95 protein-coding genes, 1 tRNA gene and 1 pseudogene (2 of these 97 running past the window's edge) are annotated in these 115343 nt (G+C 71.8%); 52 read left to right on the top strand and 45 right to left on the bottom strand.

Translation table 11 applies throughout. The features are described 5' to 3' along the window. The 7 genes and pseudogenes from J2S44_RS15190 to J2S44_RS15160 all read left to right on the top strand — a co-directional run. Positions 1-1470 carry the 3' portion of a PAS domain S-box protein gene (locus tag J2S44_RS15190; protein ID WP_310413777.1) on the top strand. Its footprint begins 18 nt before the window's first position, so only the last 1470 of its 1488 coding nucleotides appear in the window; its start codon lies beyond the left edge, outside the window; it ends in the stop codon at positions 1468-1470. Positions 1471-1480: 10 nt separating this feature from the next. Next, positions 1481-3133: an FAD-dependent oxidoreductase gene (locus J2S44_RS15185; RefSeq protein ID WP_310413774.1), complete on the top strand. Its 1653-nt coding sequence runs from the start codon at positions 1481-1483 to the stop codon at positions 3131-3133. A 64-nt stretch (positions 3134-3197) separates the two neighbouring features. Then, complete coding sequence (locus J2S44_RS15180; protein ID WP_310413770.1) at positions 3198-4886, top strand: S8 family serine peptidase; 1689 nt, start codon at positions 3198-3200, stop codon at positions 4884-4886. A gap of 62 nt (positions 4887-4948) precedes the next feature. Beyond that, a complete protein-coding gene (gene guaA / locus J2S44_RS15175) occupies positions 4949-6502 on the top strand; it encodes a glutamine-hydrolyzing GMP synthase (protein ID WP_310413767.1) in 1554 nt (517 codons plus the stop codon). A gap of 128 nt (positions 6503-6630) precedes the next feature. Further along, on the top strand, positions 6631-7578 hold the full coding sequence (locus tag J2S44_RS15170) for an NUDIX domain-containing protein (protein WP_310413765.1): 948 nt from the start codon (positions 6631-6633) through the stop codon (positions 7576-7578). A gap of 19 nt (positions 7579-7597) precedes the next feature. Then, entirely contained in the window at positions 7598-8560 is a 963-nt protein-coding gene (locus J2S44_RS15165; RefSeq protein ID WP_310413762.1) for an NUDIX hydrolase, read from the top strand. Positions 8561-9232: 672 nt separating this feature from the next. Next, positions 9233-9931: pseudogene (locus J2S44_RS15160) on the top strand (CDP-alcohol phosphatidyltransferase family protein); the annotation flags it as partial. A gap of 285 nt (positions 9932-10216) precedes the next feature. Here the strand turns inward: J2S44_RS15160 and J2S44_RS15155 are convergent. From J2S44_RS15155 to J2S44_RS15145, 3 genes are all read right to left on the bottom strand, one after another. Further along, a complete protein-coding gene (locus tag J2S44_RS15155) occupies positions 10217-11446 on the bottom strand; it encodes a phosphatidylserine decarboxylase (protein ID WP_310413759.1) in 1230 nt (409 codons plus the stop codon). Positions 11447-11546: 100 nt separating this feature from the next. After that, complete coding sequence (locus J2S44_RS15150; RefSeq protein ID WP_310413756.1) at positions 11547-12323, bottom strand: hypothetical protein; 777 nt, start codon at positions 12321-12323, stop codon at positions 11547-11549. Continuing rightward, positions 12320-13684: a PspC domain-containing protein gene (locus J2S44_RS15145; RefSeq protein ID WP_310413753.1), complete on the bottom strand. Its 1365-nt coding sequence runs from the start codon at positions 13682-13684 to the stop codon at positions 12320-12322. Before J2S44_RS15145 ends, J2S44_RS15150 begins: the two co-directional genes overlap by 4 nt. 162 nt (positions 13685-13846) lie before the next feature. Here J2S44_RS15145 and J2S44_RS15140 point away from each other — a divergent pair, with 162 nt between their 5' ends. From J2S44_RS15140 to J2S44_RS15110, 7 genes are all read left to right on the top strand, one after another. After that, entirely contained in the window at positions 13847-15100 is a 1254-nt protein-coding gene (locus J2S44_RS15140; RefSeq protein ID WP_310413742.1) for an ATP-binding protein, read from the top strand. A 5-nt stretch (positions 15101-15105) separates the two neighbouring features. Then, on the top strand, positions 15106-15744 hold the full coding sequence (locus J2S44_RS15135) for a response regulator (protein ID WP_307240882.1): 639 nt from the start codon (positions 15106-15108) through the stop codon (positions 15742-15744). Positions 15745-16055: 311 nt separating this feature from the next. After that, positions 16056-17687 (top strand): peptide ABC transporter substrate-binding protein, encoded by a 1632-nt coding sequence (locus J2S44_RS15130; protein ID WP_310413739.1) that lies wholly within the window; start codon positions 16056-16058, stop codon positions 17685-17687. A gap of 128 nt (positions 17688-17815) precedes the next feature. Beyond that, complete coding sequence (locus J2S44_RS15125; protein ID WP_310413736.1) at positions 17816-18742, top strand: ABC transporter permease; 927 nt, start codon at positions 17816-17818, stop codon at positions 18740-18742. 48 nt (positions 18743-18790) lie between these two features. Beyond that, positions 18791-19726 carry an ABC transporter permease gene (locus tag J2S44_RS15120; RefSeq protein ID WP_310413733.1) on the top strand — a complete coding sequence of 312 codons (936 nt, stop codon included), beginning with the start codon at positions 18791-18793 and terminating at the stop codon, positions 19724-19726. Positions 19727-19734: 8 nt separating this feature from the next. Continuing rightward, positions 19735-20766, top strand: coding sequence for an ABC transporter ATP-binding protein (locus J2S44_RS15115; RefSeq protein WP_310413730.1), 1032 nt, complete (start codon positions 19735-19737; stop codon positions 20764-20766). Then, on the top strand, positions 20759-21772 hold the full coding sequence (locus tag J2S44_RS15110) for an ABC transporter ATP-binding protein (RefSeq protein ID WP_310413727.1): 1014 nt from the start codon (positions 20759-20761) through the stop codon (positions 21770-21772). Before J2S44_RS15115 ends, J2S44_RS15110 begins: the two co-directional genes overlap by 8 nt. Positions 21773-22612: 840 nt before the next feature. Here the strand turns inward: J2S44_RS15110 and J2S44_RS15105 are convergent. Next, complete coding sequence (locus J2S44_RS15105) at positions 22613-22927, bottom strand: chorismate mutase (protein ID WP_310413724.1); 315 nt, start codon at positions 22925-22927, stop codon at positions 22613-22615. A 239-nt stretch (positions 22928-23166) separates the two neighbouring features. Then, the gene (locus tag J2S44_RS15100) at positions 23167-25005 is read right to left on the bottom strand and encodes a bifunctional metallophosphatase/5'-nucleotidase (RefSeq protein WP_310413721.1); all 1839 of its coding nucleotides are present in this window, start codon (positions 25003-25005) and stop codon (positions 23167-23169) included. Positions 25006-25108: 103 nt separating this feature from the next. Here J2S44_RS15100 and pcrA point away from each other — a divergent pair, with 103 nt between their 5' ends. Continuing rightward, positions 25109-27490, top strand: coding sequence for a DNA helicase PcrA (pcrA, locus tag J2S44_RS15095; protein ID WP_310413718.1), 2382 nt, complete (start codon positions 25109-25111; stop codon positions 27488-27490). A gap of 1 nt (position 27491) precedes the next feature. On the opposite strand, the gene J2S44_RS15090 is transcribed toward pcrA, so the two are convergent. Both J2S44_RS15090 and J2S44_RS15085 read right to left on the bottom strand, forming a co-directional pair. After that, complete coding sequence (locus J2S44_RS15090; protein ID WP_310413716.1) at positions 27492-29066, bottom strand: M23 family metallopeptidase; 1575 nt, start codon at positions 29064-29066, stop codon at positions 27492-27494. Positions 29067-29337: 271 nt separating this feature from the next. Then, a complete protein-coding gene (locus J2S44_RS15085; RefSeq protein ID WP_310413713.1) occupies positions 29338-30078 on the bottom strand; it encodes a M23 family metallopeptidase in 741 nt (246 codons plus the stop codon). Positions 30079-30478: 400 nt separating this feature from the next. Here J2S44_RS15085 and icmB point away from each other — a divergent pair, with 400 nt between their 5' ends. From icmB to purH, 6 genes are all read left to right on the top strand, one after another. Continuing rightward, the gene (icmB, locus tag J2S44_RS15080; protein ID WP_310413710.1) at positions 30479-30892 is read left to right on the top strand and encodes a coenzyme B12-dependent isobutyryl CoA mutase small subunit; all 414 of its coding nucleotides are present in this window, start codon (positions 30479-30481) and stop codon (positions 30890-30892) included. A gap of 451 nt (positions 30893-31343) precedes the next feature. Then, positions 31344-32522, top strand: coding sequence for an ADP-forming succinate--CoA ligase subunit beta (gene sucC, locus J2S44_RS15075; protein ID WP_310413707.1), 1179 nt, complete (start codon positions 31344-31346; stop codon positions 32520-32522). Between the two features lie 5 nt (positions 32523-32527). Beyond that, complete coding sequence (gene sucD, locus J2S44_RS15070; protein ID WP_310413704.1) at positions 32528-33409, top strand: succinate--CoA ligase subunit alpha; 882 nt, start codon at positions 32528-32530, stop codon at positions 33407-33409. A 127-nt stretch (positions 33410-33536) separates the two neighbouring features. Continuing rightward, positions 33537-34931, top strand: a complete 1395-nt coding sequence (locus tag J2S44_RS15065) for a cell division protein PerM (protein WP_310413702.1) — start codon at positions 33537-33539, stop codon at positions 34929-34931. Between the two features lie 80 nt (positions 34932-35011). Beyond that, complete coding sequence (purN, locus tag J2S44_RS15060) at positions 35012-35623, top strand: phosphoribosylglycinamide formyltransferase (protein WP_310413699.1); 612 nt, start codon at positions 35012-35014, stop codon at positions 35621-35623. Then, positions 35620-37302: a bifunctional phosphoribosylaminoimidazolecarboxamide formyltransferase/IMP cyclohydrolase gene (purH, locus tag J2S44_RS15055; RefSeq protein WP_374727845.1), complete on the top strand. Its 1683-nt coding sequence runs from the start codon at positions 35620-35622 to the stop codon at positions 37300-37302. The genes purN and purH overlap by 4 nt, the downstream gene beginning before the upstream one ends. Here purH and J2S44_RS15050 read toward each other — a convergent pair. From J2S44_RS15050 to J2S44_RS15020, 7 genes are all read right to left on the bottom strand, one after another. Next, the gene (locus J2S44_RS15050; protein ID WP_310413696.1) at positions 37299-38279 is read right to left on the bottom strand and encodes a type IV toxin-antitoxin system AbiEi family antitoxin; all 981 of its coding nucleotides are present in this window, start codon (positions 38277-38279) and stop codon (positions 37299-37301) included. The genes purH and J2S44_RS15050 overlap by 4 nt on opposite strands. 429 nt (positions 38280-38708) lie before the next feature. Beyond that, the gene (locus J2S44_RS15045) at positions 38709-39617 is read right to left on the bottom strand and encodes a GNAT family N-acetyltransferase (RefSeq protein WP_310413693.1); all 909 of its coding nucleotides are present in this window, start codon (positions 39615-39617) and stop codon (positions 38709-38711) included. Positions 39618-39658: 41 nt separating this feature from the next. After that, positions 39659-40651, bottom strand: a complete 993-nt coding sequence (locus J2S44_RS15040; RefSeq protein ID WP_310429673.1) for an ABC transporter ATP-binding protein — start codon at positions 40649-40651, stop codon at positions 39659-39661. A gap of 58 nt (positions 40652-40709) precedes the next feature. Then, the gene (locus tag J2S44_RS15035; protein ID WP_310413690.1) at positions 40710-41705 is read right to left on the bottom strand and encodes an ABC transporter ATP-binding protein; all 996 of its coding nucleotides are present in this window, start codon (positions 41703-41705) and stop codon (positions 40710-40712) included. 5 nt (positions 41706-41710) lie between these two features. Next, positions 41711-42622 carry an ABC transporter permease gene (locus tag J2S44_RS15030; protein ID WP_310413687.1) on the bottom strand — a complete coding sequence of 304 codons (912 nt, stop codon included), beginning with the start codon at positions 42620-42622 and terminating at the stop codon, positions 41711-41713. Next, positions 42615-43541 carry an ABC transporter permease gene (locus J2S44_RS15025; RefSeq protein WP_310413684.1) on the bottom strand — a complete coding sequence of 309 codons (927 nt, stop codon included), beginning with the start codon at positions 43539-43541 and terminating at the stop codon, positions 42615-42617. Before J2S44_RS15025 ends, J2S44_RS15030 begins: the two co-directional genes overlap by 8 nt. A gap of 128 nt (positions 43542-43669) precedes the next feature. After that, on the bottom strand, positions 43670-45304 hold the full coding sequence (locus J2S44_RS15020; RefSeq protein ID WP_310413681.1) for a peptide ABC transporter substrate-binding protein: 1635 nt from the start codon (positions 45302-45304) through the stop codon (positions 43670-43672). 480 nt (positions 45305-45784) lie between these two features. On the opposite strand from J2S44_RS15020, the gene mdh reads away from it, so the two are divergent. Continuing rightward, the gene (gene mdh, locus J2S44_RS15015; RefSeq protein ID WP_310413678.1) at positions 45785-46735 is read left to right on the top strand and encodes a malate dehydrogenase; all 951 of its coding nucleotides are present in this window, start codon (positions 45785-45787) and stop codon (positions 46733-46735) included. A 191-nt stretch (positions 46736-46926) separates the two neighbouring features. Here the strand turns inward: mdh and J2S44_RS15010 are convergent, their stop codons facing one another. Next, positions 46927-48552 carry an alkaline phosphatase D family protein gene (locus J2S44_RS15010; protein ID WP_310413674.1) on the bottom strand — a complete coding sequence of 542 codons (1626 nt, stop codon included), beginning with the start codon at positions 48550-48552 and terminating at the stop codon, positions 46927-46929. 208 nt (positions 48553-48760) lie between these two features. Here J2S44_RS15010 and J2S44_RS15005 point away from each other — a divergent pair, with 208 nt between their 5' ends. After that, positions 48761-49978 carry an NADP-dependent isocitrate dehydrogenase gene (locus tag J2S44_RS15005; RefSeq protein ID WP_310413671.1) on the top strand — a complete coding sequence of 406 codons (1218 nt, stop codon included), beginning with the start codon at positions 48761-48763 and terminating at the stop codon, positions 49976-49978. Between the two features lie 192 nt (positions 49979-50170). On the opposite strand, the gene galT is transcribed toward J2S44_RS15005, so the two are convergent. The 5 genes from galT to J2S44_RS14980 all read right to left on the bottom strand — a co-directional run bounded on the left by galT (position 50171) and on the right by J2S44_RS14980 (position 55944). Next, complete coding sequence (galT, locus tag J2S44_RS15000; RefSeq protein WP_310413668.1) at positions 50171-51250, bottom strand: galactose-1-phosphate uridylyltransferase; 1080 nt, start codon at positions 51248-51250, stop codon at positions 50171-50173. Continuing rightward, the gene (locus tag J2S44_RS14995) at positions 51247-52023 is read right to left on the bottom strand and encodes a DeoR/GlpR family DNA-binding transcription regulator (RefSeq protein ID WP_310413664.1); all 777 of its coding nucleotides are present in this window, start codon (positions 52021-52023) and stop codon (positions 51247-51249) included. Before J2S44_RS14995 ends, galT begins: the two co-directional genes overlap by 4 nt. Further along, on the bottom strand, positions 52023-53987 hold the full coding sequence (locus J2S44_RS14990) for a beta-galactosidase (RefSeq protein WP_310413661.1): 1965 nt from the start codon (positions 53985-53987) through the stop codon (positions 52023-52025). The genes J2S44_RS14995 and J2S44_RS14990 overlap by 1 nt, the downstream gene beginning before the upstream one ends. Before the next feature lie 92 nt (positions 53988-54079). Then, positions 54080-55000 (bottom strand): glycosyltransferase family A protein, encoded by a 921-nt coding sequence (locus J2S44_RS14985; RefSeq protein WP_307240826.1) that lies wholly within the window; start codon positions 54998-55000, stop codon positions 54080-54082. Continuing rightward, complete coding sequence (locus tag J2S44_RS14980; RefSeq protein ID WP_310413657.1) at positions 54997-55944, bottom strand: sulfotransferase family protein; 948 nt, start codon at positions 55942-55944, stop codon at positions 54997-54999. The genes J2S44_RS14985 and J2S44_RS14980 overlap by 4 nt, the downstream gene beginning before the upstream one ends. Positions 55945-56005: 61 nt before the next feature. Here J2S44_RS14980 and J2S44_RS14975 point away from each other — a divergent pair, with 61 nt between their 5' ends. After that, complete coding sequence (locus J2S44_RS14975) at positions 56006-56770, top strand: WecB/TagA/CpsF family glycosyltransferase (RefSeq protein WP_310413655.1); 765 nt, start codon at positions 56006-56008, stop codon at positions 56768-56770. Positions 56771-57218: 448 nt separating this feature from the next. Here J2S44_RS14975 and J2S44_RS14970 read toward each other — a convergent pair whose 3' ends face one another. The 8 genes from J2S44_RS14970 to cysC all read right to left on the bottom strand — a co-directional run bounded on the left by J2S44_RS14970 (position 57219) and on the right by cysC (position 67635). After that, complete coding sequence (locus J2S44_RS14970; protein WP_310413651.1) at positions 57219-58250, bottom strand: glycoside hydrolase family 26 protein; 1032 nt, start codon at positions 58248-58250, stop codon at positions 57219-57221. Continuing rightward, complete coding sequence (locus tag J2S44_RS14965) at positions 58247-58987, bottom strand: class I SAM-dependent methyltransferase (RefSeq protein WP_310413648.1); 741 nt, start codon at positions 58985-58987, stop codon at positions 58247-58249. The genes J2S44_RS14970 and J2S44_RS14965 overlap by 4 nt, the downstream gene beginning before the upstream one ends. Positions 58988-59022: 35 nt before the next feature. Then, positions 59023-60651, bottom strand: coding sequence for a lipopolysaccharide biosynthesis protein (locus J2S44_RS14960; RefSeq protein ID WP_310413645.1), 1629 nt, complete (start codon positions 60649-60651; stop codon positions 59023-59025). Further along, a complete protein-coding gene (locus J2S44_RS14955) occupies positions 60651-61526 on the bottom strand; it encodes a sulfotransferase domain-containing protein (protein WP_310413642.1) in 876 nt (291 codons plus the stop codon). The genes J2S44_RS14960 and J2S44_RS14955 overlap by 1 nt, the downstream gene beginning before the upstream one ends. Beyond that, positions 61523-62749, bottom strand: a complete 1227-nt coding sequence (locus J2S44_RS14950; RefSeq protein WP_310413639.1) for a hypothetical protein — start codon at positions 62747-62749, stop codon at positions 61523-61525. The genes J2S44_RS14955 and J2S44_RS14950 overlap by 4 nt, the downstream gene beginning before the upstream one ends. Continuing rightward, positions 62746-64119, bottom strand: coding sequence for a hypothetical protein (locus J2S44_RS14945; RefSeq protein WP_310413636.1), 1374 nt, complete (start codon positions 64117-64119; stop codon positions 62746-62748). The genes J2S44_RS14950 and J2S44_RS14945 overlap by 4 nt, the downstream gene beginning before the upstream one ends. After that, entirely contained in the window at positions 64116-65849 is a 1734-nt protein-coding gene (locus J2S44_RS14940) for a polysaccharide biosynthesis tyrosine autokinase (protein WP_310413633.1), read from the bottom strand. The genes J2S44_RS14945 and J2S44_RS14940 overlap by 4 nt, the downstream gene beginning before the upstream one ends. A 262-nt stretch (positions 65850-66111) precedes the next feature. Continuing rightward, positions 66112-67635, bottom strand: a complete 1524-nt coding sequence (cysC, locus tag J2S44_RS14935) for an adenylyl-sulfate kinase (RefSeq protein WP_310413629.1) — start codon at positions 67633-67635, stop codon at positions 66112-66114. 140 nt (positions 67636-67775) lie between these two features. Here cysC and J2S44_RS14930 point away from each other — a divergent pair, with 140 nt between their 5' ends. Then, positions 67776-68966, top strand: a complete 1191-nt coding sequence (locus J2S44_RS14930) for a glycosyl hydrolase (RefSeq protein ID WP_310413626.1) — start codon at positions 67776-67778, stop codon at positions 68964-68966. A gap of 35 nt (positions 68967-69001) precedes the next feature. On the opposite strand, the gene J2S44_RS14925 is transcribed toward J2S44_RS14930, so the two are convergent. The 6 genes from J2S44_RS14925 to J2S44_RS14900 all read right to left on the bottom strand — a co-directional run bounded on the left by J2S44_RS14925 (position 69002) and on the right by J2S44_RS14900 (position 75853). Beyond that, positions 69002-69721: an ABC transporter permease gene (locus J2S44_RS14925; RefSeq protein ID WP_310413623.1), complete on the bottom strand. Its 720-nt coding sequence runs from the start codon at positions 69719-69721 to the stop codon at positions 69002-69004. 2 nt (positions 69722-69723) lie between these two features. Further along, positions 69724-70620, bottom strand: a complete 897-nt coding sequence (locus J2S44_RS14920; RefSeq protein ID WP_310429671.1) for an ABC transporter ATP-binding protein — start codon at positions 70618-70620, stop codon at positions 69724-69726. Between the two features lie 11 nt (positions 70621-70631). Next, positions 70632-71489, bottom strand: coding sequence for an ABC transporter permease (locus J2S44_RS14915; RefSeq protein ID WP_310413620.1), 858 nt, complete (start codon positions 71487-71489; stop codon positions 70632-70634). Next, on the bottom strand, positions 71489-72403 hold the full coding sequence (locus J2S44_RS14910) for an ABC transporter ATP-binding protein (protein WP_310413617.1): 915 nt from the start codon (positions 72401-72403) through the stop codon (positions 71489-71491). Before J2S44_RS14910 ends, J2S44_RS14915 begins: the two co-directional genes overlap by 1 nt. A gap of 117 nt (positions 72404-72520) precedes the next feature. Beyond that, complete coding sequence (ppc, locus tag J2S44_RS14905) at positions 72521-75322, bottom strand: phosphoenolpyruvate carboxylase (protein ID WP_374727844.1); 2802 nt, start codon at positions 75320-75322, stop codon at positions 72521-72523. Between the two features lie 126 nt (positions 75323-75448). Further along, complete coding sequence (locus J2S44_RS14900) at positions 75449-75853, bottom strand: winged helix-turn-helix transcriptional regulator (RefSeq protein WP_310413611.1); 405 nt, start codon at positions 75851-75853, stop codon at positions 75449-75451. Between the two features lie 64 nt (positions 75854-75917). Here J2S44_RS14900 and J2S44_RS14895 point away from each other — a divergent pair, with 64 nt between their 5' ends. After that, entirely contained in the window at positions 75918-76670 is a 753-nt protein-coding gene (locus tag J2S44_RS14895; protein ID WP_310413608.1) for an SDR family NAD(P)-dependent oxidoreductase, read from the top strand. Between the two features lie 314 nt (positions 76671-76984). Here the strand turns inward: J2S44_RS14895 and J2S44_RS14890 are convergent, their stop codons facing one another. From J2S44_RS14890 to mfd, 3 genes are all read right to left on the bottom strand, one after another. Continuing rightward, positions 76985-77935, bottom strand: a complete 951-nt coding sequence (locus tag J2S44_RS14890) for a nucleoside triphosphate pyrophosphohydrolase (protein ID WP_310413604.1) — start codon at positions 77933-77935, stop codon at positions 76985-76987. Positions 77936-77958: 23 nt separating this feature from the next. Continuing rightward, on the bottom strand, positions 77959-78699 hold the full coding sequence (locus J2S44_RS14885; protein WP_310413601.1) for a hypothetical protein: 741 nt from the start codon (positions 78697-78699) through the stop codon (positions 77959-77961). 140 nt (positions 78700-78839) lie between these two features. Then, the gene (mfd, locus tag J2S44_RS14880; RefSeq protein WP_310413598.1) at positions 78840-82469 is read right to left on the bottom strand and encodes a transcription-repair coupling factor; all 3630 of its coding nucleotides are present in this window, start codon (positions 82467-82469) and stop codon (positions 78840-78842) included. Positions 82470-82788: 319 nt separating this feature from the next. On the opposite strand from mfd, the gene J2S44_RS14875 reads away from it, so the two are divergent. From J2S44_RS14875 to J2S44_RS14855, 5 genes are all read left to right on the top strand, one after another. Beyond that, positions 82789-84735 carry an enoyl-CoA hydratase-related protein gene (locus tag J2S44_RS14875; RefSeq protein ID WP_310413595.1) on the top strand — a complete coding sequence of 649 codons (1947 nt, stop codon included), beginning with the start codon at positions 82789-82791 and terminating at the stop codon, positions 84733-84735. Between the two features lie 137 nt (positions 84736-84872). Continuing rightward, positions 84873-86516, top strand: a complete 1644-nt coding sequence (locus tag J2S44_RS14870; RefSeq protein ID WP_310413593.1) for a DUF885 domain-containing protein — start codon at positions 84873-84875, stop codon at positions 86514-86516. Between the two features lie 80 nt (positions 86517-86596). Then, positions 86597-87478: an IS5 family transposase gene (locus J2S44_RS14865; RefSeq protein ID WP_310429634.1), complete on the top strand. Its 882-nt coding sequence runs from the start codon at positions 86597-86599 to the stop codon at positions 87476-87478. Between the two features lie 123 nt (positions 87479-87601). Next, a complete protein-coding gene (locus tag J2S44_RS14860; RefSeq protein ID WP_310407910.1) occupies positions 87602-88882 on the top strand; it encodes an IS256 family transposase in 1281 nt (426 codons plus the stop codon). Between the two features lie 204 nt (positions 88883-89086). Then, positions 89087-89665, top strand: a complete 579-nt coding sequence (locus J2S44_RS14855; protein WP_310413590.1) for a hypothetical protein — start codon at positions 89087-89089, stop codon at positions 89663-89665. Between the two features lie 4 nt (positions 89666-89669). On the opposite strand, the gene J2S44_RS14850 is transcribed toward J2S44_RS14855, so the two are convergent. After that, a complete protein-coding gene (locus J2S44_RS14850) occupies positions 89670-90299 on the bottom strand; it encodes a PilZ domain-containing protein (protein WP_310413586.1) in 630 nt (209 codons plus the stop codon). Between the two features lie 207 nt (positions 90300-90506). Here J2S44_RS14850 and eno point away from each other — a divergent pair, with 207 nt between their 5' ends. From eno to J2S44_RS14835, 3 genes are all read left to right on the top strand, one after another. Then, positions 90507-91793 carry a phosphopyruvate hydratase gene (gene eno, locus J2S44_RS14845; RefSeq protein WP_310413582.1) on the top strand — a complete coding sequence of 429 codons (1287 nt, stop codon included), beginning with the start codon at positions 90507-90509 and terminating at the stop codon, positions 91791-91793. A 165-nt stretch (positions 91794-91958) separates the two neighbouring features. Next, on the top strand, positions 91959-92570 hold the full coding sequence (locus J2S44_RS42915; protein ID WP_374727843.1) for an FtsB family cell division protein: 612 nt from the start codon (positions 91959-91961) through the stop codon (positions 92568-92570). Further along, the gene (locus J2S44_RS14835) at positions 92571-93104 is read left to right on the top strand and encodes a DUF501 domain-containing protein (RefSeq protein WP_310413576.1); all 534 of its coding nucleotides are present in this window, start codon (positions 92571-92573) and stop codon (positions 93102-93104) included. Here the strand turns inward: J2S44_RS14835 and J2S44_RS14830 are convergent. Beyond that, a complete protein-coding gene (locus tag J2S44_RS14830; RefSeq protein ID WP_310413573.1) occupies positions 93087-93644 on the bottom strand; it encodes a hypothetical protein in 558 nt (185 codons plus the stop codon). The two genes, J2S44_RS14835 and J2S44_RS14830, sit on opposite strands and share 18 nt — an antisense overlap. A 67-nt stretch (positions 93645-93711) precedes the next feature. Between J2S44_RS14830 and J2S44_RS14825 the strand changes: the two genes are divergently transcribed. Together J2S44_RS14825 and J2S44_RS14820 are read left to right on the top strand one after the other, a co-directional pair. After that, the gene (locus tag J2S44_RS14825) at positions 93712-94227 is read left to right on the top strand and encodes an amino-acid N-acetyltransferase (RefSeq protein WP_310413570.1); all 516 of its coding nucleotides are present in this window, start codon (positions 93712-93714) and stop codon (positions 94225-94227) included. Between the two features lie 4 nt (positions 94228-94231). Next, positions 94232-95164 (top strand): Ppx/GppA phosphatase family protein, encoded by a 933-nt coding sequence (locus tag J2S44_RS14820; protein ID WP_310413568.1) that lies wholly within the window; start codon positions 94232-94234, stop codon positions 95162-95164. A 3-nt stretch (positions 95165-95167) separates the two neighbouring features. Here J2S44_RS14820 and J2S44_RS14815 read toward each other — a convergent pair whose 3' ends face one another. After that, positions 95168-95992, bottom strand: coding sequence for an SDR family NAD(P)-dependent oxidoreductase (locus J2S44_RS14815; protein WP_310413565.1), 825 nt, complete (start codon positions 95990-95992; stop codon positions 95168-95170). A 56-nt stretch (positions 95993-96048) separates the two neighbouring features. Then, positions 96049-96918, bottom strand: a complete 870-nt coding sequence (locus J2S44_RS14810) for a LysR family transcriptional regulator (protein WP_310413562.1) — start codon at positions 96916-96918, stop codon at positions 96049-96051. 88 nt (positions 96919-97006) lie between these two features. Between J2S44_RS14810 and J2S44_RS14805 the strand changes: the two genes are divergently transcribed. The 11 genes from J2S44_RS14805 to J2S44_RS14755 all read left to right on the top strand — a co-directional run bounded on the left by J2S44_RS14805 (position 97007) and on the right by J2S44_RS14755 (position 106402). Further along, the gene (locus J2S44_RS14805; RefSeq protein WP_310413559.1) at positions 97007-97339 is read left to right on the top strand and encodes a PadR family transcriptional regulator; all 333 of its coding nucleotides are present in this window, start codon (positions 97007-97009) and stop codon (positions 97337-97339) included. Then, positions 97336-98373: an HAAS signaling domain-containing protein gene (locus J2S44_RS14800; protein ID WP_310413556.1), complete on the top strand. Its 1038-nt coding sequence runs from the start codon at positions 97336-97338 to the stop codon at positions 98371-98373. Before J2S44_RS14805 ends, J2S44_RS14800 begins: the two co-directional genes overlap by 4 nt. Before the next feature lie 173 nt (positions 98374-98546). Then, positions 98547-99188 carry an LppU/SCO3897 family protein gene (locus J2S44_RS14795; RefSeq protein ID WP_310413553.1) on the top strand — a complete coding sequence of 214 codons (642 nt, stop codon included), beginning with the start codon at positions 98547-98549 and terminating at the stop codon, positions 99186-99188. Positions 99189-99349: 161 nt separating this feature from the next. Next, on the top strand, positions 99350-100030 hold the full coding sequence (locus J2S44_RS14790; protein WP_310413550.1) for a dienelactone hydrolase family protein: 681 nt from the start codon (positions 99350-99352) through the stop codon (positions 100028-100030). 33 nt (positions 100031-100063) lie between these two features. Further along, a complete protein-coding gene (locus tag J2S44_RS14785) occupies positions 100064-100756 on the top strand; it encodes a uracil-DNA glycosylase (protein ID WP_310413547.1) in 693 nt (230 codons plus the stop codon). Beyond that, the gene (locus J2S44_RS14780) at positions 100753-101463 is read left to right on the top strand and encodes a DUF4129 domain-containing protein (RefSeq protein ID WP_310413543.1); all 711 of its coding nucleotides are present in this window, start codon (positions 100753-100755) and stop codon (positions 101461-101463) included. Before J2S44_RS14785 ends, J2S44_RS14780 begins: the two co-directional genes overlap by 4 nt. Continuing rightward, a complete protein-coding gene (locus J2S44_RS14775; RefSeq protein ID WP_310413540.1) occupies positions 101460-102020 on the top strand; it encodes a hypothetical protein in 561 nt (186 codons plus the stop codon). The genes J2S44_RS14780 and J2S44_RS14775 overlap by 4 nt, the downstream gene beginning before the upstream one ends. Further along, a complete protein-coding gene (locus tag J2S44_RS14770; protein WP_310413537.1) occupies positions 102017-103009 on the top strand; it encodes an AAA family ATPase in 993 nt (330 codons plus the stop codon). Before J2S44_RS14775 ends, J2S44_RS14770 begins: the two co-directional genes overlap by 4 nt. Before the next feature lie 17 nt (positions 103010-103026). Next, positions 103027-104373, top strand: a complete 1347-nt coding sequence (locus tag J2S44_RS14765) for a DUF58 domain-containing protein (protein WP_374727982.1) — start codon at positions 103027-103029, stop codon at positions 104371-104373. Further along, entirely contained in the window at positions 104370-104915 is a 546-nt protein-coding gene (locus J2S44_RS14760; RefSeq protein ID WP_310413531.1) for a hypothetical protein, read from the top strand. Before J2S44_RS14765 ends, J2S44_RS14760 begins: the two co-directional genes overlap by 4 nt. Positions 104916-105037: 122 nt before the next feature. After that, positions 105038-106402, top strand: a complete 1365-nt coding sequence (locus J2S44_RS14755) for an NAD(P)/FAD-dependent oxidoreductase (protein WP_310413528.1) — start codon at positions 105038-105040, stop codon at positions 106400-106402. Positions 106403-106453: 51 nt separating this feature from the next. Here the strand turns inward: J2S44_RS14755 and J2S44_RS14750 are convergent, their stop codons facing one another. Then, positions 106454-108208, bottom strand: coding sequence for a DUF6311 domain-containing protein (locus tag J2S44_RS14750; RefSeq protein WP_310413525.1), 1755 nt, complete (start codon positions 108206-108208; stop codon positions 106454-106456). An 84-nt stretch (positions 108209-108292) separates the two neighbouring features. On the opposite strand from J2S44_RS14750, the gene J2S44_RS14745 reads away from it, so the two are divergent. From J2S44_RS14745 to J2S44_RS14735, 3 genes are all read left to right on the top strand, one after another. Continuing rightward, positions 108293-108373, top strand: a tRNA-Leu gene (locus J2S44_RS14745). Positions 108374-108512: 139 nt separating this feature from the next. Continuing rightward, on the top strand, positions 108513-109337 hold the full coding sequence (locus tag J2S44_RS14740; RefSeq protein WP_310413522.1) for a Bax inhibitor-1/YccA family protein: 825 nt from the start codon (positions 108513-108515) through the stop codon (positions 109335-109337). Between the two features lie 1092 nt (positions 109338-110429). Continuing rightward, positions 110430-110750: a hypothetical protein gene (locus J2S44_RS14735; RefSeq protein ID WP_310413519.1), complete on the top strand. Its 321-nt coding sequence runs from the start codon at positions 110430-110432 to the stop codon at positions 110748-110750. A gap of 546 nt (positions 110751-111296) precedes the next feature. Here J2S44_RS14735 and J2S44_RS14730 read toward each other — a convergent pair. The 3 genes from J2S44_RS14730 to J2S44_RS14720 form a co-directional block, all read right to left on the bottom strand. Then, complete coding sequence (locus J2S44_RS14730; protein ID WP_310413516.1) at positions 111297-112544, bottom strand: acetyl-CoA C-acetyltransferase; 1248 nt, start codon at positions 112542-112544, stop codon at positions 111297-111299. Between the two features lie 113 nt (positions 112545-112657). Beyond that, positions 112658-113458: an SGNH/GDSL hydrolase family protein gene (locus J2S44_RS14725; RefSeq protein ID WP_310413513.1), complete on the bottom strand. Its 801-nt coding sequence runs from the start codon at positions 113456-113458 to the stop codon at positions 112658-112660. A gap of 34 nt (positions 113459-113492) precedes the next feature. Continuing rightward, positions 113493-114569, bottom strand: coding sequence for an SGNH/GDSL hydrolase family protein (locus J2S44_RS14720; protein WP_310413509.1), 1077 nt, complete (start codon positions 114567-114569; stop codon positions 113493-113495). A 212-nt stretch (positions 114570-114781) separates the two neighbouring features. On the opposite strand from J2S44_RS14720, the gene J2S44_RS14715 reads away from it, so the two are divergent. Beyond that, on the top strand, positions 114782-115135 hold the full coding sequence (locus tag J2S44_RS14715; protein WP_310413506.1) for a YkvA family protein: 354 nt from the start codon (positions 114782-114784) through the stop codon (positions 115133-115135). 31 nt (positions 115136-115166) lie between these two features. Beyond that, positions 115167-115343: the 5' end (the start) of a cystathionine beta-synthase gene (locus tag J2S44_RS14710; RefSeq protein ID WP_310413504.1), read on the top strand. 1200 nt of this gene lie beyond the right edge of the window; only the first 177 of its 1377 coding nucleotides appear in the window; it begins with the start codon at positions 115167-115169; the stop codon falls past the right edge of the window.

Raw genomic sequence — 115343 nt, 5'->3', positions numbered from 1 at the left:
CGCGCCTGGCTGTTCCTCTCCGTGCTGCTGACCCTGGTGGTGCTGGCCACGGTCGACGTGGTGTGGATGTTCGTGGACGGGCCGGTCACGCCGCCGGAGGCGGTCTTCGCGGGCATCGTGGCGGTCGGCGGCACCGCGATCGTCCTGCTCGCGCTGCACCACTGGCGGCAGCGCCGGACGGTCTCCGCGGCCGCCCGGCTGGCCGCGATCGTGGAGTGGTGCGACGACGCGGTGATCGGCCTCACGCTGGACGGCGTGATCGACAGCTGGAACCCGTCCGCCGAGCGCATCTTCGGCTACCGGGCCGAGGAGATCATCGGCCGGCACGGCAGCCTGCTGCTGGCCGAGGACGACCCGGAGCGCGCGCTCGGGCTGCTGCCGCGGATCGCGGACGGCGAGGTCTTCCTCAACCAGCAGCACTCCTACGTGCGCAAGGACGGCCGGACGATCGAGATGTCCGCGTCCGTGTCCCCGGTCCGGGACCGCACCGGGGAGATCGTCGGCGTGGCCGTGGTCGGGCGGGACATCACCGCGCACGCCGCGGAGCACCGCCTGTTGCAGGAGCAGCGGCAGCGCCTGTCCCGGATCATCGAGACCGCCGGTGACGCGCTGGTCAGCATGGACGAGGAGGGCGCGATCACGGAGTGGAACGCGGCCGCGGAGCGCACGTTCGGCTGGCCGGCCGCGCAGGTGATCGGCCGCCCGCTGCGGGACGTGCTGATCCAGCCGCAGGACCGGGCCGCGCACGACGCCGGGTTCGCGCGCCTGCTCCGCACCCGGGTGCCGACGCTGGCCACCGGCGATCCGATCCGGGTGGTGGCCCGGCACCGCAGCGGCCGCGACGTACCGGTGGAGATGAAGCTCTGGATCACGGAGCACAACGGCCGGATGGAGGCGAACGCGTTCCTCCGGGACATCACGGCCCAGCAGCAGATGGAGGCGGAGCGCGGCCGGTACGAGGCCCGCCTGGCCCACATGGCCACCCATGACACGCTCACCGACCTGCCGAACCGCGCGCTGCTGATGGACCGCCTGACCATGGCGCTGAGCCGCACCCGGCGCACCGGCAAGACGGTCACCCTGCTCTACCTGGACCTGGACCGGTTCAAGGAGGTCAACGACACGCTCGGGCACGCGATCGGCGACGCGCTGCTGACCACGGTCGCGAGCCGGCTGCGGCAGAGCGTGCGCCCGTCGGACACGGTGGCCCGGCTCGGCGGCGACGAGTTCGTGATCCTCTGCGACGACCAGGCCAAGCCGGAGGACGTCGAGACCATCGTGTCCCGGCTGACCAGCGCGGTCTGCCGGCCTATCTCGCTGCCGTCCGCCGTGCTGGTGCCGGAGCTGAGCATCGGGCACGCGAACAGCGGCGACCACCCGACCGCGGACGAGCTGCTGGGCGCCGCGGACGCGGCGATGTACACGCACAAGCGGAGCCGGCGCCCTGGCGTTCTTGTTACCGATCGGTAATCATGCATTCATGCGATTCGACGTGGTCGTGGTCGGGTCCGGCTTCGGTGGCAGCGTCGCCGCGCTGCGCCTGGCCGAGAAGGGCTACCGGGTCGCCGTGCTGGAGGCCGGGCGCCGGTTCGCCGACGACGAGTTCCCGGAGACCTCCTGGCGGCTGCGCCGGTTCCTCTGGGCGCCCGCGCTCGGCTGCTTCGGACTGCAGCGCATCACGCTGCTGCGCGGTGAGCGCGGCTCCCGGTCCTCGGGCGTGCTGGTGGTGTCCGGCGCCGGGGTCGGTGGCGGCAGCCTGGTCTACGCGAACACGCTCTACGAGCCGCTGCCCGCGTTCTACGACGACCCGGCCTGGCGGGACATCACGGACTGGCGCGCCGAGCTGGCCCCGCACTACGCGCTGGCCAAGCGCATGCTCGGCGTCACCGTCTATCCGCGCGTGACGGCCGCGGACCGGGCGATGCGCGCGGTCGCGGCGCGGATGGGGGTGGCGGACACCGTGCATGCGACGCCGGTCGGCGTCTTCCTCGGCGAGCCGGGCCGGACCGTGCCGGACCCCTACTTCGGCGGTGCCGGGCCGGACCGCACCGGCTGCACGCACTGCGGCAGCTGCATGACCGGTTGCCGGCACGGTGCGAAGAACACGCTGGTGAAGAACTACCTCTACCTCGCGGAGCGGGCCGGCGTGACGGTCCTGCCGCTGACCACGGTGACCGCGGTGCGCGCGGCCGGAGACCGCTACCGGATCGACACGGTACGGACCGGAGCGCGCCTCCGCCGGCACCGGCGGACGATCGAGGCGGACCAGGTGGTGCTCGCGGCCGGTGCGCTCGGCACCCAGCGTCTGCTGCACCGCGGGCGCGCCACCGGCGACCTGCCGCACCTCTCCGCGCGCGTCGGCGCGCTCACCCGGACCAACTCCGAGGCCGTGCTCGGCGCGTCCGTGCTGCGCCCACCGGCCGGCCTGGACTACACCGACGGCGTGGCGATCACCAGCTCGTTCCACCCGGACGAGCACACGCACATCGAGGGCGTGCGGTACGGCCGGGGCGCGAACCTGATGGGCCTGCTGCAGACCGCGCTCACCGACGGCGGACCCCGGCGCACGCTGCGCTGGCTCGGCGCGCTGGCCCGGACGCCGCTGACCACGCTGCGCATGCTCTCCGTGCGGCGCTGGTCGGAGCGGACCATCATCGCGCTGGTCATGCAGGCGGCGGACAACTCGATCACCACGACGTACCGTCGCCGTCTCGGCGGCTGGACGCTGCGCAGCCGGCCGGGGCACGGCGCGCCGAACCCGACCTGGCTGCCGGCCGGCAACGCGGCGGTGCGGGCGCTGGCCGAGGAGATCGGCGGCGTGCCGGGCGGCGCGGTGACCGAGGCGTTCGACATCCCGCTGACCGCGCACATCCTGGGCGGCGCCACGATCGGCGCGACGCCGGCGGACGGCGTGATCGACCCGTACCACCGGGTCTTCGGCCATCCCGGGCTGCACGTGCTGGACGGCGCCGCGGTCACCGCGAACCTGGGCGTGAACCCGTCGCTGACCATCACCGCGCAGGCCGAGCGCGCCTGTTCGTTCTGGCCGCGCAAGGGCGAGCCGGACCGCCGGCCGCCGCTCGGTCAGCCGTACCGGCGGATCGCATCCGAACCGCACCCGAAGACGACCTGATCATCATATTCCGGATTTTTACGGTTCTCGGCGTCGCGTGTCCCCGAGGAACGGTGAAATTCAGGTGCGCAAGCTTGTCAATCAGCGGCGGATGACCGTCGCGCTGGTGATGGCGGTCGCCGCCGGCGTGGGCCTGTCCGCGCCCGCGTCCGCCGATCCCGGCACCCCGGTCGAGCTGGTGGTCGGCCTCGTTCCCGGCGCCTCGGCGGACGACGCGCTGGCCGCGGCGGACGACGCCGGTGGCGTGCGGGTGGTCGACGACGCGGCCCGCGAGGCCGGCGCGGTCATGGCCGAGGTGCCCGCGCGGCACGCGGACGAGGCCGTCGCGCTGCTGCGCCGCGACCCCGCCGTCGCGTTTGTGGACCGCAATCACGTCGCCGCCAAGGCCGACGTGACGCCGAACGACCCGTTCTGGTCCGAGCAGTGGGGCCTGCGGAAGGTCAACGTGCCCGGGGCCTGGGGCATGACGACCGGCGACCCGGTCACGGTCGCGGTGCTGGACACCGGCGTCAACCCGGTCAGCGACCTGGCCGGCCGGGTGCTGCCCGGCTACGACTTCATCAACGACGACGCGAACCCGGCCGACGACGAGGGGCACGGCACCGCGGTGGCCAGCGTGATCGCCGGCCGCGGCGACGACGGCAGCGGCATGGCCGGCGTCTGCTGGGACTGCCGGATCCTCCCGGTGAAGGTGCTCGACGAGAAGGGCTCCGGCGACTACCTGTCGATCGCCAAGGGCATCCGGTTCGCGGCCGACCAGGGCGCAAAGGTGATCAACATGTCGCTGGCCGGCGGCGCGTCGTCACCGCTGCTGAACACGGCCGTGCAGTACGCCACGGACCGCGGCTCGCTGGTCATCGCGGCGGCCGGCAACGAGAACACGCCCGTGCGGCAGTACCCGGCCGCGATCCCGCAGGTGCTCTCGGTCGGCGGCTCGACCACCGGTGACGGCCGCTACTCGTGGTCCAACTACGGCACGGGCTGGGTGGACATCGCGGCGCCGGGCTGCAACGTGGCGCAGGACCACCTGAGCCGCGGCTACGTCGAGTTCTGCGGCACCTCGTCCGCGACGCCGCTGGTGGCCGGCGTGGCCGCGCTGATGCAGTCGCGCGCGCCGGCGGTCAGCGGCGCGTACCTGGGCACCGTGCTGTCGCTCAGCGCCACGAAGCTCGGCTGGGTGCGGTACGGCCGGATCAACGCGGGCCGCGCGGTCTGGGCGGTCACCGACACCGCGGCGCCGGCCGTCTCGCTCGGCGCGCCGGCGGCCGGCACGCTGGTGCACGGCACCACGACCGTGACCGCGGCCGCGACCGACAACACCGGGCTGGACCGGGCGGAGCTGGTGGTGAACGGCACGGTCGTGGGCGTGGACCGGGACGCGCCGTACGCGTTCCGGTGGAACTCCGCCGCGTACCACGGGCTCGTCGACGTCGCGGTCCGCGCGGTCGACTGGACCGGGCGCGCCACCACCGCGGCCCGCCGGGTCGAGGCGGACAACCGCGGGCCGGCGCTGACCGTCACCGCGCCGAAGAGCGGCTCGAAGGTGCGCAAGACCGTCACCGTCACCGTCGCGGCGTCCGACAAGCGTGGCGTCCGCACGGTCGAGCTGCTGGTCAACGGCAAGGTCGCCGGGTCGGGCACGTCCTTCAAGATCAAAACGGCGAAGTACGGCAAGAAGTTCACGGTACGGATCCGGGCGTACGACACGCTCGGCAACGTCTCGCACTCGCCGACGTACACGTACAAGCGATAGCGGTTCTTGATCAGGGGGCTCGGGCGCGAACGCGTCCGGGCCCCTCGGTATTCTTCCCGGACATGAGCACACCGCGCCCGGTCCTGGTCGTCGACTTCGGGGCCCAGTACGCCCAGCTGATCGCCCGCCGGGTGCGCGAGGCGAACGTCTACTCCGAGATCGTCCCGCACTCGATGCCGGTCGCCGAGATGCTGGCGAAGAACCCGGCCGCGATCATCCTGTCCGGCGGCCCGTCCAGCGTCTACGAGCCCGGCGCCCCGCAGCTCGACGCGGGCGTGCTGGACACGGACGTGCCGGTCTTCGGCATCTGCTACGGCTTCCAGGCGATGGCCCAGTCGCTCGGCGGCACGGTCGCGCACACCGGCGCCCGGGAGTACGGCCGCACCTCGCTGACCCCGGCCGCGGACCCGGGCGTGCTGCTCCGCGAGCTCCCCGCCGACCTGCCGGTCTGGATGAGCCACGGCGACTCGGTCGTCGAGGCCCCGGCCGGCTTCTCGGTCACCGCGTCCTCGCCGGGCGCGCCGGTCGCCGCGTTCGAGAACCTGCTGGCCAAGCGGGCCGGCGTGCAGTTCCACCCGGAGGTGCTGCACACCGAGCAGGGCCAGACCATGCTGACCCGCTTCCTGTACGACATCGCCGGCATCTCGCCGACCTGGACGTCCGCCAACATCATCGACGAGCAGGTCGCGGTGATCCGCGAGAAGGTCGGCGACAAGCAGGTCATCTGCGGCCTCTCCGGCGGCGTCGACTCCGCGGTGGCCGCCGCGCTCGTGCACCGGGCCGTCGGCGACCAGCTGACCTGCATCTTCGTCGACCACGGCCTGCTGCGGTCCGGCGAGGCCGAGCAGGTGGAGAAGGACTACGTCGCCGCCACCGGCATCCGGCTCAAGGTCGTCGACGCGTCCGAGCGCTTCCTCGGCGCGCTGGACGGCGTGACCGACCCGGAGCAGAAGCGCAAGATCATCGGCCGCGAGTTCATCCGCGTCTTCGAGGCCGCGGCGCGCGAGGTCGACGCGGAGCGCGACGTCGAGTTCCTGGTGCAGGGCACGCTCTACCCGGACGTGGTCGAGTCCGGCGGCGGCACCGGCACCGCGAACATCAAGTCCCACCACAACGTCGGCGGCCTCCCGGACGACCTGCAGTTCTCGCTGATCGAGCCGCTGCGCACGCTGTTCAAGGACGAGGTGCGCGCGCTCGGCGCCCAGCTGGGGCTGCCGGAGGAGATGGTCCAGCGGCACCCGTTCCCGGGCCCGGGCCTGGCGATCCGGATCATCGGTGCGGTCTCCCGCGAGCGGCTGGACGTGCTGCGCCAGGCCGATCTCATCGCGCGCGAGGAGCTGACCGCGGCCGGTCTGGACCGCAGCGTGTGGCAGTTCCCGGTGGTGCTGCTGGCCGACGTGCGCAGCGTGGGCGTGCAGGGCGACGGGCGGACGTACGGGCACCCGGTGGTGCTGCGCCCGGTCTCCAGCGAGGACGCGATGACCGCGGACTGGTCCCGGCTGCCGTTCGACCTGCTCGCCAAGATCTCCAACCGGATCACGAACGAGGTCGCGGAGATCAACCGAGTTGTCCTGGACGTGACGAGCAAGCCGCCGGGCACCATCGAGTGGGAGTAATTCGTCCGCTGATGTGGGGCGGGCAAATCGGGCAATGTCCTCCGCGCGTGTGCTTTTGACCGGTTCAACTGTCACCCATCCGACAGAGTTCACGGGCGGGTTACAAAGCGCGAGAACAATGTGACGGCGTGACACCCGCGCTCGAGCCGCTTCGCAGGATCGCGGCATACGCACTCTGTACCGACCCCGACGGCCGCGTCCTGCTGGTCCGGGCGAGCCCACGCTCCGGCACACCCGGCGCCTGGTCCCTCCCCGGCGGCGCCGTCGACCACGGCGAGAACCCGAACGACACGGTGGTCCGCGAGACCGCCGCCGAGACCGGGCTCTCGGTCGCGGTCTCCGGCCTGCAGGACGTGGTGGCGGACATGCGTGCGCTCCCGCACCGGGGCATCACGATCCACACGGACCGGCTGATCTACACCGTCTCCGTCCGGGGCGGTTCGCTGATCGACCGGGTCGGCCAGCCCACCGACCTGGCCCGCTGGTTCACCCGCGAGGAGGCGGCCGCGCTGCCGCTGCGCCCGTTCGCGGCCACCGCGCTCGGGTTGACGTCCGCCTCGATGGACCTGCGGCCGGACGAGGCACCGGACTTCCCGTCGTTCTACGCGTACCCGGGGCCGGACGGCCTGCACCGGGCGCAGCGGTTCGCGGCGTACGCGGTCGCCACCGACCCGGACGGCCGGATCCTGCTCACCCGGATCGCGGCCAACTACCCGGGCGGCGGCTGCTGGCACCTGCCCGGCGGCGGCACCGACTACGGCGAGCAGCCCGGCACCGCGCTGCTCCGCGAGCTGCTGGAGGAGACCGGGCAGCCCGGCGACATCGTCGAGTTGCTCGGCGTGGCCAGCCACCGCGACCCGGCCTCGCTCGGCCCGGAGGGCTATCCGATCGACTGGCACGGCGTGCGCGCGTTCTACCGCGTCGCGGTCGACCGGCCGTGCCCGCCGACCATCCACGACGTGGGCGGGTCCACGGACGACGTCCGCTGGTTCACGATGGCCGAGGTGGCCGCGCTGGCCGAGTCGGAGCTGACCGAGGTGACCGTCGAAGCCATGCGGGCGGCCAAACTGTCCTGACGCAATTAATCTTGGTCGGGTGGACCAGACGAGACGGATAGCCGCACACGGCATATGCCGCGACGAGGGCGGCCGGGTCCTGCTGACCCGGGCGTCCGCGTTCTCCGACATGCCCGGGGTCTGGCAGATCCCGGGCGGCGAGCTGAAGCACGGCGAGCACCCGGAGTGGGCGGTCGTGCGCGCGTTCGCCGAGGAGACCGGCCTGACCGTCCGGGTCACCGACCCGCATGCGGTGCTCGCCGACGTCGGGCCGCTGCCGTTCCGTGCGGTCCTGCTGCACCACGATCGGGTGATCTTCGAGGTGGCGACGGCGGGCGGCGATCTGCGGCAGGAGCCGGGCGGCTCGACCGACCAGGTCCGCTGGGTCGACCGGGCCGAGCTCGGCACGCTGCCGCTGATGCCGTTCACCGCGCGGCTGCTCGGCGTACCGGCGAATCCCGGGCTGGTCGAGGAGACGCTGCGGACCGCGGCGCGGGTCGAGCTGCCGGAGACGGTGGCGGCGCCGGCCGCCGGGCCACGGGGGCAGCGGTTCGCCGCCTACGGTCTGGTGACCGACCCGGCGGGGCGGGTGCTGCTGACGAAGATCGCCGGTGCGTACCCGGGCGCCGGCCGCTGGCACCTGCCCGGCGGCGGCACCGATTTCGGTGAACAGCCCGACACCGGCTTCCTCCGCGAGCTGGTCGAGGAGGCGGGCCAGCACGGCCGCATCACCGGCCTGCTGCGCGTCTCGCACCGCCGCAACCCGGCCGCGCGTGGGCCGGAGGGGTACCCGATCGACTGGCACTCCGTGCGCGTCACGTTCACCGCGGTGGTGGACGAGCCGACGGCGCCGGTGGTGACGGAGGCGGCCGGCGGGTCCACGGCGGAGGCGCGCTGGTTCGGCGTGGCGGAGGCGCGCACGCTGGCGCTCTCCGACGTCGCCCAGGCCGCGCTGGAGTGGCTGCGTGGTCAGAGCCGGACGGCGCCCACTCCACGCCGCTGACGCTCCCGTGCGTCTGAACGGTCGCACGCCGTCCGGTAAACTGCGGAGTCAGCTCACGTCTGGCTGAAATTTACGACGAAACCGCGCAGATGGTACAGCAGCTCAATTGGGTTATTTCGGGCGTTAAGCGGCTCAAAGTTTAACTGCTGGCTATCGCCAGACGGCCGGGTCATGTGCAATGGTGTAGGCCGCATAACGGCCGATGCCCGCACGGGGACGCGGCCGTGACGGCTCCACCGGCCCACGACCCGAGGCCGGCGACCATTTTCGCTGGCCGCGCACCACGGCGACCGGCGACGACACACGTCGGTCCGGGTGCACTGGGCCGACCCTAGGGACAAGCCGGCACGAACTGCACAGAGTGCCGGCGATGGAGGGACAGTGCCGAGAGCCCCCTGGCGTCGGCGTCGTACCGCAGACAGCCCCCGCCCGGCCGGCCGCCGGTGGGCCGGGCTGCGCCGGAGCGGATCGTTCGCCCGGCAGGTGCTGCAGGTGCGAGCGGGTCTTCGACGACCCAACCAACGCCCGCTGGTCGTCTCCGACAGCCACCCCCAGCCGGTGGCCTACCCACTCCCCGAGGCGCTACCCGTCTCGTCGGACGTGCCGACCCTCGCCGAACTCCGCTCGATCGCCGAGGCCACCCCGATCGCCGAGCCCGCCCCGACCGACTCGTCCCTACTCCCCGGGGCGCACACCATGCGCCGCCGGATCGCCTTCGCCGTCGTCAACGCGTGCACGCTGGCCAGCATCTTCCTCGGCCTCAGCGCGGTCTTCCTGGCCATGCGCGACGACGTGCAGGCCGCGGCGCTGTGCCTGATCGCCTGCGTGCTCTTCGACGGCCTGGACGGCGCGCTGGCCCGGAAGCTCGGCGTCTCCAGCCCGTTCGGCGCCCAGATGGACTCGCTGGCCGACATGTGCTCGTTCGGCCTGGCCGCACCGATCGTCGTCTACGCCAGCCTGGCCGGCAGCGTCTCCACGGTCGCGGCCGGGCTCGCCTGCGCGCTGGTCGCCGGGTGCGCGGCCATCCGGCTGGCCCGGTTCAACGTGTCGCCGAAGGACGGCCGGTTCTTCTGCGGCGTGCCCACCACCATGGCCGCGGCGGTGCTCGCCATCGCCGTGCTGATCGGCCTTCCCATCCCCGGCGAGTACCAGGTGGCCGGCGTCGCGCTGCTCGCGATCGCCATGGTCTCCAACTTCCCGTACGCCAAGCTGGCCCGCCTGCTGAGGCTGCCACCGTGGCTGGCGGTCATCCCGATCGCGGGCGCGCTGCTGAACCCACGGCTGACGTTCGCGTTCATCGTCGTCGCCTACCTGCTCAGCGGCCCGCTCCTCTGGCTCCGCAACCGCCGCGCCCCGCACCGCGTCGCCTGACGACGCGGCCTCACCCGCCGGCGACGCGCATACCGCGTCACCCGCCCGGCCCGAACACCGAAGCCGGCACCGGATCACTCCGGTGCCGGCTTCGGTGTTTCTGCCGTTCCACGTTCGGTCGTTCTCGGGTCCTGCGGTTCCCACCCCGGCCGAGGCACCTCCCGGTCGAGTGCCGGGCGCCTCCGGGTCGAGTGTGGGCGCATGCGGTCGAGCGTCAGACGCCGTCGGCCGGGCGCCGGGTCCCGGGCGCCGTGGCCGCGGGACGCCGGAGCGGGACGGCCGGGTTCAGAGCCAGCGCGCGATGACGCTGGAACCGCCGGCGACGCGGTCACCGATGCCGACCAGCGGCTCGACGGAGTCCGCCGGCAGGTAGACGTCGGTGCGCGAGCCGAAGCGGATCAGGCCGAGGCGCTCGCCGCGGGCCAGGACGGAGCCGACGGGGGCACGCTGCACGATGCGGCGGGCGATCAGGCCGGTGCGCTGGGCGACGACGACGGTGCCGTGGTCGGTGTCCAGGACGGTGTAGGCGGCGACGTTGTGCTCGGCCTCCGGCTTCATGGCCGCGGCGAAACCGCCGTCGGTGACGAAGTAGTCCGCGACCCGGCCGGGGACCGGCGTCCGGTTGACGTGGACGTCCAGGATCGACAGGAAGACCGCGATGCGGAGGAACTCGGTGTCGCCGAACCGGTCGTCGCGGATCCGCTCGACGGAGAGCACCTTGCCGTCGCTGGCGGCGACGATCGCGGACGCGTCGTCCGGGATGTCGCGCTGCGGGTCGCGGAAGAACGCGGCGGCGGGGGCGGCGGCGAGCGCGGGCACCCACCACAGCTTGGACTTGGGCCGGGTGACGCGGGCGAGCGCGGCCAGGCCGAGCGCGATGCCGGCGGCGGCGACGCCGTTGGAGTCCATGTGCATGGTCCGGGTCATCGGCACGCTGGACGGGCGGTACGCCGGGGCGAGCCGGGCGGCCAGCGCCGGGGACGCGGGCGTGAAACGCAGCCGGTGCACGCGCAGCGGCGGCCGGTTGCGCAGCACCAGGTCGGTGCCGGCGCCGAAGAGCGCGGACTGGCGGTCGAGCTCGGCGCTCGCCTCGCCGGCCAGGCCGGGCAGCGCGACCGCGGCGACGCTGAGCACGCCACCGTCGGCGATCAGCTTGGTGAGGCCGTCGATGATCGCGCGGGTCTGGGTGGCGCCGCCGGTGAGCGGCTCCGCGACGACGACGACGTCGGCCGGGTCGGCCTCCTCCTGGGAGCCGGCCACGGTGACGCGCTCGGCGATCCAGGCGCCCTGCGCCTCGACGTGGTCACGAAGATCAAGGACCGACGAGCTCTCCGCCGGTACGAGCGTGAGCCGGTCGCCGGGCAGCAGCGCGTCGAACGCGGCGGGCAGCACGGGGGAGCCGGCGTGCGCGCCGACCACCAGCGCGGTCTTCGGCCCGGAGTGACGGGCCAGTTCGGCGGTGAGCGTGCGGGCGGCCCGCTCTCCGACCTCGACGGACGCTGGGGTCTGGGACATGCGCGTGTGCTCCTCGCAGCAGGCTGAGCTGTCGCGGCCGTCGGGGACGCGGCCGGCGGGCGGAAGGTCACCCTCCGCCCGCCAAGCATATTGCGCGTCGCTACCGGCGTCCGCCGTCGCCCTCCACGCGGATCTCCGTCGTCGGCGGCTCGTCGATGACCTCGGTCTTCGCCTCGATCACCTCGGTCCGGTCGCCGTCGGCCGACCGTGCCTCCCCGTCGCCGGCCGACCGGGCCTCCCCGCCGCCGGCCGGTCGCGGCTCCCCGCCGGCCGGTCGCGGCTCCCCGCCGGCCGGTCGCGGCTCCCCGCCGGCCGGTCGCGGCTCATCGCCGTCGACGAGCCGGGGCTCCCCGTCGTCGGCGGGTCGCGGCTCTCCGTCACCGGCGGGCCGGAACTCCGTGTCGTCGGCGGGCCGGAACGCTCCGCCGTCGTCCGGTCGCGGCTCTCCGGCGGGGGCCGGGTCCGGGACGGTGAGGTAGTCGGTGGCGTAGGGCGAGGCCTGAACCGGCTCGGCCGCGGCCGATGCGGGCCGCAGGTCCACCCGGGTGTCGTCGATGCCGACCGCGGTGTCCCGGCCGGAGGTGCGCTGGCTCTCCATCAGCTCGCGCACGATGTCCGCGTGCATGCCGGTCGGGATCCCGGCCGGCGGCGCCGCGCTGACCGGCGCGCCGCTGGTCGGGGCCGGCACCGCGCCCCGGCCGGAGCGGAACGCGCCGACCAGGCCGGCCATCCCGAAGATGATCAGGGCGATCGCGACCATCCAGCCGACCGCGGGCAGCGCCAGCGTGACGAACTGGGCGAGCACCCACCAGCCGGTGAAGAACAGGAAGACGGCGCCGAAGCCCAGCGAGACGCCGTCGGTGCGGTGTGCGTTCATCGGGTGACCTCCACCTCTCCGGCGCCGTTCGAGACGGTCAGCTCCAGTTTTCCGCCGCCCGCGCCGTCGAGGCCGAGGTCCTCGAACCGTTCGTCCGCGCCCATGCCGTCCATCGTCCGGCCGAACACCTCGGCGCTGCCGGCGCCGAGCTCGATGTCGACGACCACGTCCACGTTCGGCGGGAGCAGCACGGTGAGGTCACCGGCGCCGAGCTCGACGCTGGTGGCTTTTTCCAGGCCGGTGAAGTCGAGCGCCCGCAGGTCGAGCGTGGCCTCACCGAACGACGCGCTCTGCCGTACGGACAGCTCGTTCATGTTCTGCGGCTTCCACACGGTCGTCCGGGAGCCCTGCTCGTAGCCGTCCGCCTCGGCGGCCACCGAGATGCCCAGCGCCAGCGCCGCGACCAGGCCGGGGGCGATGAGGCCACGGCCACGGCCCCACTTCGTGCCGATCAGCATGCCGACGCCGATGATGCCGAGCACGACCGCGAAGTACGCGGCGGCGGTCGGGCTGGCGACGTTGCTCAGGTCGATGATGGTCAGCACGCCGATCGCCACCAGGATCGCCGACAGGGTGGCGCCGAACAGCGGTGAGCGCTCCTTCGGGCGCTTCGGCGGGCGCTGACGCGGTGGCGCCGCGGGCGGCGGGTTCGTCGCGGTGTACTGGTTGTGGTACGGCCCGTGCGGTGCGAACGGCGGCCGGTAGCCCCCGGCCGGCGGTGCCTGCCAGGGCGGCGGTGCCGGTGCGTGGCCGGGCTGGGGCGGGTACTGGTCGTTCGGTGGCACGGGCGGTACTCCTGGGGAGGGTTCGGCCGGCGAGGCCGCCGGGGTGGGCGGTGGCGGCGGTGGTGCGGCGGGATGCCCGGACGGGGAGAGCCGCCCGCGGTTGATGATCAGGGCGCCGACGATCGCGGCGCAGGAGACCAGCAGCATCGCCCGCCAGGTGTCGGACATGATGTACGCGAACGTGACCATCGCGAGGATCGTCAGGCCGGCGACCGTGAGCGGCGACGTGCCGGAGTCGCCCTTGCCGAGCACTCCCTCCAGCGGCGAGCCGGTGTCGCCCTCGGCCGGGATGATCAGCCACGCGGCGAGGTAGACCAGCAGTCCCGTACCGCCGAAGACGGCGAGCACGGCGAGCAGCACCCGCCAGAGCACGGGGTCGGTGTTGGTGGCGCGGCCGATGCCCGCGCAGACGCCGGCGACGTACCGGTCCTGCCGGGGGCGGACGAGCCCGAACAGGCGCGGTGCCGCGGCGCCACCGGGGAACTCCCCGGCGCCCGGCGCGGCCGCAGGCCCGGGGCCGGGCGGGGGCGGCGGCGCGGAGTGTCCCGGCTCGGCCGGGTCGTGCTGCGTGTCCATGTACTCGATGTTGGGCCCTCGGACGGCCGGATCGCCTCAGGCGCCGACCCTGACCCCACCCTGAGTTTGCCGGGTGCCGCATGTCCGGGTGGTAACCCGTGGTCAGCGCACCGCGCGCGTGTGACGATCGATGCGGTAAGCGCCGCACCCGCATGAGGAGCCATGATCGACACCGCCCGACAGCCCCGCCGCCTCTTCCGGGCCCGTGACCATCGCGTGGTCGCCGGGGTCGCGTCCGGCCTGGCCCGGCACCTGCGGGTGTCGCCGCTGGCCGTGCGGGCCGCGTTCGTGATCCTGCTCGGCTTCAACGGGCTGGGCCTGATGCTCTACGCGGGCTTCTGGGCGGTCCTGCCGTACGAGCGGGTCACCGGCGAGCCGCGGCGCCGGGACGTGGCGCAGCTCGTGCCGTTCATCGCGATCGGTGTCGGCCTGATCCTGCTGCAGGTGCTGGTGCTCGGCGAGAACGCGGGCGTCACCGGCACGGCCGGCTGGCTGGTCGCGATCGTGGCGGTCGGCGCCGGCATCATCTGGCACGAGTCCACGCCGGAGCGGCGTCGCCAGTGGACCGAGGCGCTGCCGCGCTTCCCCTGGCTGGGCACGTTCCTGGAGGAGAGCGACCGGCGGCTGTTCCTGTTCCGGTTCATCGGCGGCGGCCTGCTGGTCGCGGTCGGGGTGATCGGCATGGTCGCGGTGTACGTCCCGGCGGAGAACTCCGAGGCCGTGGTCAACGGCATGCTGTTCGCCGGGCTCGGCCTGGCCGGCGTGGCCGTGGTCGCGGCGCCGGTGCTGTGGCGGACGATGAGCCTGCTGCGCGCCGAGCGGGAGGGCCGGATCCGGGAGACCGAGCGCGCCGAGCTGGCCGCGATGGTGCACGACCAGGTGCTGCACACGCTCGCGCTGATCCAGCGCAACGCGGACGACGTGAAGGCGGTGCAGCGGCTGGCCCGGGGACAGGAGCGCAGCCTGCGCAACTGGCTCTACAAGCCGACGGCGTCGCCGACCGAGCGGTTCGCGGCCGCGCTGGAGGAGGCGGCGGCCGAGGTCGAGGACACGTACGCGATCGCGGTCGAGGTCGTGGTGGTCGGTGACCGGGAGACGGACGAGCGCGTCGCCGCGCTGGTGATGGCCGCCCGGGAGGCGCTGGTGAACGCGGCCCGGCACGCCGGCGTGGCGACCGTGTCGCTCTACGCCGAGGTGGAGGAGGACCAGCTCAGCGTGTTCGTCCGGGACCGGGGCGCGGGCTTCGACATGGAGTCGGTGGAGGAGAACCGGCACGGCGTGCGCGGCTCGATCCTGGGCCGGATGAGCCGGCACGGCGGGCGCGCCGAGATCCGCAGCGAGCTCGGGGACGGCACCGAGGTCCGATTGTTCCTCCCGATGGACCGTGACGTGGTGACCTCCGGTAGGGAAAGGTGAGCAGCATGAGTCTCAGAGTCTTCCTCGTCGACGACCACGCGATGTTCCGGGCAGGTGTCCGCGCCGAGCTGGGCGCGCACGTGGACGTGGTGGGTGAGGCCAGCACCGTGGCGGAGGCGGTCAGCCGGATCGCCGCGACCACGCCGGACGTGGTGCTGCTGGACGTGCACATGCCGGACGGCGGCGGCCGCGCGGTGCTGGAGGCGATGCGCAAGTCGCACCCGCAGGTGCGGTTCCTGGCGCTCTCCGTCTCGGACGCGGCCGAGGACGTGATCGGGCTGATCCGGGCCGGCGCCCGCGGCTACGTCACGAAGACGATCTCGCCGGACGAGCTGGCCGCCGCGATCAGGCGGGTGGCCGAGGGCGACGCGGTGTTCAGCCCGCGGCTGGCCGGCTTCGTGCTGGACGCGTTCGCGGCCCGGCCGGACGCGCCGGTGGCCGACCCGGAGCTGGACCAGCTCACCAACCGCGAGCGCGAGGTGCTGCGGCTGCTGGCCCGGGGGTACGCGTACAAGGAGATCGCCAAGGAGCTGTTCATCTCGATCAAGACGGTCGAGACGCACGTGTCGAACGTGCTCCGGAAGCTGCAGATGAGCAACCGCTACGAGCTGTCCCGCTGGGCCGCCGACCGCCGCCTCGTCTAGGCCCCACAATCCGGTCTGTCCGTAAAAATCCCTTGCGCCTCCACATAGGATTTTGTTAATCAGGGGGTTACACCGGGCGCGGGGAACATCACAGCCGCTGCCTGCGGAAACGACGGCGATCTGCAGTCGAAGGAATGAAATACCTGATCAGATGGGACGGCTTGGGGCCCGAAACATGCAGGTAACAGGCTATGTCGTCCGCCCTGGCAAGTATCGGCTTGATAACAGCACCTTCACCTGTGAGTCCCTGCGGTGTCACAGTGTTCCTCACCTCACATACCCCTCGTGAGTGCCCTGAGGAGGCCCTTCCCATGCGCGGGAAAACCGCAATAAAGATCTCGGCTGGTCTTGCCGCGACCGCCCTGCTCGTCACCGCCTGCGGTGGCGGGGGCGACGACGAGGCCGGTGCCAGCAACGCTGTCGTCTCCATCGAGGTCGCGGAGCCGCAGTACCTGCTCCCGTCCAACACGAACGAGACCAGCGGCTCGCAGGTGCTCGCCGCTCTGTTCACGCCGCTCGTGGACTACGACGCCGACAACAAGCCGGTCGAGGTGGCCGCCGAGTCCATCAACACGACGGACAACGTCACCTGGACCATCAAGCTGAAGGACGGCTACACCTTCCACAACGGTGAGAAGGTGACCGCCGACAGCTACATCAACGCGTGGAACTACGGCTCGTACGGTCCGAACGGCCAGAACAACTCCTACTTCTGGGAGAAGATCGAGGGCTGGGCCGACATGCAGTCCGAGGACCCGGACGGTGAGGAGGGCCCGCAGAAGGCGCCCGAGCCGAAGGCGAAGACGCTGACCGGTCTCGCGAAGGTCGACGACCTGACGTTCACGGTCAAGCTGTCCGCGGCGTTCTCCGAGTTCAAGACGATGCTCGGCTACACCGCGTTCTACCCGCTGCCGGCCGCCGCGTTCGCCTCCGAGGGTGTCGTCAAGGAAGACTTCCAGGAAGCCATCATCGGCAACGGCCCCTTCAAGATGAAGGGCACCTGGCAGCACGACTCGCAGATCGAGGTCGAGCAGTACGCCGAGTACCCGGGCGAGAAGCCGAAGGTTCAGGGCGTCATCTTCAAGATCTACCAGGCGCTGCCGGCGGCCTACGCCGACCTGGCCGCGGACAACCTGGACGTGCTGAAGCAGATCCCGACCGAGAACATCTCGAGCGCCGAGGCGGACCTGGGCGACCGGTTCAAGAAGAGCGCGGCCTCGACGTTCCAGTTCGTGGCGTTCCCGACGTACCAGCAGGAGTTCAGCAAGCCTGAGGTGCGCCGCGCGATCTCGCAGGCGATCAACCGCGACGAGATCATCACCAGCGTCTTCAAGGGCTCGCAGACCGCCGCCCGCTCCTTCGTCTCCCCGGTCGTGGCCGGCTACCGCGAGGACACCTGCGGCCAGTACTGCGTCTTCGACGCCGCCAAGGCCAAGTCGGAGTACGACGCCGCCGGCGGCCCGAAGCAGATCACCATCACCTACAACGGCGACGGTGGCCACAAGGACTGGGTCGACGCGACCTGCAACCAGCTCAAGACGAACCTGGGCATCGAGTGCACCGGTGTCGCCGAGCCGAAGTTCGCCGACCTGCTGACCAAGCTCGACGACAAGCAGCCGATCGGCATGTTCCGGATGGGCTGGGTCATGGACTACCCGTCCATGGAGAACTACCTGGGCCCGATCTACACCACCGACGGCTCGTCGAACTACTACGGCTACTCGAACAAGCAGTTCGACGCGCTGTACAAGGAGGGCGTCTCCGCCGCCACGCCGGAGGAGGCCATCGCGAAGTACCAGGCCGCCGAGGACCTTCTGGTGCAGGACATGCCGGTGATCCCGCTGCGGTTCGGCCAGAACAACTTCGGTCACTCCACCAAGGTGAAGAATGTCGAGATGGACCTCTTCAACCGTGTGAACCTGATCAAGATCGAGGCCGCCTGAGTCAAGGCCGCGTCATGACGGGGGTGGCGCCGCGGGTCCAATCGGACGCGCGGCGCCACCGCCGTGTCACGCCGTCGCTGCTCACGAGGCAGTTTGCACCGCGCTCCGTCGCGGAGAAGGCCTGAGAAATGCTTCGTTATATCATCCGGCGCCTGCTTCAGGGCGTGCTCACGTTCTTCGGAGCCACGTTCGTCGTCTACGCGCTCATGTTCGCCAACCAAAACGACCCGCTGCAGGCGCTCGCGGGGGAGCGGCCGATCTCGGAGAGCGTCCGGCAGGCGCTGACCGAGCGCTACCACCTCAACGAGCCGTTCATCGTCCAGTACGGCTACTACATGCAGGGCATCTTCCAGGGTGACTTCGGCACGTCGCTGACCAACCGGCCAATCTCCGAGCTCCTGGAGAGTGCCTGGCCGAACACCGCACGGCTTGCCCTCATGGCGGTCATCTTCGCCGCGCTGATCGGTATCGTGGCCGGCGTCGTGGCGGGTATCCGGCGTGCGAGCATCTTCGATCACACCACGTTGATCATTACGTTGGTGTTGATCTCGATTCCGATCGTGGTGTTGGCGCCGTTGATGCAGTTGTTCTTCGGTGTGGAGTTGCGGTGGTTCCCCGCGACGGCGGGTGCGAATCCGACGTTCTACGCGTTGATGCTGCCCGCGATGGTGTTGGGTGCGGGTTCGTTGGCCACGTATTCGCGGTTGACGCGTACGTCGGTGGTGGAGAATCTGCGTGCCGACTATGTGCGTACGGCGAAGGCGAAGGGTTTGACCCGGAACCGGGTGATCGGTGTGCACGTGTTGCGGAACTCGCTGATCCCGGTGATCACCTACATCGGTGTCGATCTGGGTGGTCTGATGGCCGGCGCGATCGTGACCGAGGGTGTGTTCAACATCCCGGGTGTCGGCTCGCAGTTGTTCCGTGGCATCACGACCGAGGATGGGCCGCTGGTGGTGGGCTTCGTCAGCATTCTGGTGATCATCTTCATTCTGGCCAACCTGATCGTCGACCTGCTCTACGCGGTCCTGGACCCGAGGATCCGGTATGAGTGAGCACACGGCAGGAAACGGACGGGGCGGACCGGAGCGAGGCGAAGTGTCATGAGTGACCTGCAATCGATCGCCGCGGCGGAGACGCCGAGCGGTACCCCCGTCAAGGGCACCGGTGAGGAGAAGGCCCGCAGCCTGGGCCAGGACGCCTGGCGGGACCTCCGGCACAACTGGATCTTCTGGTTCGCGTCCGCGATCGCGCTGATCGTGATCCTGATGGCCATCGTGCCGTCGCTGTTCACGCCGAACGACCCGGCCGACTGCGCGCTGTCCCGGCAGCACGCGCCGGGTAGTGGCTGGGCGCTGTTCGGCTACGACTTCCAGGGCTGTGACATCTACGCCCGGACGGTCTACGGCGCCCGCGCCTCGATCTGGGTCGGCGTGCTCTCCACCGCGCTGGCCTCGACGGTCGGCCTGATCTTCGGCCTGTCCTCCGGCTTCTTCGGCGGCTGGCTGGACGCGATCCTGTCCCGGATCACCGACATCGTGCTCGGCATCCCGCTGCTGCTCGCCGCGATCGTGCTCGGCAAGCGCCTGGCGTCGACCGACACCGGCGGCTCGTCCGGCCTGATGGCGGTCGTGATCGTGCTCGGCATCCTGGGCTGGACCACGGCCGCGCGCGTGATGCGCTCATCGGTGATCTCGGCGAAGAACCAGGACTACGTGGCCGCGGCGCGCATGCTCGGTGCGGGGAATTTCCGGATCATGTTCCGGCACATCCTGCCGAACGCGATTGCGCCGTTCATCGTGGTGTTGACGATCGCGCTGGGACAGTTCATCGCGACCGAGGCCACGCTGTCGTTCCTGGGTATCGGGTTGAAGGGCAACGCGATCAGCTGGGGTATCGACATCTCCACGGCGTCGAAGCACGTTCGTGAGTCCGCTCCGCCGCTGGTCGCGCCGTCGATGTTCCTGGCGATGACCGTGCTGGCGTTCATCATGCTCGGCGACGCCATCCGCGACGCCTTCGACCCGAAGCTGCGGTGAGCACGACAATGACCGACATCAAGGTGAACACGGAAACCCTCCCGATCGACGCGGCGGCACCGCTGCTCGCCGTGGAGGACCTCAAGGTCGAGTTCCGCACCGCGACCGGTGTGGCCAAGGCCGTCAACGGCGCGAACTTCCGGCTCGCCGAGGGCGAGACGCTCGCGATCCTCGGCGAGTCCGGCTGCGGCAAGTCCGTGACCGCGCAGGCGATCATGGGCATCCTGGACACGCCGCCCGGTTTCATCACCGGCGGCGAGGTGCGCTACCGCGGCGTCGACCTGCTCAAGCTCAAGGAGGAGCAGCGCCGCCAGGTCCGGGCCAACCGGATCGCGATGATCTTCCAGGACGCGCTCTCCGCACTGAACCCGGTCTTCACGGTCGGCTTCCAGCTCGGCGAACTCTTCCGCAAGCACCGCGGCATGTCCCGCGCGGACGCGAAGAAGCGCGCGATCGAGCTGCTCGACCAGGTGAAGATCCCGGCCGCCCGGCAGCGCGTCGGCGAGTACCCGCACCAGTTCTCCGGCGGCATGCGGCAGCGCGTCATGATCGCCATGGCGCTGGCGCTCGACCCGGAGGTGCTGATCGCGGACGAGCCCACCACGGCGCTCGACGTGACCGTGCAGGCGCAGATCATGAACCTGCTCGCCGAGGTGCAGCGCGAGCGGAACATGGGCCTCATCCTGATCACGCACGACATGGGCGTGGTCGCGGACGTGGCGGACCGGATCTCGGTCATGTACGCCGGCCGCGTGGTGGAGGAGGCGCCGGTCTACGACATCTACGCCCGGCCGGCCCACCCGTACACGAAGGCGCTGCTCGAGTCGATCCCCCGGGTCGACCTCAAGGGCCAACAGCTCAGCGTGATCAAGGGCCTTCCGCCGACGCTGACGAACATCCCGCCGGGTTGCCCGTTCGCCGCCCGGTGCCGGTTCGCCCGCGACGTCTGCCGTCAGGACCCGGCGCCGCCCGCGTACCAGGTCACCCACAACCGCACCGCCCGGTGCCACTTCTGGAAGGAGGTGACCGGCGTTGAGTGACGACATCGTGCTGCAGACGAAAGATCTGAAGAAGCACTTCCCCATCACCCAGGGCATCGTCTTCCAGTCGAAGGTCGGCGCCGTACAGGCGGTCGACGGGGTCGACCTGGAACTCAAGCGCGGCGAGACGCTCGGCATCGTGGGCGAGTCCGGCTGCGGCAAGTCCACGCTGGCCCGCCTGCTCGTCGGACTGGAGACGCCGACGTCCGGTGCGATCAACGTGCGCGGTCAGGACATGACCAAGCTCCGGGGCGGTGAACTGCGCCGGGCCCGCCGCAACATCCAGATGGTGCTGCAGGACCCGTACACGTCGCTGAACCCGCGCATGACGGTCGGCGACATCATCGGCGAGCCCTTCGAGATCCACACCGACGTGGCGCCGAAGAGCGACCGGAAGCGCCGCGTCCGGGACCTGCTCGACATCGTCGGCCTGAACCCGGACCACATCAACCGCTACCCGCACCAGTTCTCCGGCGGACAACGCCAGCGCATCGGCATCGCCCGCGCCCTGGCACTCCGCCCCGAGATCATCGTCTGCGACGAGCCGGTCTCAGCCCTGGACGTCTCCATCCAGGCCCAGGTCATCAACCTGCTGGAACAGCTCCAGGACGAACTGGGCCTGTCCTACATCTTCATCGCGCACGACCTGTCCGTGGTCCGGCACATCGCGGACCGCGTCTCGGTCATGTACCTCGGCCGGATCGTCGAGACCGGTCGCGACCTGGAGATCTACGAGCAGCCCACGCACCCGTACACCCAGGCCCTGCTCTCGGCGGTGCCGGTCCCCGACCCCACCCTGCGCGGCCACCGCGACCAGATCGTCCTCGAGGGCGACGTCCCCTCCCCGGCCAACCCGCCCTCGGGCTGCCGGTTCCGGACGCGCTGCTGGAAGGCACAGCAGAAGTGCGCCGACGAGGATCCGATGCTGACGTTGCGTGCTAAGTCGGCTCATCCGAGCGCTTGCCACTTCGCTGAGGTTCGTGACGTGGTGCACGCGGTGGACTGATCGTTTGTCACCGAAGGTGGGGTCCGGTGGTTTTTGCTGGGCCCTGCTTTCGTTTTGTGTGATTTCTGTTGGTTGCGGTTTCGTCGGGTGGGGGTGTGGGGGCGATCGGCCGCACGACGGGCGGTCAGGCTTGATCCCGTCGTGCGGCCGATCGCCCCCACACCCCATGTGGTCGCTTTGGGTTGTTCGGCTGCGGCATTTTAGGCGGGGTCTTGGTGTTGCCGCCCACCCCACACCGACCCGGGCCCCCACCGTCACACTTCGTGGGTGCTTGTAAGCGCCGTTATTGGCCCCGAGGTCTCCGGTGCCGGTCGCGCCGTGGTCGTTTTTCAGGGTGCCTGGTCGGCCTTTACCCCCCGTGCCGCTGTCCCGGCCCGTCACGTCCCCCGTTCCCCGGCGCTTCGCGCCTCCGCCCCGCCCCCGGCCCTCAGCGTGCTCACCCGCCGGCCCTTCCCTATGGGCTGTCGGGTGGGTGTGACGACTACGGGTGCTTGGGAGGCGCGGAGCGGCGGTGTGGGGCGGGAGGGTGAAAGAAGCGGAAGGTGCCCATGGGGGCTGATGCTCAGCCAGGCACCCTGAAAATTGACCGCCTCGCGGCCGGCACCGGAGACCTCGGGGTCAATAACGGTGCTTACGAGCACCCACGATGTGTGAGGGTGGTGCCCGGGTCGGTGTCAGGTGGTGGTTACTCCAAGACCCCGCTTAAAAGGCCGCCGCCGTATAACCCAAAAGCGACCACTGGGGTGTGGGGGCGATCGCGCGCACGACGGGATCAAGCCTGACCGCCCGTCGTGCGCGCGATCGCCCCCACACCCCCCTCCGACGAAACCGCAAGAAAAACTAAAGAGGCCCCCGCCCCGCACGCAGCAGAAGAAGAGCAACCTGCGCCCCATCCGCCCCCAACGCCTCGCGGAACTTCTCCATAATCTCCCGCTCCCGACTCAACACGAGACGCGTCCCACCCGACGCGACACGCGTCTTGCCGACCTGCTGAGAGAGCGACGATCGCTCCTTCCAGAGCGCGATGATCGCATCGTCGATCTCGTTGATCCGGGAGCGGATCTCAAGGATCGCCGCCGACGCGGTCGCCTCGGCCGTGCCGGTGTCCTGGCTGGGCCGGCCGGCGTCCTGCGGCTGTTCCACTACCGTGGCCATTCTCATCTCCTGATCACGCTGGGTCGGTTCCGGGACGCGAAAAAGCCCCGGGCTGCCGAGCCCGGGGCTTTGTCGTAGGTCTGTCGTTCAGGCGCGACCCACGGCTGCCGGGACTCCGGAGCCGTAGCCATAAAATCGCGCCTGCGGGAACACGTCGTCGAGTATGCCCAGGCCGGATGTGTCCGCGCAAGCGTTTGCCCACTTATCGGACACATCCGGCGGTCGGCGGACGATTTCCGTCAGGCGATGCGGGTGATGCGGTCGGCCGGGCCCGGTGCGACCGGGCTGTTCGCCTCCAGGTAGGCGACCAGTGCGTCGATGTCGAAGCCGGGTGCGGTGGTGCGGTCGGCGCCGAGTGTCAGGTTGGTGAAGCCGTCGCCGCCGTTGGCCAGGAAGTCGTTGGTCGTCACCCGGTACGTCGCGGCCGGGTCGATCGGGGTGCCGTTGAGCGCGAGGTTGCTGACCCGGCTGCCGGCCGCGGCGGTGCTGTCGAAGCTGTACGTGAAGCCGGCCGAGACCTGCAGCACGCGCTGGGTGGTCTGCCCGGCGAAGCCGGCGAACTGCTGCTCGAGCACGTCCTTGAGCTGCGCGCCGGTGAACGTCTGGGTGACCACCAGGTTGTTGAACGGCTGCACCGTGAACGTCTCGCCGTAGGTGATCTGCCCGGGTGCCTCACCGCCGGACTGCGCGTCGTACGGCAGGGACGCGCGGATGCCGCCCGGGTTCATCAGCGCGATCTGCGCGCCGTCGTCCCGCGTGTACGCCAGCTGCGCGTCCGCGATCACGTCGCCGAGCGGGCTCTCCTGGTTGGCGCCCGGGTCCCGGCTGATGGTCGCGGTGATCGAGCCGACGATCCGGTTCGCGATCGGCGCGACCGCGGTGCGGTACTTGTCCGCGATCTGCTTCGCGGCCGGGTCACGGAGCGCCGGGTTGCGGACCGGCGCGCCGGCCGGGTCGGTCTGCCAGGTGCCGTCCGGGTTGCGTACGCCGTTCTCCACGATGACGTTGCGTGCGGTGATCTCGGCGAACGCCCCGGTGCGCTTGTCCAGCGCGTAGTCGATGTCGGTGATCAGCGTGCCGTTGCTGCCGGCGCTGGTCACGACGGTCTGCGTGCCGTGCGGGTTCGGCAGCGCGCAGGTGTAGTAGCGGTGCGTGTGGCCGGAGACGACCAGGCCGAACTCGGGGCGCAGGCCGTTGACGATGCCGACGACCGGGCCGGAGAAGTTCGCGCAGTCGGACAGGCCGGGCGTGGCCGGCGGCGAGTTCTGCTGGCCGCCCTCGTGCAGCAGCAGGACCAGGGACTTGACGCCGAACGCGCGGAGCAGGCCACCCCACTTGTTCGCGGTCTCGATCTCGTCGAGGAACGTCACGTCCGCGATGCCGGCCGGGTTGACGATGCTGGGCGTGGCCTCCAGCGTCATGCCGACGAAGCCGACCGGGACGCCGTCGACCAGCCGCACCTCGACCGGCGGCAGGATCGGCAGGCCGGACCGCTTGTAGACGGTGTTCGCGGCGAGGTAGGTGAAGCGTGCGCCGGCGAACCCGTCGCCGTCCTGGCAGCCGTCGACCGGGTGGCAGCCGCCGCGGTTGAGGCGGATCAGCTCGCTGACGCCCTCGTCGAACTCGTGGTTGCCGACCGAGCTGATCTCCAGCCCGACCTGGTCCATCAGCTCGATCGTCGGCTCGTCGTGGAACGCGGCACTGACCAGCGGTGACGCGCCGATCAGGTCGCCCGCGCCGACCGTGATGCTGCGGCCGCGACCCTCCGCCCGGGCCTCGGCGCGCAGCTTCTTAAGCCAGGTGGCGAGGTATTCGACGCCGCCGGCCGGCACGCCGGTGACCAGGCCGCCGCTGCCGGTCGGCGGGTCGATGGCGCCGTGGAAGTCGTTGTAGCTGAGGAAGTTGCCCTTGACGGTCCGGTCGCCGTGCTGGAACGACACGTTGACCGGGGTGAGGGTGTCGGCTGACGGCGGGGCGGAGACGCTGCCGGGCACGAGAGCTATGGCTATGGCCAGCGCGGCGGCCGGCGTTGCCAGCGCCCGCAGCACCGGCCAGAGGCGCTTGCGAGATCGATCCATGCACGCATGCTTATCCATCCGTGGGTCCCCCGCCAGAGTGCTCGGGTGTCGTCTTGGCATCGGCGAGGTTGCCTGTCGTACGGGGGGCCTAGACTTGCCCGCGATGCAATCGCTGTTTGATGTCCCCCCGGTCCAGCCCACGCCGCCGACCCGCCCCGCGTCGCCTCGCCGCGACACGGAGGCGCTGCTCGCCGGGCTCAACGGTCCCCAGCGTGACGCGGTGACGCACGCCGGTGGGCCGCTGCTGATCGTGGCCGGTGCCGGGTCGGGCAAGACCCGGGTGCTGACGAACCGCATCGCCTATCTGCTGGCCGCGCGCGACGTGCATCCCGGCGAGATCATGGCGATCACGTTCACGAACAAGGCCGCCGGTGAGATGAAGGAGCGGGTCGCCGCGCTGGTCGGCAACCGCGCCCGGATGATGTGGGTCTCCACGTTCCACTCTGCGTGCGTGCGCATCCTGCGCGCGGAGCACGAGCATGCCGGGCTGAAGTCGACGTTCTCGATCTACGACGCGGACGATTCGCGCCGGCTGATGACGCTGGTCGCGCGCGAGCTGGACCTCGACCCGAAGCGCTACCCGCCGCGCGGTCTGGCCACCCAGGTGTCGAACCTGAAGAACGAGCTGACCGACCCGGAGGAGTTCGCGGCGAAGGCGTCCGGGCCGAACGAGCGGGCCGTCGCCGAGGCGTACCAGCTCTACCAGCGCCGTCTGCGGGAGGCGCACGCGCTGGACTTCGATGACCTGATCATGGCGACCGTGCACCTGTTCCAGTCGCATCCGCTGGTCGCGGAGTCGTACCGGCGCCGGTTCCGGCACGTGCTGGTCGACGAGTACCAGGACACCAACCACGCGCAGTACACGTTGATCCGTGAGCTGGTCGGCAACGGTGTGCCCGAGGCCGGCCTGCCGCCGGCCGAGCTGTGCGTGGTCGGCGACGCGGACCAGTCGATCTACGCGTTCCGCGGCGCGACGATCCGGAACATCCTGGAGTTCGAGCGCGACTACCCGGACGCGCGCACGATCCTGCTGGAGCAGAACTACCGCTCCACCCAGACCATCCTGAACGCGGCGAACGCGGTGATCGACCGCAACACGTCCCGCAAGCCGAAGCGGCTCTGGAGCGACCAGGGCGAGGGCGAGCGGATCGTCGGGTACGTGGCGGACACCGAGCACGCCGAGGCGGACTGGGTGGCCCGGGAGATCGACCGGCTCGGCGACAACGGGCTGGCCAAGCCGGGTGACGTGGCCGTCTTCTACCGGACGAACGCGCAGTCCCGGGTGTTCGAGGAGGTGTTCATCCGCGTCGGCCTGCCGTACAAGGTGGTCGGCGGGGTGCGCTTCTACGAGCGCAAGGAGGTCCGGGACGCGCTGGCCTACCTGCGTGCCGTGGTCAACGACGACGACACCGTCAGCATCCGCCGCATCCTGAACACGCCGAAGCGCGGCATCGGTGAGCGCGCCGAGGCGTGCGTCGAGGCGCTGGCGAACCGGGAGCGCATCTCGTTCGGCGCCGCGTTGCGCCGGGCCGCGGAGGCGCCGGGCATCTCGACCCGCGCGGTCAACGGCATCAACGAGTTCGTGGCGATGCTCGACGACGTGCGCGAGCTGGCCCGGACCGCCCCGCCGGAGGAGGTGCTGGAGGCGCTGATCACCCGCTCCGGCTACCTGACCGGTCTGGAGGAGAGCATCGACCCGCAGGACGCGGGCCGGGTGGAGAACCTGCAGGAGCTGGTCAGCGTCGCCCGGGAGTACACGGAGCGCACCGAGGCCGCGGACGGGCCGGAGTCGTCCGTCGCCGGGTTCCTGGAGCAGGTGGCGCTGGTCGCGGACGCGGACCAGATCCCGGACGAGCCGGACGCCGACCACCAGGGCGTGGTCACGCTGATGACGCTGCACACGGCGAAGGGCCTGGAGTTCCCGGTCGTGTTCCTCACCGGCATGGAGGAGGGCGTGTTCCCGCACATGCGGGCCATGTCCGACACCAAGGAGCTGGAGGAGGAGCGGCGCCTGGCGTACGTCGGGATCACCCGGGCACGGCAGCGGCTCTACCTGTCGCGCGCGGTCACCCGGTCCGCCTGGGGCGCCCCGCAGTACAACCCGGCGTCGCGGTTCACCGACGAGCTGCCGTCCGAGCTGGTCCGGTGGGAGCGCACCGAGGGGTCGTACACGACGTGGTCCGGCTCGGCCGGTGGGGTCGGCGGCCGCGGCGCTTCGCGCAATTCCAGTTTCGTCGGGGGTACGAGCAAGGCGCAGAAGATCGCGCAGGGGCTCGGCATCGACGCCAGCAAGCTCGCCACCGCCAGTGACCTGCGCACCCAGGCGCCGTCCGTGTCGCCCGGCGACCGGGTCAACCACCAGCGGTACGGGCTGGGCCGGGTCCTGGTGGTCGAGGGCCAGGGTGCCGGGGCACGCGCGCAGATCGACTTCGGTGACCAGAAGGTGTGGCTGGTGCTGCGCCACGCGCCGATCGAGAAGATGTAGGTCAGCAGCCCAGGTCGACGCCGCGGTCCGCCATCCAGGCGGCCGGGTCGACCTGGTTCCACATGCCGTCGTGCACCTCGAAGTGCAGGTGCGGCCCGGTGGAGTTGCCGGTGGAGCCCTCCGCGCCGATGGTCTGGCCGGGCGTGACCCGGTCACCGGGCGAGACCGCGACCCGGGACAGGTGCGCATAGTGCGTGTAGAAACCGTTGCCGTGGTCGACGAGCACGGACAGGCCGTAGCCGCCGTAGTTCGCGCCGGCCGTGACCACGGTGCCGGCGCCGGCCGTGCGGACCCGGGTGCCGCTGGCCGCGGCCAGGTCGATGCCGGCGTGCAGCTTGCCCCAGCGGCGGCCGAAGCAGGACGTGGTGCGGCCCTCCGGCATCGGATCCACCCAGGCCTTGGCCGCAGGCTTGCTCGTCCGGCTCGGCGACGGCGACGGTGACCGGCCGGGGCTCGGCTTGTCCGGCGTGGGACTTGCGGCCGGCGCTGGAGACGTGGCGGCCGGGGTGACCGGGGACGTGGCGGCCGGCGCGGCCGACGCGCTCGCCGGGACCCGCTCGGCGGAGCGGTTGGCGGCGGACGCGGCGGCGGCACGCTCCTCCAGCGCGTCCACGACCGCGGCCGGTGCGGCCCGCGTGACGTCGTCGGGGCCGGTGACGGCGCCGTGGAGCGTCGCGGCACCGGTGACGGCCATCCCGGTGACCGCGAGCGTCGCCGCGGCCGCCTGGCGAAGCTGAGCGGCCTTCTGATCCGGTCGCCGGTGCGCGCCGCCCTTCAGTTCGGCGAGCCGCGGGCGGTGACGGTGCCGGCCGGGCAGCCGCCGATGCCGCCCGGCACGGTCCTTCGGCCGCCCGGCATCGCCGGGAACGAGCTGATCGTCGGCGGCCCGCCGGCCCTCGGGAACCGTCCGGGCCTCGGGGCTGCGCCGCGGCGCGGGGATGAGCCGAGGGGCGGCCGGCAGTCGCGGCTCGTCGGCGGCCCGCCGGCCCCCGGGAACCGTCCGGACTTCGGGGCTGCGCCGCGGCGCGGGGATGAGCCGAGGGGCGGCCGGCAGTCGCGGCCCGGGGATGACCGGTGCCTCGCGCAGGCCGGCCTGCGTCTGGTCAGCCTGCGGCTGGGTCTCTGGCTGGGCGGCCTGCGGCCGGGCCTCCGGCTGGGCGGCCTGCGGCCGGGCGGTGGTCTGCGGAAGGGCCGGGAACTCCGGACGGGTGGCCGTCCGCGACATGGCCGGGAGCTCCGTCCCGGCGGCGGCCCCAGGCCCGGCGGGCGGCAGGGCCAGGATCTCCGGCTGGTCGGCGGTCTGCGGGAGGGCCGGGAACTCCGGCTGGACGGCGGCATCCGTCGGGGCCAGGATCGCCGGTCGGGCGGCGGTCTGCGGGCGGGCCCGCAACTCCGGCTCGGCCGCGGTCTCCGGCCGGGCCGGGAACGCCGGCACCGCCGGGAACGCCCGCACCGCCGGGAACTCTGGCGCGGCAGGGAGCACCGGCAGGGCCGGGGCCTCGGGGCCGGCCACGGCGCCGGGGGTCGCCCGGTCGTCCGGGGCCGTGATCGTGCCGGTGTCCGGGTCGTCGTACACGGGCGCACCTCCGTCGGCTGAACAGCAGCAATGACGAAGAATGCTGAACGATCACGCTATGACCCGCTAGGTGATACCCGACAGGATCGATCCGTATCAGTCCCGATCGAGGTGGATTTGTCCGGTCGGCGGCCCGGGCGTCCCGAAATTGGCCGGCGCCCGTCGTGTGCCAGCACACACTTCGGCCAGTGACATGATGAACAGCGAAAACCTGGGGTAGACGAAAAACCGCCCTCCCCGTACGGGAAGGGCGGTAACGAAGAGCGGAGCGTCAGGGCGCCGTCACGGCGCCGTAGACCTGCTCGACCTCGAGCTGGATGTCGACGCCCTTCTCGCGCAGCAGCGGCACGGGGTCGCGGGGCTCGCCGTCGACGTGGATCTCCAGGTGGAGGTGCGCGCCGTAGGAGTGGCCCGTGTCGCCGACCAGGCCGAGCGTGTCGCCGGCCTTGACCTGCTGACCCGCCTCGACCATGAGCTGCGAAGAGTGTCCATATATGGTCTCGACGCCGTCGCCGTGGTCGACAATGACTGCGTAGCCGTACCCGCCGTACCACCCGGCCAGCTTCACGGTGCCACCGTGAACGGCCTTGTACGGCGTGCCCTCCTGGGCGGCCAGGTCGATGCCCTGGTGGACCTCGTTCCACCGGATGCCGTACGGCGCGGTGAAGTCGTATCCGTGCAGCGGAAGGAGCCAGGCATCGGGGGAGTCGGCCAGCGAGGTGGCGAGGCCCGCGTCCGCGGACTCCTCGCGGTCGCTGTCACGCGTGGAGCGCTCGGCGCTCGCTTCGCGCTCGGCGAGTTCCTCCGCGGTGGTCGCGCTGTCCAGCGAGTTCTTCAGCGCGGTGGTGTCGACGCCCTTGGCGTCGTCCAGCGCGGCGCCCGCGCCCAGGGCCACCACTCCCGCGCCCACCAGTGCGGTGGTCACCACCGCCGCGTAGCGGCTTCCGGGAACAGTAGGTACGCGACGTCGACCGCGATAGCGGTCTGGCTCGGATGAAAGCCGCTGACGCACGTACACCCTCCGATATCTGTCCACTCGCCGGTGCTTTCGCGCTCCGGACTGCCGGGCGCTGACCGTGGGTGAACACTGGCTGGTTTAGACCGCCGGTCCGGGGTATCCCGGTTGACAGCCGTTGGACACGGTAGCCAAGCGGTGGGCCGGTCACAAGTTCTGCAGCCGATTTGCTGACTGGGTGTGCGACGTCATGGCGCAGAATGCCGGAATTCGTAACCATTTGTACCCCCCGTCGTTAGTGGCGCTGCGTAATTTTCGCCCATACCTAACGTGATGTGACGGCGGCTACTTCATCGAGTGACGACCCGATTGCGCATCGGTCCATCCCCTAGGGGCTGCACGATCGTTAAGGTAGCTCTGTGGACATCTCTCATCACTGAATAGAGGTGCGGCAGCTATGGAACCGCGAATTCGGGTTGTGGTCGCGAAGCCGGGCCTGGACGGGCACGATCGCGGCGCGAAGGTGGTCGCACGGGCGCTCCGGGACGCCGGTATGGAGGTCGTCTACACCGGTCTGCACCAGACGCCGGAGCAGATCGTGGAGACCGCGATCCAGGAGGACGCGGACGCGGTCGGGCTGTCCGTGCTCTCCGGTGCGCACATGACGCTGTTCCGGCGGGTGGTCGAGCTGCTGGCCGAGCGCGGCGTCGACGACATCGTGGTGTTCGGCGGCGGCATCATTCCGGGCGCGGACATCCCGGAACTGGAGCGGATCGGGGTGGCGAAAATCTTCGGCCCCGGTGCCACCATGCAGTCGATCGTCGACTGGGTGCGCGCGAATGTGGCGGGAATCCCGGCGGACAGTAAATAGGCCCGGTGGCTGCCCCATTCGGTGGCGGCCGCCGCCCGATTTCGACGGGAAATGCGGAAATAGGGAAGGGCCGGACGCACCCCTCACACGTCCGGCCCCTCTATGCGCGATGCCCCGCCGCCACCCCTCGACCGACAGGGCATCGGCCGCTTTCTCGTCCCGCCGCCGCTGTGCGGTGCGCTGACATCTGACTCAACGACGCCCTCTGAACAGGGGTTACGGAACCGGCTACGCGATTTTTGGCGTAACTCGTGTCCCAACGCCACCGCCTGCACCGACAACTGTGCGACGGGCGGAATGTGCAGTACCGCACACCATGTACCCGCCTGGCAGTGCGGAGTGCCCAGGTCGCTAGGGTGACGGGAAAGGCACCTTCTCATCACCGGATGAGCGGTGCACATCCACGCTGGCAGCGGCGCCGGGGTGCCGCGGAGTGAATCGGGACGCGCAAGTGGACCTGTATGAGTACCAGGGGCGCGAGCTATTCGAGCGGCACGGCCTGCCCGTGCTGAGCGGTGGCGTCGCCACGACCCCCGAGGAGGCCCGCGCGATCGCCGAGCGTCTCGGCGGCCGGGTCGTTGTCAAGGCGCAGGTGAAGGTCGGTGGCCGCGGTAAGGCCGGCGGCGTCAAGCTGGCCGAGGGCGTCGAAGAGGCGACCGCCCGCGCGACGGACATCCTCGGGATGGACATCAAGGGTCACACGGTGCACAAGGTCATGTTGACCGTCACCGCTGACATCGCCGAGGAGTACTACCTCTCCTACCTGCTCGACCGGGCGAACCGCACGTTCCTGTGCATCGCCAGCGTCGCGGGCGGCATGGAGATCGAGACGGTCGCCGAGACCGACCCGGACAAGGTCGCGAAGATCCAGATCGACGCGATCCAGGGCGTGGACGAGGCGAAGGCGCGCGAGATCGTCGCGGCCGCCAAGTTCCCGGCCGACGTGTCCGAGCAGATCGTCGACATCGCGCAGAAGCTGTGGGTGGCCTTCATCAAGGAGGACGCCACGCTGGTCGAGGTGAACCCGCTGGCCAAGACGCCGGAGGGCAAGGTCCTCTGCCTGGACGCCAAGGTCACGCTGGACGAGAACTCGCACTTCCGGCACGCGGACCAGGAGGGCTTCGTCGACGCGGCCTCGGTCGACCCGCTGGAGCAGGCGGCCAAGGAGAAGAACCTCAACTACGTGAAGCTCGACGGTTCCGTCGGCATCATCGGCAACGGCGCGGGCCTGGTCATGTCCACGCTCGACGTGGTCGCCTACGCCGGTGAGAACCACGGTGGCGTGAAGCCGGCGAACTTCCTCGACATCGGCGGCGGCGCGAGCGCCACCGTGATGGCGAACGGCCTGGAGATCGTCCTCTCCGACCCGGCCGTGAAGTCCGTCTTCGTCAACGTCTTCGGCGGCATCACCGCCTGCGACGCGGTCGCGAACGGCATCCTGCAGGCGCTGCAGCTGCTGGCCGACCGGGGCGAGCAGGTCACCAAGCCGCTCGTCGTCCGACTGGACGGCAACAACGCGGAGGCCGGCCGCGCGATCCTGGACTCGGCCGCGAACCCGCTCGTCGAGCGGGTCGACACCATGGACGGTGCGGCCGCGCGTGCCGCCGAGCTCGCGGCTGCGGGGGTCTGACGACAATGGCTATCTGGCTCACCAAGGACTCCAAGGTCATCGTCCAGGGCATCACCGGGTCCGAGGGCACCAAGCACACCAAGCGCATGCTCGCCGCGGGCACGAACGTGGTCGGTGGCACCAACCCGAAGAAGGCCGGGCAGACGCTCGACTTCGACGGCACCCAGCTTCCGGTCTTCGGCACCGTCAAGGAGGCCATGGAGAAGACCGGTGCGGACGTCACCGTCATCTTCGTGCCGCCGGCGTTCTCCAAGGCCGCGGTGATCGAGGCGATCGACGCCGAGATCGGCCTGGCCATCGTGATCACCGAGGGCATCCCGGTGCACGACAGCGCCGCGTTCTGGGCGCACAACGTGGCGAAGGGTCAGAAGACCCGGATCATCGGCCCGAACTGCCCCGGCATCGCGTCGCCCGGCCAGTCGAACGCCGGCATCATCCCCGGCGACATCACCGGCGCCGGCCGGATCGGCCTGGTCTCCAAGAGCGGCACGCTGACCTACCAGCTGATGTACGAGCTGCGGGACATCGGCTTCTCCACCGCGGTCGGCATCGGCGGTGACCCGGTCATCGGCACCACGCACATCGACGCGCTCAAGGCGTTCCAGGAGGACCCGGACACCGACGCGATCGTCATGATCGGTGAGATCGGTGGCGACGCGGAGGAGCGGGCCGCCGACTTCATCAAGGCGCACGTGACGAAGCCGGTCGTCGGCTACATCGCGGGCTTCACCGCCCCGCCCGGGAAGACCATGGGCCACGCCGGTGCGATCATCTCCGGTTCGGCCGGCACCGCGGACGCGAAGAAGGTCGCGCTCGAGGCGGCCGGCGTCAAGGTCGGCAAGACGCCGTCCGAGACCGCTCGCCTGATGCGGGAGATCATGAGCTGAATGCCGCTTTCGTGATCGCGGTTTCGCCCCGAGCACTGAGTGGTGCGTCACAGCCCCCGTCGAGTGAGGACACTCGGCGGGGGTTTTCCTTAGCCAGAACAGGGCTGACGTGGAAAAGTAGGCACCGATGCCGAGCACCCCGGACCGTCCGGCCGCAGGCGCCCAGCCGGACGAGACGCTGACCGACGCCGAGGCCGCCTATCTCGCTGCCCGCGACACGGTCCCCATCGACGCGTCCGACGGCCGCGATCTGCGCACCCGGGACACCGTGCGGTTGCCGCTGCAACGGGCCCGCGCCCGGGCGAGAGCCGGCCGTGCGCCGCTCGCCGTGGCCGCCGTGGTCGCCGCCGGCTGGGCGTTCCTGGTCTCCTACCTGCCGGTCGCGATCGTCATGTGGCTGGCGCAGCTCGTCGAGGGCGCCGGTTCGATCGGCGGCTCCGTGATCGTCGGGCTCGGTGCCTGGCTGCTCGGACACGGCGTACCGCTGGGCACGTCGCTCGGCCCGGTCGGCCTGGCGCCGCTCGGCCTGGCCGTGCTGATCGCCTGGCGGCTGGCCCGGGCCGGCGTGCACGTCACCCGGGCCATCGGCGCGCGGGACGACGGCACGATGCGGCAGGCGTTCTCCGTCGCCGGCGCGATCGGTCTCGCCTGGGGTGGGCTGGGGCTGCTCGCGGCGCTGCTGGTCGGTGCCGGCGGTGGGCCGGAGGTCAACGCGTTGCGCGCGTTCGGCACGCTCTTCGCGGTCGGCGGGCTGGCCTCGCTGACCGGTGCGCTGCGGACCACGGGCGCGCTCGGCGAGCTGGCGTCGCGCCTGCCGAGATACCTGCGCGACGCCGTCCGTACCGGCGTGGTGGGTGGCCTGTTGATCCTGGCCACCGGCGCGGGGAGCACCGGGCTCGCGATCGCGCTCAACGGCGGCGACGCCAGCGACATGATCGGCGCCTACCGGACCGGGGTGGCCGGGCAGGCGGGCATCACGCTGGTCAGCCTCGCCTACGCGCCGAACGCCGCGATCTGGGCGGTCGGCTACCTGCTCGGGCCCGGCTTCTCCCTCGGTACCCACACCACGGTGCAGATAACGCAGGTCAGCGTGGGGGCGCTGCCGACCGTACCGTTGGTGGCGGGTCTTCCGTCCGGGCCGCTCGGTGGCCTCGGCGCCGCGCTGCCCGCGGTGCCGCTGATCGCCGCGATGCTGGCCGGCTGGCTGCTGCACCGGCGGCTGCGGCGGGCCGGTCGTGACCCGTCCCGGCCGCCACGCGTGGTGCCCTGGCGCCGGCTCACCGCGGCCGCGGCCACGTCCGGGCCGGTCGCGGGCGTGGTGCTGTTCGTGGCCGCGTTCGTCTCCGGCGGTCCGCTCGGCGGCGGGCGCCTCTCCGAGCTCGGCACGTCCGCGTGGCAGGTCGGCCTGATCGGCACCGGCGTGGTGACCGTGGGCGCGCTGGCCGGCGCGATCGCCTCGCGCATGTTCGCCGCGGGAGCAAGGACCGGAAGACCCCGCACGGGTACGCCGCCGGCGAGCTGAACGCGGAGCCGGTCCATCGTGTGTCACACCCGGGACACCCGACGTTTGGGCCGCTCCGGCCGCCTCGGTAGGGTGCTCGGGTGAATACCCCCGCACGACTGGTGGTGTTGATCTCCGGCTCGGGCAGCAACCTCAAGGCGCTGCTCGACGCGTCCGCCGACCCCGGCTACGGCGCGACCGTGGTGGCCGTCGGCGCCGACCGGGACGGCATCGCCGGGCTCGACATCGCGGCCCAGGCCGGTGTGCCCACGTTCGTCGACCGGGTGAAGGACTTCGCCACCCGCGGCGAGTGGGACGCGGCGCTCACCGCGCACGTCGCCGAGCACAAGCCCGACCTGATCATCTCTGCCGGGTTCCTCAAGCTGGTCGGCGCGGAGTTCCTCACCGCGTTCGGCGACCGCTACCTCAACACGCACAACGCGCTGCTGCCGTCGTTCCCCGGCATCCACGGCCCGCGCGACGCGCTGGAGTACGGCGTGAAGGTCACCGGCGCCACGCTGTTCTTCGTGGACGCGGGCGTCGACACCGGGCCGATCGTGGCGCAGACCGTCGTGCCGGTGCTCGACGGCGACACCGAGGCCGACCTCACCGAGCGCATCAAGGAAGCCGAACGCCGCCAGCTCGTCGAGCAGGTCGGGCGCCTGGTCCGCGAAGGCTGGACCATCACGGGAAGAAAGGTCACCATTCCATGACACTCACCCCAGGTGAGGCCTCGGTCGTGACGGCCGCGGTGTCCGCCACCGGCGCGGTCGGCGCCGCCACCTCGGGCGAGGCGGTCGCCGCGGGCGACACGCTGGCCGCCGCGGACGAGCACTTCCGCCGGCCGCTGCGCCGCGCGCTGGTCAGCGTCTACGACAAGACCGGCCTGGTCGAGCTCGCCGCGGCGCTGCACGCGGCCGGTGTCGAGATCGTCTCCACCGGGTCGACCGCCTCGACCATCGCCGCGACCGGTGTGCCGGTGACCCGGGTGGAGGAGCTCACCGGTTTCCCCGAGTGCCTGGACGGACGGGTCAAGACGCTGCACCCGAAGGTGCACGCGGGCCTGCTCGCGGACACCCGGCTGGAGTCGCACCGCACGCAGCTCGCCGACCTGGGCATCGCCGGGTTCGACCTGCTCGTCTCCAACCTCTACCCGTTCCAGGAGACGGTCGCCTCCGGGGCCGGGGTCGAGGAGACCATCGAGCAGATCGACATCGGCGGACCGGCCATGGTCCGCGCGGCCGCGAAGAACCACGCGTCGCTGGCCGTGGTGACCGACCCCCGGGCGTACCCGCTGGTGGAATCGGCCCTTGCCGAAGGCGGCTTCACGCTGCAGCAGCGCCGGGCACTCGCGGCCCGCGCGTTCGCGGACATCGCGGAGTACGACACGGCCGTCGCCGAGTGGGTCGCGCAGGAGCTGAACCCGTCCGAGGCATGGTGGCCGGAGTTCGCCGGTCTCGCGCTGCGCCGGTCCGCCGTGCTCCGCTACGGCGAGAACCCGCACCAGAAGGCGGCGCTCTACGCCGACCCGGCCGCGCCGGCCGGCCTCGCGCAGGCCGAACAGCTGCACGGCAAGGAGATGTCCTACAACAACTACGTCGACGCGGACGCGGCCTGGCGCGCCGCGAACGACATGGCCGACGCGGCCGTCGCGATCATCAAGCACGCGAACCCGTGCGGCATCGCGGTCTCGTTCGCCGGTGACGTCGCGGAGGCGCACCGCAAGGCGCACGCATGCGACCCGGTCTCCGCGTTCGGCGGCGTCATCGCGGTCAACCGCCCGGTCACGGTCGAGATGGCCCGGCAGGTCACCGAGATCTTCACCGAGGTCCTGGTCGCGCCCGGGTACGAGGACGGCGCGGTCGAGGTGCTGCAGGCCAAGAAGAACCTGCGCATCCTGGTCGCACCCGCGTGGGCCCCGGCCTCCGTCGAGTTCCGGCAGGTCAGCGGCGGTCTCCTGGCGCAGACCCGGGACGGCATCGACGCGCCCGGTGACGCACCGTCCGCGTGGCGCCTGGTCGCGGGCGAGTCCGCGTCCGCGGAGCTGCTCGACGAGCTGGCCTTCGCCTGGCGCGCGGTCCGCGCCGTGAAGAGCAACGCGATCCTGCTCGCCGCGGACGGCGCCACCGTCGGCGTCGGCATGGGCCAGGTCAACCGGGTCGACTCGGCCCGGCTCGCGGTCTCCCGCGCCGGTGCCGACCGGGCCCGCGGCGCGGTCGCGGCCTCGGACGCGTTCTTCCCGTTCGCGGACGGCCTGGAGGTTCTCACCGAGGCGGGCGTCCGCGCGGTGGTCCAGCCCGGCGGCTCGGTCCGCGACGACGAGGTCATCGCGGCCGCGCAGAAGGCCGGCATCACGATGTACTTCACCGGGGCCCGGCACTTCTTCCACTAGGCCGTGCTGCGCGGGGGTTCCACCAGGTCGTGCTTCGCGGGGGTCGTGCTTCGTGGGGACCGACTAGGTCGTGTTTCGCGAAGGGCCGTGGCTTCGGCCACGGCCCTTCGCACCTCCTCGACGATCCGCTGCGGCCGCCTGAACACGTCATCCGCCGTGAACCGCAACGCGACCCATCCGGCGGCCCGCAGCCGGTTGAACCTCGCGATGTCCTTCCGGAACGTCGCCGGGTCCCGGTGATGATCTCCCTCGTACTCCAGCACGATCCCGAGCTGCGGATATGCGAGATCCACCCGTCCGATCAGCCGGCCGTCCCGGTCCCGGACCACGTACTGCGTCACCGGCCGGGGCAGCCCGCCGTCAACGACGAGCAGCCGCAGCCGCGTCTCCATCGGCGACGCCGCCCCACCGTCCGCGACCCGCAGCACCGCACGCAGACGCGCCAGCCCCGGCCAGCCCGGACGCCGGTCCGCCAGCGCCGCGATCTCCCCGGGCGTCACCAGCCGCCGCTGCAGCATGGCGTCGACCGCGATCACCGCCGCTGTCCGGTCGGCACCGCGCCCCAGGTCGAACGCGGTCCGCACGGGCGTGGTGACCAGCAGCCCGGCGAGCCGCTCGACGTCCGACGCCGGCAGATCCGCGTGGATCAGCCGGAGCCGTGACTGCGCGCGCAGGTGATGGGACCGCGGAACGATCACCGTCACCGGGTCGCCGGACGCGAGCAGATCGACACTCCACAGGCGCGCGGCGCTGAGACCACCGACGGCCGAGCCCGGCGGCGCGGCCAGGAGCGCGGCCTCGCACCACATGCGGTGATCGTCCTGCGCGAAGGCGCCGGCTTCGATGTAGACGCCGTGGTACAGACGCTGCCAGTGCGGGCCGAGCAGCCGGGCGGGGGTGACCAGCCCGGTGGCCACGGCGTCCCGGCGACGGAACGGCGACGCGCGAAGCTCCCGGGGCACCGCGGACCGAGCCATGCCGTTCAGCTTGACCCTCCGAGGCGATTCCCGCTGCCCCGCTTCCGCCCCGCTGCCCTGCCGCCCTGCCGCCCCGCTTTCGCCCGCCTCGCTTCCGTCCGGCCTTTCCCGCCGCGGTGCGGGTCCAGCGTTCGTTGCCGGTCCTCCGCTCCCGGCCTCCTCTGCTGAGCGATCAATCAGGTGAGCGAAAGGTAGATCGACTAACGAAGATGACCTATTTTTTGCTCACCTGATTGATCGCTCAGCTTGAGTGCGTTGGCTATAGCGTGAAATTTCGGGCACTGCGTCCCTCGCGGCCACGGCGCAGGCGTGTCCGCGAGGCCTTGGCGGGGCGGGGCCGCCGGCGCCCGGCCTGGTGGCGCGCGGCGCGGCGGGGCGGGGGCGGGGTGGGGGACCGGGCGGGGCCGGGTGGGGCCCGGCGGGGTGGGGTCAGGTGGGGAGGGTGGTGAGGGTGGACCAGGTGGAGGCGGTGGGCTGGTAGCCGAGGTGGGTGTTGATCGCGAGCATCGGGGCGTTGGCGGCGTCGTTCGAGGTGTAGGCATTGGTGACGCCGGTGGCGGCGGCGTGGGTGAGGGCGGCCGTCTTCGCCAGGCGGGCCAGGCCCCGGCCGCGGTGCGCCGCGAGCGTGGCGGTCATGTCGGACCAGCAGCGGTCGCCGTCGCGCTGGAGCAGCGACAGCGATGCCACGTCACCGTCCGGGGACAGCACCACGAAGCTCGCGTCCTTGTCCAGTCCCGGGTCCTCCCACACGTCGTAGCGCCAGTTCTCGAACGTGAGCGCGTCCGGCGCCACGTCGGAGGGTTCGTCCGCCACCGCGGCCGCCTCGACCGCGAAGAGCGCGCGGTCGGTGATCGACGACACCGGCGCGAGCGTGTATCCGGGTGGCGGTGCCGGTGCCGGTGGCAGCGCCGCCGCCAGGTCGAGTCCGGAGTAGCGCACCTCGCGGCTGGCCGTGAAGCCGCGCGCGGTCGCGAACGGCAGCGACGACGGCAGCACGTACCCCCGCAGGTGGCGCAGTCCCAGCGAGCGCAGGTGGGAGATCGACGCGGCCAGCAGCGCGGACCCGTACCCCCGGCCTCGAACGGCGGGGTGGACGTGCAGCAGCGAGATCTGGCCCGCGTACCGCGAGGTGGTGCCGGTGTTGCGGAACGCGGCGGCGAAGCCGACGACCTCACCGGCGGGGGAGACCGCGACGAACGAGGCCATGGACGAGCCGGGCGGCGGCGAGATCAGCGTGCGCCGGGTGGCGGCCTCGCCGCGGACCAGGTAGGGGAAGACGGTGCGGCGCAGCGCGACCAGCGCGGGTGCGTCGTCCGGGTGGGCCGGGCGGATGGTCATGGTGGACAGACCACCCGCCCGGCGCGGAACAGGCAACCGAATTACGCCACCGGGTGCCGGAGCTCCGGGAAGTGGCAGGCCGACGGGTGCGGGTCGGCCGGCCGGATGGTGAGCGGCGGCTCCTGGGCGGCGCAGATCTCCTGCGCCTTCCAGCAGCGGGTCCGGAAGTGGCAGCCGGACGGCGGGTTGGCCGGGGAGGGCACGTCGCCGTCCAGACGGATGATCTCGCGGTGGTTGCGGGCCCGGGGGTCGGGCACCGGGACCGCGGAGAGCAGCGCCTGGGTGTACGGGTGGGTCGGCCGCTCGTAGATCTCCGACTCCGTGCCCAACTCGACGATCTTGCCGAGGTACATGACCGCGACCCGGTCCGCGATGTGCCGGACCACGGACAGGTCGTGCGCGATGAAGATGTACGACAGCCCGAACTCGTCCTGCAGCTGCTCCAGCAGGTTGATCACCTGCGCCTGGATGGACACGTCCAGCGCGGACACCGGCTCGTCGCAGACGATGATCTGCGGGCGGAGCGCGAGCGCGCGGGCGATGCCGATGCGCTGACGCTGTCCGCCGGAGAACTGGTGCGGGTAGCGGTTGACGTGCTCCGGGTTGAGGCCGACGACCTCGAGCAGCTCCTGGACGCGCCGGCGGCGGTCACCGCGCGGTGCCGCGTCCGGGTGGATCTCGAACGGCTCACCGATGATGTCGCCGACCGTCATGCGCGGGTTCAACGACGTGTACGGGTCCTGCATGACCATCTGCACGTTGCGGCGGAGCTTGCGCAGCTCGTTGCCGCCGAGCGAGTAGATGTCCCGCCCCTCCAGCAGCGCCTTGCCGGCGGTCGGCGTCTCCAGCCGCATGAGCAGCTTGGCCAGCGTGGACTTGCCGCAGCCGGACTCGCCGACCACGCCGAGCGTCTCGCCGCGGCGCAGCTGGAAGCTGACGCCGTCGACCGCCTGGACCGCACCGACCTTGCGCTTGAAAACCACGCCCTGGCTGATCGGGAAGTGCTTGACCAGCCCCTGCACGTCGAGCAGCACCTCACCGTGCCGGGGGTGGTGCTGCGGCGGGGTCGCCGATCCCCGAGCGGCGGAGCCCTTAGCGCTGGTCACTGACTACCTCCTGGGCGAAGTGGCAGGCGCTGTACCGCGGGCCGAGCACGTGCTTGGCCGGCACCAGTTCCCGGCAGACCGGCTGGGCGTACGGGCAGCGGGGGTGGAACGGGCAGCCGGACGGGATGTTCGCCAGGTTCGGCGGCAGGCCCTTGATCGTCGCCAGCTTCTGCCCGCGCTGGTCGAGCCGGGGGATCGAGGCGAGCAGGCCCTTGGTGTACGGGTGCGCCGGCGCCTCGTAGATGTCGTAGACCGGCGCCTCCTCGATGATCCGGCCCGCGTACATGACCGCGATCCGGTCCGCCACGTCCGCGACCACGCCGAGGTCGTGCGTGATCAGGATCAGCGCCATGTTGAGGTCCCGGCGCAGGTCGCCGAGCAGGTCCATGATCTGGGCCTGCACGGTGACGTCGAGCGCGGTGGTCGGCTCGTCGGCGATCAGCACCTTCGGGTCCTGCGCCAGCGACATCGCGATCATCACGCGCTGCCGCATGCCGCCGGAGAACTGGTGCGGGTAGTCGCCGACGCGCTGCCGCGCGGCCGGGATCTTCACCAGGTCCATCAGCTCGATCGCCCGCTTGCGTGCGTCGGCTCGGGACTTGCCCTCGCGCTTACGCAGCACCTCGCCGATCTGCCAGCCGACCGGGAAGACCGGGTTCAGCGCGGAGAGCGCGTCCTGGAAGATCATCGAGATCTCCTTGCCGCGCACCTCCCGCCGCTTCTCCTCGGGCAGCTTGAGCAGGTCGACGCCGTTGTAGAGGATCTGGCCGGAGGGGATGCGGGCCGGCGGCATCTCCAGGATGCCCATGATCGCCTGAGCGGTGACCGACTTGCCGGATCCGGACTCGCCGAGCACCGCGAGCGTCTCGCCGGCGTCCAGGTGGTAGGAGACGCCGTTGATCACCTTGGCGACGGCGTCCCGGCTCTTGAACTCGACGAAGAGGTCCTTGACCTCGAGCAGGTGTTTTGCAGCAGGAGGCATGGGGGTCACCGCAGCTTCGGGTCGAAGGCGTCGCGGATGGCGTCGCCGAGCATGATGAACGCCAGCACGGTCATCGCCAGGAACATCGACGGCGCGACCAGCGGCGGAGCGGACTCACGAACGTGCTTCGACGCCGTCGAGATGTCGATGCCCCACGAGATCGCGTTGCCCTTCAGGCCGATGCCGAGGAACGACAGCGTGGCCTCGGTGGCGATGAACTGTCCCAGCGCGATGGTGAGCACCACGATGAACGGTGCGATCGCGTTCGGCAGGATGTGCCGGAACATGATCCGGAAGTTCCCCGCACCGAGCATGCGCGCCGCGGCCACGTAGTCCTGGTTCTTCGCCGAGATCACCGACGAGCGCATCACGCGCGCCGCGGTGGTCCAGCCGAGGATGCCCAGCACCACGACCACGGCCAGCAGGCCGGAGGAGCCGCCGGTGTCGCCGGCCGCCAGGCGCTTGCCGAGCACGATCGCGGCCAGCAGCAGCGGGATGCCCAGCACGATGTCGGTCACCCGGGACAGGATCGCGTCCAGCCAGCCGCCGAAGAAGCCGGAGGACAGGCCGAAGATCAGGCCGATGGACGAGGCCAGCGCCGTGGACAGCACGCCCACCCAGATGGACGCGCGGGCGCCGTAGACCGTCCGGGCGTAGATGTCACAGCCCTGGAAGTCGTAGCCGAACAGCGCCCACCCGTTGCCGGGCGCGTACTGCCGCGACAGCGAGCAGTCCGCGGGGTCGTTCGGCGTGAACAGCGACGGCACGATCGCCATCAGGATCACGATCAGCGCGATCGCGGACGCGAACCAGAAGATCCAGTTGTGCCGGAGATCCCGCCACGCGTCCTGGCCCAGGCTGCGCGCCCGCTCCGCGGACGGAACCTCGGTGGCGACCACCGATTGCATGTCACTCATACCGGATCCTCGGGTCCAGGACCGCGTAGAGCAGGTCGACGATCAGGTTGGCCAGAATGAAGATGATCACCAGAATGCTGACGAAGCCCACCACCAGCGGCCCGTCCTCGGTCGTGATGCCACGGAACAACTGCGAGCCGACACCCGGAATGTTGAACACACCCTCGGTCACGATCGCGCCGGCCATCAGACCACCCAGATCGACACCGATGTAGGTGATCACCGGGATCAGCGAGTTCCGCAACACGTGCACACCGATCACCCGGTTCCGGGTCAAACCCTTCGCCTTCGCCGTACGCACATAGTCGGCACGCAGATTCTCCACCACCGACGTACGCGTCAACCGCGAATACGTAGCCAACGAACCCGCACCCAACACCATCGCGGGCAGCATCAACGCGTAGAACGTCGGATTCGCACCCGCCGTCGCGGGGAACCACCGCAACTCCACACCGAAGAACAACTGCATCAACGGCGCCAACACCACGATCGGAATCGAGATCAACACCAACGTAATGATCAACGTGGTGTGATCGAAGATGCTCGCACGCCGGATACCCGCCACGACACCGGCCACGATGCCGATCAGCGCCGCGAAGATCACCGCCATGACAGCGAGCCGGGCCGTGTTCGGCCAGGCGTTCTCCAGCAGCTCGGAGATCTCCCGCCCGGTCAGCGACGTGCCGAAGTCGCCCTGGAACAGGCCCTGCATGTAGTAGCCGTACTGAATGATGAACGGCTCGTCCAGGTGGTAGCGCTCGGTCAGCGCCTGCCGGACGTTCTCCGAGATCGGGCGCTCACCGGCGAGCGCCTGCAGCGGATTGTCCTGATTGGCGAACATGAGCGCGTAGACCACGAACGTGGCCCCGAAAAACGTGAGTACGCCCTGAAGCAGGCGCCGCACGAGGTAGCGAATCACGTAGGGAACCCCCAAGAGAGGGCGACGCGTCCCCTGGGTCAGGGGGAGGACACGCGCCGGGAAGATAAAGGTGTGGCGGCGTCCCGGCCTGATGGGCCGGTGACGCCGCCACCGTCACGCCCAGCTGGTCAGCTGACCGCTTCGATCTTGTGCAGGTCGATCCGCTGGAACAGGTCGAGGTCCACGTTGCGCACCTTCGTCGAGTAACCGAAGTTGTTCTGCCCGAAGCGCAGCGGGATCACCGGCATGTCGACGGCGAGGATGTCCTCCGCCGCCTGGTACTTCGCGATGGCGGCCTCTTCGTCCGCCGCCTTGGTGCCCTCCGCGACCAGCGCGTCGAACTCCGGGTTGCTGTACCCGTAGTAGTTCGAGGAACCCTTGGTGGTGAAGATCGGGCCGAGGTAGTTCTCCATGGACGGGTAGTCCATGACCCAGCCCATCCGGAACATGCCGACGTCCTGCTTCTTCTCGACCTTGCTGAGCAGGTCGGCGAACTTCGGCTCGGCCACGCCGGTGCACTGGATGCCCAGGTTGGTCTTGAGCTGGTTGCAGGTGGCGTCGACCCAGTCCTTGTGGCCGCCGTCGCCGTTGTACGAGATCTTGATCGTCGCCGGGCCGCCGGCCGCGGTGTACGCCGTCTTCGCGTTCGCGGCGTTGAACTGGCAGGACGCGCCGCAGGTGTCCTCGCGGTAGCCGCCGACGACCGGCGACACGAAGGAGCGGGCGGACTGCTGCGAGTTCTTGAAGACCGACTTGATGATCTCGTCGCGGTCGATCGCCATCGAGATCGCCTTGCGGACCTCCGGCTTGGCGAAGTCCGGCTGGAACGTCGGGAAGGCCAGGAACTGGAACGTCGACGCCGGGCTCGTCGCGTAGCGGTCACCCAGGTCGGTCGGCGCGGTGGTGATGTTCTCGGTCGGGATCGTCCGCAGCACGTCCAGGTTGTCCGACTGCACGTCCGCGTAGGCCGCGGTGAGCTGCTGGTAGATCCGGAACTCGACGCCCGCGATCTTCGGCTTCTCGCCCGGGAACCCGTCGTAGACCGCAACCTCGATCTTGGCGTCGTGCTGCCAGGTGCCGTTCATCTTGAACGCGCCGTTGCCGATCGGGGCTTCCTCGTAGCCCTCCGCGAGCACGCCCTCGGACGAGAACGCGGCGGCCGGCAGCGGGTAGAACGCGGTGTAGCCGAGCATCGTCTTGAAGTCGACGTACGGCGCGGAGAGCGTCACGGTGAAGGTCAGGTCGTCGACCTTGGCGAGACCGGACAGCTTGTTCGCCTTCGGCGCCGGCGCCTTCTGCGGGCCGTCGTCGTCCGGGTCCGTCGACTGGAGGTCCGCGTAACCCGCGATCTTCTCGAAGAAGTACGAGTTGCCCTGGGCGTTCGGCGCGTACGCACCGTAGTTCCAGGCGTTGATGTAGCTGTCGGCCGTGACCTTCTCGTTGTTGTGGAAGGTGTAGCCGTCCTTCAGCTTGATCGTCCAGACCGTGTTGTCGGTCGAGCTGATCGACTCGGCCGCGTCCTCGACCGGCTTGTTCGCCTCGTCGTAGCTCACGAGCGGCGCGAACAGGGCCGCCAGCACCTGCGACCCGGAGGTCTCGTTGGTGTTGGTCGGAACCAGGTGCTGAGGTTCGGCGATCTCGATCGAGACGATCGCGGACGGGTTGCTCTCGCTCGCTTCGTCGCCGCCTTGGCCGCACGCGACCAGGCCGAGGGACGTGACGACGGGGAGAGCGGCCAAGGCCGCGAATCTGCGGACCTGCATGGTGCCTCCTTGTTTCCTTACGCTGCGCAGCTTCGCCCCTGTGTGAGTAACGCTGAGCAACGCCCGGGCAAAGGTAGGGCGGGTCCGTCCCTCCCACAAATCGGTGCTTTACGGCGACATGCCCTAGCACGCCGCCATCGACTTGCGTTATCCCTGCTCACCCTGGTAGCGGGCCGCGACAATCACCCAAGTGGTTAATAGGCATTATGCACCATAATTTGGACTAATCGGCCCGGTCTGGGAGGGTTGAATCAACGCGAGGTTGATGCCTGACTGACTGTTTTGTAACCGACGCAAAGCTCACAGTGTGGGAAGCGACACAGTCTGGGTTACGGAGCGTTAGGCGCGGGAAGTGGACGGAGCGTCACATACGGGCGGTGGCCGGTGGCTTACTTAACGATCATTGGACCGCCGGAGGTATCACGTAACCCGATTGATACGGTCGGGTAAACCGCCTCGTCCAGAGAAGAGTGACGCGACATGGGCAAGAAGGTCACCGTCGTCGGCGCCGGGTTCTACGGTTCGACGACCGCGCAACGCCTCGCCGAGTACGACATCTTCGAGACCGTCGTCCTCACGGACATCGTCGAGGGCAAGCCGGAGGGCCTCGCGCTGGACATGAACCAGTCCCGCGCGATCGAGGGCTTCGAGACCAAGGTCGTCGGCCAGACCACCGGCAAGGGCGGCGAGGGCTACGAGGCCATCGCGGGGTCCGACGTCGTCGTGATCACCGCCGGCCTGCCGCGCAAGCCCGGCATGAGCCGGATGGACCTGCTCGAGGTGAACGCCGGCATCGTCCGCGGCGTCGCGGAGAACGTGGCCAAGCACGCGCCGAACGCCGTGATCATCGTGGTCTCCAACCCGCTCGACGAGATGACCGCGCTCGCCCAGATCGCCACCAACTTCCCGAAGAACCGGGTGCTCGGCCAGGCCGGCATGCTGGACACCGCGCGCTTCACGAACAACGTGGCCGAGGCGCTCGCCGTGCCGGTGAGCAGCGTCAAGACGCTCACGCTCGGCTCGCACGGCGACACGATGGTGCCGGTGCCGTCCCGCTGCACGGTCGACGGCAAGCCGCTGGCCGACCTGCTCCCGGCCGACAAGATCGAGGAGCTCGTCGTCCGCACCCGCAACGGCGGCGCCGAGGTGGTCGCGCTGCTCAAGACCGGGTCGGCCTACTACGCGCCGTCCGCCGCCGCCGCCCGGATGGCCAAGGCGGTCGCCGAGGACTCCGGCGCGGTCATGCCGGTCTGCGCCTGGGTCGACGGCGAGTTCGGCATCTCCGGCGTCTACCTCGGCGTCGAGGCCGAGATCGGCGCCGAGGGCGTCAAGAAGGTCGTCGAGACCGCGCTGACCGACGCCGAGCTGGCCGACCTCAAGACCGCCGCCGAGGCCGTCCGCTCCAAGCAGGCCGACGTCGCCAGCCTCTGATCCACCACGCGACAGCCGGGCCCGCACTACCGGAAGGGCCCGGCTTCGCTGTTTCGAGATCAAGATCAAGGGCCGGATGTTCCCGCTTCCGGCGTGGTGCGGCCCGCACGCTCCCGCGGGCACCGGTCGGCCGCGGGCGGCCTCCCTTCCGGTTCCGCCGCTGGTCACCGAAACGCCGGGGCCGTGCGCGGTCAGGCGCGGAGCGGGAACGCGTCCCGGTCGTCGTGGACGCTGAAGACCGGTCCGTCGTGGGCGCGGGCCCGCGCGTGCGGCACCGGCTCCTGCCAGGCGGCCGAGACGCCGGGCCGGCCGGCCTCCGTGACGAACTCGGCCGCCGTGCGGATCGGGCTGTCGCCGGTCCAGACGCTGTCCACCACGCGCAGCCGGGAGTGCATCCGCTCGCGGGTCAGCTCGCTCACCACGTACCCGCGCCGGTTGTCGATGTATTTCCAGTGCGGGCTCTCCGCCATGACCGGGTCGTAGGCGGCATGGAACGCGGCCGTGTCCGGATCGCCGCCGGAGCTGATCGAGGTGCCGGTGAGCTCGGCCGCGACCACCGGTGACGCCGGGTCGTCGAAGTCCGGCCGCAGGTCGCAGACCCAGGTGCAGTGCCGGTCGCCGGTCAGCACGACCGGGTTGGCCACCCGCCCCGAGCCGAGGAACTCGAGCAGCCGGCGCCGCTGCACCCGGTAGCCGTCCCAGTTGTCGAAGGAGTACCGCCGTTCCGGGCCGGCCCGGCGGTCGTTGGACGCCCACATCACCTGGTTCGCCAGCAGGTTCCACCGGGTGCCGGACGTGGCCAGCCCGTCGACCAGCCAGCGCTCCTGGGTGGGCCCGGTCATGCTCAGCGCCGGGTCCTCCGCGGCCGCGAGCGAGGCCGGCTGGTCACCGCGGTACTGCCGGGTGTCGAGCACGTGCACGCCGGCCAGGTCGCCGAACCGCAGCCGCCGGTACAACCGCATGTCCAGCCCGCGCGGCAGCGACGCCCGGCGCAGCGGCATGTGCTCGTAGAACGCCCGGAACGCCGCGATCCGCCGCGCGCGGAACACCTCCGGCGTCTGCACCTGCGGGTCCTTCGGCACCTCGTCCGCCCAGTTGCCGTCCACCTCGTGATCGTCGAGCGTGACGATCCACGGGAACGCGGCGTGCGCCGCCCGCAGCTCCGGGTCGCCGCGGTACCGGGCGTACCGGTCGCGGTACTCGGCCAGCGTGTACGGCTCGCCGGTGCCGTCGTGCGTCCGGTACGCCGCCGGGTCCGGCGCCGTCTCGTAGATGTAATCGCCGAGGAACGCCACGAAGTCCAGGTCCTCCGCGACCAGGTGCCGGTACGCGGTGTACCGGCCGGCCTGGTAGTCCTGGCAACTGGCGAACGCGAACCGCAGCCGGTCCGGCGAGGCGTGCGGGTCCGGCGCGGTCCGGGTGCGCCCGGCCGGCGAGATCTCCGCGCCGGCCCGGAACCGGTAGTGGTAGTCCGCGCTCGCGCGCAGGCCGCGCACGTCCACGTGCACGGAGTGGCCCAGTTCCGGCTCGGCGTAGGCGGTGCCGCGCCGGGACACCCGCTGGAACCGGTCGTCCTCGGCGATCTCCCAGTCGACCTCGACGGCCCGGTCCGGCATGCCGCCGGCGGGTGCGAGCCGGGTCCAGATCACCACGCCGTCCGGCAGCGGGTCGCCGGAGGCCACCCCGAGCGTGAAGAGCTCGCCCGGTAGCGGACCGTCGGCGCCGCGGGCGCGCCCGGGCCGGAGCAGCAGCGGTCCGGTGGCCAGTCCGGCGAGCAGGCCGCGCCGGTGCACCGGACGGGTGAGCGGTAGCGACATGGCGTGCCCCCCGGACGCGGGTAGACGGCGATGCCCTCCAACCTAGGCGACATTTCGGGAAAGTCTGTTTGTCCGCCGGGCGCGTCACGCCTGGTGCTTGACTGATGGGGGTCCGCCGGGCAGGCGAGAGGCCGTTGCAGTACGCTCGTACTGCTTGAGAGTCCAAAGTTCGCGAAAGGGCACCTGCCCCCGAGAGGAGCGCCGGCGGATGGCGAAGATCAAGGTAAACAAGCCGGTCGTGGAGCTCGACGGCGACGAGATGACGCGGATCATCTGGAAGCAGATCCGTGAGCAGCTGATCCTGCCGTACCTCGACGTCGAGCTGGAGTACTACGACCTGTCCGTCGAGAAGCGCGACGAGACGAACGACCAGATCACGATCGACGCGGCGAACGCCATCAAGACGCACGGCGTCGGCGTCAAGTGCGCCACCATCACGCCGGACGAGGCGCGGGTCGAGGAGTTCGGCCTGAAGAAGATGTGGCGCTCGCCGAACGGCACGATCCGCAACATCCTCGGCGGCGTCGTGTTCCGCGAGCCGATCATCATGTCCAACGTGCCGCGCCTGGTGCCGGGCTGGACCAAGCCGATCATCATCGGCCGCCACGCTCACGGCGACCAGTACAAGGCGACCGACTTCGTGGCGCCCGGCCCGGGCACGATGACCGTCACGTTCACGCCGGACGACGGCTCCGCGCCGATGGAGTTCGAGGTCGCCAAGTTCCCCGGCGGCGGCGTCGGCATGGCGATGTACAACTACGACGACTCGATCCGGGACTTCGCGCGGGCCTCGTTCCGCTACGGCCTGTCCCGCAACTACCCGGTCTACCTGTCGACCAAGAACACGATCCTGAAGGCGTACGACGGCCGCTTCAAGGACCTGTTCGCCGAGGTCTTCGACGCCGAGTTCAAGGACGAGTTCGCGAAGGCCGGCATCACCTACGAGCACCGCCTGATCGACGACATGGTCGCGGCCGCGCTGAAGTGGGAGGGCGGCTTCGTCTGGGCCGCCAAGAACTACGACGGTGACGTGCAGTCCGACACCGTGGCGCAGGGCTTCGGCTCGCTGGGCCTGATGACCTCCGTGCTGATGACGCCGGACGGCCAGACCGTCGAGGCCGAGGCCGCGCACGGCACGGTCACCCGGCACTACCGGCAGTGGCAGAAGGGCGAGAAGACCAGCACCAACCCGATCGCCTCGATCTTCGCCTGGACCCGGGGCCTGTCGCACCGCGGCAAGCTGGACGGCACCCCGGCCGTCTCCGAGTTCGCGGACACGCTGGAGCAGGTCATCATCGACACCGTCCAGGGCGGCCAGATGACGAAGGACCTGGCCGCGCTGATCGGCCGGGACGCGCCGTGGCAGACCACGGACGAGTTCATGACCACGCTGGACCAGAACCTGGCGAAGCGCCTCGGCGCCTGATCCACAAAGCGAAGGCCCGCACCCCGACGGGTGCGGGCCTTCGTTCGTTTTTCGGACGTTTGGGGCCGTAACCCCCGGGAACATGTGCCGTTAATTTGGACAGAACGACCTCAAGTCGTCCCTTCCCTCGTGCGGGAGGCTCTGTCCCGGGCCTCCCGCACACCCCCCCCGGCAGCCGCCGCGAACGCCCTCTTACAGCCGCACGTCGCGCAGCATGGTCGCGGCCTGCTCCGGCGTCACGTCGTTGATGAAGACGCCCATCGCGGACTCGGAACCGGCCAGGTACTTCAGCTTGCCCGGCGCGCGCCGGATGCTGAACAGCTGCAGGTGCAGGTAGCCCAGCTCGCGCCCGTCGTTGACCGGCGCCTGGTGCCACGCCGAGATGTACGGCATCGGCCCGTCGAACAGCCCGTCGAAGCGCTTCAGGATCTCCAGGTAGATGGTGGCGAACGCGTCCCGCTCGTCCGAGGTCAGCGCCGGGATGTCCGCGATCTGCCGGTGCGGCGCCAGGTGCACCTCGAACGGCCAGCGCGCCGCGGCCGGCACGTACGCGGTCCAGAACTCGTTCGACGCCACCACCCGGTCGCCGGCCGTTATCTCCGCGGCCAGCACGTCCGCGTAGAGGTTCCGCCCGGTCGCGTCGAAGTGCTTCCGCGCCGCCGCCTGCATGGCCACGGTCTTCGGCGGCAGGAACGGGTACGCGTAGATCTGCCCGTGCGGGTGGTGCAGCGTCACGCCGATCTCCACGCCCCGGTTCTCGAAGCAGAAGACCTGCTCGATCCCGGGTACGGCGGACAGCTCCGCGGTCCGGTCCGCCCAGGCGTCCACGATTAGGCGCACCCGGGACGGCGGCAGCGCGGTGAACGCGGTGTTGTGGTCCGAGGTGAAGCAGACGACCTCGCACCGGCCGAAGCCCGGCTTGATCGGCACCAGGTCGGTGACCGAGTCACCGGGCGAGTCCACGGTGCGCGCGCTGAACGACGGGAACCGGTTCTCGAACACGACCACGTCGTAGTCGCCGGGGATCTCGGTCTGGAACGCGTCCGTGGACGGGTCCAGCGGGCACTCGTTCGCCGGCGGGAGGAACGTGCGGGTCTGCCGGTGCGCCGCGACCGCCACCCACTCGTCGGTCAGCGGGTCGTACCGCAGCTGCGAGGCGGCCGGCGGCGGGGGCAGCTCGCGCCGGTCCACGGTCTGGCGGACCGCGTCGTCGTTCTCGTCGAAGTAGATCAGCTCGCGGCCGTCCGCCAGCGTGATCGGGGTGCGCTTCATGATGCTTCCACCAGTCGTAGGTCCGTTACATAATCTGCGAGTACCGCCCGCGCCGGGTCGGGCAGACCGGCGTCGGTGATCAGGGTGTGTGCCTCGCCGAGCGTGGCGAAGGACGAGATGCCGACCGTGTCCCACTTCGTGCTGTCGGCCAGCACCACCAGTCGCTCGGCCGCCTCGACCAGCGCACGGTTGGTCTCCGACTCGGTCAGGTTCGGCGTGGTGAACCCGGCGCGTTCGCTCATCCCGTGCACGCCGAGGAAGACCAGGTCCAGGTGCAGCGAGCGGATCGCGGCCACCGCGACCGGGCCGACCAGCGCGTCCGACGGGGTGCGCACGCCGCCGGTCAGCACCACGGTCGAGTCCGGCCGGCCACCGCGGTAGAACACGTCCGCGACGGGGATCGAGTTCGTCACCACGGTCAGGCCGGGCACGTCGACCAGCCGGCTGGCCAGCTCGACCGTGGTGGTGCCGGCGGACAGCGCTATCGCGGTGCCCGGCCCGACCAGCGTCGCCGCCTCCGCCGCGATCAGCGCCTTCTCCCGGCGCTGCTGCGCGGACTTGGCGGCGAAGCCGGGCTCGTGCGCGGAGCCGGGCAGGCCGGGCGTGGCGCCGCCGTGCACCTTGGCCAGCAGCCCGCGGTCGGAGAGCAGGTCCAGGTCGCGCCGGATGGTCATGTCGGAGACACCGAACTCGGCGGCCAGCTCGCTGACCCGGGCGCCACCCGCGGTGCGCACCCGTTCCAGGATCGCGGCCTGTCGCTGTTGGGCCAGCATCACGCCTCCCGGAGCACGACGACGCCGCGGCCGGGCACCTCGGACGGGCCGGTCCACGCGGTGCCGGTCAGCAGGTCGGTGCCGCGCGCGTCGACCGGGGCCGGGCCGTCGCCGTGGTTGAGCAGGAACAGGTACGAACGCCCGTCCTCGTGCCGCCGGCGCACGGCCTCGACCTGCGCCGGGACCCGGTGGACGGCCGGGGCGACGGTCGCGAGCAGCGCTTCCAGCCCGGAGTCGGAGAGCCGGGTGCCGAGGTACCAGACGTCGCCGTGCCGGGTGATCGCCGCCGCGCCCGCCACCGGCCCGTCCAGGTAGGACGCGACCGCGACCGCGCGCTCCAGGGACAGCTGTTCGGTCCACACCTCGGCCGAGGAGCCGTCGTCCAGCGCCACGGTCGCCCCGGCCGGCAACGGGAAGTGCTCCTCCACCCGTACCCCCAGAAGGTCGTGAAACGCTCCTGGCAGCGGTGCCGGGCGGACGTGGTCGTTGCGGTCCGCGAGCCCGCTGTAGGGCCCGACGACCAGCGTGCCGGGGTACGCCGCGAGGTTCGCGATCGCGTCGTCGTCGACCAGGTAGAGCGACGGGACCAGCACCGCGCGGTAACCGGTGAGGTCCGCGGTCGGGTGCACGAGATCGGCCGTGACGCCGGCCCGCCAGAGCGCCGCGTGCCAGCGCTTGACCTCGTCGAACGCGCGCATGTCGACGCTCGGCTGGTTCGGTGCCTCCTGGGCCCAGCCGGACGGGTAGTCGAGCACGATCGCGACCGGCGCCTCGACCCGGGAGCCCTCGACCTCGGCCAGTCTCCGCAGCGCGTCGCCGAGCGAGACCACCTCGCGCCACACCTTCGAGGCGGTGCCGGCGTGCGGCAGCATCGCGGAGTGCCACTTCTCCGAGCCGGCCCGGCTGGCCCGCCACTGGAAGAACATCGCGCCCTCGGAGCCGCGCGCCACGTTGCCCAGGCTCTCCCGCAGCAGCGCGCCGGGCGCCTTGGCCAGGTTGCGCGGCTGCCAGTTGACCGCGCTGGTGGAGTGCTCCATGAGCAGCCATGAGCCGCCGCCGGCCAGCCCGCGGGTGGCGTCCGCCGCGTACGCGGTCTGCGCGGCCGGCGGGACCGGGCTCTCCGCCAGCACGTAGTGGTCGTTGGAGATCACCGGCATCTCCCGCGCCCACTCCCAGTAGTCCAGCGCGTAGCAGCTGGACGTCATCAGGTTCGTGGTGATCGGCACGTCCGGCGTGATCGCGGCCAGCGCGTCGCGCTCGGCGGTGAAGTTCGCCAGGTGCGCGTCCGAGGAGAAGCGCTTGAAGTCGAGCAGCTGCGTCGGGTTCGACGAGGTGACGGTGGCGCGCGGCGGCTGCACCTGCTCCCACTCGGTGTAGGTCTGTGACCAGAACGCGGTGCCCCAGGCCGCGTTCAGCGCGTCCAGGTCGCCGTAGCGGGCGCGCAGCCAGTCGCGGAACGCGTCCGCGGAGATCTCGCAGTAGCAGTACGGGTTGTGACAGGCGTACTCGTTGTGCACGTGCCACATGGCCAGCGCCGGGTGGTCGCCGTAGCGCTGGGCCAGCTCGGTCACCAGGTCAAGAGCCTTCTGCCGGTACGCCGGGGAGCTCGGGCAGAAGGCCTGGCGGCTGCCGTAGGTCAGCGTCCGGCCGTCCGCGTCGACCACCATCGCCTCCGGGTGCGCGGCCGAGAACCAGGCCGGCGGCGACGCGGTGGCGGTGGCCAGGTCGACGGCGATGCCCCCGTCGTGCAGCATGTCCATCAGACGGTCGAGGCGGTCGAACTCGTACCGCCCGTCGGCCGGCTCCAGCCACGCCCAGGCGAAGATGCCCAGGCTGACCACGGTGACGCCGGCCTCGCGCATCAGCGCGACGTCCTCCGCCCAGACGCTCTCCGGCCACTGCTCGGGGTTGTAGTCCCCGCCGTAGCTCAGCCCTCGGACCTTCGGCGCCAGCCGCCTCGTCACACGACCTCCCGGGATAGGTCAACGCTTCCGCACTAAAACCAACAGAAACGAACATACCCCGGTACGGTGGCGAACGAGAAGGGTCTTCTCCTTTAAATACCCCGGCCGTGGCGGTGCAGGGTGGCCAGCACGTTCTCCACCTTGACCGCGCCGGTCATCGCGGCCAGCGCGATCGCGGCGCGCGGTTCACGCCAGTTCGCCCGGACCGCCTCCTTCGTCCAGCGCCACGCGTCCGGCCGGTTGCCGGTCGCGGCGGACCAGCAGGCGAGCTGGCCGTAGACGCGGGCCGCGCCGGGCGCGCAACCGGCGATCTCCGGGTGCCGCGCCATCATCCAGCGCAACGACGAGATCTTGGTGCCGTACTCGTAGGCGTAGTGCGAGCTGCGCCCCCAGAGCACCTGGACCAGCGGCTCGTCCACGTGCACGATCGGCGACCGCCGGGCCGCGCGCAGCAGCAGGTCCCAGTCCTCGTTCTGGCTGCCCGGCGCGTCCTCGGCGACCAGGCCGAAGCCGTGCTTGCCGATCAGCGCCTCGCGCCGGATCAGGAAGCTCGACGAGTGCAGCATCGCCATCCGGGACCGGGCCAGCTCCTGCACGGTCACCCGGTCGCGACCGGCCAGCCGTGCGTTGCGCCGGCCGTCGAACTCCACCTGCATGCCGCACGTGACGAACTCCGCCTGCGGCTCGGTGAGCAGCGCCGCGACCTGCTTGCGCAGCTTCGCCGGCAACCACTGATCGTCGTCGTCCAGGAACGCGACCAGCTCGGTGTCCAGCGCGGTGATGCCGGTGTTCCGGGTGCCGGCCAGGCCGGGGGTACGCCAGTTCGCCAGCATCAGCACCGGCGGGCCACCCGGCGCGGCCAGGGAGAAGTCCGGCTCGGTGCCGTCGAACACCACGATGATCCGGATCTTGCCGGGGTAGTCCTGGGCGCGGACCGAGTCGACGGCCTTGCGCACCAGCTCGGGGCGACTGCGGGTCGGGATCACCACGCCGACCGTGGGCCAGCTGGTCACGAGATCTCCTTCTCTGGGGTTGCGTAGCCGTAGGCGCGCAGCATCGGCGCGCACACGGCGCCGACCAGCGCGCGCTGCCGCGGGGGAAGGGCCTGGCGCCATGCGTCGTCCCGGCGCAGCGGCACCCGGCCGACCGTGAACCGCATCGGGTTGCCGGCCGCGCTGTGCCCGGTGCGCAGCTCGGCCGCGCGGCCGTCGGAGCTGAGGAAGGCCAGGTCCTCGTCGCGCAGCGGCAGCCCGGCGTGCCGGGCGATCCTGACCAGCTCCGCGCGCGGGTCGGCGAGCAGCTGCTCGTACCGCAGCCGGAGCGTGGGCACGCCCCGGCGGGCGAGCAGCCCGAACGCCGCGTTGTGCCCGGTCCACAGCAGTGCCGAGCGCCCGGCCGAGTAGCGCGTCATCTCCTCGGTGCCGTCGGTCTCCGGCCGGGTGACCGACTTCGTCCAGGAGTACGCGACGCCGCGCGGGTCCCGGACCACGTGCACCACGCGCAGGTCCAGCGCGGGCGACCAGCGCAGGCAGTGCGCGAGCGCGCTGTGCTTGGACGAGTCGACGACCACCTCCGCGCCCGCGGTCAGCGCCGCCGCCTCGTAGACCGAGGTGTAGAACGCGGCGTACTCCAGCACGGCGTCCTGCAGCGCCCGCGGCAGCGTGCGTGCGGCCAGGCGCGGGATGAACCGGGTGCGTTCCACCGTGGCGCGCAGCGCGAGAATCCGGTCCACGTCCACGTTCTGCCAGCCGTTGAACGCGGCCTCGCCGATCGCGCGCCAGAACGCGCACTCGGAGAACCGGGCACCGCAGCCGCAGCGTTCGTCGTCGCGCAGGTCGCGCTGCCAGAGGTGCACCACCTCACCGAGCGCGCAGACCCCCGGCAGCTCGCCAAGGAGACGTTCTACGAGAGTTGTCCCACTTCGCCCTAAACCACCGAGAAAGACTACCCGTGCCACTTTCACCACTTTCGGTCGTTTCGTTAAGTAACGAGTGATCGAGCGTGGGGGAGTGCTTGCGGTGCGCGTCGTCCTTGACGGGACAGGGTTCGACCCGGTGACCGAGTCGCAGGTGGTCGGGCACGTCCGGCGCGCGCTCGAACGCGGCGAGGGCGGCCGGATCGTCACGCCGAACGTCGACATCCTGCGCCAGGCCCGCGACTCCGCGGCCGTCCGCGACCTGCTCTGCGGCGCGGACCTGGTGGTGGCCGACGGCATGCCGCTGGTCTGGGCGAGCCGGCTGGCCCGCACGCCGGTGCCGGAGCGGGTCGCCGGGTCCAGCCTGATCTGGTCGCTCTCCGCCGGCGTCGCGGACGACGGCCGGTCCGTGTTCCTGATCGGCGGCGAACCGGACGAGGGCGCGAACGGTGCCGAGCGCGCCGCGTCCAGGCTCGCCGTGGCCTGCCCCGGGCTGCGCATCGCCGGGTGCCTGAGCCCGGCGTACGGCTTCGAGCGCCGCCCCGCGGAACTGGAGGCGGTCTGCCGCGAGGTGGTCGAGGCGAAGCCGGACCTGGTCTACGTCGGCCTCGGCTTCCCCAAGCAGGAGTGGGTGATCTCCGCACTCGCGGACTACCTGCCGTTCACCTGGTTCCTCGGCTGCGGCGCCGCGATCAACTTCGTGGCCGGTGACGCGCGCCGCGCCCCGGCCTGGATGCAGCGGACGGGCCTGGAATGGGTGCACCGGCTGGCCGGCGAGCCACGCCGGATGGCCCGCCGCTACCTCGGCCACGACGCGCCCTACGCCATGCGCCTGCTGCTCGGCGCCATGGTCGGCCGGGTCCGTTGACCGGCGCACCACTGTCGACGGCGGCAGCGGCCGCCGAGACCGAACAGGCGTCTGACGGGCGTTCCACGCCCGAAATTTCGCTACATGAACGCCAGTGCGCCATGTTGCCGACGTGACGCGTGCGTGCCTGCGGCGCTCTCCGCACCCCGTGCCGCCTGGACGATCATTGACCGATGCAAAAGGTAGATCGAATACCGATGATGACCTCTCTTTCGCATCCGTCAATGATCCATTGGCGCTTCCGCACCGCGGGGGATCTACCGCAGCCGGTCTCGCGTGAGGGCTGCCCGTGCGGGCGGGAACGGGCAGCCGCTTCTGCGCGTGGCCGCCGACTCGCCGGCGGTGGGGTTCGCACCGGCCGAGCGCTGGCTTCGTCGGGTTCCACATGGGTGACTGGCTCGGACCGGTGGCCGCGGGAGCATGCGGGCCGTACGAGGGAAATCCGTCTCTACGCCCTTGATCCTGCCTTCCGGGGGCCGGCCGGCTGGTTGAACCAGGGATCGCGGGTCAGCTCGGTGAACGCGGCGAACGCCGGCGCGTCCCCGGAGATCTGGAACTGCTTGTCCGGCGGGTTGCCGTCCGGGTTGGAGTCGAAGTAGCAGACGCCCTTGATCTGCGGGTTCGCCTTGAACAGGCGGGTCGCGTCGCGCAGCCAGGCGGCGCGGCGCTCCGAGCCCCAGGCCGCGGCCACGCCGTACTCACCGATCAGGATGGGTTTCGGCCGCTCGGCGGCCCAGCGCAGGAACGGCGTGAGCAGGTCGCCGAGCGAGCGGAAGTCCTCACCCGCGTAGACGTCCACGCAGGTCCAGTCCACCACGTCGTCGCCGGGGTAGAACGCGGGCGCCTCGCCGTTCTCGAAGCCCTCCGAGGTCGGGCACCACACCCAGGACGCGTTCCGGGCCCGCTCCGCGTCGAAGATCCGCCGCACGTGCCGCCAGGCCGCCACGTAGTCCGCGCCGGACCACATGGAGGGGCGCAGGTTCGGCCGGTCCATCTCCCAGCGGAACCGCATCAGCACCGGCCGCCCCACCTCGGCGACCCGCCGGGCCTGCGCGCGGATGAGCTCGTCGTGCTCGCCGGACGTGATCGACCGGGTATCACCGGACGCCCAGCTGAACAACAGCGTGGCGCCGTCGTCCAGGAACTCCAGGTCGGACTCGGTGCCGAACTTCTCGTCCCACTTGCGGTAGGTGTGCACGATGTCCAGGTCCCGCCCGAGCCGCGTCTCCAGGCCGTCGATCGCCGCCAGGCGCCCCGGCTGGCTGATCACGGCCGGCTTCACCCACGCGCCCAGGTAGGCGCCGGAGGCGGGCACGGAGATCGGGCCGGCGTCGTACGGGCCGGGGTGCACCGCGATGGCCGGTGGCGGCGCGTCAAGGTCCGGTGGCGGCGGTGGCGCGGGCGACGGGTCACCGCCGGTGCACCCGGCGACGGCCAGCGACGTCACCAGCGCCAGCGCCGGGAGCCACCCGCGGGTCACGTGTGCCGCCGGGCCACGTAGAGCACGTTCACCGCCACCGCGGACAGCAGCGGGATGCGTGCGGCGATCCGGTCCACCAGCCGCGCGGCCGGGCGGGCCCAGCGCTTCGCGTAGACCGACTGCGGGAACATGCTGAAACCGCGTCGCTCCACGATCTCGAAGCCGTGGCCGGCGAGCAGCGCGCCGACCTCGGCGTGGGACAGCTCCGCGAACCAGCGCCGGCCGGACCGGCGGCGCGCGGCCAGGTGCCGCAGCGAGTGCCGGTTGCCGTGGTTCTCCACCACCAGCAGTCCGGACTCCCGGTCCGGCAGCGCCTGCGCGGCGAAGCCGACCAGCCGGTCCCGGACCGACTCGTCCACGTTGAGCAGCAGCCGGAACGACGTGACCAGCACCGGGCCCTCCTCGTGCGCGGGCGCCGGGACCGGGCCGTCCTCCGCGATCCGGTGCAGTCGCGCGGCCGTGCCCACCTCGGCCGCCTTCGCCAGCATCTCCGCGGACGTGTCGTAGCCGTGTGCGCCGCGCACCGCGCCGTGCAGCAGCCGGATCGCCCGGCCGGTCCCGCAGGCGAAGTCGTGCTGCACCGGGCGCCGCACCGGGAACGATCGCTTGATCAGATCCCGGAGGTACGCGCGCTGCCGCTCGTTGATCGCTGAGCCGTAGCTGTCCGGCGCGTACGTGACGGTCTCGTACTTCTCGACCGCGTCCGGGTTCTGGAACACCGAGGCATAATGTGTCACGAGAAATCCTCCTGTTGATGTGTGCCGCGTCGGGATCAGGGACGGGACCCGCGGAGCCGGATGAAGTCGTCGAGGGCGAGCAGCGCCCGCAGCCGGAGGATGCCGAGCGCGTAGAGCGCGCCGCCGCCGGCGAGCGCGGCCAGCAGGCCCGGCAGCGTGGGGCCGAGCGTCCGCACCGCCAGCGCGGCCACGCCACCGAAACATCCGAGCGCGAGCGCGCCCGCCGCCATCGTGCCCCGGCCGAACGGGTGCAGCCCCAGCACCAGACCGACCTGCAGCAACGGCACCAGGTTGTTGATCAGCACGGCCACCGCGAGCCCGATCGCCGCGCCCAGCGCGCCCATCGACGGGATCAGCAACAGGTCCAGCGCGACCGTCACGACCAGCGCGAGCAGCACGTTCCACAGGTTCCAGGTGGTGCGCCCGGCCATGGTCAGCACCGAGTCCACCATGCCGCAGCCGGTGGAGAAGAGCATCGCGCTGCCCAGCACCACCACGATCGCGCCGCCGTCGCGGTAGTCCGCGCCGAACGCGCCCAGGTAGACCGGCGCGAACGTGATCACCAGCAGGTAGAGCGGCCAGGCCGCGAGCACCAGCCAGCCGGTCGCGGCCTGGTAGAGCGCGTTCGCCCGGTCCCGGTCGCCGGTGGCCAGCGCCTCCGCCAGCCGGGGCTGCACCGCCTGCCCGATGCCCTGGTTGGCGAACTGGCCGAGCACCACGAACCGCCCGGCCACCGCGTAGAGCGCGGCCGCGGCCAGCCCGCCGAACGCGGCGACCAGCAGCACGTCCAGGCGCTGCAGCGCGAGCTGGGCGACGCTGGCGACCGCGCGCGGGCCGGTGAAACGCCAGAAGCGCCGGCGCAGCAGCCGGCGGGCGCGCGAGGTCGGCGCCTCCGCCGGCGCCGGGCCGGACAGGTAGACGCGGCGCAGCGCGTACGCGCCGAGCAGCGCGACCGGCAGGTACGGGCCGGCCCAGGCCAGCGCGTACCAGTGCGGTGACAGCGCGACCCAGGCCGCGGCCAGCGCGAGCCCGCCGATGCCGGCCAGCTGCAGGCCGGGCCGGACGATGCGCTCCAGCATGATCGTGGGCCGGAGCATGCGGTATCCGCGGGTCGCGGTGAGCACCGCGTCCGCGATCGCGGCCAGCGGCAGGAACACCGCCAGCATGCGCAGCTGCCCGGCGTGGTCGGCCACCACACCGGGGGCGGCGTCCGGCGCGGTCAGCCCGGCCAGCGTGGGCGCGCCCGCCCACAGCAGCGCGGCCATCACCAGCGCGACCGCGCCGACCGGCGTCAGCCCGGTGCGCAGGCACTCGCCGAGCAGGTTCGCGTTGCCCCGGGCGCGCAGCCGGGCCGGCCAGTAGACCAGCGAGGTCTGCGTGCCGAGCCGGGCCAGGCCGGTGGCCAGCGCGAACAGCGCGGTCGCGGCGAAGAACGCGCCCGCGTGGTCGGTGCCCAGCCCGCGCGCGACCAGCCAGGTCACGGCCAGGCCGGTGAGCCCGGTGAAGCCGACGCCGATCAGGTTCGCCAGGCCGCCCCGGGCGGCGCCGCCGACGTTCGGCGTGGGCTTCGGCGGTGCCGGCGCGTGCGCGCACAGCATGCCCGGAACGCTGCCGCAGATGGAGTGGTCGACGGTGCGGGGCAGGGCGCGCGTCGGCGCCCCCATCAGGCGCGCCAGACCGGGGTGTGCCCGAGCCAGGCGGTCAGCGCGCGGTCGTGCGGGGCGAAGTGCGCGGTCAGGTCCGCGCGCACGGCGTCGTCCATCGCGGTGCCGCGCGGGCGCGCGTTGTGCTTCTCGAACGCGGGCCGGGCCAGGTGCGGCAGCTCCAGGAAGTTGAGCACCCGGTCGTAGACCGTCTCCGGCTCGGCGAAGAACCGCTCGCTCTCGATCACCAGGATCCGCTCGCGCGGGATGTGCTCGGCGACCATGTCCAGGTAGCGGGCGTACTCGCCACGCGCCCGGTAGGCGTGGTGCTGGTGCGAGAACGAGTAGTAGTTCGGGTCCGCGGCCAGCCGCTCCTCCTGCCGGTGCAGCCGGGCCGGTTCCAGCGCCAGCGCCCGCGCGAACGACGGCTCCTTCTCGAAGCCGCGCGCCACCTCGTGCGCGTGCTGCGAGTACGCGCGCTCGACCGGATCACGGACCAGCGCGATCAGCCGGACGTCCGGCAGGTCCCGGGCGATCCGGGCCGCGGCCTGCGGGTGGTAGAGGTAGTACGGGCTGGACTCGAACGTCTGCGCCGGCGCGCCGTGCCGCTCGCCGATCCGGTGCCCGGTGCTCTGCCGGGGGAAGTGCCCGCGGTACCAGTCGAGCCCCCGGCCGTACGACGTGTCGAAGTAGTGCACGCCCTTGTGCAGCACCGCCTTGAGCACCACGGGATGTGCGGCCAGCGCACGGTAGAGCGACGTGGTCCCGCACCGCTGCCCACCCGCGATCAGGAATGACGGCAGCATGCGCGAGCCCGCGGTGAGCCGCCCGTACGACCGGGACCCGAGGTGCACGATGTGCTTGACCGCACCCGGCACCCGCGACGAAGTGATCATTTCCGATTGCCCTCCACACGACGGATGAGAACCGGCAGCAGCCAGCTGCCCAGGACGCCGAGCCGCGCACCGGCCTCGGCCTGCCGGTCGATCAGGTAGCGGACGGCCAGGTCGACCAGGTAGAGCAGCGCGGTCAGCTCGCGCGCGCCGGGCGCCACCTCGAACGGGTGCAGCAGCTCACCGGCGCGCTGCATGGTCGCTTCCAGCGCGCCGGTCGCGTCCGGGTCGGACTGCACGCGGCGCTGCAACTCGTGGTGGATCGCGTCGAACCCGGCCGGCACGCCGGGCGTGAACCGCTCCCAGTCCCAGAGCAGGACCGTGTCGTCCAGCGCGGCCATGTTCCACGGTGCCCAGTCGCCGTGCCAGGCGCCGTACCGCAGGCTGATCTGCCCGGCCCGGTCCGCCAGCAGCCGGGCCGCGCGCCCGAGCTGCGCGCCCTCCTCCCGGTCCGCCACCTCGGCCAGCCGGTCGGTCAGGCTCTTCCAGTACGGGCTGGAGGTGAGCGGGCCGTAGGTGTAGCCGAGGCAGCCGGCCACGTCCCGCATCGCGGCGGCGAGCCGGCGCGGCGACAGCGACGCACGCGGCCGCCACACCGGCAGCGCGGACTGGATCAGCACCTGGTGCGCGCCCCACCGCCCGGCGTGCAGCACCTGCGGCACGGTCAGGTGCGGCAGCGGCGCGCCGTCCAGCGTCCGCAGCGCGGCCGTCTCCGCCTCGACCAGCTCGCGGGTCAGCGGCCCGGTGCCGAGCTTGACGAAACCGCAGGTGGTGCCCGCGTCGTCGATGAGCTGGAGGACCGGCTTGCGGTTGGCCCGCGCCGGCCCGATGTGGACGCTCAGCGCGGTGCGCTTGCCGAGCACGCGCTCCAGGTACGCGTCGATCGAGGCGTCGCGCGGCCCGTCGATCCGGACCCGGTCGCGCATCAGCAGGCCGGCCGCGCCGGTCTGCAGCGCCGCGACCACCGCCTCGCGCTTGAGCTTGGCGCCGCGGGACTGCGGCTCGGCGTAGCGGCGGACCGCGGCGGCGGCGATCCGGCGGGGGCTGGCCGGGACCAGCAGGCGGGCGCGGGCGCGGTCGGGGACCACCACGAACTCGATCGAGCCCGGCCCGTTCGTGGTGAACATGGGCGGCGGGTAGAGCACGCTCAGCACCTCGTCCAGGTACTGTGCCCGCAGCGCGGCGTCGTCCGCCGTCAGGCGTACCGGCGCGGTTTTGACCGTCACGTGGGGTCTCCCTCGGATGATTGGTTCCGCCACAGCAGCGCGTAGGCGAGGAACAGGAACGCCAGAGGGGTGACCAGCGCGTTGTACCAGAGCGTGGCCACGAACGACGCGACGATCGCGCAGCTCGCGGCCAGGCCGGTGGGGCTGCGGTCGCGGCGGAACCGCCACAGCCCGTGCACGAAGAAGCCGAAGTAGGCGATCGTCCCGGTCAGGCCGTGCGCGTAGAGCAGCTGCCAGAGCTGGCCGTTGCCGCCGACCGTGAAGTTGCCGCACCGCTCGCACCCGGAGCTCTCGCCGACCGCGATCGAGTTGCGGCCGCCGATCGTGGTGCGGGTGGAGCCGTAGCCGATCACCGGGGAGTGGACCACGCCGTCCAGCGCGCGCCCGACCAGGAACGAGCGGACGCCGTCCGACTTGCCGTTGTCCAGCCGCGCGGTGACCGTGCCGCCGAGCGGGCTGACCAGGACGACCAGCACCAGCAGCGCGCCGGCCGCGAGCACGCCGAGCAGCAGCGCGATCCGGCCGGACCGCAGCGCCACGTAGAGCACGGAGACGCCCAGCCCGATCCACAGTCCACGGTTGAGCGACTCCACCACCGGGACCAGCGCGACCAGCAGGCAGAGCACGGCGAGCAATCGGTGTTTGGCACTAGAAACTACGAAAAATCCGACTAGCAGGCAAAAGTTGTTGCCCCAGGTGTTCGTGTAGCCCCACGGCGCGGCCGGGCGCGGGCGGCTCTCGCCGACCACGTCCATGATCTGCGCGGCGTACGGGTGCACCATCGACTGCACGAAACCCTTGTTGCGGACGCCGGCCGGCAGCACCATCTCGACCGGCGACGTGAACGCGAAGTGGCCGGCGAACACGCCCAGCAGCCCGCCGGCCACGGTCACCACGAACAGCCAGCCGAGCAGCCCGACCAGCCGGCGGCGGGGGAGCTCGCGCTCGGTGAGATTGCCGGCGTAGACCAGCAGCACGGTCAGCGACGCGTACTGCGCGAGCCGGAACGCGACGCCGACGATCCGCGCGCCCGCCCGCTCCGGCACCGTGCCGGCCGGGTCCGCGCCGAGCGCGCCGATGCTGACCACCACGACCGTGAGAAACAGCAGCCACCAGGCGAAACCCGGTGGCATCCGGACCGGGCGGCCGCGGGCGGCACCGCGGATCAGCAGCACCACCATCGGCACGGCCAGGATCGGGAAGATCAGCACGCCCAGCCCGAGCGCCCACCACAGCGGATAGAGCAGCAACAGACCCGCGACCGGCCACGCGGGAAGATCGAACCCGGCCTGCTCGGTCCTCCGGCGACTCGGGATCGCGTGGCCGGGGCGCGCCGCCGACGTGCGCTCCGTGAGGTGGGCGGAGGTCACCGGCCCGGTCCGTCGCGGTCCGGGCGCTTGTCCTCCCGGGTCGCCGCCGCCACCGCGGAGATGTCGATGACCCGGGTCTCCGCCTCGGACTCGCCCAGCCAGCCGGGCATCTTCGGCTCCGGCTTGTCCTTGGCCGCGCCGGCCGCGGTCGGGCTCGGCTTCTTCGCGGCCTCCGACCCGTACGTGCGGCTGGTCGGCTTCTTCGGCTGCGGCGGCGCGAGCGTCGGCCTCGGCGGCGGCAGTTCCTCGGCCGCCTTCGGCTCGATGCGCGGCAGCACCACGGCGCCGAGCAGCGGCGTGCCCACCCGGCGCAGCTGTTCGGCCGCGTCCGCCACCTCCGGCCGGCGCGCCCGCCGCGTCTCCACCGAGAGGATCGCCGCGTCCGCCAGACTGGCCAGGCTCTGCGCGTCCGCGCTGCTGGACGTGGACGGCGCCTCGATCACCACGTACGCGGCCTGCCGGCGCAGCGTGCCGAGCATGTCGGAGAGTGCCTGCGACTGCATCAGGCCGCCCGCGGCCGCGGTGCCACCGGTGGTGACCACGCGCAGCGACGGCACCCGCGGCGCCTGCTGGACCGCGTCGGCCAGCGGCGCCCGCCCGGCCAGCACCTCGGAGAGGCCGGGCTTGGCCGCGATGCCGAAGATCCGGGCGATCGGCGCGATCTCCACCATGCTCTCCGGCAGGTGCGCGCCGATCAGCACCACCTCGCTGCCGGTCCGGGCCAGCGCGGTCGCCAGGTTCGCCGCGACCAGCGTGGTGGCCGACCCGCGGCTGGCGCCGGTGACCACCACGATCTGGTCGTCCCGGCCGAGGCTGGCCAGCACCTCGTTGCGCAGCCGGTTGAACGTGCGGCCGCCCGGGCCGTACGGCTGGAGCACGTCGTCGAACCGGGGCGCGCTGCGGCCGTTGAGCGTGGCCAGCACGGGCACGCCGGCGCCGGAGACGTCGGCCGCGGACCGCACCCGCCGGTCCAGGCGCTCCCACAGCGTCGCGGCCAGCAGGCCGAGCAGCAGCCCGATCATGCCGCCGGTGGCCAGGTTGAGCATGGTGTTCGGGCTGCTCGGCATGGACGGCAGCCGCGCGTCGCTGATGATCGAGCCGACGCTGACCGTGGTCGTGGTGAGCTCGTTCAGCTTGCCGTTCAGCGAGTTCAGCTGGTTCTGCGTGGTCTGCCGCTGGCTCTCCAGGTTGGGCCGCTGCGGGCTCTCCCGGTCCACCCGGGCCAGCTGGTTGTTGACCTCGGTGAGCGTGGTGCTGAGCTGCTTGGTCTTGTCGGAGAGCGCCTTGATCGCGGCCTCGGTGCTGGCGGTGGCGGTCCGCTCCCGGTTGCGCAGGTACGCCTCGGCGAACGCGTGCGAGCCGGCCTGCGCGGCCGCGGGCTCGGTCGCGGCGTACGTGATGACCAGCACGGACGTGTTCGCGGGCACCTCGACGCGAAGGCTCTTCGCCAGGTCGTCCGGGGCCAGCGGGCTGCGCAACAGCTCGGCCGCGCCGGCCGCGACCGCGGTGGAGCGCACCAGCTGCGCCTCAGTGTCGAGGTTGACCTCACCCTTGGTCCGGCCGCCGGAGACGTTGGTGTCCTGGCCGGCCGGGGTGACCAGCACGCTGGTCGCCGACTCGTAGGTCTTCGGCATCCGCGCGGTCACGCCGGCCGCGATGCCGAGCCCTAGCAGCGCCAGGCCCGCCAGTACCCACCAGTGCCGCCGTAGTATCCCGAAATAGTGGGACATGTCGTGGGACGGCGGAGGAGACGCGTCCATGGGTGTGGCGGCCCTTTCCACGGGGTGCCGACCGTACGGTCGAAGGCGGGGCCGCCGGGACGAACACCATGAAGCGGCCGAGAGCGGCGAATCGCCCCCACGGGTTCAACGCCCGGCCCTCGGCTACGTAACTATCGGCGGCCCACCGACCCGATCGGGGCCCGCGACGACGGAGGCGCCGGCCGCGTCGTCCCCCGACGACTCGACCGGCGCCTCGATCACCAGGTCCCGCTCAGCGGTGCGGCTCGAACCAGCCGTGCTCGGTGAGGTAATCCATGATCAGCTTGACCGAGTCGGGCAGCGACAGCTCGCTGGTGTCGATGGTCAGCTCCGCGTCCGCCGGCTCCTCGTACGGGTCGTCGATGCCGGTCATCCCGGTCAGCTCGCCGGCCCGCGCCTTCGCGTAGAGCCCCTTGCGGTCGCGCTGCTCGCAGACCTCCAGCGGCGTCGACACGTGCACCAGCACGAACCCGGCGCCGGCCTGGGTCGCCATCTTCCGGGCCTCGGCACGGGCGTCCGCGTACGGCGCGATCGGACAGCAGATCGCCAGCCCGCGGTGCCGGGCCACCTCGGCCGCGACCCAGCCGATCCGGCGCACGTTGCGGTCCCGGTCCGCCTTGCTGAACGTCAGGCCGGCCGACAGCTCGCGGCGCACCACGTCGCCGTCGAGCAGCGTCACCGACCGCTCGCCCGACTCGCGCACGGTGTCGGCCACGTGCCGGGCCACCGTGGACTTGCCCGAGCCGGACAGCCCGGTCAGGAACACCACCAGGCCGCGGTGCCGGCGCGGCGGGCGTGCCCGGACCAGCTCCTTCGCCACGGCCGGCGGCGTGTGCCACTCCGGCAGCGGGAAGCCCCGGTCGAGCAGGTCGTTGATCTCCAGTTGGGACAGCGCCAGCTTGCGGTTGCGCGGCGGGATGTCGTCCCGCCACCGCCACTGACCGTCCCGGCTGTCGTAGGCCAACTCGCGCGGCACCAGCACGCGCGGGCCGCCGCCGGAGAGCGAGTCACCGGTGGAGAGCAGGTGGGTCACGCCGTACGCCGCGGCCACCCGGGCCCGCAGCAGCGCGTCCGCGATCTCCTGGCCGCGCCGGGTCAGCGACACCGCGACCAGCGTCGCCGGGGGCATGCGGTCGCGCGCCGCGAAGATCGCGCGGACCAGCGCCTCCGGCGGCATGCCGTCCGGGCTGGCCTCGGCGATCGGGATCATCACCAGCAGGTGCGCGCTGAGCTGCTTCGCCGCGTGCGCGATCTGGGCGAGCTGCGGGCGGTGCAGCGGCTTGTCCGCGATCACGCCGAGCACGCGGCCCGGGGGCAGCAGCGCCTTGATCTCCTCCGGCGTCCGGCGCAGACGCTGGAACGGGCCGTGCGTGCCGTCGCCGAGCCGCCGCACGTCGCCCCCGACGCCGTACATCCCGTTCTTGGTCGGCCAGACGTCCGCGACCTCCATCGCCGCGACCGGCGCACCCTCCAGGTCGGTCAGCACGATCGCGCGCCCGACCGGGTTCGTCAGGTCCAGGCCCTCCGCGATCGAGGCCGGCACCTCCAGCGTGACCGGCGCCGGCCAGGAACGGTCGTCCGCCAGCCGGCCCCGGCGCTGCAGGCTGGTCAGATCGGCACGGCCGAGGAAGCCGGTCAGCGGGGCATAGGCGCCGGAGAGCAGCAGCTCCAGGTCGGCCAGCTCATACGCCCGGGGCGTGTATGCCGGCGCGTCCCGCAACACGTCCTCGGGCAGCAACCACCCACCGCTGTTCATCCCACCCCCAAGACCAAGTAAGGCAGACAGTCTCTCAGCAGAACGCCCGATCGTGAAAGTCGGAGGGGGGCCGAGCGACAAATCAGTACCCCGGCTCGTTGTGCCGAGGAGGTCGTCACCGCCAGGGAGGTCGCTTGCGCATGCGTCGCCGGATCCACCTGTTGCTGGCCCTGACGGCGGTCGTCGCACTGGTGGCCGGCGCGGGCCTGATCTGGTTCGGCGCGCGCGAGGACAACGACGCGCCACCGTCCGCACCGGGCACGACGCCGCCGCCACGCGCGGAGCCGGGCCGTCCCGCGCCGCCGGTGCCCGACGCGCCGGCCACCGGCGCGCCACCCGGGTCGAGCGGCCTCGGCCCCGCGCCGGCCACGTCGGCACCGGGACGGACCGACTGCCGGGTCGGGCCGAAGCTGGTGCCGACCTGCAACGTCCTGTGGGGAGCGGCGCCGGGCGCGTTCACGGAGGCGCGGGGTGCGCGGGCGCTCGCCGAGTACGAGGAGCGCACCGGTCGCACGCAGGCGGTCTACCACGCGTACCACCGGGGGACGAACGGTCTGTTCCCGACGGAGGAGGAGGTGCGGATCGCCGGTGACCCGGCCCGGCCGCGAATCCTGTTCCTGAACTGGAAGCCGTGGGACGCCAGCTGGGCGGAGATCGCCGACGGCGCCGCCGACGACTACCTGGACCGGCTGGCCGCGCACATCCGCGACACGTACACCGAGCCGTTCTTCTTCACCGTGCACCACGAGCCGGAGGAGGAGGTGCGGCCGCGCCGCGGGTCGGGGTACACCGCGCACGACTACCGGGACATGTTCCGGCACGTGGTGGGGCGGCTGCGGGCCCGCGGCGTGGACAACCTGGTCACCGTCATGGTCCACATGGCCTATGTGCCCTACACGGCGGCACCGTGGTTCGCCGACCTCTACCCGGGTGACGACGTGGTCGACTGGGTGGCCTGGGACACCTACGCCTACAGCGAGCGCGGCGAGTACGGGCACGGCGACTTCGCGGAGCTGATGAACCGGGTCTCCGGCGAGGCACCGGACTGGCCGGGCTTCTACAACTGGGCGGTGGCCCGGCACCCGGCCAAGCCGCTGATGGTCGCCGAGTGGGGCGTCTGGGCCAGCCACTCCAACCCGGGGCATCAGGCGGAGTTCTACCGCAGCGTGGGCCGCCAGATCGCCGACTTCCCCCGGATCAAGGCGCTGCTGCACTTCGACACCCCGCATGACCAGCGCGGCCGCGACTCCCGCCCGGAACGCACGTCGGACGGTCTGGCCGCCTACCGCGACCTCGGCCGGCTACCGATCTTCCAGGTCGACGTGCGCTGAGCGGCCCCGCCGGGACCGGCGGGGCCGCTCAGCGGTCAGCTGGTCTCCGAGCTCGCGGTGAACGAGCGGAGCCGGAACACCGCGTACGCCAGGCAGAGGGCCGTGACGATCACGCTCATCACGACGGTGACCGGCAGCGAGACGTTCGCGGTCAGGTACTCCGTCGGCAGGAACCGGTCGGCGTAGGTCACGGTGTACTGGCCGATGGACAGCACCCGGGTGCCGCTGACCAGGTTGCCGAGCAGGCCCTCCCAGATCAGCACGTAGAGCAGGCCGACCAGGACCGGACGCCGGCTGAGCAGGCTGAGCAGCACGAACACGGCGGAGTAGATGACCGCGCCGATCGCGGCGGCACCGGCCAGCGCGAGGCCGAAGCGGAAGTCCTGGACGAGCACGCCGGCCACGTAGAGCGGGATGGCGGCGGTGAGCGCGGTGACGCCGGACGCGACCAGGAACTTGGCCCAGACGATCTCGGCGCGGGACAGCGGCTTGGTGAGGATGTGCACGATCGTGCCGTCGTCGATCTCGGAGCCGAGCACGCCGGTGCCGACGATGAGCGCGGTGACCGGCAGCAGCACCGCGATGCCCAGCGCGTTGATCACCAGCGGTCCCCAGTCGCCGTTGTTGATGCCGGTGGCGCGCGCGAAGACGGCCAGCGCGACCAGGAGCAGCGGCAGCGGGAAGAGCAGCAGGAACCGGCGGCGGCCGAACAGCCCGCGCGCGGTCATCCAGGCGATGGTCGGGTTGAACAGCATGGTCAGGCCTCCACCAGGTAGGAGAAGACGCTCTCCAGGGACTCGTCGGACGGGGTGAGCCGGCTGACCCGGATCCCCTCCTTGAGTGCGATCTTGGGCAGTGCCCGGGTGAAGCCGCCGTAGTCGGACGCGCGCACGGTCAGCCCGGTGGCGGCCAGCTCCACGCCGGCCACGGACGGCTGCGCCATCAGCGCGACCGCGAGCCGCCGGTCGTCGGTGGAGGCGACCGCGAAGACGTGCGGCCGGTTCGCCATCAGCCGCCGGATCTCCCGGTAGTCGCCGGACGCGGCCAGCCGGCCGGCCACCATCACCTGGACGGTGCCGGAGAGCTGCTCGACCTCCTCCAGGATGTGCGAGCTGAACAGGATCGTCCGGCCCTCGGCGCCGAGCCGGTGCAACAGCTCCATCATGTGCATGCGCTGCCGCGGGTCCATACCGTTGAACGGCTCGTCCAGCAGCAGCACCTGCGGCTCGTGCACCAGCGACGCGGCCACCCGGGTGCGCTGCCGCATGCCCTTGGAGTAGGTGTCGATCCGCCGGTCCTTGAACTGGGCCATCTCCACCAGGTCGAGCGCGGCCGCGGTCGCGGCCACCGGGTCGGGCAGCTTGTGCAGGCGCGCGCTGGCCAGCACGAACTCGTGCGCGGTGAGGAAGCCGTGCACCGCCTCGCGCTCGCTGACCAGGCCCAGCTGCCGGTAGACGGCCGGGTTGCGCCAGGCGGGCTGGTCGCCGACCGTGACCGTGCCGCGGGACGGCGCGAGGAACCCGGCCATCATGTGCAGCAGCGTGGTCTTGCCGGCGCCGTTCGGGCCGAGCAGGCCGGTCACGCCCGGTTCGAGCGTCATGGTGATGTCGTTGACGGCCACCACGTTCCCGAACCAGCGGGACACGCCGTCCATGGTCACCGTGGTCACGAGGCCACCTTCCGGTATCGAACGAGCAGCAGCGAGACGCAGAGCGCGAGCAGGGCCAGCGTGACCGCGCCGTAGAGCGGGCCGAACGACCCGATGCCGAATTCCTCGGGCATGCCCTCCGGCCTGCCGAAGACCCACTGACCGACGCCGCCGACCAGCGTGGCCGGGCTGGCCAGCTGGGCGAGCTGCTGGCCGGTCTGCGTGGTGGCGAACGTGAGCACGCCGACGACCGGTGCGGTCACCAGGAACACCGCGACCGTGGCGCCGGCCGCGACCGCGCGGCGGCTGACGAACGACGACACCAGCAGCGCGATCGAGCTGTAGACCAGCGCGAAGAGCAGCGCGTACGCCAGGCCGGGCGCGAACGCCCGGGTCTCGTCCCAGACCGCGCCCATCCCGTCGCCGCTGAACGCCGCGGTCAGGAACATGATCAGCATCGGTACGCCGAGCACCGCGAAGCTGGCCGTGACCATCGCGGCCAGCTTGGCCAGCGGGTAGTCGGCGCGGCTCAGCGGCCGGGAGAAGTAGAGCGGCAGCACGCCGCTGCGCAGGTCACGGGAGACCAGCTCGGGCGCGACCACGGCGCAGAACAGGATGAGCAGCATGCTCATCTGGTCCGGGAACGTCTCGTAGGTGAGCAGCTCCATGCCGGTCTGCGACTTGACCGCGGCCGCGACCACGCCGACGACCAGCATGATGCCGGCCACCGACCAGGGGAAGATCTTCGCCTTGAACGTGCGGCCCAGCCCGAACGCGGCGCGCATGCCGTGCACGTAGAGCGCGGCGAACACGGAACCCCGGCCCAGCCGGGGGCCCTGGTAACGGCGATAGCCGATGTCGTGAATGACGGACATCAGGCGTCCTCCCTCGCGGCGAAGAGCTCGGCCACCCGGTGGCGGCGCTGCTCCAGACGGTGCAGCGGCAGGTCCAGGTCGGCGACCGCGGCCAGGATCGTGTCGTAGGCGGAGTCCGGCTCCGTGCCCAGCGGCACCAGCAGCAGCCGGCCCTCGCGGGTCGGCGGCAGACCGGCCGCGGCCAGCCGGTGGCCCAGCTCGTCGGTGCCCTCGCTGACCTCGACCGCGAGCACGTCGGTGCTGGTGGTCATGGTGGAGATCTCCGCCGAACGCAGCAGCTTGCCGCCGTCGATGGCGATCAGCGAGTCACAGATCCGCTCGACCTCGCCGAGCAGGTGCGAGCAGACCACCACGGAGATGCCGAACTCGGAGCCGATCCGCGCGATCAGGTTCAGCATCGCGTCGCGGCCGGCCGGGTCCAGGCCGTTCGTCGGCTCGTCCAGCAGCAGCAGGTCGGGGTCGTGCACCAGCGCCTGGGCCAGCTTCACCCGCTGCTTCATGCCGGTCGAGTAGCCACCGATCTGCCGGTAGCGCTCCTCGTACAGCCCGACGTGGCGCAGCGCCTCGGAGGCCCGCTCGCGCGCGGCCGTGCGCGGCAGCCCGCTTATCCGGCCGAGGTGGGTCACGAACTCGGCCGCGGACAGCTCCGGCGGCAGGCAGTCGTTCTCCGGCATGTAGCCGACGCGCTGGCGCACGTCGGCGGCCTGGGTCGTCGGGTCCAGCCCGAGCACGCGCAGGGATCCGCTGGTCGGTGCCAGCAGTCCCAGCAGCAGCTTGATCAGGGTGGACTTGCCGGCCCCGTTCGCACCGACCAGGCCGACGACGCCCGGCCCCACGCTCAGCGTCAGGTCCGACAGCGCGGTGACGCGTCCGCCGTAGACCTTCGTCAGGGATTGGGTCGCGATCAATGTCACGACGTCGAGCCTAGGCCCAGCGCGCATGCGGCGAATCAGGAATGACCCCCGGACGGACCCTCAGAAGCACGATCAAAACCCTGAGGACCCGTCCGGGTACGCCGTGGGACCGCCTGATCAGCCCGTGTTGCGCATGCCGGCCGCGATGCCGTTGACCGTGGTCAGCAGCGCCCGCTCCAGCGTGGTGGCGTCGCTGTAACCGCGCCGCGCGCCGGGCGTGGTGCCGACGGTCTGGCTCGCGCCGGTGTCGCGGTACTGACGCAGCAACGCGACCTGCAGGTGGTGCAGCGGCTCCAGGTAGGTGTCGCGCACCCCGAGCGTGCGGGACAGCACCGGGTTGCCCTCCAGCAGCCCGGTCTCGCCGGTGATCGCCAGGACCTCGCGCACGGTCCGCGCGTACTCCTCCTCGATCGTGGCGAAGATCGGCTGCAGCTCCTCCGGGACCAGCGTCGCCACGTACCGCCGGGCGATGTTCAGATCGGTCTTGGTCAGCATCATCTCGACGTTGGACAGGAACGTCCGGAAGAACTGCCAGTCCGACCACATCTCGTCGAGCACGTCGCCGAGCCCGGCCTCGCGCGCCGCGGCCAGGCCGGTGCCGACGCCGAACCAGCCGGGGACGATCTGCCGGCTCTGCGTCCAGCCGAAGACCCACGGGATCGCGCGCAGCCCGCCGAGGCCGGCGTCCGCGTTCGGCCGCTTGGCCGGGCGGGAGCCGATGTTCAGCGCGCCGAGCAGCTCGGTCGGCGTGGACGCCCAGAAGTACGCGGGCAGGTCCGGGTTCTCCACCAGCCGCCGGTACGCGGCGAACGCGGCCGCCGAGGCGGTGTCCATCGCGCCGTCCCAGCGCTCCAGGCTCTCGTCCGGCACGCGCGGCTTGGTGTGCAGCAGCGTGGCCTGCAGCACCGCGGCCACGGTCAGCTCCAGGTTCTCCCGGGCCAGCGCGGGCAGCGTGTACTTGTCGGAGATGACCTCGCCCTGCTCGGTCACCTTGATCGCGCCGTCCAGCGTGCCGTACGGCTGGGCCAGGATCGCCTCGTGTGTGGGGCCGCCACCGCGGCCGACCGTGCCGCCGCGGCCGTGGAACAGCCGCAGCCGGACGCCGTGCCGCGCGGCCACGTCACGCAGCGAGCGCTGCGCCTTGTGGATCTCCCACTGCGACGTGGTGATGCCGGCCTCCTTGTTGGAGTCCGAGTAGCCGAGCATGACCTCCTGCACGTCGCCGCGTGCCTTGACGATCGACCGGTACGCCGGCAGCGACAGCAGCTCGTCCAGCATGCGGCCGCCCGAGTTGAGCTCCGCGGGCGTCTCCAGCAGCGGCACGATGTTGATCCGCGCGCGCCTGGAGTGCACGTCGATCAGGCCGGCCTCGCGGGCCAGCACCGCGGCCGCGAGCACGTCGTCCGGGCCGAGCGTCATCGAGATGATGTACGTCTCGACCACGTCGTCGCCGAACCGCTCCTGCGCGGCCCGGATCGTGCCGAACACGTCGAACGTCTTGCGCGCCGCGTCCGTCAGCGGCGTGTCCGCGCTGGACAACGGCCGCCGTCCGGTCAGCTCCCTGGCCAGCAGCTCGGTGCGCTCCGCGCGGGTCAGCGTCGTGTAGTCGCCGACCTCGCCGACCTGCCCGTACATCTGGGCCAGCACCGCGTGGTGCGCCTCCGCGTGCTCGCGCACGTCCATCGTGGCCAGGTGCATGCCGAAGGCGGACACGCTGCGGATCGTGGAGGAGAGCCGGCCGACCGCGGTGAGCTGACCGGAGTTGCGGGCCAGCGACGCGCGGATCAGCTCCAGGTCACCGATCAGCTCCTCGGTGCCGAGGTAGTCCCGGCCCGGCACGTGCGGCGTGCTCTGCGACAGCCGCTTGCGCGTGTTCGCCAGCTTCGCCTTGATGCAGCGGATCTTCAGCCGGTACGGCTCCTCCGCGTTCACCCGGCGGAACCGCGGCGCCACCTCGGGCAGCGCGTCCAGGTCCTTGGCCAGGCTGGCGGAGAGGTCGAGCGAGACGCCGCGCAGCCGCCGGGACACGGAGATCTCCGTGATCAGCTTGTCCATCGCGGCCTCGGTGGCCTGGATGCCGTGCTCGTGCTGGATGATCAGCACGTCCCGGGTGACCGCCGGCGTGACGAACGGGTTCCCGTCCCGGTCGCCGCCGATCCAGGTGCCGAACGTGATCGGCCGCGCGGTCGGCGACGTCTCCACGCCCAGCGAGCGCAGCGTCTCGGACAGGTCGTCGAGCACCTGCGGCGCCGCGTCCGCGTAGAGGTCCTTCAGGTAGAAGACCGCGTTGCGTGCCTCGTCCGTCGGGTCCGGCCGGTCCAGGCGCAGCTCGTCGGTCTGCCAGATCAGGTCGATGAGCTCGGCCAGCCGGCGGGACGCGGGCCCGTTGTCCTTCGCGCCGTAGAGCACGGCCGCGGCCTGCTCCGCGTCCAGCTGGTCGGCGAGCGCGCGCAGCTTGGTCAGCACGGACCGGCGGGAGGCCTCGGTCGGGTGCGCGGTGAAGACCGGGCGGATCGCGAGCCGGCGGGCCGCGGTGGCGATCTCGTCGGCCGGGACGCCGGCCTCCGCGATCAGCTTCGCCGCCTGGTCCAGCCAGCCGCCCGAGGTGGCGCGCTGCCGGCGCAGGTCACGCGAGCGGTGCACCTGCTCGGTGATGTTCGCCAGGTGGAAGTAGGTGGAGAACGCCCGGGCCAGCTGGGTGCCGGTGGTGACCTCCATGGCCGCCAGCCGGGAGGCCGCGGCGTCCGCGTCCGTGCGCACCTGCGCGCGGATCTCCTCGACCAGGTCGAGCAGCGGCTTGCCCTCCTGCCGCGCCAGGGTCTGCCCCAGCAGCGTGCCGAGCCGGCGGATGTCGGCGCGGAGTGCGGCGTCCGGACCGTCGTGGTCGCTGTGCCCTGCACCGGAAAGCTGTTCGGTCACAGAAAGCGCTCCTCCCATGCGAACGAAGGACAGCGCTGTCCGACTTGTGCGCGATCGTATCGGCGACGCGTAGCGCTGTGGTCACCGTGGTGAGCCACGTCTCAAGCTGTGGGCCCGGTTACCACCCTATGACGGCTCCGCGACGGCGTCGTGGCGTTCCCGCGCCTCGATCATCGCGTCGGTGTTGCTGCCGAACCAGATCATCATCGCGCACAGCGGCTCGGCCAGGCCCTCGCCGAGCCCGGTCAGGCGGTAGGTGACCTGCGGCGGCACGGTCGGCTCGACGTCCCGGGCGACCAGGCCGTGGCGGACCAGCGCCCGGAGGTTCTGGGACAGCATCTTCTGGCTGATGCCGCCGACCGTGCGGTGCAGCGCGGAGAAGCGGTGCGGGCCGGTGATCAGCGCCGCGATGATCAGCGTGCCCCATCGCGTGGTGACCTGATCCATGATCGGCCGCGACGGGCACCGGTTGTCGAAGGTGTCACCGGCCAGCAGGCGGTATGCGGACCTGAGCTGCTCACTCACTGCCATGCACCTACCTTACAAAAAGGTACGTACTTCCCCACGGTGACCAGCTCTCCTAGCGTCACCGGCCATGGACATCTGTCTGCAGGACCGGACGGCCGTCGTCACCGGGGCGTCGAAGGGCATCGGCGCGCGGATCGCCGTGGACCTCGCGGCGGCCGGCGCCGCGGTCGTCGTCAACTACCGCACCGACGCGGCCGGCGCGGACCGCGTGGTCGAGGCGATCACCGAGGCGGGCGGCCGCGCGCTCGCGGTCCGCGCGGACGTCAGCCGGAGCGCGGACGTGACCGCGCTGTTCGAGGCCGCGCGGGACGCGTTCGGCACGGTCGGGATCCTGGTCAACAACGCGGCGATCAGCGTCTTCGGGCCGATCGAGGCGATCACCGAGGAGGACTACCGCCGGCACGTGGACATCAACCTGTGGGGCACGCTGCTGACCATGCGCACGCTGGCCGGTCAGCCCGGCCTCGGCCACGCGTCGATCATCAACGTGTCGACCGCGGGCACGACGTTCCACCCGCCGTACGGCGCGCTCTACGTCGCCACGAAGGCGGCCGTGAACGCGGCGACGCTGGTCGCGGCCGCGGAACTCGGCCCGCGTGGGATCCGGGTCAACGCGCTGCTGCCCGGCTACTCGGACACCGAGGGCACGCGCGCGATGGGCTTCGTCGGCTCACCCGCCGCCGACCAGGCCGTCTCCGGCGTCCCGCTGGGCCGCCTCGGCACCCCCGGCGACTACGGACCACCGGCGGTCTTCCTCGCCTCGGACGCGGCCCGCTTCATCACCGGCGCGGTCGTCCACGTCAGCGGCGGAAGACGCTGATCGCGAGCCCCGCGCCCCGGCGCCTGATCTTCGTGACGCGCGCCGGCCGGGGTTCCGTGACGTGCGCCTGGAGTCGTTGCCTTCGCCGGAGGCGGCGCTGGTGCCGGTCGGGCCGGTCAGGGGCCCGTGACGTGCGCCGGCCGATCCCCGGTCGCCGCCGCGCGCCGGACCGCGGGCCGGGGCGAGCGTCGTGCGGGCCGGGCGGGTCGCGGGTGTGCCGGACCACGGCGGGACCGGCAGGGAGGCCGCCCGCGGCCGACCGGTGCCCGCGGGAGCACTCGGAGCGCGCCCACGCCGGAAGCGGGAACCCGGTCCTATGCCGTTTCCTGTTCCGCGGTTCTGATCGCCTCCGCGTGGGCCAGGGCGGCGCGGCGCAGCAGGGCCTCGGCGTCGAGACCCGCGGCGCGCGCCGCGGCCACCCGGCGCAGCAGCTCGGAGCCGAGATCAAGGGCTTCCGGCAGCGGTACGGCGACGCCCGCGCGCTCCGCCCGCTGGAGGATCTTGGCGGCGAGCGCGAGCGCGGGCTGGGAGAGCGCGATGCCGTCCATCGCGGACGCGCGGGACTTCTCCGCGCGCTTGATCTGCTCCCAGTTCTCGATGATCTCCTCGACGCCGCTGACCTCGGTGTCCGCGAAGACGTGCGGGTTGCGGCGGATCATCTTCTCGACCAGCGTGCCGGCCACGTCGTCGACGGTCCAGCGCTCGCCGTCCGGCAGTTCCTCGGCCAGGCGCGCGTGCAGCACCACCTGGAGCAGCACGTCGCCGAGCTCCTCGCGCAGCGTGTCCAGGTCGCCGGTCTCGATCGCGTCGTACGCCTCGTAGGCCTCCTCCAGCAGGTACTGCGCGAGCGTGGCGTGCGTCTGCTGCCGCTTCCACGGGTCGCCGCCGGGGGAGGCCAGCCGGTCGATCACCGTGACCGCGTCCAGCAGGCGCGCGCCCGGCGGGTCCCACGAGCCGTAGCGCAGCTCCAGTTCGGCCAGGCCGGGCTCGCGGGCCAGGCGCAGGCCGAGCGTGCGGGCCATGTCCTGGTCACCGGTGGGCCCGGCCAGCCAGACCACGGTGCCGTGCGCGGCCGCGGCGGCCAGCACCGGCGCCGGGTCGGCGTCGACCACGGTGACCTCCGCGCCGGCCGCTCGCAGCGCGTGGACCTGCGCGTTCTCCTCGGAGGCGAGCACCGGGTGGCGGCGGACCAGGTCCCAGGCGTCGGCGGTCAGCAGGCCCGCGGGCAGGCGCGGAGAGGTGACGAGCAGGACGATCTGCGGCATGCCGACCAGCATGCCGCAGGCGGTCAGCCGGCCGTGACGACGGTCCGGTCCACCAGGTACGGCATCCGGTACGGGAACGACTGGCTGTTCGCCGACGCGATCATGGGCACCGCGACCGGCAGGTACTTCGGGTTGACCACCGCGCCGGCCCGCTCCGCCTCGTCGCGCAGCAGGTCGGCGACGGACAGCGGCACGCTTGCGAACTCGCCGCCGCCGAACTGCTCGCGGACCACCGGCACGGACAGTCCCGGGTCGATCGCGCGCGCGTCGACCAGCGCGTCGTAGACGGTCATCATCCGCTCGTCGGTGACCTCGGCCGGCGCGACGTCGTCCTGCAGCGTGCCGTACAGCCGGTACCACTCCCGGTAGAGCGCGACGTAGCGCGTCTCGGCCGGCACGCCGAGCACGGACTCGACCAGCTCGGCCGGCACCTCGGGGCCGGTGGCGGTCAGGTTGCGCGCCTCTGCGGCCCGGCGGCCCAGGTCGAGCGTGAGCAGCAGGTCGACCACGTGCCGCCGGGTGATCGGCAGGCTCGGCCGCTCCAGCTGCTCGCCGGGTTCACCGGGTGCGTCGGCCGCGGCCGCGGCCAGCGCGGCCTGGTCGGCGTCGAACGCCGCGCGCGCCTCCTCGAAGATCGCGTCGACGGTGCGCTGGCTGTACGTCTCGTCGCCGACGTAGGCGGCCACGGCCGGGCTCTGCTGGGCGCAGCCGGTGAGGGCGAGCGCGGCGGCGCAGAGAAAAGCCACATAACGGGCAGGTCGCATAGAGATCACTCTATCACGTGACGAGATGATCACTCTGCGACGCGCCGACCGCGGGTGCCCGTCGAGGCGTTGTCCACGGTGCCTCGTCGAGGCGTTGTCCACGGGTGCGGACGACGCCTCGACGAGGTGGGGCGGACGGCTCAGCGCGCGGCGGCGACCGGCTCGCCGAGCACGTCCTTGAGCAGCTGCGCGCACCAGTCCAGCAGCGCCTGGTCGCGGACCGGCTCGCCGCCGATCCGGCGGGTCATCGGCCGGGGCACGCTCACCTGGTCGGTCGCGTGCTTGTAGACCGAGTCCGGGTGGTACCGCTTGAGCCGCATCTGCTTCGAGTCCGGCAGCGACAACGGCGCGAGCCGCACGTGCTTGCCCTGCAGCGTCACCTCGGTCAGCCCGTAGGCCTTCGCGACCAGCCGGAACCGCGCGACCGCCAGCAGGTTCGCCACCGGGGCCGGCGGCTCGCCGTACCGGTCGGTCATCTCCGCGACGATCTCCTTCAGCGCCACCTCGTCGCGCGCCTCGGCCAGCTTCCGGTACATCTCCAGGCGCAGCCGCTCCACGCCGATGTAGTCGTGCGGCAGGTGCGCGTCCACCGGTAGGTCGATCTTGACCTCCTGGACCTCCTCCGGCCGCTCGCCCTTGAACTGTGACACCGCCTCGCCGACCATCCGCACGTAGAGGTCGAAGCCGACGCCCTCGATGTGCCCGGACTGCTCGCCGCCGAGCAGGTTGCCGGCGCCGCGGATCTCCAGGTCCTTCATCGCCACGTACATGCCGGCGCCCAGCTCGGTGTGCTGCGCGATGGTGGCCAGCCGCTCGTGCGCGTGCTCGGTCAGCGGCTTCTCGCGCGGGTAGAGGAAGTACGCGTACGCCCGCTCCCGCCCACGCCCGACCCGGCCGCGGATCTGGTGCAGCTGGGCCAGGCCGAGCAGGTCGGCGCGCTCCACGATCAGCGTGTTCGCGTTCGGGATGTCGATGCCGGACTCCACGATCGTGGTGCAGACCAGGACGTCGAACTCCTTCTCCCAGAAGCCGACCATGACCCGCTCCAGCGCCTCCTCGGACATCTGCCCGTGCGCCACCGCGACCCGCGCCTCCGGCACCAGCTCGCGCAGCTTCCGCGCGGCCCGGTCGATCGACTCGACCCGGTTGTGCAGGTAGAACACCTGACCGTCGCGGAGCAGCTCGCGGTGGATGGTCGCGGCGATCTGCTTCTCGTCGGACGGGCCGACGAACGTGAGCACCGGGTGCCGCTCCTCCGGCGGGGTGGCGATGGTGGACATCTCCCGGATGCCGGTGATCGCCATCTCCAGCGTGCGGGGGATCGGCGTGGCGGACATGGTCAGCACGTCCACGCTGGCCCGCAGCGTCTTCAGGTGCTCCTTGTGCTCGACGCCGAACCGCTGCTCCTCGTCCACGATGACCAGGCCGAGCTGCTTGAACCGGGCGGCGGCGGAGAGCAGCCGGTGGGTGCCGATCACGATGTCGGCGGTGCCCTCCGCGGCCATGCTCAGCGTCTGCTCCGCCTCCTTCGGCGTCTGGAACCGGGACAGCTGCCGGATCTCCACCGGGAACTGCGACATCCGCTCGGCGAACGTGTTGTAGTGCTGCTGGGCCAGCAGCGTGGTCGGCACCAGCACCGCCACCTGCTTGCCGTCCTGCACCGCCTTGAACGCGGCCCGGACCGCGATCTCGGTCTTGCCGTAACCCACGTCGCCGCAGATCAGCCGGTCCATCGGGACCTGCTGCATCATGTCGTGCTTGACCTCTTCGATCGCGGCCAGCTGGTCCGGCGTCTCCTGGTACGGGAACGCGTCCTCCAGCTCGCGCTGCCACGGCGTGTCCGGGCCGAACGCGTGGCCCTTCTGCGCCTGGCGGGCCGCGTACAACTGGATGAGCGACGCGGCGATCTCCTTGACCGCCTTCTTCGCCCGCGCCTTCGCCTTCTGCCAGTCGCTGCCGCCCATCTTGTGCAGCGTGGGCGCCTCACCGCCGACGTAGCGGGACAGCTGGTCCAGCTGGTCGGTCGGCACGAACAGCCGGTCGCCGGGCTGCCCCTTCTTGGCCGGCGCGTACTCGATCACCAGGTACTCGCGGTCGGCGCCGTTGACCTTCCGCTGGACCAGCTCCACGTACCGCCCGATGCCGTGCTGTTCGTGCACCACGTGGTCGCCGGCCTTCAGCTCCAGCGGATCGATCGTGTTGCGGCGGCGGGACGGCATCTTGCCCATCGCCTTGGTGGTCGCGCCCCGGCCACCGGTCACGTCGTTGCCGGTCACCACCGCGATCCGGGCGCGCTCGTCGACGAAGCCGTGGTTCAGCCCGCCGCAGACGATCGTGATCTGCCCGGCCGCCGGCGCGTCCGACAGGTCGTCCGTGGTCACCGTGCCCAGGCCGGCGTCGCGCAGCACCTCGGCCGCGCGGTTGGCCGGCCCCTTCGCCTCGAAGACCAGCACCACCGACCAGCCGTCGCCGGCCCAGCGCTTCAGGTCGTCGACCAGCCGCCCGGTCTCGCCGTGGTAGAGCGGCGCGGCCTGCGCGGCCAGCGCGATGTCGTCCCCCGCGTCGGGCGTGACCTCGACCCGCACCGGCTCTTCCCACGGCGCGGCCCCGGCCTCGGCCCCGGCCTCGGTGGCGGCCTCGGCGGCGGCCAGCCCGAACGGCGACACCGACCACCACGGCTGGCCGAGCCGGGCCGCCTCCGCGCGCACGTCCGACAGGCTGCGGAACGCGGCCGCGCCGACGTCGATCGGTGCCTCGCCGCCGACCGCGGCCGCGGCCCAGCTGGCCTGCAGGAACTCCTCGCTGGTCCGGACCAGGTCGTGCGCCCGGGTGCGGATCCGCTCCGGGTCGCAGAGCAGCACGTGCGTGTCCCGCGGCATGCAGTCCAGCAGCAGCTCCATGCTGTCCGTGCCGTCCAGCAGCGCCGGGGCCAGCGACTCCATGCCCTCGACCGGGATGCCCTCGGCCAGCTTCGTCAGGATCTCGCCCAGCTCCGGGTGCGCCGCGGCCAGCGCGGCGGCGCGCTCGCGCACGTGCGGCGTGAGCAGCAGCTCCCGGCACGGCGGCGCGAACAGCTCGGTGGCCGGCTCGATGGTGCGCTGGTCGGCCACCGCGAACGTGCGGATCTCCTCGACCTCGTCGCCCCAGAACTCCACGCGCGACGGGTGCTCGTCGGTCGGCGGGAACACGTCCAGGATGCCGCCGCGCACCGCGAACTCGCCGCGCTTGGTGACCAGGTCGACCCGCGCGTACGCCAGGTCGACCAGCCGCTCGACCGTCTCCTCCAGGCCGGCCTCGCCGCCCGGCCGCAGCACCACCGGCTCCAGGTCGCCGAGGCCCTTGAGCTGCGGTTGCAGCACCGACCGGACCGGCGCGACCACGACCCGGACCGGACCGGCCTCGCCCGGGTGCGCGAGCCGGCGCAGCACGGCCAGCCGCTTGCCGACCGTGTCCGACCGGGGGGAGAGGCGCTCGTGCGGCAGCGTCTCCCAGGCCGGGAACGCCACCACCTGCTCCGCCGGGATCAGGCAGCCCAGCGCGTCGACCAGGTCGTCCGCCTCGCGGGAGGTGGCGGTCACCGCGAGGACCGGGCGCCCGGCACCGCCGGACGGCACGGCGGCCGCGACGGTGGCCACGATGAACGGCCGCAGCGGCGCCGGCGCGGTCAGGCCCAGCTCGGCCGCCTCCGGCCCGCCGGTGCGGGCGAGATCGCGGGCGCGGGCCAGGCCACCGTCGGCGAGCGCGGCGGGAAGGAGACCGGCGAGCTTCATTGCAAATCCCCCGTACGGCACGACTGCCCTGGTCAGGACACGGTGCCCTGGTGAGAACACGGCGTTTACCCCGCGCCCGGTCCGGACGGGGGGTACGACATCCAGACTACGCCGATCCCGGGCCCGTCCCGTGGATCGGCGGTGGGTCGGGCGTCCGAGCGCGGGTCCGGAGTTCGGCTGAATCCGTTGGTGGCGGTGTCTCGCACGTCGCACCGGGTGTGCGACCCGGCAGCTCGGAGCACTTGCAAGGTCTCTCGGGCCGGGCTCGAGCGATCATCCGGCCGCACGACCCACCCCACCACGCGAGGAGGACCACACGGTGCGGGTACTGCTGCTCGTCTCCGCCTTCAACGGACTCAGCCAGCGCGTCTGGTGCACGCTCCGGGAGGCGGGACACGAGGTAGGTGTGCTGCTCGCGACCGGCGAACGGGACATGATCGAGGGCGTCCGCGCCGCGCGCCCGGACGTGATTCTCTGCCCGTACCTGACGCACCGGGTGCCGGCCGAGATCTGGTCCGAGTGGCGCACGATCATCATCCACCCGGGCCCGGTCGGCGACCGCGGGCCGTCCTCGCTCGACTGGGCGATCACCGAGGCCGAGCCGTACTGGGGGGTCACCGCGCTGCAGGCGGTGGCGGAGATGGACGCCGGCCCGATCTGGGCCACCCGGATCTTCCGGCTCGCCAGCGCCGCGCCGCGCAAGTCCGCGCTCTACAACGGCCCGGTCGCGGACGCGGCCGTCGCCTGCGTGCGGGAGGTGCTGGCGAAGGCGGCCGACCCCGCGTTCCGCCCGGTACCGGCCGAGCGGATGCCGCACGAGGTGCCGAACGCGCGCCCGCGCCCGCTGATGCGCCAGTCCGACCGCGCGTTCGGCTGGGACGAGGGCAGCGAGCGCATCATCCGGCGGATCCGGGCCGCGGACGGCGCGCCCGGCGTGCGCACCGAGGTTCTGGGCATGCCGGTCTTCGCGTACGACGCACATCCGGGCACCGCGGCCGGCGCGCCGGGCACGGTGCCCGACGCACCGCCCGGCACCGGGGCGGGCGCGCCGCCGGGCACCGTGCTGTGCCGGCGGCAGGGCGCGATCATGGTGGCGACCGGCGACGGCAGCGTGTGGCTCGGCCATCTGCGCCAGGCCGACCCGGAGCGGAGCACGGACGCGGCGGGCCCGGCCGGCACCTGGCCCCGGGGCGTCAAGCTGCCGGCCGCGGTCGTGCTCGGGCGGCGGCTGCACGGCGTACCGCACGCGCCGCTGCCGTTGGGTTCGGAGGCGGAGGTGCCGGGCGCCTACCGGCAGATCCGGTACCGGCGGACCGCGGACGTCGGCTGGCTGACGTTCGACTTCTACAACGGCGCGATGTCCACCGGCCAGTGCCGCCGGCTGCTCGGCGCGTTCCGGCACGCGGCCGGGCAGGACACCCGGGTGCTGGTGCTGCGCGGCAGCACGGAGGCGTTCAGCAACGGCATCCACCTGAACCAGATCACTGCCGCGACCGACCCGGCCGGCGCCGCCTGGGCGAACATCAAGGCCATCAACGCGGTCTGTACGGAGATCATCGAGTGCACCCGGCAGGTGGTGATCGCGGCCTACCCCGGCAACGCCGGCGCCGGCGGCGTGATGCTCGGCCTGGGCGCGGACGTGGTCGCCGGGCGCGAGGACATCGTGCTCAACCCCTACTACGACATCGGCCTGTACGGTTCGGAGCTGCACACCTGGTCGCTGCCGCGCCGGGTCGGCGCCCAGTGCGCGGAGCGCCTGCTCGGCGAGAAACTGCCGGTCGACGCGGCCCGGGCGCGCACGATCGGCCTGCTGGACGAGGTCGGCCCGCGGCACCCTGACGCGTTCGCGGACTGGCTCGCCGAACTCGCCGCCCGGTACGCCGAGCCGCAGCTCAACCGCCGGATGCGCAGCCGGAAGGCCCGGGCGCTCACGTCCGGCCTGCCGCTCGCCGTGCACGAGGTGCGCGAGCTGGCCGAGATGAGCCACGACATCTTCGGCGACCGGTCCGGGTTCGCGGCGGCGCGGCACGCGTTCGTCCACAAGGTCCGCCCGACCGCCACGCCGGCCCGGCTGCTGCCGGCCTCGCTCGCCGAGGCGGCCCCCGCCGGGTCGAACGGCTCGGCCGGGAACGCGAAACGGCCGGTCCCGGCGCCGCCGCCGGGCACCCAGAACCAGGGGAAGAACCGCCAGCACGTCCGGCCGCGCTCGGCCGCCGCGGACCCGCCGCAGTCGGTGCGCCCGGCCGTGCCCGCGCAGGCCGGCTGACCCGAATCCGAGGCCGGCCGGTACCGGTCAGGCCGGCCTCTCCGGTGGGCCTCGTGCAACGGGTGGTGCGTCGCACGAGGCCCACCCCTCGTCCGTCCTCCCGCCGTGCCCGGGGTGCGGCGGCTAGATTGATCGGCATGTCGGATTTCGTGCCCGTGGCCGAGCGCATCGTCGACGCGATCCTCGCGAGTGAGCCGGTCACCGCCTTCTACGCCGGTGACCACACCCACGACGACCGCCTGCCGGACCACTCGGCCGGCGCGGTCGCCGAGCGCACCGCGATGCTGGTCGACGCGGGCAACGCGCTGGCCCAGCTGGACGTGGACGAGCTCGACCCGGCGGACCAGGTGGACCACGCGATCCTGACCACCATGGTCGAGCGGCGGCTGCTGGAGCTGACCGAGATCCGCGAGCACGAGTGGAACCCGCTGCTGCACAACCCCGGCCCGCTGCTGCACGGTCTGATGGCCCGCCGGTTCGCGCCGGTCGCGGAGCGGCTGGAGTCGCTGGCCGGCCGGCTCGCCGCGGTGCCGGACGCGGTCGCCACCGCGCGCGCGGTGCTGCACGACTGCCCGCGGGTGCACGTCGAGACCGCGGCCGGGCAGTTCGCCGGCGCGGCCGGCCTGATCCGTGACGAGCTGCCCGCGCTGCTGGCCGAGGAGCCGGCACTGGCCGGGCGGATCACGCCGCTGGCCGCCCGCGCGGCCGACGAGCTGGACGGGTTCGCCGCCCACCTGCGCGGCCTGGACGCCGACGGCCGTTCGCCGCGGCTCGGGCGGCGGCAGTGGGAGGCGCGGCTCTGGCACACGCTGGACACCGAGCTGTCCGCGGCCGAGGTGCTGCGCCGCGCCGAGGACAACCTGGAGCGGGTCGGCGAGCGGATCAGGGCGACCGCGGCGGAGCTGACCGGCGGCCCGGCCACGGACGAGACCGTGCGGCGCGCGCTGGCCCAGCTGGCCGAGGAACGGCCGGACAACGACACGATCGTGGACTTCGCCCGGGTCACCATGGCCGAGACCACGGACTTCGTCCGGTCACACGGGATCGTCACCGTCCCGGACGACGAGTGCGTGATCGAGGCGATGCCGGAGTTCGCGCGCGGCATCAGCGTCGCCTACTGCGACCCGCCCGGCCCGATGGAGACCGCGGACGTCCCCACGTTCTACTGCATCGCGCCGGCGCCCGCGGACTGGTCGCCGGAGCGGGTGGAGTCGCTCTACCGCGAGTACAACCACCACATGGTCCGCAACCTGACCGTGCACGAGGCGATGCCGGGCCACTTCGTCCAGCTCGCGCACGCCCGCCGGTACCGCGGCAACACGCGGGTCCGCGCGCTCGGCTGGTCCGACCCGTTCGTCGAGGGCTGGGCCGTGCACGCGGAGGAGTCGCTGGCCGACCACGGCTTCGGCGGGCTGCCGGTGCGCATGCAGCAGCTCAAGATGCAACTGCGGATGACCATGAACGCGGTGCTCGACCAGCTCGTCCACTGCGAGGACCTGTCCGAGGCGGACGCGATGCGGATGATGACCGGCCGCGCGTTCCAGGAGGAGGGCGAGGCGGCCGGCAAGTGGCGCCGGCTGCTGCTCACCTCGACCCAGCTGTCCACCTACTTCGTCGGCTACACCGAGGTCTCCGCGATCGCCGCGGCCCGCCCGCCGTCCGTGACGGTCGGCGCCTGGCACGACGCGATGTTGTCGCACGGCTCCCCGGCACCCCGCCACCTGCGTACGCTGCTAGAGCGTGTATCGAAGTCCACGAGGGTTGCGGCGCGTCGTGGCTGAAATAGGCGAGGTCTCCGGTAGAAGGTTTTTCGACCAAGAAACACCTGAATACCGGAGACCTCGTGGACACCTTAGCGGTGTTGCGGCGGCATGACCTGACCGACGTGCAGTGGGCGCGTCTGGAGCCGTTGCTTTCTGTTCCTGACCAGCGGCGTTCCGGCCGCCCGCCTGCGACGTGCCGACGGACGGTGATCGACGCGATCCGATGGCGGGTGAGGGTCGGCTGTGCGTGGCGGGACATACCGCCGTGTTACGGGTCATGGTCCGCGGCATACGCTTTGTTTCGCCGGTGGCAACGCAACGGGACCTGGTCGAGAATCCTCGCCCGGCTGCAAGCTTTGGCCGAGGCGGTGGGCGCGATCATCTGGAATCTGTCGGTTGATTCGACCATCGCGCGGGCGCATCAGCATGCCGCCGGAGCACGCCGCGACAGCGCCGGGCAGGCGGAGCCGCCGGGCGGTGTCGGTGATCCGGAGCCTGACGATCACGGGTTGGGCCGGTCGCGTGGCGGCTGGACGACAAAGGTTCATCTGGCCTGTGAGCAGGGATGCAAGCCCATGGCGATCGTGGTCACGGCCGGGCACCGGGGCGACAGCCCGCAGTTCGTCAAGGTCTTGGAACGGGTGAAGGTCGTGAAACTGTCCGGCCGGACGAGAACCCGGCCGGAGGCGGTGATGGCCGATAAGGCCTACTCCAGCCGGGCCAACCGCGCCTATCTGCGCCGCCGCCGGATCACCTGTGTTATCCCGATCAAGACCGACCAGGCCGCCGGCCGCACCCGGAAGGGTGCAGCCGGCGGCCGGCCCTACGACTTCGATGCTGAGCGGTACAAACAACGGAACACCATCGAACGCGGGATCAGCCGGCTGAAGCAGCACCGCGCGGTCGCGACCCGGTACGACAAACTCGCCGTCCGCTACGAAGCCACCGTCCAGATCGCCTGCATCAACATCTGGCTCTGACTTCGATACACGCTCTAGGTGTCCAGATCCCGCCGGGACTGTGCCACGAGGGGTGTTTCCGGCCCGACACGCCGGGCTGAAGTCCTGGCGGGATGGGCACCGTGAGTGATGACATCGAACGTTGTGAGTCCACGGAAGAAGATCGAGGGTGACGGGCGGCAGCTGTCGCCGGAGCAGGCCGCTGCGGCGGCGATGGTGGCCGAGGCGAAGGCGCGCGGGCTGGAACTGACCGGTCCGAACGGCTTGTTGAAGCTGTTCACCAAGAATGTCCTCGAGACCGCGTTGAACGAGGAGATGACTGAACACCTCGGTCATGCGAAGAACCAGGCATCGCCGGAGCGTGAGTCGACAAATGTGCGCAACGGCAGCCGCGGCAAGACGGTGATCTCGGATGCGGCCGGTGAGGTGCGTATCGACGTGCCGCGAGATCGGGAAGGGACGTTCGAGCCGCAGATCGTGAAGAAACGGCAACGGCGCCTGACCGAGGTCGACGAGATCGTGTTGTCGTTGTATGCGAAGGGAATGACGACCGGGGAGATCTCCGCGCATTTTGCGGAGATCTACGGTGCGTCGGTGTCGAAAGAGACGATCTCGCGGATCACCGATAAAGTCGTGGCGGAGATGACGGAATGGTCGACCCGGCCACTCGATGCCGTTTACGTGGCCGTGTTCATCGACGCCATCGTCGTCAAGGTCCGTGACGGCCAGGTCGCCAACCGGCCGGTCTACGCGGCCATCGGGGTCACCGTGGACGGCCACAAAGACGTCCTGGGGTTGTGGTCCGGCTCCGGTGGCGAGGGCGCCAAGTTCTGGATGAGTGTCCTGGTGGATCTGAAGAACCGTGGCGTGCGGGATGTGTTCTTCGTCGTCTGCGACGGGCTGAAAGGGCTGCCGGACACCGTCGAGGCGGTGTGGCCGCAAGCGATCGTCCAGACCTGCATCATTCATCTGATCCGGAACACTTTTCGTCTGACCTCCCGGGCGGATGCCGACGCGATCAAACGCGACATCAAACCGATTTACACGGCGGTCAACGCCGACGCCGCGCTCGCCGCTCTGGACGACCTCGAGGAGAAATGGGGGAGTAAATACCGGGCGATGATCCGGTTGTGGCGTAACGCGTGGGATGAGTTCATCCCGTTCCTCGATTACGACGTCGAGATCAGGAAGGTGATCTGTTCGACGAACGCGATCGAATCATTGAACGCCCGCTACCGTCGTGCTGTTCGCGCACGCGGGCATTTCCCCAGCGAGCAGGCCGCGTTGAAATGCCTGTATCTTGTGACCCGCAGCCTGGACCCGACCGGGGCCGGCCGCGCACGATGGACGATCCGCTGGAAGCCCGTGCTGAACGCCTTCGCCATCACCTTCGGTGACCGCTGGCCGGCCGCCGAAACCTACTGACCGAAGAGCCGGAAACACCGATCTTGGTACGGACCCATCCCGCCGGGCTGCCCACGGACCTGACCCGAAGCCGAGCCGGCCCGCGAGACGCGCCGGGCGGATGAAGGTTCTCAGTCATTCATCGGGGGAGTCGTGTCGAGTTTCATGGGTGCCGCATGGGCTGACCTCGCATCGGGTGTGCAGGCCGACGATGCCGTGGCGTGGTTGCGTGACGGTGAACCGGGTGCGGACCCGTTCACGCTCTACGCGGATGTCGTCGAGACCCCGGCCTGCCTACGGATCGAGCTGCAGGCCGAGGGCGATGGATACGCGGATCTGCCGCGCTGGTGTGCCGGCCTGATCGCCGCCGGCCGCGGCGTGACGAGAGCGCTGGTGGCGCTCGACCACGACGAGTACGGCGCGGAGCTGATCGTCCTGGCCACCGGCGAGGACGGCGGGCCGGGGCTGGTCTACCACGTGTACGCGCATCCGCAGGACGAGGAGACCGGCGAGCTGTACGAGGAGGGCGAGCCGACGCCGGTGGACGTGCCCGCGCTGGTCCCCGCCGAGCCCGACGGGAACGACTCGGGCATCGTGCTGGCCGGCCCGCAGGCGCGGCAGGCGCTGGCGCGTCTGTACGGCGCTCCGGCCGAGCGGGTCGAGACGGCATGCCTGCGTGGGGTGCAGCATGCGCGCGAGACGAGCGGCACCATCGGGGAGCCGTTCGCACCCTGGCTCGGCGCGCTCGGCATCGAGTGGTGGGCCGGGGGCAAGGACCACCCGCGGATGGTCCTGCGCCCCTGAGCGTTCAGCGATCCTTCGCGCGGGCCCGGGCGAGTCGCTGCAGGTTCATCACGTGGCGGCGGATCGCCTGGGCCTGGCGCTCGTCCGCGTCGAGCATCAGGACGATCTGGACCTCGGACGTCGCCGCCTGGTCGACCACGCGGTAGACCTTGCCGTGCAGCGTCATCTGCTCGTCCTCGAGCGTCAGGCGCAGCGCGACCTCGGAGCCCTCCGCGATGTCCAGGCGCTTGAAGACCGCCTTGATGCTGCGTTCGCTGACGTCGATGACCTCGCCACGGTGCGGTTCACCGTCCTCGCCGACGGTCAGCTCGATCGGCTCGCCGCCGCCACCGCGGACGTACTCGCGGTTCTGCTCGATCGCCGGGCGGGAGGTGATCTCCACGATCCACGTGCTGACGTGGCCGTGCACGACGCGGGTGATCACCGCGTCCGCGGCGTAGCGGCCGCGTTCGCCGGCGATCCAGCGGACCGTCAGCTCCATGCCGGGGTCGGGCACGTCGGTGACCAGCAGGTCGAGCGGCGCGGCCAGGGAGAGGAGCGCGCCGTCGAGATCCTCCACGCGGGAGCGGTACGTGCCGCCGCGCTTCACCGTGATCTCGACCCGCTCGTTGATGCCGGGGGAGGGAAAACTCACGTTCACCCATCGGTCTCCCGCGCGGCACCCTGAGGGTTTTCCCCGGCCTCGCACGCGGCGCCCCCGCCCGGCTGGATAGGCTCAGCGTCGTGGTCGGCCGCAGGGTGGCGGCGATCGGGGGTTCGGCTCACACGTCCCGCCGGCGGGACGGCAGACACCGCCTGCCACGCGGGCCGGTAATCACAACTCAAGGAGCGACACGACAAAATGGCCACCATCGAGGGAATTGTCGCCAGGGAGATTCTCGACTCGCGGGGCAACCCGACCGTCGAGGTCGAGGTCGGACTGGACGACGGCACCATCGCGCGCGCCGCGGTCCCGTCCGGCGCCTCCACCGGCGCGTTCGAGGCGCTCGAGCTGCGTGACGGCGACGCCGGCCGGTACCTGGGCAAGGGTGTCGAGAAGGCGGTCGCGAACATCGAGGACCGCATCGTCGACCAGCTGCTCGGCTACGAGGCCAGTGAGCAGCGCCTGATCGACCAGAAGATGCTGGACATCGACGGTACGGCGGACAAGTCCGAGCTGGGCGCGAACGCGATCCTCGGCGTCTCGCTGGCGGTCGCGAAGGCCGCGGCGGCCTCGGCCGAGCTGAGCCTGTTCCGCTACCTCGGCGGGCCGAACGCGCACCTGCTGCCGGTGCCGATGATGAACATCCTGAACGGTGGCGCGCACGCCGACTCGAACGTCGACGTCCAGGAGTTCATGATCGCCCCGATCGGCGCGTCCACGTTCCGTGAGGCGCTGCGCTCGGGCGCGGAGGTCTACCACGCGCTCAAGTCCGTGCTGAAGAAGAAGGGCCTGGCGACCGGCCTGGGCGACGAGGGCGGCTTCGCGCCGAGCCTGCCGACCAACGCCGCCGCGCTGGACCTGATCGCCGAGGCGATCGAGAAGGCGGGCTACTCGCTCGGCACCGACTTCGCGCTGGCGCTGGACGTGGCCGCGACCGAGTTCTACAAGGACGGGTCGTACACGTTCGAGGGCGGCTCCAAGTCCTCCGACGAAATGATCAACTACTACGCCAAGCTGTGCGAGACGTACCCGATCGTCTCCATCGAGGACCCGCTGAACGAGGAGGACTGGGCCGGCTGGACCGCGATGACCGCGGCGCTCGGCGACAAGATCCAGATCGTCGGCGACGACCTGTTCGTCACGAACCCGACCCGCCTGGGCCGCGGCGTGGCCGAGAAGGCCGCGAACGCGCTCCTGGTGAAGGTGAACCAGATCGGCTCGCTGACCGAGACGTTCGACGCGGTCGAGCTGGCCCACCGCAACGGCTTCAAGTCGATGATGAGCCACCGCTCCGGCGAGACCGAGGACACCACCATCGCGGACCTCGCGGTCGCGGTCGGCTCCGGCCAGATCAAGACCGGCGCCCCGGCCCGTTCCGAGCGCGTCGCGAAGTACAACCAGCTGCTGCGCATCGAGGAGGAGCTGGCGGACGCCGCGCGGTACGCGGGCGCCGGCGCGTTCCCGCGCTACAAGGCCGCCAAGTAACTCAGAGTCACGTAGTACCCACGTAGGTCGCTCGGGCCGGGAGTCTCATCCGCCAGGGGTTTGCAGTATCTGATCAAAAATCCCGTGGATTTGCTCTCGGCCCTCGCGCCCGTCATGGTTGCTTAGCGTGAGAATGGGTACGGCGGGGGCAGGGGGGTGGGTGTCGTGACGCAACGGCGATCGCCGGGCGGTCAGGGACCCGCTCGCGGCGGACACGGAACGCGACCGACGCGCAGGGCCGGTTCGCCCGCCCGGAGCGGGCGTGGTGCCCGCACCGCGATCCGTGACGCCAGCATCGTCCGTGAGCCCCGGCCGACCGAGGCCGGCCGTTCCGCCAGCCGTCCCGCGGCCGCCCGGCGCGCGGCGGCGGCCGGCGCCGCGAAGCGCACCACCGCCACCCAGCCCCGGCGCTATACCGGGCGGGCCGCGGTGCTGATCGTGGTGCTGATCGCGCTCGCGCTCGCGTACACGTACCCGGTGCGGCTCTATCTGTCGCAGGAGGCGGACATCGCCGCGATGGAGGCGTCCCAGGCCGAGCAGCGGGAGCGGATCCGGCAGCTCACCGAGCTGGTCGACAAGTGGCAGGACGACGAGTACGTGCGGACCCAGGTCCGCAATCGTTTCTACTACGCCCACCCCGACGAGACGCTGCTGATCGTGATGAACCAGGATGCCGGTGCCGCCCCGGGCACGGTCGGGCTCCCGTCCGCGCCGCCCGAGACGCCCGACAAGTGGTACGACACGTTGTGGTCCAGCATCCAGGAAGCCAATAAATAAGTGACGCAGGAAATCCACCCGCCGCATCGCGAGGAAGCGACCCCGGCGGACCTCGCGGCCGTCGCCGCCCAGCTCGGCCGCACGCCCCGCGGCACCCGCGCGGTCGCGCACCGCTGCCCGTGCGGCAACCCGGACGTCGTGGAGACCACGCCCCGGCTCGCGGACGGCACGCCGTTCCCCACGCTCTTCTACCTGACCTGCCCGCGCGCGACCAGCGCGATCAGCCGGCTGGAGTCGGCCGGGGTGATGAAGGAGATGTCCGCGCGCCTGGCCGAGGACGAGGAACTGGCCGCGCGCTACCGGGCCGCGCACGAGGACTACCTGAGGCGGCGTGAGGCGATCGGCGACGTGCCGGAGATCGCGGGCGTCTCCGCCGGCGGCATGCCCGGCCGGGTCAAGTGCCTGCACGTGCACCTCGGCCACGCGCTCGGTGCCGGCCCGGGCGTCAACCCGTTCGGCGACGAGGCCGCCGAGATGATCGGCCCGTGGTGGACCGACGGGCCGTGCGTGGCGCCGTCACAGCCCGACGAGTGACGCGTCCGCCGACTCGGCCAGCCGGGTCAGCTCCAGCGTGATCTCGCCGTCGCCGCGGAACGACGCCAGCATGCCGTCCGCGGTGACGCAGACGGTGAAGTCCGACATACCGTGCACGTCCGCGCAGAGCGCCTCCCGCCCGGCGAACGTCGCGGTCGAGATGGCCACGTCCACGCCCGGCAGGTGAGCCGCCGCGGTGACCATCGCGCGCACCTGCTCCGGCGTCACTATCCCGATGCCGCCGGGTGCGTCCGTCGCGCCCGGCGGCCGTGAGCAGGCGCCGTCCTCGCACAGCGTCACGCCGTCCGGCCCGACCACCAGGCGGTCGCCGCCGCTGATCACGGCCGTCCGCGGCGGCGCGTTCACCACGGTCGTCATCTCGCCGGTGCCGAGCGCGTAGACCGCGGTGTACGTCTTCGCCGACGCCTGCCCGAGCCGGTCGATCACCTCGGTCAGTCCGCCGCCGTCTCCCACGCCCGGCGCGGCGCAGCCGGTCAGTGCCAGTGCGGCGACGGCGGCCGGCAGCCGAAGGCGGATCATGCCTATGAGGATGCGGTATCGGCGGTGGTCTCCGGCTCGGTCGGACGGAGCCAGTAGGGTTGTCCGTATGGATGTTGCGGTACGCCGCGCCCGGACCGCCGACGTACGCCGCATCCGGGCCCTGATCGACACGTACAGCGGCGAGCGACGCCTCCTCAGCAAGCCCACGGTCACGCTCTACGAGGACGTGCAGGAGTTCTGGGTCGCGGAGCGGCTGGCCGACGGCGCGATCGTCGGCTGCGGTGCGCTGCACGTGATGTGGGAGGACCTGGCCGAGATCCGCACGCTCGCGGTCGACCCGGCGTGCCGCGGCCAGAAGATCGGCCACCGGATCGTCACCGAGCTGCTCAACACCGCGCGCGACCTCGGCGTCTCCCGGGTCTTCTGCCTGACGTTCGAGACCGGCTTCTTCGCGTCGTTCGGGTTCGAGGCGATCGACGGCGCGCCGGTGCCGTCCCCGGTCTACGAGCAGCTGCTGAGTTCCTACGACGAGGGTGTCGCGGAGTTCCTCGGCCTGGAGCGGGTCAAGCCGAACACCCTGGGCAACACCCGGATGCTGGTGCACCTGTCCGACGTAGGCTGAGCGCATGGCACGCGTAGCCGCGATCGACTGCGGTACCAACAGCATCCGTCTCCTGGTCGCCGACCTGCCTGCGTCGTACGCGGGCCCCGGTGCCCAGCTGCTCGACGTCACCCGGCGGATGGAGATCGTCCGGCTCGGCGAGGGCGTCGACCGGACCGGCCGCCTCTCGCCCGCCGCGATCGAGCGCACCCGGGTCGCGCTGGCCGGTTACGCGTCCGCGATCGAGGAGCTGGGCGCGGACCGGGTGCGGATGGTGGCCACGTCCGCCACCCGCGACGCGGAGAACGCGGACGACTTCCGCGCCATGGTCACCGAGACGCTCGGCACGCCGCCCGAGGTGGTCACCGGCGACGAGGAGGCGCGGCTGTCCTTCACCGGCGCGGTGCACGGCCTGCCGCCCGGCTCGCACGCGCCGTACCTGGTGGTGGACATCGGCGGCGGCTCCACCGAGTTCGTGGTCGGCGGCCGCCAGGTGGACGCCGCGATCTCGGTGGACATGGGCTGCGTCCGGATGACCGAGCGCCACCTGCACGGCGACCCGCCCACGGCCGCGGAGATCGAGGCGGCCCAGGCGGACATCACGGCCCAGGTCGACCGCGCGCTCGCCGCCGTACCGGGCCGGGACGCCAAGACGCTGGTCGGGCTGGCCGGCTCGGTCACCACCGTGGTCGCGATCGCCCGCGGCCTCACCGAGTACGACCCGGCCCGCATCCACCACGCGCGCCTCGGCTACGACGAGGTCGCCAAGGTCACCGCGGACATGCTCGCCGCCACCCGCGCGGAGCGCCTGGCCGTCCCGGTCATGCACCCCGGCCGCGCGGACGTCATCGGCGCCGGCGCCATGGTGCTCCGCACCGTGATGGAGCGCGCCGAGATCTCCTCCGTCGTCGCCAGCGAGCACGACATCCTCGACGGCATCGCCTGGAGCCTGAGCTGAGCCTCAGCCGGGCTGCCGGACCGCGTCCTCCGAGGCGCTCCAGACCCGCGCGGCGACGTCCGGGTTGAAGATCGTCTGCCGGAGGCGCAGCGGCCGCCCGCCGGCGTAGAGGCCACCGTTGCGCAGCCCGGCCGCCGGACCGGTGATCAGCGGCGTCAGCCCGGCGGCGGATCTCTGCGGGCTGATCAGGAACGGCGCGTACCGGAAGACGTACGCGAACGCCGTGCCCTCGCCGATGTTGGTGCGGACCAGCCCGGGATGGAAGCTCAGGCTGAGGATGTCCGGCCACCGCCGCGCCGCCTCCATGGCGAACAGGACGTTCGCGGCCTTGGTCATCTGGTACACCGGCACGCTGTGGTACCGCTCGGCCGGCGTGTTCAGGTGGTCCGGATCGATCCGGGCGTTGGGTGCCGGCCGCACGGAGGTGTTGATGATCCGGCCACCGCGCAGCCGGTCCCGCAGCAGCGTGCTGAGCAGGAAGTGCCCGAGGTGGTTGGCCTGGACCGTAGCCTCGTTCCCGTCCTCGGTGAGCCGGTGCGACGGGACGTGCATGCCCGCGTTGTTGACCAGCACGTCGATCCTCGGGTACGTGTCCAGCAGGTGCTCCGCCAGCTTCCGCACCTCGGCGAGCCGCTCGAAGTCGGCGAGGAACCGTCCCGGCTCCCGCCCGTGCCCGGCCGCCCGGACCCGGTCGACCGCCGCGGTCAGCCGCCGCTCGGTGCGGCCGGTCAGCACGACCTGGGACCCGCGCGCCGCCGCCTGCTCGGCGGCGGCCAGCCCGATACCGGAACTCGCGCCGGTGATGACCACTACCTTTTGATCTTGCATTCACTCATCCCACCAGCGGTACGGCGCCGCCGGTAATGCCGATCGGGCAGGGCGGATCATGCCGGCCGGGCAGACCACCCCAGCATGTGCTCCACGAAGAGCTTGGCGGTCGGCCCGGCGTTCCGCGCCGACGTGCCGATCTCCAGGTGGCTGGGGGACAGGTCCTCGACCGGCAGTGCCCGCAAGCCCGGCAGCTGCTCCGGCAGCGTCGAGCCGTGCGCGTAGACGACGGCCCGGCCCAGCGCGACCGCGGCGATCACGTCGGTCGCGGACCCGATCCGGAGGCTCTGCCGGCGCGGGTGCCCGTCCACGTCGGCGCCGGTCCAGTGCGCCGCCTCCGCGTCGGACATCCCCGGCCAGTAGGTGAACGTCTCGTCCCGCAGGTCGGCGAGCGTCAGCCGGTCCCGTCCGCCGAGCGGGTGGTCGGTGCTCAGCAGGACCATTCGCGGTTCGGCCGCGAACGGTTCGACGTCCAGACCGTGCCGGTCGAAGGAGTCCCGCAGGATCGACACGTGCGCGGCTCCGGCACGCAGCACCTCCGGCGCCAGCCAGTCGTGCGGCTCGATGTCCACCTGGACGTGCGGATGCTTCTCCTCGAAGGCCCGGCTCGCCGCGGCCACGGTCAGCACGTCGCAGGTGGGCGCCGTGACGGTCAGCGTCTCCGTCCCGCGGGCCCGGGTGAGCGCGAGCCGGGAGCGTTCCACCAGGTCGTACGCGTCCATCAGCAGTTCTGACCCGGTCGCGGTGAGCGTGGTGGCGTGTGAACCGCGCACCAGCAGCGGGGCGCCGACCGTACGCTCCAGCGCGCGCAGCGCCCGGGACAGTGCCGGCTGCGTCAGCAGGAGTCGCTGCGCGGCGCGGGTGATGCTCCCGGTCTCCGCCACGGCGATGAGGTACCTGAGGTGTCGTAATTCGAGGTCGGCCACGTACCGAGAATGCCACCGCCGCGCCGGTGCGCGGAGATCGGGCGAAATCGCTTGACGCTACTTCGTATTGCGGAATACTCTGCGATGCGTGGAAACGACCCAGTTGCTCAAGGGAGTGCTGGAGCTGGCCGTGCTGGCAGTGCTGCGGGACGGGGACGGCTACGGCTACGACATCCTGCGCCGCCTCCGGACGGCCGGTCTCGAGGAGGTCGGTGACGCGTCCGTCTACGGCACGCTCCGGCGGCTCTTCCAGGCCGGGCTGCTCACGGCCTATGTGGTGCCGAGCGAGGAGGGGCCGCACCGCAAGTACTACGCCCTCAACGAGGCCGGGCGCGACCAACTCGCCCGCTCCGCGAAGGTGTGGCGGGGTTTCGCCTCCACCATGGACGATCTGCTGAGCGGGGGTTTGGCGCACCGATGAGCGTCACCGAGGACCTGGAGATCACGCACTACGTGGAGGCGGTGCGGGCCGCACTCTCCGACCTGCCCTCGCGGCAGCGCGACGACCTGCTGGAGGACCTGCCGAGTCACCTGGCGGAGGTGCGTGCGGAGAGCGGCGAGCCGCTGTCCCGGCGACTCGGGCCGCCGGAGGTCTACGCGGCCGAGTTACGCGTGGCGATGGGCATGGTGGGCGGCGGCCGGGTGCCGCTGCGGGCCCGGCTGGACGAGGCCGCACACCGGCTGCGCGCCCGCGGCGTGGACGTGGACCGGCGGGCCGGCACGCTGCTCGGCTACGAGCAGGGCAGCGACTTCCTGCGACAGCTGCGCCCGGCGTGGTGGGTGCTGCGCGGTTACCTGGTCGCGATGTTCGTCGCCGTGCTGGTCAGCAACGACGCTCCCGGCGTGCTGCCGCGGGTCGACGGCAGCCTCCTGATGGCGCTGTTCCTGCTCGGCTCGTTCGTGCTCGGCTCGATCTGGCTGGGCCGGCGCGAGGCGGCCGGGCTGCCCCGCAACCCGCGGCTGATGCTGCGCGGCGTCGCCGGCATGCTGGCGCTCTGGGCGTTCGTGCTGCTCTGGCAGGTGGACAGTCGGTCCGCGGTGGACCAGATGGTCGACTCCTACGGCACCAGCTACGCGCCGGCCGTGGGCGTCGAGGACGTCTACGTCTACGACCGGAACGGTCGGTTGCTCACCGACGTGCGCCTGTTCGACCAGAACGGTCAGCCGATCGAGCTGGGCTGGAGCCGGTGCGCCGCGGAGCCGCCGCTCAGCGGGCAGGCCGTCTACCCGCACTGTCCGGAGCTGGCCCCGTTCCAGGTGCCGTCGTTCCCGGCGCCGTCGGAGTCCATCCCCGGGGCGCCGTCGGAGTCCGTTCCCGGGGTGCCGTCGGATCCGGACGCGGTGCCGTCGCCGGAAGGTGTGGTGCCGCCCGGGCCGGGCGCGGTGCCGTCGGGTTCCGCCGGCGCGGAGCAGCTGGAGCGGACGCCCGCAGAGCCGTCACCGTCCGCGCGCTGAAAATCAACTGATCGTTTCCTGTACGACTTTCAGCCACCCGATCTTGCCCCTTCGGCCGGGACGACCGTCCGGTCGAGGGGCGAGCCGGGCGACCGCCGGGCCGTAGCGTGTCGATGCACGTGCATCCATGCCGGCCCGGCCGGCATGTCGTAGTCGAAACGGGGAACGAGATCGTGACTGACCAGCCTGCTGGCTTCCCGCCGCCGCAGCAGCCCTCCACTCCGGGAACGCCCGCTTTCGGCGCCCCGGCCGCGCCCGCCTTCGGTGCCCCGGCCGGACCCGGCGCGCCGCAGGGCCAGCCGCAGCAGGGCTTCGGCGCCGCTCCGGACGGTCAGGCCGGCTTCGGTGCCGCGCCGGGCCAGCCGCCGGCGTTCGGCGCGCCGGGTTACGCCCCGCTGCCGCAGGAGCCGAAGAAGGGTGGCGGCAAGGGCAAGCTCGCCGGCATCCTCGGTGTGGTCGGTGTGGTCGGCGTCGGCATCCTCATCAAGGTCGTGCTCGGCCTGGGCGTGGGCGCGGCGGCGAACGCGATGCTGCCGGACCCGACCAAGAACGCGAAGGTCGGCGAGTGCGTCGGCAAGCTCCCGGAGCTGGCCGAGGGCGAGACGGACCGTCAGGTCGACGTCGGCATCGTCGACTGCAACAGCGCTGACGCGCAGTCCCTGATCGTCGGCCGGGTGGACAACCTGACGCTGCTCCAGGCCCAGGAGGAGGAGCGCTGCATGGACTTCATCGAGGAGGGCCAGTCCGGCTCGATGATCTGGCCGATGGAGGCCCCGGAAAACGAGTACTACGTGCTCTGCCTGACCGACAAGTAGGCCCCTTCGCCACGGCGCCGTCCCGCATCGCGCGGGGCGGCGCCGTGTGCTGTTTTCCACTCTTCCCGTCGATGTGGTCGTCGTGGCAGGCTGGCCAGCACTACTCAGCTGACGTGAGTGGTGACTCTGTGCGACCAGCCAACGATGACTGGAGGCGGCCAATGGGCTCGATGGTGAGCTATCGCAGCAACGGGGGCACGAGCGAGGGCTACCTCGCGAAACCCCCGTCGGGGACCGGACCGGGCGTGATCGTCATCCAGGAGTGGTGGGGCCTGGTCGAGCACATCACCGCGCTGACCGACCGGTTCGCCGAGGCCGGGTTCGTCGCGCTCGCACCGGATCTCTACCACGGTGAGCAGACCACGTACCCGAACGAGGCCGTCAAGCTGCTCATGGGCCTGGCGATCGACCAGGCCGGCAAGGACATCGCGGGCGCGGCCGACTACCTCGCCGAGCTGCCGGGGACCAGTGGGCGGATCGGCGCGGTCGGCTTCTGCATGGGCGGCAGCCTGGCGCTCTGGTCGGCCACGCTCTCCGACCGGATCGTCGCCACGGCCGGCTTCTACCCGGCGGTGCCGTGGGAGCGGATGGCGCCGAAGTGGGACAACTACGCCGGGAAGGCCGCGATCGTGCACTGCGCGGAGGAGGACGGGCTGTCCGCCGCGGAGGGGCCGCAGCGCGCCAAGGCCGGCATCGAGCTGGCCGGTGGCGACGTCACGCTCTACGACTACCCGGGCACGTCGCACGCGTTCTTCAACGACGACCACCCGAAGACATACGACCCGGCCGCCGCCACCACCGCGTGGGCGCGCACGCTCGAGTTGTTCCGGACCCGGCTGTAGCCGCCACGCGTCCCCCGTGGTTCTCTAAGGATCATGGGGGACGCGCTGCAGCACCTCGACGCCGAGATCAGCGACTGCTTCGCCTGCCCGCGCCTGGTCGCGTGGCGGGAGGAGGTCGCCACCGTCAAGCGCGCGGCGTTCCGCGACCAGACCTACTGGGGCCGCCCGGTGCCCGGCTTCGGCGCGGCCGACGCCCGGATCGGGATTCTCGGCCTGGCGCCGGCCGCGCACGGCGGCAACCGCACCGGCCGGATCTTCACCGGTGACCGGTCCGGCGACGTGCTCTTCGCGGCCATGCACCGGGCCGGGCTGGCCAACCAGCCGACCAGCGTCTCCGCCGACGACGGTCTGCAGATCACGGACACCAGGATCTTCGCGGCGGTACGCTGCGCGCCGCCGGACAACAAGCCCGCGCCGGACGAGCGCGACCGCTGTGCGCCGTTCCTGCATCGCGAGCTGGCGCTGATCCGGCCCACGCTGCGGGTGGTGATCGCGCTCGGCGCGTTCGCCTGGGCCGCCTGGTGGCCCGCAATGCGCGAGGTCTGGGGCGTGCGCCCACCGAGTCCGCGGCCCGCGTTCGGGCACGGTGCACTGTGGACGGGCGACGGCGTACCGGCGCTGCTGGGTTGTTATCACGTGAGCCAGCAGAACACCTTTACCGGGCGGCTCACACCCGCGATGCTGGACGACGTGTTCGCCCGAGCCCGGTCGCTGGCCGCCGCATGACGCTGAAGTCGCTGCGCGTGTGGTGGCCGGTCGCCGCCGCCGTGTTGCTGATCGGGCTGATCGCGGTCGCGGCGGAGAACTCCTCGATCGGCCTGCGCCCGGCGCCGCCGCTCGCCCAGTTCGACCTGCCGACGAACCCGCCGCCGACGCTGGAGGAGCCGCCACCGCCGGCCGGCGGCGGCCGGGAGCTGACCGACATCGAGGACTCCGGCTTCGGGCTGCCGCCGTGGCTGGTCACCGCGCTGATCGTGCTGGCCGGGCTGGTGGTGGCCGGCGTGCTCGGCACCGTGGTGGTGATCGCGGTCCGCGACCAGCTGCGCAGGCGGGACGCCGGGCACGCCGCACCGCGCCGCCGCGGCGCCGCCACCACCGAGGAGATGGTCGCCGCGCTCGACGCCGGGCTGCACGAGCTGGCCACCGACGGTGACCCGCGCGGCGCCGTGATCACCTGCTGGGTGCGGCTGGAGCAGGCCGCCGCGGACGCCGGCACGCCGCGCCGGCCCGGTGACACCCCGGCCGAGCTGGTCACCCGGCTGCTGCGCGAGCACCGGGTGGACCGCGCCGTGCTCGCCGGGTTCGCCGAGGTCTACCGCACCGCGCGGTACGCCACGCACACGGTCGACGAGCGCATGCGCGCCGAGGCCGTGGCCGCGCTGCACCGGGTGCGCGACGACCTGACCGCGACGACCGCCGGGGGCGCGGGGTGAGCATCGACGACCTGTTCGCCGGCGGTGAGGAGCGGCCGGTCCGGAAGAGCCGGTGGCGCTGGGTGACCGGCGCGCTGCTGGCCGGGCTGGGCACCGGCCTCGTCTACGTGCTGCTGCGCATCGAGGAGCTGACCGCGTCCGTACCGGTGCTGTTCGTGTCGTTCCTGGCCCTGGTGGTGCTGCGGCGCGTGGTCGCGTCCGTCGGCGTGCCCGGGCGGGCCGAGCGCCCGCCCCGGCACGTGGTCCGCGGCGAGGAGCCCGGCACCTACAACTTCACCGGCGGTGACGGGCTGCGCCGCGCGGTCGGGCGCTGGGAGCGGGTGCTCAACTGGAGCACCGAGGACGCGGCCCGGTTCCAGCGGCTGACCGTGCCGGCGCTGCGCGAGCTGGCCGACGAGCGACTGCGGCAACGCCACGGCGTCACCATCGCGTCCGATCAGCGGCGGGCGCGCGAGCTGCTCGGCGACCGGTTGTGGACCCTGCTGACCGCGCCGCCGAAGCGCGCACCGAAACCGCGACAGTTCGCGTCGCTGGTCACCCGCCTGGAGGAACTATGACTGACATGCCGGAGCCGCTCCCGCCGTACGAGGTGGGCGCGCTCGCGCGGACCGTGCTGGACGCGGTCGGCACGGTGGTGGTCGGCAAGCGGGAGCCGCTGGAGCTGGTGCTGGCCGGGATCCTGGCCGGCGGGCACGTGCTGCTGGAGGACCTGCCCGGCCTGGGCAAGACACTGACCGCGCGCAGCTTCGCGCAGGCGCTCGGGCTGGACTTCCGCCGCCTGCAGTTCACGCCGGACCTGCTGCCGGCGGACGTGACCGGATCGTTCCTCTACGACCAGAGCCGGCACGACTTCACCTTCCGGGCCGGCCCGATCTTCACGAACCTGCTGCTCGCCGACGAGATCAACCGGACGCCGCCGAAGACGCAGGCCGCGCTGCTGGAGGCGATGCAGGAGAGGCAGGTCTCGGTGGAGGGCGTCACCTACCGGCTGGACGCGCCGTTCCACGTGCTCGCCACCGCCAACCCGATCGAGTACGAGGGTACGTACCCGCTCCCCGAGGCGCAGCTGGACCGGTTCCTGCTGCGCGTGTCGTTCGGCTACCCCAGCCACGAGGAGGAGTGGGAGGTGCTGCGCCGCCGCATCCACCGCCGCCGCGAGGAGGCCGAGATCGCCCCGGTGGTGAACGCGGAGACGCTGCTGCGCATGCAGGCCGGCCTGGAACAGGTCACGGTCGAGGACTCGATCGGGCGATACATCGTGGCGCTCGCGTCGGCCACCCGGGAGCACCCGTCCGTGCTGGTCGGCGCGTCCCCGCGCGGCTCGCTGGCGCTGCTGCTGCTGTCCCGCGCGCGGGCCGCGCTGGCCGGGCGCGACTTCGTGGTGCCGGAGGACGTCAAGGAGGTCGCGGTGCCGGCGCTGACCCACCGGATCACGCTGCGGCCGGAGATGTGGCTGCGCCGGGTGGACCCGGCGTTCGTGGTGACCGAGGTGCTCGACGCGGTCCCGGCCCCGGCCAGCGGCGCACTGCCGACCTACGCGGCATGAGTTCGCTGCGGCCGGCGGTGCCGCCGGCGGTCGCCGCCTCGCCGCCGGGGGAGGAGCCGGAGACCTCGCCGGTGTGGGTGCCGACCCGGGCGCTCAGCCGCGCGATCATGCTGGCCGGGCTGCTGCTGGTGATCGGCGTCGTGCTCGGCCGTACGGACGTGGTGCTGCTGGCCACGCCGTTCGTGATCGGGACCGCGGTCTCGCTGCGCCGCCGCCCGGCCGCGGCGCCGGACCTGGCGCTCACGATCGAGGCGGTCAACCGCGTGGAGGGCGGCGACGTCGTCGCGGAACTCGAAGTGATCAACCGGGACCGGGTCGACTACGACCTGGTGCTGGTCCGGGTGCGCCGGTCCCGCTGGCTGCGCGTGGACGCGGCGGACCGGCCGCACGGCCTGGCCGTGGACGCGGGCCGGACCGGCCTGATCGACCTGGCGGGCCGGGGGCTGCGCTGGGGCCGCCACGACCTCGGCCCGATCGCGGCCGCGGCCGCCGCCTGCGACGGCCTGTTCACCTCCGCGCCGGTGCTGCTGCGCCCGGCCCGGATCGCGGTCTACCCGCGCACCGAGCCGTTCCAGGCGGTCGACGCGATGCCGAACGCGGCCGGCCTGGTCGGTGGTCACCGCTCCCGGCGCCCGGGGCAGAGCGGCGAGCTGGCCGGCGTCCGCAAGTTCGGGCCCGGCGACCGGCTGCGGCGCATCGACTGGCGGGTGTCGCTGCGCGCCGGTGAGCTGCACGTGGCCGCCACGCTCTCCGACCGGGACGCCGAGGTGGCGCTGCTGCTGGACGTGACGGCCGAGACCGGCAACTCCGGCGGTGTGGACGGCGGCGCCTCCGTGCTGGACACCACGGTCCGGGCCGCGGCCGCGATCGCGGAGCACTATCTGCACCGCGGCGACCGGGTCTCGCTGCTGGAGTACGGCCCGGCCGCCCGCCGGCTGCGCGCCGCCGCCGGCCGCCGGCAGTACCTGACCGTGCTGGAGTGGCTGCTGGAGGTGCGGCAGCAGGGCTCCGTCGGCGAGGGCGCCGACCCGGTCGCCACGCACCTGGTCTCCGCGAACGCGCTGGTGGTGGTGCTGACGCCGCTGCTGGAGCCGGGCGCGGCCGAGATGCTGGCCCGGCTGGCCCGCTCCGGCCGCTACGTGGTCGCGGTCGACACGCTGCCGGGCACCGGGCTGTCGCTGCCGGGCGGCAGCCCGTGGGTGGAGCAGGCGCTGCGCCTGTGGCGGCTGGAGCGGGAGAACACGCTGGGCCGGCTGCGCGAGCACGGCGTGCCGGTGGTGAGCTGGGCCGGCGCGGGCAGCCTGGACCTGGTGCTGCGGGACATCGCCCGGTTCGCCGGCGCACCCCGGGCCGGTGTGCGATGAAGGCTCGGTACCTCGCGTTGCGTGCCGCGGTCCGGCGCGCCGGACCCACCCCGATCCTGGTCCGGCTCGCGGTGGCCGGCACCGGCCTGGCCGCGCTGCTCGTCGCGCTGCCGGCCGAGTTCCTCGGCCTGGGGCCGGCCGGCGCGCTGATCGTGCTGGCGACGCTGCCGGCGCTCCGGCCACGCGGCACCATGCCGGTGGTCCTGGCGCTCGCCGTCATCGCGCTCTGGCTGATCGGCACGGCCGGGTACGGGGAATCGGTCTCCATCTGGCGGGTGGTCGCGCTCGGCAGCCTGCTCTACGCCGGGCACAACCTCGCCGCGCTGGCGGCCTGCCTGCCGTACGACGCCGCGATCCGCTCCGAGGCCGTCACCGGATGGGTGATTCGGCTGGTCGCGGTGGTGATCGGATCGGCGGTCGTGCTCCTCATGGCGCTCGCCGCCGTCGGCCGCCTGACGCTCGGCGGTCACGCAGCGTTTGCAGTCGGTGGCTTAGTGGCAGCAATCACCGCGGCCGGGCTTCTCGCCCGCATCTCCCGATAAACGCCGCTGACCAGCGCTTTTGCTGACGTAACATGCTTTTTACCTGGTCGGGAACGCGTCGTGGATCACATAAGTCGTCATCCCCCGCGCAAGGTCAAGAGGTTAGGAGAAAGATAACCCTCGTGAGTCCTCAGCGGATCCTTGTGGTTGGAGCTGGGCACGTCGGCCTTTTCGCCGCGCTGCGCCTCTCCAAGAAGCTCAGCGCGCGCGAGGCAGAGGTAATCGTCGTCGATCCTCAGCCGCACATGACCTATCAGCCGTTCCTCCCCGAGGCGTCGGCCGGCAACATCTCCCCGCGGCACGCCGTTGTGCCGCTGCGACGGGAGCTGCGCCGCTGCACGATCATCTCCGGTGAGGTCACTCGCATCGACCACGCCAACAAGAAGGTCCTGGTCGAGACCATCTCCGGGCCGGCCCGCGAGGTCGAGTACGACCACATCCTGGTCGCGCCCGGCTCCGTGTCCCGCACGCTGCCCATCCCGGGCCTGCGCGAGCAGGGCATCGGTTTCAAGACCATCGGCGAGGCCATCTACCTGAGGAACCACTTCCTCGACCGGCTGGACGTCGCCGCCACCACCACCGACGCCGAGACCAAGAAGCGGGCGCTTACGTTCTGCTTCGTCGGCGGCGGCTACGCGGGCATCGAGGCGCTGGCCGAGATGGAGGACATGGTCCGCTCCGCGCTCAAGTACTACCCGGAGCTCAAGCAGGACGAGGTCCGGTTCGTGCTGGTCGAGGCGACCCAGCGGATCCTGCCCGAGATCGGGCCGGACATGGGTGCCTACGCCGCCCGTCAGCTGCGCAAGCGCGGCATCGACATGCGGCTCGGCACGTTCCTCGAGTCGTGCGTCGACGGCAACGTGAAGCTCTCCGACGGCGAGCAGTTCACCACGGACACGGTCGTCTGGACCGCCGGTGTGAAGCCGTCCCCGATGCTGGCCAACACCGACCTCCCGCTCGGCCCGCGCGGCCACGTCAACTGCCTGCCGACGCTGCAGGTGGCCGACGGCGAGACGGTCGTCGAGGGCGCCTGGGCCGCGGGCGACTGCTCGCAGGTCCCGGACCTGACCGGCGGCGTCGGTGCGTGGTGCTCGCCGAGCGCGCAGCACGCGGTCCGGCAGGCGGTCGTGGTGGCCGACAACATCGCGCGCGCCATCCACGGCCGGGAGCCGAAGGTGTACCGGCACAAGTACCTGGGCTCGGTCGCCGGCCTCGGCCTCTACAAGGGCGCCGCGAAGGTCTACGGCGTCAAGGTCCCGGGCTTCCCGGCGTGGCTGATGCACCGCTTCTACCACGTCAGCCAGATCCCGTCGTTCAACCGCAAGGTGCGGGTCGTGGCCGACTGGACGCTGGGGTTCCTCCTCAAGCGTGAGGTGGTCGCGCTCGGTCAGCTGCACGCGCCGCGTGAGGAGTTCACCGAGGTCACGCCGCCGCTGGAGCCGAAGCCGGCCGCTACCGCCGAGCCGGTGGCCGCCGCCAAGGCCTGATCGGTCGTCGCAGAGCAGGGGCGGGCCCGTCGGCCCGCCCCTGCTTCGCGTTCAGGCCCGCCAGTACCAGACGTCGGCCGAGCGGGTGCCCGGCGTGCCGAGCAGGCGCTCCAGCGTGACCCGCAGCGCCACCGCGTTCGGCGCCGAGTCCGCCACCGCCACGCACGACGCGCCCCAGTGCACCAGGTCGGCCCGCGCGTCGCGGCTCCTCTGCTCGTCGATCTCCGGCACCACGCCGGTCTTCGCCACCTCGGCCGTCACGTTCGACAGCGTCCGCTGGTAGGTGCCCATCGACGGGGCGCCGTCCGCGCCGTACGACGCGATGAAGAACCCCTCCGGAATGCCGAACGCGGTGTTCGTCGCCGCGGCCCAGCGCATCGGCCACGGGTCCTGCGGCGTGGGCAGCGGCACCGGGACCAGCACGCCGCCCTCGGGCACGCACTCCCGCCAGTGCCCGCCCGCGATGAACTCCGGCAGCGGCTCCCGGGTCGCGGCCGGCAGCGGCGTCGGCGTCAGCGGCGCCAGCGCGAGGACCGCCAGCGCGGGCGCCACGTACCGGGTGAGGTCCGGCCGGGCCAGGCCGTGCTGCACGCCGCGCGCCAGGATCACCGCGATCACCGGGATCAGCGCCAGCGCGAACCGCATCGGCAGCGCCGCGTCGATCACCGGCACCTCCTCCAGCAGCGCGAACGGGCCCCAGATCTCCAGCTGCTCCCGGTTCCGGACGAGCGACGGCCCGAGCGAGAGCACCGCCATCGTCAGCCCGGCGAACGCGGCGGCCAGCACCGCGCGGTCCCGCCGCAGCCACACCACGAAACCGGCCACGACCAGCAGCAGCGGCCAGCCGAGGAACGTGTTGTACTCGCTCGCGCCGGTGCTCAGCTCCGCCGCCTCCGGCCCGCCGGCCACCGACAGCGGCGAGAAGGCGGTGAAGCTCGCCAGGTCGGTCACGAAGTAACCGGGCAGGAACAGCGTCCCGTTCACCGACTGCGGACCACCGAACTGCACCCACAGCGGGTACGCCAGCAGCGCGCCGGCCACGACCGCGGTGAGCAGCATCCCGCCGAGGAACGGCCCGGCCGCGCGCAGTGCGGCGCGCGGGTGCAGCACCGCGAATCCGAGCGTGAACAGCAGCAGCGTGAACGCGGTGAGGAAGAGCACCTCCTCGCCGATGAAGACCTGCACGGTCACGGCCGCGGCCAGGCCCAGCGCGGAGGTGACGATCGTCCTGCGGGTCCCGGCCCGGTACATCCGGACGACCAGCCACACCATCACCGGCACCAGCCACTGCGCGGTCATGTGCAGGTGGCTGACCGACTGCGAGACCATGCCGGGCGCGAACCCGGCGAACACCGCGCCGAGCCCGGCCGCGACCGGCTCCACCCCCAGCACCCGGCGCAGCAGCACGTGCCAGGCGATCGCGGTGCCGGCCAGGTTCAGCGCCACCAGCAGCACGAACGTCACCGGCACGCCGAAGTTCAGCGTCACCGGCGTCATCAGCACACCGAGCGCGATCACGGACGTGTTGGCGAGCAGGTTCACGCCGTCCGGCACGTTCAGGCGATCGGTGATCAAGCCGACATCGCCGGCGGCTATCCGGGTGTCGTAGGCCAGGAACCACTCGTACAGCGCCTGGTCGGCCGCGTTCAACGCCATCACCTTGGCGCCCGGGTCGGGCCACAGGTAGGCGGTCAACCAGGCCGCCAGGAACAGGTAGAAGACGCAGAATGCCAGGTCAGCGACGTCCAGCCGCTTCTCGCCGACGTTCGCCTCCCGGTCCACTTCGGTGGGTGTGGGGCTCGTCACGGCAACGACAGTAGTGCGCCGCAGGGTTGTCGGCGCGCCCGGTGCGCCCGCACCCATTACCGTGGCATCTGCACACACGCACCCGCCCGGGTGGTGGAATGGCATACACGGCCGCCTTAAAAGCGGCTGCCGAGAGGCATGCGGGTTCGACCCCCGCCCCGGGCACCCCTTTACTACCCACTCGTCCCCTCCGACAAGGTGTAGGACTTTCTGTTCAGGAAGTTCACAGGCCGGCGGGTCGCCCACTCTGGTGACCACCCCTTACTCTTGGCAGGAGTGTCATTACTGGCAGGAGGCCATAGACGTGAAGACAAGCAACCCGGTGCTGAGCCAGCTCGGCCGGGCTGCCGAGCGCGAGCGGGCCGGCGCGTACGGCGCCTACGGTCCCGGTGGCGCGCCCGGTTACGGTCCGGCGGGTTACGACCAGCCCTACCCGTCCCAGGCGTACCCGGCGGCTCCGCCGGCCGTCCGCCCGATGACCATCGATGACGTCGTCGTCCGTACGGTCGCGCTGCTTGCGATCACCGCGCTCTCCGCCGCGGCCGCGTGGGTCCTGATCCCGGCACCCGTCGCGCTCCCCGCGCTCATCGGTGCCGCGGTCATCGGCCTGGTGCTCGGCCTGGTTCTCTCCTTCATGCGGATGGCGAACCCGATCCTGATCGGCGTCTACGCCGTCGCCGAGGGCGTGTTCCTCGGCCTGGTCAGCCGGGTCTACGAGAGCCTCTACGACGGCATCGTCCTGCAGGCCACCACGGCTACGTTCGGCGTGTTCTTCCTGATGGCGATCCTCTACCGCGCCCGCGTGATCCGCGCGACCCCGAAGTTCGCCCGCATCATGATCTCGATCATGGTCGGCCTGTTCGCGGTCATGATGATCAACCTGGTGTTCGCCCTGTTCGGCGTCAACACCGGCCTGCGCGACGGCAGCCCGCTGGCCATCGGCTTCAGCCTGGTCTGCATCGTGGTCGCCTCGCTGAGCTTCGTGCTCAACTTTGCCGAGATCGAGGAGGGCGCGCGCATGGGCCTTCCGCAGAAGTACGCGTGGACCGCCGCGTTCGGCATCCTGGTCGGCCTGGTCTGGCTCTACCTGGAGATCCTCCGCCTGCTGAGCTTCCTCCAAGACGACTGACCCGCGCGGCCCCAGCCGCGCACCCACTCCGTTTCGCCGAAGCCCGCCCGAGCCTTTCCGGCCCGGGCGGGCTTCGCCGTTCCCCAGCCACGGCCGGGCAGCGCCACCCGCGGCGGCGATCACACGGGCGCCGCCCGCGCCTGCCTCCGTGTGAACGTCACCCGCGCCTGTGGCCGTGCGGGCATCGCCCGCGGCTGTGACCGTGCCGGTGTCGCTTGCGGCGGCGAGCGGGTGGCGTCGTCTCCGGTTGTGGCCGTGGGGGTGTCGCCTGCGGCAGCGAGCGAGCGGGTGGCGTCGTCTCCGGCTGTGTCCGTGCGGTGTCGCCTGCGTCGGTGAGCGGGCGGCGTCGTCTCCGGCTGTGGCCATGCGGATGTCGCCTACGGCTGTGGCCGGGCGGGTTCATCTGCGGCTGTGGCCGGCTGGATTTCGCTGTTCCGGCTGAGAGCTTCGTGTTTCCGGCGACGGCTGGGTTTGCGTTCCAGGGCTCTGAGTTCGCTGATTCCGGCTGGCAGGGTTCGCTCACCCATCTCCCTGTCAGCCGCTGCTGTCAGCCTGCTGCTGATGGAGCGGTGGTGCCGGCCGCCGGGGGTGGTTCCGGGCCGCGCTTTGCTGGCGCCCGGGCAGTTCCAAGCTGTGCTGCTGGCACCCGGGCGTTTTCGCGCCGCCTAGCTGATGCCCAGGCGATTCGAACCACCCTGTTCGCGCTGGAATCTCGAGTTCCGTTGCTGGCACCGAGCGGTTCGAGCCGGGCTTACGGGGCTTGTGCGGTTCCGAGCCGGGCTTACGGGGCTTGTGCGGTTCCGGGCTGTGCTTACGGGCTCGGGTGTTTCCGCACTGCGCTCACGGGGCGGGCGGTTCCGGACTGCGCCCACGGCGCTCGGCGGTTCCTGGGACGCCTGCCGGCGGCCGGCGGATCTGGGCTGCGCTTTGTTGCCGCCCGGGCGGTTTCTGGGCCCCGCCTTTCGGCGCCTGGCGGCCCGGTTGCCGGTGTGGCGGTCCTGATCCACCGGATTCGAGGGCTGGCTCGTGCCCTGCCCGCGCGCCTGCGGGCGGCCGTCCGGGGCGGCTCTGCCTCCCGGTAGCCTCGGCGCTGTGAGCACCGCGACCCTCGACCAAGCCCTGGAGCGTTTCATTCGGCAGGTCGGCCACTGGGAAGCGCCACGCTGGGCCGCGATCCTCGACGGCACGCACGGCACCCGTGGCGACGCACTGCACGCTCTCGTCATGTGGATCGCCGACGCCGCCGCTGACGCGGAAGGTGAACCTCGCCGCGCGGTCCCGCGGCTTCCCAACGATCCGGTGCTGGTCGACCAACTTCGGGTCGTCATCGCCGACCTGCGGTCCGCGAATCCGTCGGAAGCCGTCCTCGCCGAGGCCGCGGACCGTCTCACCTCATTGCGTCATATGTTCTGACACGTCGCCCGCGGGAAACGCCGAGACCGGAACGCGGACCCGTTACGCGCCGTCTCGCCGACGCACCGTCTCGCCGTCTCGCCGACGCACCGTCTCGCCGTCTCGCCGACGCGCCGTCTCGCCGTCTCGCCGACGCGCCGTCTCACCGACTCGCCGACGCACCGACTCGCCGACGCACCGACTCGCCGGCGCGTCGGCGTGACGTCGCCCGGCGTGACGTGTGCCTCGCCCGGCGTGACGCCACGTGCGTCGCGACCTTCCAGGCCGCCACCCACGCGGCTACGTGCCCCCATGACACAGGCACGACGACGGGCCTGCCCGGCGAGTCTGGGGCCGACCTGTTGGCGAGATCCTGCGCTTCGGAGCCGGGACCTGAGGATGCCGCGAGCTGACGACCCGGAGCCCGGAGCTGGCCGTCGCCGGAGCGGACGGACGCCGGAAGGGCAGCGAGAGCCGACGGCCGCCGGGAGCCGACGGCCGCCGGGAGCCGACGGCCGCCGGGAGCCGGCGGCCGCGGGAGTCGACGGCCGCCGGAGGTGGCTGGGATCAGTTGAGGCGTTCGAGGATCATGGCCATGCCCTGGCCGCCGCCGACGCACATGGTCTCCAGGCCCACGGACTTGTCGTGCCAGGAGAGCGAGTTCAGCAGCGTTCCGGTGATGCGGGCCCCGGACATGCCGAAGGGGTGGCCGACCGCGATCGCCCCGCCGTTCACGTTCAGCTTGTCGATCGGGATGCCGAGCTGCTGGTACGACGGGATGACCTGCGCCGCGAACGCCTCGTTGATCTCGACGAGGTCGACGTCGTCGATTGTCATGCCGGCCCGGGCGAGCGCCTGCCGGGACGCCTCGACCGGTCCCAGCCCCATGATCTCCGGTGACAGGGCGGTGACGCCGGTGGAGACGATGCGGGCCAGCGGGGTGATGCCCAGCTCGCGGGCCCGGACGTCGCTCATCACGATGACCGCGGCCGCGCCGTCGTTGAGGGGGCAGCAGTTGCCGGCGGTGATCCGGCCGTCGGGGCGGAAGACGGGCTTGAGGCCGGCGACGGCCTCCATGGTGACGCCGGCGCGCGGGCCGTCGTCGGCCGTGACCACGGTGCCGTCCGGCGTGGTGACCGGGGTGATCTCGCGGGCCCAGAAGCCGTTCGCGATGGCCTTCTCGGCGAGGTTCTGGCTGCGGACGCCGAACTCGTCCATCTCCGCGCGGGAGACGTCGTACACCTGGGCCAGGTTTTCCGCCGTCTGTCCCATGGTGAGGTAGATGTCCGGGAGCGCACCCTCGGCGCGCGGGTCCTGCCAGACGGGCGTGCCGGCCTGGGTGCGGGCGGCGCTGCGGGCGCGGGCGTCGGCGAATCGCGGGTTCTCCCAGCCGCCGCCGACCAGCGCCTGCGCCTCGGGCGGCAGGCCGTCGGAGTTGCCGCGGGCGTAGCGGGAGACCATCTCGACGCCGGCCGAGATGAAGACGTCGCCCTCGCCGGCCCGGATCGCGTGCAGGGCCATCCGGGTGGTCTGCAGCGAGGACGCGCAGTAGCGGGTGAGGGTGGCGCCGGGCAGGCCGTCCTGCCCGAGCAGCGTGGCGACGACGCGGGCCATGTTGAAGCCCTGCTCGCCGCCGGGCAGGCCGCACCCGAGGTAGAGGTCCTCGACCGTGGCCGGGTCGAGCTGGGGAACCTTGTCGAGCGCCGCCTGGATGATGGTGGCGGCCAGATCATCGGGGCGCATTTCGCGCAGCGAGCCCTTGACGGCCCGTCCGATGGGGGAGCGGGCGGTGGCGACGATGACAGCTTCCGGCATGAACGAACGTTAACCCACCGGTAACATCATGTCGATGAGAATTGTTCAGCGCGCCGGAAATTGGCGCGCTGAGCTGCGGTTACGCGTTCGTCAAGGGCGCGCCGGGCACGCTCTCACTGGGTGCGCGGGTTCGGCATGGACGCGGCGTGCGAGACCGCGGGCAGCAGCGCGTGGGCCCACACCCGATAACCGTCGCCGGACGGGTGGTACCCGTCGTAGCAGAGCGTGCCGGAGTCGGCCCGGAACACCGCGCCGGTCTCGACGGCCAGGTTGACGACCGTGCCACCGGCGTCCCGCACGGCCTTGGCCTGCGCGTGTGCCATCTGACGGCCGAGCAGGCCGACGATCTGCCGCAGCGGCTGCGCCAGCGCGCGGGCCGCGCCCAGGTCGGGGCAGGTGCCGACGACGACCTCGACGCCCGCGCCGCGCAGCCGGCGCACGGCCGCGCTCAGGTGGGCGGCTGCCTCGGCCGGGCGGCGCAGCGAGGTGGCGTCGTTCGCGCCGATCAGGATCACGGCCACGTCCGGGCGCTCGCCGAGCAGCGCGCGGGCCACCTGGGTGGCCAGGTCGGTCGAGCGGGAGCCGGCCACGCCGACGCTGGACAGGTGCACGTGGCGCTCGCCGTGCCCGGCCGCGCCCTCGGAGAGCAGCCGGGCGAGGTGACCGCCGACCGTGTCGGCGAGGAACTCGACGCCGACGCCGAGCGCGCTGGAGTCACCGAGCAGCACCAGGCGCAGCGACGGGGCGCCGGCCGGGCCCATCGAGGTGCGCAGGCCGAGGCCCATGGACGGTTTGGCGTAGCGGCGGCTGCGCGCGGCGACGATCTCGCCGGCGAGCAGTGCGGCGCCGCTCACCGTGCCGGCGAGCAGCGTCATGGCCGCGGTCCGGCCGATCTGGCGAGCCTCCGGAGTCATGCCCATCACCGTCCTCCTCCGTGCATGGTTGACATCACATCATGCCGTCGGGGCCGCGGCCGTCCGTCGACTCCGGTGGGGTCATATCCCCTTTTCCCGACAAAGCCTTACCCAAGGGTACGGCCGCCGTGTCCCGATCGGGAGTCTGCTGACGCGGCATCACGGCCAGGCGCCGCAGCCTTACCCAGCGGCCCAGCGGCCCGCGTTCGCGCCCGGCCACCCGCTCGGCCGACACCTCCGTACCCGCGTGCTTGACCGCCTCCTGCGCGGCGTCGGAGAGCGAGCGCACGCCCTGGTCCAGGCTCAGCGTCGAGGCCTGGCCGGACGGCACGCCGAGCGCGGCCACCGCGGTCGGCAGCATCGCGGCGGCAGCCACCGCGTACCCGTCGGCGGAGGGGTGGAAGTGGTCCCAGGCGAACATCCGGGTCGGCTCCGCGAAGAAGCGCGGCCCGAGCAGGTCGCCGAGCGACACCGTGCGTCCGCCGGCCTCGACCACCGCGATCGTCTGCGCCTCGGCCAGCTGCCGGCTCCACCGCCGGGCGAGCCACCGCAGCGGCGGCTTGATCGGCCGGATCGTGCCCAGGTCCGGGCAGGTGCCCACGACCACCTCGGCGCCGACGCCGCGCAGCCCGCGCACCGCGTCGGCGAGCTGCCGCGCCGCGACCGTGACCGGCGTGCGCTTGGTCACGTCGTTCGCGCCGATCAGGATCACGGCCAGGTCGGGCCGGACCTCCAGCGCGTCCTGCAGCTGGTGGCGCAGGCCGTCGGTGATCGCGCCGACCACCGCGAACCGGTGCAGCCGGACCGGGCGGCGCAGGCGGCGGGAGAGACCGGTGGCCAGCAGCGCACCCGGCGTCTCCCGGGTGCGCAGCACGCCGTAACCGGCCGCGGTGGAATCCCCGAGCACGGCCAGGACCAGCGGGTGCCCGCCGAACTTCGCGCCGAACACGCCGTCCGCGCGTGGCGGCGGCCCCTCGGCCAGCGGAATGGTCCGGCGAGCCGCCTCGGCCTGTGAGGCCAGCAGGCCCGCGGACACCAGCGTCACGCCGGTCAGTGCGCCGGCCGTGAACACCGCGGTCCTGGTGATGCGTTGTGCTGTCCGCGCGTTCATCAGCGCCCCCGCCTTCCTCTTCCCCGCGAGCGACGGATTTCGAGATTAACGCTTCCCGGCGACCGTCTCCCGGTGCGGCCGGGGTGCTTTCCGGTGAGTTAGCGCGGAGTTCAACGAGGTGACCAGGACAGGTGGTGTGGATCACCGGGGTGGGTACATACGGGTTGCCGTGAACGGTCACCATTGGGAGCGGGACGAGGAGCTGGGGAGAGATGGCGAACAATCTGCGGCGTGTGGCGGCGTTCAAGGCTCTGTGGCAGGCGCTGACGGCGAGCCGGAAGGGCGGCCCGTCGATCGGGCAGCGGATCGCGGCGCTTCCGCGAATGATCAGGTCGATCGTCAAGGGCGAGTACGACGGCGGCAAGTCGCTGCTGCTGATGGCGGGCGCGCTGGCGTACCTCGTCAGCCCGATCGACCTGGTGCCGGAGGCCATGCTGCTCCTGGTCGGTCTCGCGGACGACGCCGTGATCATCACGTGGCTGGCCGGCTCGGTGCTCTCCGAGACGCAGCGGTTCATCGAGTGGGAGAAGGACCGGGATCGCATCCTGATCGGGAAGGCGCACTAACTTCCCGAACTGCGGGACGTAGTCTGTGGGCGTGCGCTACTACGACACCGTCGTCGACCTGATCGGCAACACGCCCCTGGTCCGCCTGAACCGGGTCACCGAGGGCATCGAGGCCACCGTGCTCGCCAAGGTGGAATACATGAACCCCGGCGGCTCGGTGAAGGACCGGATCGCCCTGCGGATGGTCGACGATGCGGAGGCCGCCGGT

This window comes from Catenuloplanes niger, from assembly GCF_031458255.1.
In the GTDB taxonomy this organism is placed as follows: Bacteria; Actinomycetota; Actinomycetes; order Mycobacteriales; family Micromonosporaceae; genus Catenuloplanes; species Catenuloplanes niger.
Note: the sequence above shows the minus strand (reverse complement) of the source record. Positions and strands in the feature narration are given on the sequence as shown.

Bases quoted from the DNA above. Each gene is read 5' to 3' on its own strand.
- J2S44_RS15185 (WP_310413774.1), top strand. From the start codon at position 1,481: ATGCGATTCGACGTGGTCGTGGTCGGGTCCGGCTTCGGTGGCAGCGTC.
- guaA (WP_310413767.1), top strand. From the start codon at position 4,949: ATGAGCACACCGCGCCCGGTCCTGGTCGTCGACTTCGGGGCCCAGTAC.
- J2S44_RS15155 (WP_310413759.1), bottom strand. From the start codon at position 11,446: ATGTCCCAGACCCCAGCGTCCGTCGAGGTCGGAGAGCGGGCCGCCCGC.
- J2S44_RS15150 (WP_310413756.1), bottom strand. From the start codon at position 12,323: ATGAACGCACACCGCACCGACGGCGTCTCGCTGGGCTTCGGCGCCGTC.
- J2S44_RS15145 (WP_310413753.1), bottom strand. From the start codon at position 13,684: ATGGACACGCAGCACGACCCGGCCGAGCCGGGACACTCCGCGCCGCCG.
- J2S44_RS15140 (WP_310413742.1), top strand. From the start codon at position 13,847: ATGATCGACACCGCCCGACAGCCCCGCCGCCTCTTCCGGGCCCGTGAC.
- J2S44_RS15135 (WP_307240882.1), top strand. From the start codon at position 15,106: ATGAGTCTCAGAGTCTTCCTCGTCGACGACCACGCGATGTTCCGGGCA.
- J2S44_RS15130 (WP_310413739.1), top strand. From the start codon at position 16,056: ATGCGCGGGAAAACCGCAATAAAGATCTCGGCTGGTCTTGCCGCGACC.
- J2S44_RS15125 (WP_310413736.1), top strand. From the start codon at position 17,816: ATGCTTCGTTATATCATCCGGCGCCTGCTTCAGGGCGTGCTCACGTTC.
- J2S44_RS15120 (WP_310413733.1), top strand. From the start codon at position 18,791: ATGAGTGACCTGCAATCGATCGCCGCGGCGGAGACGCCGAGCGGTACC.
- J2S44_RS15115 (WP_310413730.1), top strand. From the start codon at position 19,735: ATGACCGACATCAAGGTGAACACGGAAACCCTCCCGATCGACGCGGCG.
- J2S44_RS15105 (WP_310413724.1), bottom strand. From the start codon at position 22,927: ATGGCCACGGTAGTGGAACAGCCGCAGGACGCCGGCCGGCCCAGCCAG.
- J2S44_RS15100 (WP_310413721.1), bottom strand. From the start codon at position 25,005: ATGGATCGATCTCGCAAGCGCCTCTGGCCGGTGCTGCGGGCGCTGGCA.
- pcrA (WP_310413718.1), top strand. From the start codon at position 25,109: ATGCAATCGCTGTTTGATGTCCCCCCGGTCCAGCCCACGCCGCCGACC.
- icmB (WP_310413710.1), top strand. From the start codon at position 30,479: ATGGAACCGCGAATTCGGGTTGTGGTCGCGAAGCCGGGCCTGGACGGG.
- sucD (WP_310413704.1), top strand. From the start codon at position 32,528: ATGGCTATCTGGCTCACCAAGGACTCCAAGGTCATCGTCCAGGGCATC.
- J2S44_RS15065 (WP_310413702.1), top strand. From the start codon at position 33,537: ATGCCGAGCACCCCGGACCGTCCGGCCGCAGGCGCCCAGCCGGACGAG.
- purH (WP_374727845.1), top strand. From the start codon at position 35,620: ATGACACTCACCCCAGGTGAGGCCTCGGTCGTGACGGCCGCGGTGTCC.
- J2S44_RS15050 (WP_310413696.1), bottom strand. From the start codon at position 38,279: ATGGCTCGGTCCGCGGTGCCCCGGGAGCTTCGCGCGTCGCCGTTCCGT.
- J2S44_RS15045 (WP_310413693.1), bottom strand. From the start codon at position 39,617: ATGACCATCCGCCCGGCCCACCCGGACGACGCACCCGCGCTGGTCGCG.
- J2S44_RS15035 (WP_310413690.1), bottom strand. From the start codon at position 41,705: ATGCCTCCTGCTGCAAAACACCTGCTCGAGGTCAAGGACCTCTTCGTC.
- J2S44_RS15030 (WP_310413687.1), bottom strand. From the start codon at position 42,622: ATGAGTGACATGCAATCGGTGGTCGCCACCGAGGTTCCGTCCGCGGAG.
- J2S44_RS15020 (WP_310413681.1), bottom strand. From the start codon at position 45,304: ATGCAGGTCCGCAGATTCGCGGCCTTGGCCGCTCTCCCCGTCGTCACG.
- mdh (WP_310413678.1), top strand. From the start codon at position 45,785: ATGGGCAAGAAGGTCACCGTCGTCGGCGCCGGGTTCTACGGTTCGACG.
- J2S44_RS15010 (WP_310413674.1), bottom strand. From the start codon at position 48,552: ATGTCGCTACCGCTCACCCGTCCGGTGCACCGGCGCGGCCTGCTCGCC.
- J2S44_RS15005 (WP_310413671.1), top strand. From the start codon at position 48,761: ATGGCGAAGATCAAGGTAAACAAGCCGGTCGTGGAGCTCGACGGCGAC.
- galT (WP_310413668.1), bottom strand. From the start codon at position 51,250: ATGAAGCGCACCCCGATCACGCTGGCGGACGGCCGCGAGCTGATCTAC.
- J2S44_RS14995 (WP_310413664.1), bottom strand. From the start codon at position 52,023: ATGCTGGCCCAACAGCGACAGGCCGCGATCCTGGAACGGGTGCGCACC.
- J2S44_RS14960 (WP_310413645.1), bottom strand. From the start codon at position 60,651: ATGGGGGCGCCGACGCGCGCCCTGCCCCGCACCGTCGACCACTCCATC.
- J2S44_RS14955 (WP_310413642.1), bottom strand. From the start codon at position 61,526: ATGATCACTTCGTCGCGGGTGCCGGGTGCGGTCAAGCACATCGTGCAC.
- J2S44_RS14940 (WP_310413633.1), bottom strand. From the start codon at position 65,849: ATGTCCCACTATTTCGGGATACTACGGCGGCACTGGTGGGTACTGGCG.
- cysC (WP_310413629.1), bottom strand. From the start codon at position 67,635: ATGAACAGCGGTGGGTGGTTGCTGCCCGAGGACGTGTTGCGGGACGCG.
- J2S44_RS14930 (WP_310413626.1), top strand. From the start codon at position 67,776: ATGCGTCGCCGGATCCACCTGTTGCTGGCCCTGACGGCGGTCGTCGCA.
- J2S44_RS14925 (WP_310413623.1), bottom strand. From the start codon at position 69,721: ATGCTGTTCAACCCGACCATCGCCTGGATGACCGCGCGCGGGCTGTTC.
- J2S44_RS14920 (WP_310429671.1), bottom strand. From the start codon at position 70,620: ATGGACGGCGTGTCCCGCTGGTTCGGGAACGTGGTGGCCGTCAACGAC.
- J2S44_RS14915 (WP_310413620.1), bottom strand. From the start codon at position 71,489: ATGTCCGTCATTCACGACATCGGCTATCGCCGTTACCAGGGCCCCCGG.
- J2S44_RS14900 (WP_310413611.1), bottom strand. From the start codon at position 75,853: ATGGCAGTGAGTGAGCAGCTCAGGTCCGCATACCGCCTGCTGGCCGGT.
- J2S44_RS14895 (WP_310413608.1), top strand. From the start codon at position 75,918: ATGGACATCTGTCTGCAGGACCGGACGGCCGTCGTCACCGGGGCGTCG.
- J2S44_RS14890 (WP_310413604.1), bottom strand. From the start codon at position 77,935: ATGCCGCAGATCGTCCTGCTCGTCACCTCTCCGCGCCTGCCCGCGGGC.
- J2S44_RS14885 (WP_310413601.1), bottom strand. From the start codon at position 78,699: ATGCGACCTGCCCGTTATGTGGCTTTTCTCTGCGCCGCCGCGCTCGCC.
- mfd (WP_310413598.1), bottom strand. From the start codon at position 82,469: ATGAAGCTCGCCGGTCTCCTTCCCGCCGCGCTCGCCGACGGTGGCCTG.
- J2S44_RS14870 (WP_310413593.1), top strand. From the start codon at position 84,873: ATGTCGGATTTCGTGCCCGTGGCCGAGCGCATCGTCGACGCGATCCTC.
- eno (WP_310413582.1), top strand. From the start codon at position 90,507: ATGGCCACCATCGAGGGAATTGTCGCCAGGGAGATTCTCGACTCGCGG.
- J2S44_RS14830 (WP_310413573.1), bottom strand. From the start codon at position 93,644: ATGATCCGCCTTCGGCTGCCGGCCGCCGTCGCCGCACTGGCACTGACC.
- J2S44_RS14825 (WP_310413570.1), top strand. From the start codon at position 93,712: ATGGATGTTGCGGTACGCCGCGCCCGGACCGCCGACGTACGCCGCATC.
- J2S44_RS14820 (WP_310413568.1), top strand. From the start codon at position 94,232: ATGGCACGCGTAGCCGCGATCGACTGCGGTACCAACAGCATCCGTCTC.
- J2S44_RS14815 (WP_310413565.1), bottom strand. From the start codon at position 95,992: ATGCAAGATCAAAAGGTAGTGGTCATCACCGGCGCGAGTTCCGGTATC.
- J2S44_RS14800 (WP_310413556.1), top strand. From the start codon at position 97,336: ATGAGCGTCACCGAGGACCTGGAGATCACGCACTACGTGGAGGCGGTG.
- J2S44_RS14790 (WP_310413550.1), top strand. From the start codon at position 99,350: ATGGGCTCGATGGTGAGCTATCGCAGCAACGGGGGCACGAGCGAGGGC.
- J2S44_RS14785 (WP_310413547.1), top strand. From the start codon at position 100,064: ATGGGGGACGCGCTGCAGCACCTCGACGCCGAGATCAGCGACTGCTTC.
- J2S44_RS14780 (WP_310413543.1), top strand. From the start codon at position 100,753: ATGACGCTGAAGTCGCTGCGCGTGTGGTGGCCGGTCGCCGCCGCCGTG.
- J2S44_RS14770 (WP_310413537.1), top strand. From the start codon at position 102,017: ATGACTGACATGCCGGAGCCGCTCCCGCCGTACGAGGTGGGCGCGCTC.
- J2S44_RS14760 (WP_310413531.1), top strand. From the start codon at position 104,370: ATGAAGGCTCGGTACCTCGCGTTGCGTGCCGCGGTCCGGCGCGCCGGA.
- J2S44_RS14730 (WP_310413516.1), bottom strand. From the start codon at position 112,544: ATGCCGGAAGCTGTCATCGTCGCCACCGCCCGCTCCCCCATCGGACGG.
- J2S44_RS14725 (WP_310413513.1), bottom strand. From the start codon at position 113,458: ATGACTCCGGAGGCTCGCCAGATCGGCCGGACCGCGGCCATGACGCTG.
- J2S44_RS14720 (WP_310413509.1), bottom strand. From the start codon at position 114,569: ATGAACGCGCGGACAGCACAACGCATCACCAGGACCGCGGTGTTCACG.
- J2S44_RS14715 (WP_310413506.1), top strand. From the start codon at position 114,782: ATGGCGAACAATCTGCGGCGTGTGGCGGCGTTCAAGGCTCTGTGGCAG.